Consider the following 112886-nt stretch of genomic DNA (forward strand, 5'->3'; position numbering starts at 1 on the left):
TGGGGGTCGGCGTCGCGCGGCTGCCGATCTCCCTCGTCAGCCATGATCTCACCTCGGGGCGGCTGGCTCTATGGGGCGACGTGGATGGGCCGGAAATCGCCCTTTGGACGCTCTACCCCAGCCGGCGGCTTCTCAGCGCCCGCGTCTCGGCCTTTCTCGACCATTTGAAGGACGCGTTTCCGAAAGGGACGCCCGACGAGTTGGCCAATTATGTCGAGGCCTGACCTCCGCCGTTGCCGGGCGTAATCGAGGCGACGAAGGCGGGATCAGCTGAAGGAGGGCCGTCACGTGATCCGTCATGGATGCAGCTTCGCGCGCTTGGTCGCCTTGTCGACATCTTTCTTTGGGCCGCGGATAGCGATGCCGACCAGATCGGGCGCGTCGGCGGGCTCCGCCTTGAACGCCTCGCGGTTCGCCGCGTCATGGCCGGTCGAGAACATAGCGCGGACATAGGCGGCCGTTAGAAGCCCCTTCTCGCCTGAGATGTGGTGGGCGCGGCGAAGATCCTCCGGCGTCGCCGCGAAGACCAGCACCGGCTGCCCGAGAAGACGGGCGAACACTCGCCCCGAAGCGTCCTCGTACGGTTCCCCCATGGCTTCCGGCGCTGCCGAAGCGAGGCCGGTCGCCAGAAACGCGGTGACGTTGAGCTTCTGCCAGATCGCCAGATCGTCCAGAACCAGGATGACGGCCTTCGTGTCGAACATGCTTTACCTCGAGGCACCCATACGGCGATGATGCCGCATTGGATATGATCGGAATTGGATAATGCCGAACATCATTCATCGCCAAGAAGGATCGCAGCGTTGAGCGAAGAACCGAACCCCGTTCGGCAAAGGCACGCGCCGCCCGCTCGCCTGGATGACAGGGACCGAACGCTGTTAGGCCTTCTGGCGGAGGACTCCTCCCGCAGCTACGCCGATCTCGGAAAGCGTCTCCACCTCTCGGCGCCCGCCGTCCACGAGCGCGTGAAGCGCCTGCGGCAGGAAGGTGTCATCAAGGCGAACGTGGCCGTGCTCGACGGGGCCAAGCTCGGACGCCCGCTCCTGACCTTCGTGCATGTCGACACGACGAGCTGGGCGGTGACCCGTCATCTCCTCGCCCTGAAGGAACTGCCGGAGGTCGAGGAGATCCACACGGTGACAGGCGAAAGCGCCATGCTTCTGAAGGTCAGGACGCGGGACACGCAGGCGCTGGAAGACCTGCTGGAGCGCATCCATTCCATCGAAGGCTTCAAGGGAACGAGAAGCTACATCGCCCTTTCGACCTATCTCGAACGCGGCCCGAGCCCGATCGCGAGCGAATGAACCGATGGACCGTCAGCATGCGTCTCGGCGCGCAGGCAAGCCTGTGCGCGGCGACTATCTCGATGTTCATGTGGGCGTGGTCGATAGTCCGAACCGGGATATCCAGGCATAGCGGTCGTCGACTGACGCAGGTCGCACCAGCCGGAGCAATCGCGCGAGCGGCCGCTCGCTTCGTCAACGATCGTGGCCGCTCAACGCACCAAGCGCCTCGCGCCTACCCGAACGCCAGCGAACGGTGGACGGCGACGCCGGCGGTGACCCCGTCGCTTGCGGCCCAGGTCACCGAATGCGGAGCGCGCGCGATGTCGCCTGCGGCGTAGACGCCGGGGACACTCGTCATCTTCATTTCGTCCGTCCGAATGACAGGCCCAAGCGGCCCGTTCTCGACGGCGCAGCCCAGCCGATCGGCAAGGTCGCTGCTCAGCCGCCAGGGGGCGGCGATGAAGAGCGCTGCGACCGAGTCATGCCCGCCGTCCTCGAAGACGATGTCGAGCGGTGCATCGACTTCGCCAAGGAGCCGGGCCACGGAGCGCGTTTCGATCGCAACGCCGCGCCCTGCCAGCGCGTCGCGCGTGTCCGGGTCCGGCATGTCCCCGCCGTCGAGAAAGAGGGTGGTCGGGCCCCATTCCGAAATGAGCATCGCTTGATGGGCCGAATGGGAGGCGGTTTGGAGAACGCCGAGACGCCGCCCGGCGAACTCGTAGCCGTGGCAATAGGGACAATGGAGCACCGTGCGCCCCCAGCGCTCGGCGAGGCCCGGAAGCGTCGGCAATGTGTCGGCGACGCCGAAGGCGAGCACCAGCTTCGACGCCTCCAGGACCCGTCCGTCACCGAGCGTCACCGCGAAGCCGCCCTCGATCGGACTGGCGTCGATGGCGGTCGCCTCGACCAGCGAGACCTCGGCATAGGCGGCAAGCTGCGCGCGCGCCGGGGCGAGAATGGCTCGCGGCTCCGATCCGTCCTGCGCGAGGAAGCCATGGGAATGCGCCGCAAAGCGGTTGCGCGGCGCTCTCGCGTCGATCACCGCCACGCGACGGCGGGCGCGGGCGATGTAGGTGGCGGCGGACAGGCCGGCGAAGCTGCCACCGATGATGATCGCGTCATGCCGCATGAGGTTCGTCCTTGAATTCGCAATGGCTGGCTCGGCGCTTCAACCGCGCATGAAAATCGGCATGGAGCATGCCGAGCGTCACCTCGCCGAACCGCTCCAGAAGCAGCGCTTCGGCGCGCGTGAACGTGTCGTCGAGGGCCGCGTTGACGGCCTCCTCCACGAGGCAGCCCGGCGCCTCGGTCCGGTTGCCCATAGCGAAGATGCCGGGCGAGCCGAGGGCGTCGTAGACATCGCGCAGCGTCACGGTCGCCAGATCTTTGGCAATGGTCCAGCCGCCGCCGTGCCCCTTGCCGGAGCGCACGAGGCCCTGGTCGCGAAGGCCCGCCATGATCCGGCGGATGACGACGGGATTCGTCTGCATCGCCTTGGAAAGATGCTCGGACGTGACCGGACCATCGGTCTCGGCCATGTGAAGGAGGACGTGCAGGACGCCCGACAGTCGGCTGTCTCGTTTCATGCAACATCATTTGTTGCGTTTAGCGCAAACTGTCAAGATGCGGCCGGTCCTGTGCGGACCGCGCGATGCCTTATGAGGTTCGGGCGAGCCCGCGCGCCGGACTTGACCACATGTCTTCGTTCGGACGCGCCTCTCCCTCACGCCCATCAGGATCGACGACCATACCAAGGTCCGCCGTCCCACCGTCTAGGTCACGACAGGCGGAAGCATTAATCTGGCCTGTATGGCCAGCCGTCTCGAAGGGGGATGTTCTCCGTTCTCCGGTGGAATGGATCACCGGGTCAATTCCGTCCCCTCGAACCATCGAGCGCACGAAAGGCAGCCTGAGCTCCACGCTGCACCTCCTGTGCAAAGCACATGCTGTCAAATGGGGCGGCCGAGGAGATAGCCTTGTGCCACGTCCACGCCGAGGCCGCGCAGTTGGCGCAGTTGCGGCACGGTCTCGACGCCTTCGGCCACGATGCGGGCGCCGATCGCCTTTCCGAAGGGAACGAGGCCGGCGAGAAGCGCGATCTGGGCCGGGCAATGCTGGATGTCGCGGGTGAGGCTGATGTCGAGTTTGATCATGTCGGGCTTCAGGCACAGGATATGCCGCAGATTGGCGTAGCCGGCGCCGACATCGTCGACTGCGACGCGCAGGCCCCGGCTGCGCAGCGGCGCAAGAATCCGCAGGATCGGACCGTAGTCGCAGACCGGCGCGTGCTCGGTCAGCTCCAGGACGATCCGACTCAGGTCCACCATGGCCAGAAGCGCGCAAAGCCGAGGATCACGAAGCGCCTCGGGCGAGATGTTGAGGGCGAGGTAGTCGCAGGGCGGCATGGCAGCGAGCCCCTTCAGCCCCGCCGCCATGGTTTCGAATTCGAGGTCGAGGCCCAGGCCGACCTCGCTCGCATCCTGAAACCATTGGTCCGGCGAGCGATAGGGTTCGAGCTCGAAGCGCGTCAGGCATTCGCGGCCCTCGATCCGGTCGTCGGACAGGCGCAGGAGCGGTTGATAGGTCGTGCGATACGCATGATAGGCGATGATCTGCCGGATGCGCCCGCGCTTGAGGCGCTGCATCGCATTGGGAGCCTCTCGCGGGGCGGAAGCCTGGACCAGGCACTGCATCATTTCACTCCACAGGATGGGAGGGCTCGGATGGCGGGGGCAGCGGGCGTTGCGATTGGCGGCCCGATCGGCCGAAATGGGCGGGTGCCGATCCCGATGGATCGGCACCCGCTCGTCTGTTCAGGAGCCGCGCAGGATCTTGCAGAGTTGCACGAGGCCCCAGTCGTTGGCATTGGGGTCCGCCAGGATGCTGCCGCACTGCCGCTGCATCTGACGCCGATCGCTGCGGCTCATCTGGTTGAAGGCGGTGGCCACCGTCGCGACCCGGCGGTTCATCCCGGGCGTGATCGGGATCACTCCGCGCGGACGGCCCACCATGCCGGGAGCGGTGGTCGCGACGCCCGGGCCGTTCGGCCGCGCGCCGATCACGGGAACGCCGGGATTGCCGGGTTGAAAGCCGCTCGAAGGCCCGTCGGCGCGGCCGGGAAGCGAGCCTCCGGTGCCCGGGCGCGACCCGCCAATCCCATTGCCGCGCGATCCGCCGAGCGAGGCGCCCAAGCCGACCCCGATGCCGTTGGAGCCGCCGACCGATGCACCGGCCCCGGCATTGACGCCCTGGCCCCCGCCGAGCGAAGCGCCGAGGCCCGCGCCGACGCCATTGGAGCCCCCGATCGAGGCACCCGCCCCGGCACTGACGCCGTTGGAACCACCCACCGACGCACCGAGGCCGGCATTGGCGCCGCTGCTGCCGCCGATCGAAGCGCCTGCGCCGGCATTGACGCCACCCGACCCGCCGCTTGACCCGCCAATCGAGGCACCGACGCCTGCGCCGACGCCATTGGAGCCGCCGACGGACGCACCCCCTCCGGCGTTGACGCCCGACCCGCCGCCCAGCGATCCGCCAAGCCCGGCACCCACGCCGTTCGCGCCGCCGACGGACGCTCCGATGCCGCCGCCGAGCCCGCCATTGCCGAGCCCGCCGCCAAGGCCGGCAGAAACGCCACCGGCACCTCCGACCGAGGCACCGACCCCTCCCCCAAGGCCGCCACCGAGCGACTGAGCGTAAACGGCGGAGGGTCCCGCGATCGTGACGGCACAACCCAAAAGCATGGTGGAAGCGAAAATCTGAAGGCTATTCATGAAACGTCTCCCTGGCCTGATTGGCGATCGCAGTGAACCTGCGCAGAAGAGACGGCCAAAAGAACCATAAGTTTCAGTGCTTTAAAATGATAAGAGATATATGCTTTCGAAAAAGTTACAGCGTGCAGCAGACTTGTTCGCGTGCATTGCAATAGCCTCAGGTTATAAAAGCCATGATTGCCCCGCTTCAACTTTAACCGAGAGTTGACGCGGGAATTCACTCTGGAGAAGGCCGTTGAGCATCTACATCGGCGCGTGGAGGCGACGTTCGCCACACGCCGACCAGCGGAGTGAACGTCCGGCTTTCCCACCGAAACCGAACGGATCGCTTTCACGCTTCCGACCGTTTCCATCGTCGGAATGCTTTCCCGTAGGCGGACCTCTGTTGTCCAAGCTGTCATCGCAGCTCAGGCTTGGCCTATGGTCATGTGGCGTCCGACACCGAACATCCGTTTGAAGGCTTTGGGCCTACACTGGCGTGACGGTAAGCTCCTCGCCGCCGAGGTCTTGGATGATGCCGGGCGCGTCACGGGCGTGCGCCCGCTCGGCGGCAAGGTGGAGTTCGGCGAGACGACCGAGGCGGCCGTCATTCGCGAGTTCCAGGAAGAACTCGGGATCGCAGTGAAGGTCGGTGGCCCGCCGGTCTTCGTGGAAAACATCTTCGTCCACCAGGGTCATGCCGGACATGAGATCCTGGCAATTTTCAACGTGACTTTTCCTGACGGTCTTTTCGCAAACGAAACGCGCATCCAGTTCACGGAAAACGATGGCACCCCCTGTTACGCGCGATGGTTTGCGCTCGACACCCTGGACATGCCGGGCGGGCCGCAACTATTTCCGTCGGGGCTGAAAGCGTTGCTTCTGAGATAGCCCCCTCGGCGACGCCAAGCAGTCCGGCCTCGGCCGCGACGGCTCCCGTCACGGCATCGACTCCCGTCTCGAACTGTAAACTATCGCGCTCGGCGGACGCATTCCGAACACTCGGCGGGTTCAGCGATCGGCCAGGAAAGGCAGCATGGTCCGCAGGACGGCGTCTCTTCGATAGAGATGATGGAACAGCGCCGCTCCGCCATGCAGCAGGATCAGGAAGCCCGTGCCATAGGCCAACCAGCCGTGCAACGCGGACCAGAAGGCCTCCGCCGCATCCGACACCGCGATGGGCAGGCCGGGAACCACGAACAGATCGAAGACGTAGCTGGGAATGCGCAATGGCGAGGACGAGGCCACCGCCCAGCCCGTCAGCGGGATGAGGAGCGTCGCGACTAGAAGGGCGAACTGGACGGTGCGCGCCGCCCGCCATTCGAGACGCGTCACGCCCTCGGGCGCCTCATGGGCCCGATGCGCCAGCGACCAGACGAGGCGGACCGACGCCAGCGCCAGCATCAGGAAGCCCAACGACTTGTGCCACTGGAACAAGGCGAACTGGAGCGCCGGCTTTCGGTCGAGCATCGTCATGGCGAAGCCGAGCGGAATCTGGATCAGGAACAGGAGGGCCACCGACCAATGAAGGACGATCGCCATCGGCCCATAGGTGTTCGATCGCTCGAATTGCATCTCGCTCCCCTCCTCAGATCAACTGCCGATAGGCCGCCTTGGCGATGGTCTGGAGGCGCTGAAGCGGGAGATCCCCGACCACGGCGCAGCGAATGGTCTCGTCGTTCCAGAAGACCGCTTCCAGCCGGTCGAGATTGGTATGGAGAAACGAGGTCTCTTCCTCGCCCGCATTGGGCGCGACATAGAGCGTGACGCGGCGGCCCGTGGCGTCTTCGTACATGAGCTGCGCGGCGGGGCCGTCGCCGTTCGGCAGGAGGCGTCCGCCCACGAACTGCAGTTCGAAGCTTCGAAGGTCCGGCAGGTTGATGGTCCGATCGAGACGGCGCGACAGCCATTTCTGCAGAACAGGGCTCTGGCTGGCGTCAAGCTCGACCGGGCGCACCCGATCGTCGGAATAGAGATGGTGCGCCTCCACCGCCATGGTCACCATCGCGTTCAAGGCCGGTTCGCGCGGGGACAGGGCGCTGGCCGCGCCCCAGCCGAGACCCGTGCCGAGGCAGAGAAACCCGACGGCCGCGGCGACATTGCGCCAGGTCGGGGCGACGCTGCGGCGTTGGCGCGCAAGGCGGTACGGATCGAGGCGCGCGGGCGTTTCCTCGCGCGATGGCCCGCCATAGAGCGCCTTCAGCATGTCGGCCTGTCGGCGCCAGTCGGAAACGATCCCGGCGGCCTCCGGCGTCTCGGCCAGATAGGCCTCGACGGCTCGGCTCCGTTCGGCGTCGAGTTCGCCATCGACGAGGGCCTGGAGGTCGTCGGACGTGATGGGACTGTTCACCCTGGTCATTTCACCGCTCTCAGCTTCGGCCCGTCTTCCTGGGTGGCCTGTCGGATCGCCGCGCGCGCCCGGCCGAGGCGAGACATCAAGGTTCCGATCGGGATATCGAGGATCGCCCCCGCCTCGGCATAGGGAAATCCTTCCACCGTCACGAGAAGCAGGGCCTCGCGCTGGTCGGCGGGCAAGGCCTCGATCGCCCGCGCCAGCTCGGCGAGCGCCAGGCGGCCGAACTGCGTCTCCGGGGTAGAGAGTTCCTGCGTCAGGGCGTCGAACGACACGGTCGCCGGGCGACGCCGGCGACCGCGCAGATCGTTGCGGAAGATGTTGAGGAGAATGCGAAAGAGCCATGCGCGGATCGACCCGCCGGGTTTCCAGAGGTCGATCTTGCGCACCGCTCGCTCCAGGCAGTCCTGAACGAGATCGTCGGCTTGGCTGCGGTCGTGCGTCAAGGCGCGGGCATAACGCCGGAGCGCGGGAACCGCATCCGCGATCTCGTCCAGGGGGTCTGCCATGTCGGATCAGTCCTTGGCGACGTGCCAGACGCCGCCGACGCCGTCGCCGGTCATGTCGCCCGGCTTCTTGTCGTTCATCCAGAGATAGAGCGGCTCGCCCTCGTGCGCCCATTGCCGGGTGCCGTCCTTGCGCTCGATCAGCGTCAGCTCACCGTCCGGCTTCGCGTCGCTGGACGCTAGAAACGGCGGCCATTTGCGGGCGCAGTCGTCGTAACAGGCCGACACGCCGCCCGAATCCTTGTCGAACGTATAGAGCGTCATCGACTTGGCGTCGGTCAGAATCTCGCCCTTCTCGGACTTCATTTCCTTCACCGCGCCGCCGGCATAGTCCTCGGCATGGGCGAGCGGCCCGGCAGCCAGTGTCATCAGGCCTGCGACGAGTAGCGAACGGGAAAGCATGGTCATCCTCCTGGTTGGTCGAGGGGGGGCGTTCCGAGTGGAAACCCACAGCGGCTGAGAACACCGCGCGCGTCGCTTTCATCCCTCTCTTCCCCGCTTTTTTTCGAAAAATTCCGAAAATGTCAGCGCTGGCCTTCGAGCCGCATGTCGAAGTTCACGACATTCGAGTAGATCGGCGTTCCCACCCCCATGCCATAGGGCGTGCGATAGATGTCGCCCACGACATGGAAGACGAAGCGGCCCTTCTCCTGGTTCGTCAGCTCGGCCTGAAACGTCTCAGGCCGGCTGACGCCGTGGGCAGTCAGGGTCCCCTCGATACGGGCCGTCCGTGCCCCGGTCTGAACCACGCGGGTCGAGCGGAAAGTGATGTCGGGATGCGCGTCGGCGTCGAACACGGCCTCGGACTGCAGGAACGCATCGATGCGCGGTTGTCCCGTGGCGACACTGGCGGCCTTCAGGTCGATCGAGACGCTGGCGCGGGCGGGATCGGACGGATCGAGCCGGAACTGCCCCGAGACCTCCTTGATGGTGCCATCGATCCCGCCGCCTCCGACCTGGCCGACATGAAAGCCGATGGAGGACGTGGGCGCGATCCGGTAGCTCCCGCCGTCGGCAACGGCCGCCCCGGCACCGGACGAAGCGAACGTTGCCAGAACGATCAGCGAAAAGCGCGATAGGGTGCGCATCATGGACAACTCCCGTGTCGGCGGTCGTTCATTCGACCGGCATCGGGGACAACACCGGCGAGGCGGAAATCATCCCGCCGCGTGCGCCCCTGACGCACCCTGCCGCTTCGCGAGCCGGGAGGCTGACGCCGGACGAGTTCGATCCCATCGACGACTTGATCCTGCCGCGTGGTGATGTCCGTGACTGCCCTCACCGGTCGCCAGGCGAAACCGACAAGTCTTATGTCCTGTGGGAAATCAGGACGACGCACCGACGAGGCCGATGTCGAACGGCGTCGTCTGATAGATCTCGTTGATCCAATTCCCGAACAGAAGATGCGCGTGGCCCCGCCAGCGGTTCTCGGGCGCGCCAGCGGGATCGTCATCCGGAAAGTAGCCCACCGGCAAAGGGCCCGCGCCGTCCCGATGGTACTCCTTGGCAAGCGTGTCGGTCTCGTATTCGAGATGGTTGAACATGTGCAGCATCCGGTGGCGGGGATCGCTGACGAGGCAGGGGCCCGTCTCACGAGCGCGGGCCAGGGTGACCAGGCCGCCATCCGTCGGAAAATCCGCCTCCCGCACCTCGGTCCAGCGCGAGACGGGCACGTCGAACCGATCGGGAAAGCCGCGCAGCCAGGGCGAGGCGGGCGCGAGGTTGGTTTGCGCGAACACGCCGAAGGCCTTGGCGGCGAGCGGGTGCTTGGGAATGCCGTGGAGATGCTGCAGCGCCGCCTGTGCCGCCCAGCAGATGGTCAGCGTCGCGTGGACATGGGTCTGCGTCCAGTCGAGGATCTGGCGCAGCTCGGGCCAATACCGCACCTCGCCGAACGGCAGGTGCTCCACCGGCGCCCCAGTGATCACGAAGCCGTCGAAGCGCTCGGCCCGCGCCTCGCTCCAAGGTTTGTAGAAGGCCGACAGGTGGTCCGCCGAGGTGTGGCGCGCGACGTGGTCGCTGATGCGAACCAGCGTCAGTTCGATCTGCAGCGGCGTCGCGCCCAGGAGCCGGGCGATCTGCGTTTCCGTGCCGATCTTGTCGGGCATGAGATTGAGGAGACCGATCCGCAAGGGGCGGATGTCCTGCCGCACCGCGTGGGCCTCGCCCATCACCGCGACGCCTTCCGCCTCCAAAGTCCGGCGGGCAGGAAGATGGTCGGGAATCTTGATCGGCACGCGTCGTCGTCCTCTCTTCGGGGGACGACTGGAGTGGCTGAGGTCCGTGGGATTGCCGGATCGGCCACATCCTCCCTTGCGGGAGTGCCACCTTGCCCGGATCGGCAGGTTGGCGTCGGGCGTCGCCCCAACTCTTGATGCGGAGCGATGCTTATCGCGGAATTCCGGGCCCGGCAATGTCCGCTATCGGGGAGACCGTACGGCCGCTTCACCACGTCTGCGTCGGATGGCGGCTTTGCGTCACGAGGATGCCGGCCTCCCAACTCCCCCGTCGAACCGAGATCAGTGAGCGTCGGATGGCCGAACCGCAGGCTTTCGAAGACTTCGAGCCGATGCGAGCCTTCGCCCTCCGGTCAGATCAGGCCCTGTTTGCGGTAGCGGTGGATCGTGCTGCGGTGGATGCCGAGATGGCGGGCGGCCTTGCTGATATTGCCGTCGGCGGCGGCGAGCGCGGCCGCGATCGCCTCGACCTCGCGCTCCTCCAGCGTCGCCGCCGTCCCCTCGCCCACTGGGCGCGCGTCGAGGCCGAGATCGCCGCCACGCGGCAGGGCATGGTCCGCATCCCAATGGCCCACGGCGTAGGCGCCCGAGGACAGGCGCAGGAGAAGCCCGTCCCGTCGCGACTCCTCGACGGCGAGGATCGTTTCGAAAAGCACCTCGTCGAGCGCGTCCCACGAAAGGCCGGCCAGCGACAGGCCACGCCGATTGCCCGCGACCAACCGGTCTTCGCGAAAAACGAGAATGCCCTCGCGGCTGGTTCCCAGCATGGCGGGGTCGCTGTGGTAGCGCAGAAGGCGGCAGTCCTCGAAATGGCGGCGAAACAGGCGATGCTCGATCTGGTCGACCGCTAGCCGTATCAGCCCGAGCGCATGGCCATGCCCACGGCTGGACGATCCCGTCAGGTCGAGCGCGCCGATAAGGGCGCCGCGCGGATCGGTGATGGGCGTCGCGGCGCAGCTGAGCACGCGGTGATCGGAGAAGAAGTGCTCGGAACCGTTGACGGCGATGGCGCGCCGCTCGGCCAGGGCCGTGCCGATGGCGTTGGTGCCGGTGCTGGCCTCCTTCCACGAAACGCCGGGGCGCAGCGCCAGTTCGGCCGCGCGTGAGGCGAAGCCGGCGTCGCCGATCGTGTCGAGGATCATGCCCTCGCTGTCCGTCAGGATCGCGACGCTGCCGGTGTCCCGCGCTTCGCCCGCGATCATTTCCAGTTCGGGCCGGCAGAGGCGTCGCAGGGCGTCGTGACGTTGGTGCAGCAGGCGAAGTTCGGACTCCGTCAGCGGCTGAAGAGTGGGCGCGCGGGCTTCGGCAAGGCCAAGATCGCTGCACCGCAACCAAGATCGCAATACAGAATGTCGCACCGCAGCACTCGGCAACTGTCCTTCCTTGAAGAAGGCTTGCCGGGCCGAGGTCATATCGCTCTGTTCCATGATCTCTCCGCTTCGTCCCACTGTCGCATTTTGCGACACCGGTGACTTCTACTGTCGCACGCTGCATCGAATGCTTGAACGATGGCCCTGAAATTTCACCACATCCGAGGCGCCCGGTCCATCCGTTGCTTGCGCGCCCGCCGGATGGGGCGGAACCTTCTCTTGCTCATCGCGAGGAATGAGGAGGTTCCATGACGATCCAGCTACCGATCACCACCCGCTCGGCCCCGTTCAAGGCGCGCTACGGCAATTTCGTCGGCGGCCGCTGGACGGACGCCGCGGACGGGCGCACCTTCCAGAACCACTCGCCCATCGACGGGCGGGTTCTGTGCGACGTGGCCCGCAGCGGGGCCGAGGATGTGGAGCGCGCGCTCGACGCCGCCCATGCCGCCGCCGAAAGCTGGGGCCGCACCAGCCCCGCTGAGCGCGCGCTCGCGCTTCTGCGCATTGCCGACCGGATGGAGGAAAATCTCGACCAGCTCGCCACGGCCGAGACCTGGGACAACGGCAAGCCGATCCGCGAAACGCGCGCCGCCGATCTTCCGCTGGCGATCGACCATTTCCGCTATTTCGCCGGCTGCCTGCGCGCGCAGGAAGGCAGCCTGTCGGAGATCGACCACGACACCGTCGCCTACCATTTCCACGAACCGCTGGGTGTGGTCGGCCAAATCATTCCCTGGAATTTCCCGCTTCTGATGGCGGTCTGGAAGCTCGCCCCGGCGCTCGCCGCCGGCAATTGCGTGGTGCTGAAACCCGCCGAGCAGACGCCGCTCTCGATCCTCGTCCTGATGGAACTGATCGGCGATCTTCTGCCGCCGGGCGTCGTCAATGTCGTGAACGGCTATGGTCTCGAAGCGGGCAAGCCGCTCGCCCAATCCAGGCGCATCGCCAAGATCGCCTTCACCGGCGAGACGACGACCGGTCGCCTCATCATGCAATATGCCTCCGAGAACCTCATTCCCGTGACGCTGGAGCTCGGCGGCAAGAGCCCCAACATCTTTTTCGCCGACGTGGCGGCGGAAGACGACGACTTCCTCGACAAGGCGCTGGAAGGCTTTGCCATGTTCGCCCTGAACCAGGGCGAGGTCTGCACCTGCCCGAGCCGGGCCCTGATTCACGAATCCATCTACGACCGCTTCATGGAGCGGGCGGTCAAGCGCGTCGAGGCGATGATCCAGGGCGATCCGCTCGACCCGGCCACGATGGTCGGCGCGCAGGCCTCAGGCGAGCAGATGGAGAAGATCCTCTCCTATCTCGAGATCGGCCGCGACGAAGGGGCGAAGGTTCTGACCGGGGGCGGCCGCGCCCATCTCGACGGGCTCGACGGCTACTACGTTCAGCCCACTGTGCTTCAGGGGCACAACCGGATGCGCATCTTCCAGGAGGAAATCTTCGGCCCGGTGGTCTCCGTCACGACCTTCAAGGACGATGCCGACGCCCTCGCCATCGCCAACGACACGCTCTACGGCCTGGGCGCCGGTGTCTGGACGCGCGACGGCACGCGAGCCTACCGCATGGGCCGCGCCATCAAGGCGGGCCGGGTCTGGACGAACTGCTACCACGCCTATCCCGCGCATGCCGCCTTCGGTGGATACAAGCAATCCGGCATCGGGCGTGAAACGCACAAGATGATGCTCGATCACTACCAGCAGACCAAGAACATGCTGGTCAGCTATTCGCCCAAGAAGCTCGGCTTCTTCTGAGCAAGAGCCAACTCAAGCGCCGTGCGGATGGGTCCACCATCCGCACGGCGCTTGCCTTCCGCCTCACTCGGACGATCCTTATTTCGCGCGCCCTGCGCGTCGGAGGACAACCGCTCTCCAGGAGGATAGCCGCCGTGCGGTGCGCCTTCAGATGTGGGGCATCGATCATGATGCGCTCCCGTCTTGGGCCTTCGTCTTCCCAGGCTCAAAATTGCAGTCGAAATCACCAAGCCAGTTCGATCGGATAAATCACATGGACCAAATCTTGTGCGGTCCGTAAGCCGGTGGCGTCCTTAACATTGAAGGCCGCCGTGGATCACGCACACGATGCCACTCACCAAGCGTTTGTCCTCCACCCGGACACGCGTTGGGCCAGTGGGAATTGCGGCGCGATCCGCTCCATCGGCCGCTCGCTCAACAGACGCAGCTCAGGCAAACGACATCACACGGCAAACGAGACCGACAGGTCTCGAGCCTAAAGCTTTTTCAGTCAATCCAACGCTCTAGCGCCGGCTCGGAAAGAGCGGCGCGGATCGGGCAAGAGCGCCTCTACGAGGGGAAGCGCAGCGAGCCCCAGCGCGACGCCGGTCTCACCGAAGCTGGCGCGGGCGAGATCCGGCAGCCAGTAGGGCTGGGTCGGTCCGCCCATCCGCTCGGCCCTGCAGCGGACGAGCCGCGCGGTCAACGCATCCAGAAGCGGTTCGCCAAGGCGCCCGCCGACCGTCACGAGGCGCGGTCCCAGAAAGGCCGAGACGGCGATAATCATGTCGGTAAGGTGCTCGGCCGCATCGTCGATCCAGCGAGCGACCGCGGGCGCTTCGGGATCGGAGCCGGGGAGAAGCCGGGTCGAGGCCACGTCGTCCAAGAAGCGGCCGTCCGTGCCCGTCCGCATGCGCCCGACCAGTCCGGCACGATGGGACGCGCCGTCGAACACGGCGCCGCCGATCACCATGCCGGCCTGGACGCTGGGACCGAGCAGGATATGGACGAAACTGTCGTCGGCGCCCGCTCGGCCGAACTGGCGCTCGGCCATCGCCGCCGCCACCGTGTCCCGCTCGATCGTTACCGGCAGGGGCGCGAGCGCCTCGCGCAGCACCTGCGAGCGCGGATCGGCCCCGAGGCCGATCCCGACCAGCCGCCCCGTGGGCGCCAGACGAGCGGCGCGTTCGGTGCTGGCGCGAACCAGATCGGCGGTTTCCCGCGTCGCCGTGGCGGCATGGTGCTCCTCGAACAGCACGGTCCCCAAGAGATCCACCGCGAGCAGGAAGGTGCCGGACTCCGTGCGATCCACACCGATCCCATAGGCGCCGCCGGGCCGGATCGCGAAGCTTTGCGAGCGAAGGCCGCCCTCGCCTTCGATCAGGTCGTCGGCGGTCAAGCGGCGTAGGATATTGGCGATTCCCGGAACGGTGAGCCCGGTGGTCTCGGCCAGTTCCAGCCGCGTGCGCGCGCCGCCGCGTCGCAGCGCTTCCAGCGTGACGCGCATGTTGTGGTCGCCCGCCTGCACCAGATTGAGCCCCGTCGCGGCGTCCCTCCGGTCGGACTGCGGCGGGGTTCCGCTCTCCTGCGAGAGCCCAAGCCTTCCGTCCGCCCTGTCGATGCTCGCCACTCGTCCCCTCCGATGCGCGACCAACCTCGTTTTCGCTTTCGCTCTCCTACCGCGTTTGGACGGCGCAAGGCGACAGGGCAGTCTGGCGGGAATGGGTGCCCCGTTCGAGACTTCGAAGCCCTGCAATATTCGGGTACGGCAGATCGCTTTGGGTAAGGAAACTCGTCACGACAACAGACGACTACGCTAGCTCCCTCACGCCCTATCTCGGCGTGAGGGGCAGCGCGGGCGTCTGGCACGCGTTTGCTGCACAGTCCCGGGCAAATCCGATCGATGCCCACCGCACGAACGGATTTGCCCGGTCGTCCTCATCCTCCCTGAGACATCGAGCAGTAGCAGTATTCGTCAGCGCTGAGCTTGCGGCGAGGCGCAGCCGGGGGCGTAGGTCAGCACGGGCCAGCGGTTGCCACGCATGGCCTGCTGCCTGATCCAGCCCGAGAAGTTGGAGATCGACGCCCGGCACCAGTTTCCGTCAGACGCCGTGGTGCACTGATCGATCACGACACAGGTCCCCGCCGGAATGGTTGCCACGACCGGCGCATCCGGCCGAGCCTCGGCACGGGCGTTGAGCTGAACCAGGACGGACGCACGCGCCTTCTCGTCGCTGCCGCTCGGCATGGGAGACTGACGCGCCTCGCTCTTGGCGCAGCTGGCGGTGTAGCCGTAGAAGACGCAGCCGTTTCGTCCCGTCGTCACCGCCGCCGCGGAGGCAGCCGACCCCGGCGCCAGCCGCTCGAGCACCACGGTGCTGCCGTTGGCCAACTGTCCGCTCACGCGGTTCTGGTTGCCGCCGAGCCGCGCCAGGATCGCACCATCGGCGGATAGGAAGCCCAGTTGGTTGTCGACGATCTTCCATTTCGACAGGCCTGACAGGGCGCCTCCACAATGGGACGTCTGTAGCTGGTAGCTGCCTTCGCTCGGCGCCGTCTGAAGCGCGACCTGGCAGGCCCCGCCGGCGGAGAGCGCGGGATCGAGCGTCTGCCACTCTCCCGAAAACGCTTTGACGAAATCGGATTCGCTCTGGGCGAAAGCCGGCGCGGCCAGCGTCACGGCCCCTACAGCGATCAGCGCGGCAAACGTCTTGCCCATGATGTTCCTTTTGGAGGTCGATTGGCCCAATAGGTTGCCCCACGGTTGGGACGCTTCACCGGCCAAGGGTCGTTGGAATTCGGTGGGGATCCAGGTCTTGCGATCAGGAGCCAACGTTCAGCCGGCTGCGGGAAATCTCGCGCTCGCCGTTTGTCAGCACCAGATCGACATCGAGCTTGTCGCCGGGGCTTAAGGAAAGACCGACCGTGGCCACCACCGCGTCCTGGCCGACCGAGAGCTCGAACTCGCCCCCTTGCGTCGTCGATGTCCGGCCAGAAGGACCGCTCTTCTCGATCATCATGCGGGCCTCGACATGCCCGTTCGACAAGCCGAGCGCACGCCCTGTCAAGCGCACGGTTCCCGCGCCGGGCTCGACCACGATCGAGGCTATGGCCATTGGCGCGTCCTGCGCATGAACGGGGCCGCCCATAAGAAGCGCTCCGACGAGACAGGAGGCTGCGGCAAAACGCATGGCCGAGACCTCACATCTTGCTCTGAGTGATGGTAACCGAAGCGCCGTTCGACTGGACGGTTATGGGTGTTCCCGCAGTTCCGTTGCTCACGCCATTGGAGATCAGCGCCGCGCTCGTGCCCGCGCCGGACACGGCCAAACTGTTGTTCAGTCCGCTGCCATATTGGCTGATGCTGCCGCTCGAGCCTTTGCCCGTCACGCTGAGGTCTGCGACGTTGCTGTCGCCCTTTTGGAGAATGGTTCCTTCGAGGGCTCCGGCCCCAAGCATCGCCGTGGCCTTGTTGCCGCCGCCGAGTTGTCCGATCAGCGCTTGGCCGCCGCCCGCCAAGTTGACATTCGCCTGATTGCCGAGATTGGGGGAGGCAGAACTCTGAAGAAGTCCCACAAAACCGCCGTTCCCGGAAATCTTGATGTCGGCGCTGTTTCCCCCGCCCATTTGGCGCGCCGGCCGCCCACTCATGCGCTCCGCGCTCAAAACATTCAGCCGAACCTGCTCGGGAAGGCTGTCCTCACTTTGAGAGGTCTCGGCGTTCGGCGTAAGACTGAACGTCTGGAGTGTGGGCGCGCCGATCTCCAAACCGCCGACCTGACTGTTCGATGCTTGCGACTGATCGACCGTCAACCTGTTCTCGCCGCCATCCTGCACGATCGACAGGACATTCGACTCCGCCACCGCTTGCGCCATCGGCCAGATCGCCATGGGAAGAGCGACAGCCAGCATCCTGTACAGCGGCGAAGGCATGTTCGTCTCCCTTAGCGTCATGTCACGACCAATAGTCGTTTACCAAGATCTTTGCGTGATCGAAATCATATTCCCTTTCCCGATCTGAGAAAAGGACGCCAAATTATTTTGTCCGGACTGACTGACCGCAGCGCCGTTGCCGTTCCCCACAATCGACCCCCGCATGACGTTGGAGGAGCCTTGCTGAACGGCCGCGAACAGATTGTCCGACCCTGAGACCGAGATGTCCATCGCGTTCGAATGACCGGTCTGCGAGAGGCTACCCCAGGGAAGATCGGCGATCAGCGTCGGCGTCAGATTCGAAGAAGACCGCTTGCCGCCGTTGCGATCGCCTTGGACGTTGATGGTCATGCTGTTGCCGCTTGGCGAGGAGGCGGACGAGGTTTGGGACAGGCTGAGTTGATTGTCGTTGCCGGTCAGCAACAGCTCGATACGATTGGATGCGTCTTGGTTCGGCGACAGCGTGAGCACATTGGACGAACCGGCCAAGGCGGGCGAGGCGACCAGCAGGGATGCGATGGAAGCGGCGAGAAAGCGCACGGGATTCTCCACGTTGACGTGTCGACCCGCAATCTAGATCTCGGATTATTGCCCGTTTCTATTTATCTACACTTGTCTATTATTGTTGATGAACGAAAAGGGATTGGGATTCGCCCATTTGTATGAAATTTAATGTCTGTTTTTCGCCTTCCTGTCGGACCGTAGCGAGGTTTTCATCGCCGCGCACGATGCCGTTCGCGATATTCTGCGCCCCACGCTGAAGCACGGAAACCACATTGTCGTTGCCGACCAGATCGAGCGAGGCACGATGGCCGGTGCCGTCCTGAAGGATCGTCTTCACGAGGGCATCGGTCGTGGAGGGCAGGCGTCCTCCGCGCGGCGCGGGACGCAGATTGTCGTTGCCGACGATCCGAACGTCGGCCCGGTTGGCCGAGCCCGTCTGCGACACGGCCAAGAGGTTCCGATTGCCGATCACGGTCATATCGAGCCCGTTGCCGGCGCCGGCCTGGCGGATGTCGGCGAGATTGGCGTCGCCGGTTTGTTGGAGCAGGGCCGTGTTTCCGGCGCGCTGGTTATCACCAATCGCTCGAATTGCGCTGCTCGCCTGCACGATGTCGAGGCGATTGCCGTCACCCTGCTGGGACGAGGCGAACTCGTTCCCGTCGCCGGTCAGAAGCGCGTAGGCCGCGTTGTCCAAGCCGCGCTGCACGGAGGAGAAGAAATTGCCATCCGCGCGTCCGCTCCCGTCCGAGCCGATCGTCAGGGACAACGTATTGCCTTCCCCGAACTGCTCGAGCGAAGAGGCAAAGGCGCCCGACACTGCGCTTTGCGAACTGACGGCCCTATAGCCGCCAATGCCTTCGCCGCCATTGTCGTTGCCCATGACCGACACGAAAACGCTGTTGCCGAGCCCTTCGCCCTGGCTTCCGAGCCCGGCCTGCACGACTTGGTCGATGAAATTCCCCGTCCCGTCCAGCCGAAGACTCATTTGATCCGACGTGCCGTGCTGTTCGGCATTGCCGAGCGTGTTGCGCTCACCCGTCATCCGCAGGCGAAAGTCATCAGCGGCCCCGGCCTGATCCGCAAGCCGCACGGCGTTGGACGAGCCATCCTGAACGATGTCGATGCGGTTGGTAGCACCCTTCTGTCGAAGCTGGCCGATCTGCTGACCCACACCCTGCTGTGTCACGTCAATTCGATTGGTGCCGAGAGCAACAGCACCGAGTCCGAGGCCTGGTACGTAGATCTGCGAGATTTCCCGAATCGAGTGGTTGCCCGGCCCACTCGACGGACCCTTCGCGGCGTCGGAACCGAGAAACGCTCCACCGATCTGGCGGATGTAGGCGCTGTTGCTTGCTTCGCTCAAAGGGATCGCACTTCCCCTCTGTTCGATAGCGCCGATCAGGCTACCCCCTGATCCCCGCCAACTGCGCTGGCCGATATAGAGCGTGTTCCATTCACCGCGCTGAAACAGGCCTGAGGCGCTGCCGCTTTGGCCCGTCAGAAATCCCTGTTGGCCGTTCATGTTCAACGCGCCGATCGCATTCTGCTCGCCGGCCTGAAGAAGCGTTGCGACGTTGCGGTTGCCCAACTGGTTCAGACGCAGCTCGCTCAGCGTCCCTCCTACGGCATTGCCTTCGCCAAGCTGATCGACGGTCAGCTTGTTCGTGTCGCCGACCTGCCCGAGATAGACCTCGTTCGACTGGGCATGCGCCCCGCCCACCAGCACGAGGTAGGTCAGCGCGACGCCGAGGACAGAACACGATTGATGGGACATGAAGTCGTCATCCGCTCGACAAATTTTCAAGTGACGAAGGGGCGGCCGAAGGATCGGCCGCCCCCGTTCTCATCGCGAGATAAGATCGAACCGAACTTACTTCTGCACTACGGCGAGCGCGTTGCCCGAACCGTTCTGCACGAAGTTGGTCAGGTTGCTGTTGCCGATCTGAGCGACGAAAGCCTGGTTCTTGCCGCTGCCGCCGATCGAGCCGTCGATCTTGTTGCCGTTGCCGCTCTGGTAGGTGGTGAACAGGTTGTCGCTGGACGACACGGTCAGGTTGACCTCGTTGCCCTTTGTGTAGCCACCGTTCTGAATAATATTGCCAGGGCCGAAATACAGACCTTCCGACGTCTGCTTGCTGGTGATGATAGTGTTCGAGAAAGAATAGCCGCTGTTGTTCCGATCACCAGCGATGCTTGCATTGATGATGTTGGAATTGCCGGACTGTGAAGTGTATAGCCGGTTGCTGTTTCCGATTACGCTAGTTGTAGAGGAGTTTTTGGATCCACTCTGGTAAGACCAAAGGTTGTTATTATTCCCGTTGATGGAATTATCGATAACGTTGTCGGATCCGTATTGGTTAAAACCGCTATAGTTGCTGTTGCCAGTGATGCTCAGAGTGGCGATGTTTTCGGTACCATACTGATTAGAATGAGAAAAATTGCTGTCGCCCGTGATATTACCATTTATTTTATTTTTGTTTCCGCCCTGATAAGAATATACGTTGTTCGAGTCACCAGAAATATTGTGAATCGATGCGTTTTCGTCGCCAGACTGATAAGCAAGCGCCTGGTTGTAGCTACCCCGAACATTAACATCAGCTTGATTGCGGTTATTATACTGGATGACGCCAACGCTGTTGGAATTCGAACCATTCGCGAGTGTCGCGACGGTCGCCTTGTTCGCTACGCCATCCTGCGAGATGCCGAGGCTATTCGAATTGCCCTCGATGGTCAGATTGCTTGCCTGATTGGACTGGCCGAACTGACGGATCGCAAAGCTGTTCTTGTTTCCGGAAACGGTCAGGTCCGTCGCATTGTTGGCGCCGATCTGCCAAACGCCGTTGGGCGAATTGACTCCATCTACGCTAACGGAGGCACCATAATAGCTTGCAACGCCGGAAAGGCCGCTGGTGCCGTTATTCTGACCGCTGAAGTTGAGGCTCGCGTTGTTCGCACCGGTCGCGCCATTGGCGACAGTCTGGTACTTCTGGCCGACGTAGTCGATGTTGTTGCCGTTGTTCGACTGTGTGATCGTCAGCGTATTGCCGGTGGCCGTTCCGGAAGCCGCGCCCGTCTGGAGGATGGAGCCGACCGAGTTGTCGCTGCCGGTCTGCGTCACGTTCGCAACGTTGGCATTGCCGTACTGATCGACGCCGGCACCGCCCAGATTGCTGTGATCGGTGACATAGTTGCCCAGAGTGCCGACCTTCAGGTTCTGGCCGTTCTGGTCGATCGTCAGCTTGTTGTAGGAACCGATGCCGGCATCCGCACCCTGATCGATCGCTCCACCCGGTTGCGCGGACTTGCCGGCTTGGTTGTTGCCGGCGCCCTGCTGGGTGATCGTGGCCTCGTTGCCTGTGCTACCCTGATGGATATAGGCCTTGTTATTGTCGGCCAGAGCCGCGCCGGTCAGCATCGTCAGCGCCGTTGCCGTCAAAAGAGTCGTCTTGAAACCCGTCATATGTCACCCCTGATATTCGATCTCGCCGGCCTCTCGGGCTTCGCGCAAGATGCAAGCTTCCACCCAGCGTTTCGAATGAACGCGCCGGCCTTCCTTGGCACCGCCCTGCAATCGAGCGCTGCAAATCGATGAAGATGACCCCGTCGGCACAAGCCTAGACTCGACGTGCTTTATAGAGCGCGTCCGGACATCTTTGGTGTCTGCGATTTCCCCCCTCGCAGCGACTGACCTCGATTTGGAAACCTGCTTTCGCAGGGCCAAGCGGGTCGGGAACACGGTGGAGAGCCATTCGATCGGCAACCTATGGAGGTGGAAACCGCCTAAGTCGTCGTCTTAAGGATTCATTTACAATGTCTGATGCCCTTGCGTCAATGCGGAGCAGAAGGGTCGAGCGAATAACGAAATCATAACGTTAATGTACAAGATGCGGCGGTTTACCCTACGGCGCCCTTATCTTTAAAATGCAACTGAAAATTTGATGCCACCCATCTGTTGTGTGACACCGAAAGCCTGGAAAAGTGGGCTTCAAATGCCCTTGGTCGAGAAAGCTCTGCACCGCTTAAGGCCGGACGAGGTGCGGTTGAGGGAGCAGGCAAGCCTTGCGGCTTGCAAAGAATCACCCAATTTTTGCGCGCATTACTTTTGATTGGGCAACAAAAAGCCCCGGCGATGGCGCGCCGGGGCTGGGAAACGTTCGAATGTTATGGTCAGGTCTTTGGCTCATCATCGAGCCAAGAGAGGTTTAGGCCACCCTCCGTGGGAAGCGCTCCACGGTTCGACATCCGAGTCCCGTTCGGCCTCGCTTCTGCCGTGTCCTTGTGACGGCCTCGGCTTTTCTTAAAGGCTGGCCACGCTGTGGGTGTCCGGCAGCTTGATCGAGCCCAGCGACGGCTCGCCCGGCGTCGGGGCCGGCGGCAGTTGCGGCGGCTGGTTCTCTTCGGCTGGCACGGGGCCGACGCCCGGCACCTGCCGGATGCCGGACTGGCCGGCCGGCTGTGGCGCGGCGCGCGAGACGGGCCTTGTGGTGCTCGTAACCGGCCCGGCCGATAAGGGGCGCACGGCGAGTTCGGGCGGGCGAGACGGCACGGTCGCCATCATCTTAGCGGCGTTCTCGGTCACCGGCCGGGGCGGCGGCGGCGCGGTCGGGTCCAGGAAATCGCCGTATTTCGCGCCGCGATAGGCGGTGATCGCGTTCGCGCCGGCCTGAGGATCGGCGAAGGACCAGATCCGAAGTTCGGCGCCTTCCATCACCAGGGATAGGACGGCCTGCTCGATCGCGGACTGGACGGCGATCTGCTTGGGCTCGTTGTAGGTCACGCCCGCTTCGGCTTCCAACAGACTGTCGAGCTTGACATAACGGAAGGTGCCGCCGGTCAGCGAGTAGGAGACAACCGCCTTGCGCGTCGTCACGCTGGCCAGAACCTCGCCCGTCTTGGTGGAGACCGCTCGCAAGGTGACGGTCACGACGTCGTTGATATATTTCGCGTCGCCGCCGATGCCCAAGAGGCGCGCGCCTGCCCCGCCCGTCGTGATGTTGGTGTCGTAACCGATGATGCCGCCTTCGATGATGATGCCGGCATGGAGAAGCGGCGGCAGCGCCGAGGCGTTGATCGTGTTCTCGTTCTTGTAGATCCGGCGCATTTCCGTGAGGATTTGGCGCTCGCGCAGGAGGTTCTCCAGCGCCTTGCGTTCTAGCACCGTGAACCAGCGCCGCTCGCCGGCATCCTGAAGCGCCTTGATCAGGATGGCCGCGCCGCCCTGCGTCACCGCGCGGGAAAGCGACTGGACGTTCTCGCGCTCCTTGAACTGGCCCGTCAGATCCTCGATGTCATAGACCGCGACCACGGTCTTCTCGCGCGGCGGCGGGAGGTCGCGCAGCAGGTCGTTCTGCTTCGACACGGGCGCCACAACGGGCGCGGGATCGAGCGCGGACTCGTTGGTGACGCAGCCGGACAAGGCCGCGGCGCTGGCGCCAAGAAGGGACGCGCGCAAGATGAGCGCCAAGCGGAAACGCAGGGACATCAGACTCTTCCTACAAAGCCGGTTCAACGCCTGGCTTAATTGATGCTCAACGGGGTGAGGGCCGATCCGCTGAGAACGGGCGTGGCGGTGCTCAACTGGCTGGCGGAGGCCGAAGAAGACGCCGTCGATGCCGTGGTGGTGGCGGGCTTCGAAGTGACGAGCTGGGGAACGACGATGTCCGTGACCGTTCCGTCGGTCGCGTTCTCGATGCGCAGCCGGATGGTGGTCAGCGTCCGGTCGAACGTCACCTTGGTGTCGCCGAACTGCACGGTGCCCGAATCCTGCGGGTTCTCGCCGAAGATCGCGTCCGTCACCTGGCTGGCGAGCGCCGACAGAAGGCGCCCTTGAAGCTGCCGGACGAACAGGTCGGCATCGGACTGCGTCTTCGTGCCCGAGCCCGTGGTGCCGGCGGAGGTCGAGTCCACCGGTTTCTTGTAGTCGCTTGCCGTCGCGTTCTTCTGCGCGCCGGCGATGGACAGGAGATGGGCGGAATTCAGCGGACTCCCGCCGAACGAGGGATTGATCGGCGTGTAGACGAGATCACCCGCCGCGGCCGATCCAATACTGAGCGAAGCAATCGAAAGGAATGCTAAGGTTCTAAGACTGTTAACGGACATAGCTTTCCCTTTAGGAAACGTGGGCAACGCTAGCCATCCCGCCGGCATCATCGCAAGAACTTACGGACCGGACCTTGCGGAAACATGTCCACTGCGACCTTCCCGCCACGGTTCCGTCGATATCGTATCTATTTCCTTACAAGCTTTCTTTTGCATCGCAGCAATAGTCTTGTTTCGGTTCGACGTGGTGACATGCGATGCGTCGAACAGGGACGAGCCCGCAAGCGAGAGGCTGATAGCCACCATCAGGAGGCCGCAGACCCGGCGCTGATGCGAGAGGAGCGCGGGCCAGCGGCGCGTCCAGACACCGATCCGGCTGGCGGCGAGCGCGACGGAACTCAAGGTCAGCAGACCGGCGAGCTTGTGCAGGAAACCGAGGACGAACATCTGCGCCCCGACCGGCCCGACGGACGGATCGACGAAATGCGGCAGAACGACGAAGAGGAAGAGGAAGGACTTCGGGTTGGTCAGGCTGCTCAACGCCCCTTCCACGAGCGCCCGCCAGGCCCCGAGCGAGCACGCCGTTCCGGGCTGGCTCTGCGAGAGCGTCGTCGTCATCATTCGGATGCCGAGATACAGGAGATAGAGAGCGCCCAAGACCTGCAGCATCGGCATCGCCGCCGGATGCGTCGTGACGAGCGTTCCAAGACCCAGGACCAGAAGTCCAATCTGCATCGCGCCGGCGATCACCACGATCCCTGCAATGGTGGAAAACGCGATCCTCGGGCCATGAACCATGCCTCTGTTGAGGATCAACAGCATGTCCGGCCCGGGCGAGAGCTGAAGCACCAGCACGCTTAGGAGGAAGTGGAGCATGACCTCCGAGGAGAGAAGGCCGAACGCCTGCGCGACGGTCATGGCCTGACGACGAACGCGGCCGACGCAGGGCAGGTCGGCAAAGTCCGAGCACCGCTCTGGCCGGTGCTTCGCTCCCGGCGCGTTCGACCTTTCGCGACAAGCGCTCTCCCTCCCACGTTCCCCTCCCCCGCCGTGAAATCGCTGGAATGGGAACCGGATCGCAGGGACGTTTATTCCCACGGCGCTCGGGAAACTTTCAGAGGCAGGGAACGCGGCGGTCAGCCTGCGGGCGCCGTTGCGGCGCGGAAGGCCTCAGTGAATTCGCCGAGCTCCTTGGAATTGAGATCGGACGTCGCGAAATAGCCGAGATCGCTCGCGGTCCACCGCTCGATGCCGGACCCCTCGCGCCGATCCCGGCCGGGAGCGCCGACCTCGCTGCGGGGAACGACGGTCACACTGATGACATGTTGCCGCCGGCGGTAGACGAGCGTCGGAACCGGGGCGCCGCCGACGATATCGACCCGCCCGCCGACCAGCGGGAAACCTTGCGCGGCGAGGTCCGGCGCATCCGGCGCGATCGCCGTGCGCCCGTTGAACCAGGGCTTCACCGTATGGCGGTCGGACGACGCGATGTCGAAGGGCTGCGGCGCAGCCAAGCCCCGGAGATGGCTGGCGAAGATCGCGTCCTCGATGGCGTTGCTTCTCGGCGGGGCGGCGACTTGGGAAAGGCCGTAGCCGAGCGGTCCGCCGACGAGAAGCCCCACGACGAGCGCCGCCGCGATGCGCTGCCATGATGGGGTCTCCCGCCGCCGGGGCAGGCTTTGCGTCCTCGCGATCTGCCCGCGAACCCGGGCGGAAAGGTCGGGGGGAACGGGCGTTTCGGCCACGAGGTCGTGGACGGTGCCGGAGAGGTTCGACAAGGCGTCCCGCAATCGGCGAAGCTCGGGATCGGCCTCCAGCCTGCGCTCCATCGCGATCGTTTCGCCCGGCGAAAGCTCGCCGTCGAGATAGGCCGCCAACATGAGATGATCGCTGTCGTCAGGTGTCATCGTCGGCCAGTTCGATCGCTTTGAGAAGATGTTGGCGGGCGCGCGCGAGCCGCGACATGACGGTGCCGATAGGCACGCCGCTGACCTCGGCGATCTCGCGATAGGAAAGATCGTGATAGTCCCTGAGGACCACGACCTCCTTCATGCTCAGCGGGAGACGGTCGATCGCGCGCGTCAGCCACGCGGCCCGGTCCTTCGCGATCAACGCCTCCTCGATCGATGCCACGGGCTCGGCGATCAGGCCTCCGCGCTCCATCAAATCCTTGTCCTGCGGTATCAACTCCTCGACCGAGAGGTTTATTCCCGGCCGGTTCTTGGTGAGCCAGGAATAGCAGGTGTTGCGCACGACCGTCAGGAACCAGGCACGGACATTGTCCTCCAGCAGCCGGTCCATCGCCAGGAAGGCACGCAGCGCGGCCTCCTGCATGACATCCTCGGCATCGGCCTGATTGCCGGTCAGCCATCGGGCCAGCCGGAACCCGTCGCCAAGGCGCGGTAGAACCAGACGATCGAACTTTGCCGCCCTGTCCGCGGTCACGGGATCATCCACGGCGCACCGCTCTGGCCTCGCACACGCCTCCATCTAAGCGGACCGAGCGCCGCAAGACAATGGCCGCCCATGATCCCAGGTTCTTGCTGGGTCAAGCCGAGCGAAGCGAAGCCCGCGTCCGAGGAGCCTTACGAATTTGTAAGCCGGGCGAAGGCGATGCGGCGTTGCATAACGACGCGCCCTGCACCAAACCCCGCCTCACGAACGCGTGAACATTCAGCCGTCCGTTCGCCTCGCCGCCTTTCCCTCGGAGAGCGTCGGGCGAGCGGTCGGCTGGATCAGGAGGTGAATTTGGCGGCCGTCTGCACCAATGGCATCGATACCGGCTTCACCGCGCTCGGCATGGGCAAGGTCGCGATCCTCGGGGTTTTCCAGGGGATCACCGAGCTTCTGCCGATCTCCTCGACCGCGCATATGCGCATCATCCCCGCCCTGCTCGGGTGGCAGGACCCGGGCGCCGCCTTCTCGGCCGCCATGCAGATGGCCGCCTTGGTGGCGGTCGTCACCTATTTCCGGCGGGACGTTCTGGACCTCGTGTTCGGATCGCTCATGGCGTTGCGCGAGCGGCGCTTCGACGCGCCGCCGTTGCGGCTCGGCTTCGGCATTCTCCTCGGCACGCTGCCGATCGTGGTCGGCGGGCTTCTTCTCAAGGATGTCCTGAACGCCTGCGGTTCGTCGCTGCGCGAGCTTTGGGTGATCGGCCTCGCCTGTGTCGTCATGGCCGTGCTTCTGGCCGCGACGGAATGGACCAGCCGACACGCGCGCGACTTCAGCCAGATCACCCTGAAGGACGCCCTTCTTGTCGGCCTCGCGCAGGTCGGCGCGCTGATCCCCGGCGTGTCGCGCTCGGGCTCGACCCTGACCATGGCCTTGTTTCTCGGCCTGAAGCGGGACGACGCGGCGCGCTTCTCCTTTCTTCTCGGCCTGCCCGCCATTCTGGGCGCCGGTCTGAAGGAAGTCGTGGAACTGCACCATGCCGGTCTCGATGCCGAGGGCTGGATGGTGCTCGGTGTCGGGCTCGTCACAGCCTCCCTGTCCGCCTTCGTCGCGATCTGGAGCCTGATGCGCATCATGGAGCGCTTCTCGGCCTGGCCCTTCGTCTACTACCGCCTCGCGCTCGGCCTCTTTCTCCTCGCCAGCGCGGCGACGGGCTTCATGAACTGACACCAAGGCGAAGCGTGGCGCCCCTCGCAAGGAGCGCCACGGCGAACCGTTCTATCGCAGGTGATGGACCTCTTGGAGCCCATAAACCGGGGTCTCCAAGCCTTCCATTCGCGCCTTCAGCTGCAGCGCGAGATAGAGCGAGTAGTGGCGGGACTGGTGCAGGTTTCCGCCGTGGAACCACAAAGCATCCTGCTGGGTCGGCTTCCACATGTTGCGCTGCTCGCCTTCCCAGGGGCCGGGGTCCTTCGGCGTGTCGGAGCCGAGGCCCCAGACCTTGCCGACCTTGTCGGCGACCTCCTGGCTGATGAGATCGGCTGCCCAGCCGTTCATCGAGCCGTAGCCCGTGGCATAGACGATGACGTCCGCCGGGAGCACGGTCCCGTCGTCCAGCTTGACGCCGTTCTCGGTGATCTCGTCGACCTGACCGGCCTTCAGCTTGATGCGCCCGTCGATGATCATCTGGCTGGCGCCGACATCGATATAATAGCCCGAGCCCCGGCGCAGATACTTCATGAACAGGCCCGAGCCGTCGGCGCCCCAGTCGAGCCGGAATCCCGCCTTTTCCAGGTCGCGGTAGAAGTCGGCGTCCACCTCCGCGATCTTCTCGTAAACCGGGATCTGGAACTCGTGCATGATCCGGTAGGGCAAGGAGGCGAAGATCAGATCGGCCTTCTGCGTCGTCACGCCGTTGGCCAGCGCTCGCTCGGAATAGAGATCGCCCAACCCATGTTCCATCAGGGATTCCGAGCGCACGATATGGGTGGTCGAGCGCTGGACCATGGTGACGTCGATGCCGTTTTCCGCCAGCGCGGCGCAGATGTCGTGCGCGGAATTGTTGGAGCCGATGACGACGACGCGCTTGCCTTGGTAGCCGTCCGGCCCTGGATGCTGCGAGGAATGGTGCTGCTCGCCCTTGAAGCGATCCGTTCCGGGAAAGCTCGGCCAGTTCGCCTTGCCGGACATGCCCGTCGCCAGGACGAGCTGCTGGGGCCGAAGCGTCACCTCCTCGCCGCCGCGATCCGCCACGACCTCCCACTCGCCCTTGCTCTCGTCGTAGCGCGCCGCCTTTGCCGTGGTGGAGCCCCAGTAGTTGAGCTCCATGACCTTGGCGTACATTTCCAGCCAATCGCCGATCTTGTCCTTGGGCGCGAAGACCGGCCAGTTCTTCGGGAAGTCGATATAGGGAAGGTGGTCGTACCAGACGGGGTCGTGCAGGCAGAGGGACTTGTAGCGCTTGCGCCACTGGTCGCCCGGCCGCTCGTGCCGGTCGATCACGATCGTCGGAACCCCGAGCTGGCCGAGCCGCGCCGAAAGGGCGATGCCGCCCTGGCCGCCGCCGATCACCAGCACATAGGGCTGGCGGGTGTAGCCCAACTCCTTGGCTTCCGCCTCGCGCTTTTCAAGCCAGGAGCGCCGGTTGGCGGCGGTGCCGTGCTCGGCGCCCTTGGGGCGGCGCTCGTTCATCGGCTCCTCGAAGCCCTTCAGCTCGTGCAGGGTCGTCAGGAAGGTCCAGGCCTTGCCGTCGCGCAGCCGCACCAGCCCGCGCCCGCGCCCGACTTCGGTCTCGAAGCGGAACCAGGCCGTGACCACACCGCCCTCCTCCGTCGGCTCCTCGTCCAGCTCGAAGCCGGATGCCGAGACATGCGGCAGCTGATGCTCCAGCATGTCCCGCACGCCCTCCGGCCCCTCCACGGTGCGAAGGTTCCAGGTGAAGGACACGAGATCGCGCCAGTAGCTTTCCTGCCCGAAAAGGGCGGCGGCGGCGCCCGCGTCCTTCGCCGCCAGGGCGGCCTCGAGCGTGTTCAACCAGGTTTGGGCGGCTTGCCGGGCCGGGCTCGGCGCCTCGCCGGGGGCCGGGTTCGAGGGGACGGGGCGTTCCAGGGTCTCGCTCATGCTGTCAGGTCTCCTCCCAGAGTTCGTCGGACGGCGGGGCGCTGAAGCCGGCGCGCCCGCCGGATGGTCGGCTCTTCCTCGTCAGCCTTCGAGGTCGATCATGATCTTGAGATGGGTGCCGGCGGGATCGAGCAGCGCGTCGAAGCCCTGGCGCACGGCGTCGGCGAGGCGAATGCGCTTGGTCACGACCTTGGCGGCCGGCAGACGGCCGGAGGCGATGAGATCCATGACGCGCGGCCAGGACGTCGTGGGATAGGCCCAGGAGCCGCGAACGTCGATGTCCTTGCAGGTTACGGCGAACCAGTCGAGCTTCGACGGGCCGGGATGAAGGCCGACCTGCACCACGACGCCCTGCCGCCGCACGGCATCCACGCAGTCGCCCAAGGCGCGCTCGTTGCCGACGGCCTCGATCGCCACGTCGGCACCGACCCGCCCGTCCGTTCCCTCGCGCACGCGCTCGCCCACCGGTGTCTTGGTCGGGTCGATCGTGACGAGATCGGGGTCGATGGAGCGCGCGAGTTCGAGCCGCGTCGGGTTGGGGTCCGACAGGAAGACGCGCGTCGCGCCCGCCGCCCGCGCCGCCAGGACGGTGAGAAGACCGATCGGCCCTGCGCCCGTCACGAGGACGCTGGAGCCGGCCCGCACGCCTGCCCGGTCGCAGGCATAGATGGCGACCGCCGTCGGCTCCACCAACGCGGCCTCCTCGGCGCTCATCGCGTCCGGTATCTTGTAGACATTGTAATCGTTGAGGATGGCATAGTCGGCCATGCCGCCCCAAGGCCAGGAAAGGCCGGCCAGCGCCAACTTCTCCGACAGGAAGAACAGGCCGCGATCGGCGTAATACTCGTTCTCGCGCGGCATGATGAGCGGCTGCACGGACACCCGATCGCCCGGCGCGACCTTGGTCACGCCCTCGCCGACATCGGTGACGACCCCGCCGAACTCGTGGCCGAGGATCTGCACGCCCGACACGCCGGTGAAGGCGTGCGGCTCGGTCGGCACGAAGATCGGGCCATAGGCGTATTCGTGAAGGTCCGTGCCGCAGATGCCGACGCGCGTGTTGCGGATACGGACCTGCCCCGGCCCCGGACGGCCGGGTTCTTCGACCGTTTCCAGACGCAGGTCCTTGGCGGCGTGGAAACGCAGTGCTTGCATGGTCATCGATGTTCCTCCCGCTCGGACTGGTGCAAGGACGATGCCAGTTGATGCCGCCCCTTCGGCGCCCGCAGCTCTTCGGATAGAGCCGAGCCCCGGGGCCCGGCGAGGTGCCTCACCTGTGGCGGCGCCGCCGCAGGTGAGGCGCCACACATCATAGCGGCTGCGACAGGCCCCAGCGGCGCATGCGTCGGTGAACGGTCGTGCGATCGCAGCCGAGGCGCCTCGCAGCCTGCGACACGTTCCAACGGCATTCCACCAGGACCGCGCGCAGATCGGCGGCCTCGGGCGAGGCGTCGGCCATCGCGGGCGCCGCGCTGTCCTGCCGTTCCAGCGCCAGGGGGGCGAACGCGTCCGGAAGGTCGTCCAGGCGGATCACGCCATCCTCGGCGAGCGCCGCGAGAAGTTCGACGACGTTCTTGAGTTCGCGCACGTTGCCGGGCCACCGATGGGCCAGAAGCCGCGCGCGGGCCGCCGGCTCGATCCGGAGATCGCCGCTCGTCTCGCCGAGGAGGCGGTCGAGAAGCCAGCCGAGATCGGAGCGCTCGCGCAGCGCCGGCAGATGCAAGGTCGCGCCGGCCAGCCGGTAGAAGAGGTCTTCCCGGAAGGCCCCGCTGGCGACCAGCGCCGCGAGGTCGCGATGCGAGGCTGAGAGAACCCGCAGGCTGAGGGCGACGGGACGGTGCGCGCCGACGGGCACGATCTCGCGCTCCGCCAGAACGCGAAGGAGGCGCGACTGGAGCGCGAGTGGCATGTCGCCGATCTCGTCCAGAAACAGCGTTCCGCCATTGGCCGCTTCGATGAGCCCGCGCCGGCCCTTGGGCCCAGCGCCGGTGAAAGCGCCCGGCGCATGGCCGAAGAGTTCCGCCTCGATCAAGCTCTCGGGCAGCGCCGCGCAATTCAGGGCGACGAAGGGGCGCTCGGTGCTGCAGCAGCGATGGATGGCGCGCGCCAGAACCTCCTTGCCCGTCCCCGTCTCGCCATGGAGGCAGATAGGAATGGCCGTCGGCGCCAGGCGCGCGGCCTTGCCGAGCAGCGCGGCCATGGCGCGGTCTCCCCCCGTCAGGCCGGCAAGGGCCGGGGGAAGCGCGCCCTCGGCCGGGCGCTGGGCGCGCGGCGCCGGGCTCGGCGGGGCGATCGCATGGGCGAAGAGGCTGAGACCGTCCCGCGCGGTGAGCAGCCGGCTTTCGCTCGGCTGAGCCCGCGTCAGCCGTGGCAGGGCATTGAGGTCGAGATCGAAGAAGTCCGAGATCGACCGCCCCAGAAGCGGGGCGGGATCGCGCCAGTCCGCGCCGATCGTGCTCGCCAGAAGCTTCTGCGCGGCATGGGTCAGGCCCGACACGCGGCCCGAGGCGTCCAGCGCGATCGCCCCGTCGGGATCGACATCGAGAAAGTCCGACGAGCGCGAGAACCGCACCACCCACTCCCCGCGCGACTTGGCCATCAGGTTGGCGAGTTCGATGCGCCTCGCGGTCTCGGTCACCAGATGCAAGACCAGACTTTGGCTTCGCTTGGCGTCGGGCGAGCGCAGCGCGGAAATGTCGAGCACGGCGGCAAGCCGACCGTCCGTGTCGTAGATCGGGGCCGCCGAGCAGGTCAGCGGGGTGTGAGTGACGTCAAAATGGTCGTCCTGATGGATGGTGAGGGGCTCGCCGGTGGCGATGCAGGAGCCCACCGCGCAGGTGCCGGCCCGAGGCTCCGACCATTCCGAGCCGAGATAAAGACCGGCGCTGCGCAGGCGGTTGTTCAACGTGGGATCGCCTACGAAGTCGACGGTGACGCCCGCTTCGTCCGACAGGAGAAGCACGTATCCATGCCCGGCCATCTGGCGATAGAGGGCCTCGAGCCCCGAGCGCGCGGTGCGGATCAGCCCTTCCGAGCGCTGCCGGTGCTCGCGCAGCCGCGTGTCGGGCAGGATATAGGCTTCCACCGCCCGCGCGGGATCGAGCCGATAGGTCTCCACGCAGCGCAGCCACGACCGGTGCACCGCCGGATCGCGATCGGACCGGGCCCCGAGAGCCACGGTCTCGATCTCGCGGATGTGCCGATGTGGAGCTGCCAGTGACATGACGACCTTTTCCGACGTCCAGCACCGCCCTCGATCGTCGGTCGGCCGTCCCGTTTCCATCCCGAGCAAAGTCTTACACTTGGCCGATCCTATGTCCATCGAAGCGGCTCGCAGCATTCCCCTGGAAACTTATCTCCTCCATCGTCTGCTTTCGCAGTAACCGCCTGCCATCCAGCCTATCCATTGCTGCGATGCGATAGGAATTTGCGCTGCGATGCTTCGACCGCGCGGAGCGATGCCGCAGCAGGCAACCGCTTCAGTCCGCATACCGTTCAGGCATTCTCGGGCATGTGGATCACGAACTTCGTCTCCGTGGAGCCGGTCGGGCCCTCCAGGCGACCGAGCAGCTGAGCCAGGATTTCCACCGCGATCCCGGCTTCGAGTTCGGGCTGCTGGTCGATCACGGCGGCGATCGCCCGCTCGCGCAGGAGGGCGCGCCGATCCTCCGTCAGTTCGTGGGTGACGAAGGCGGTGTCGGCCGTGCGACCGAGTTTGCGCAGCGCATCCACCACGGGCCGGGCGCCCGCCGACATATGATAGACGCCCCGGATCGCAGCGTCCGCCGCCAGGGCTTCCAGCACGATATGGCCTGCGCGCTCGCCATCCTCGCCGCTTTCCGCGAGGGGCGCGATAGCGAGCACGGGATGGCGCTCCGCCAAGATCTGCCGGAAGCCCTCCTCGCGGGCGCGCTGGCCGGCGATGTCCCTGCGGCCGGCGATGAGCAGCACCCGCCCCCCTCGCGAGCCGAGAAACAGGCCCATGAGATCGCCCGCGACGCGGCCGGCGCGGCGATCGTCCGGCCCGACATAGGCGGCCCGCCCGCTTGCCGGCAGATCGGTCGCCAGCGTGACGACCGGCCGGCTCGCGGCGACCGCCCCGACCGCCGCCGCGACGCGCGGCTCGTCCGGCAGCGTGAGGATGAGCCCATCGGCTTCCGCTCCCTGCCGGGCGAGAAGCGCGACGATCGCCTTGGGGTCGTTCGGGTCGATATGGTGGACGAGGAACTGGATGTTGAGGTCGGCATGGAGGCGCGCCGCCGTCTCGATCCCCTCTCGCAGCGCGGCATGAAACGGATTGCGCGGCGCCTGGATCAGCACCGCGACCCGCAGCATCCTGTGCGGTCGGAAGGACAGCGCGCGGTCGAGCCCCAGCCGGCGCGCGGCGGCCAGAACCCGCGCCTCCTTGACGGCGTCGACCCCGCCGCGTCGGTTGAGGACGCGATCGACCGTCGCCGGCGAGACCCCCGCCGCCCGCGCCACGTCCGTCATCGTCGTCTTGCGCGCCATGATGCATCCCTCCCCTTGATGGAATCCCATCAAATCCGCGCTGACGGAAGGGGCTTGCACCGGCTTATGCAAGGAGGCCTGGAGGAGGCATCCGCATGACGATCACCATCACGACCGCGCCCTGCTGCTGGGGCGTCGACGATGTTGCCAATCCCAACCTGCCGCCCTGGGCGCAGGTGTTGGACGAGGCCGCCGCCGCCGGCTATGGCGGGCTGGAGCTCGGTCCCTACGGCTATGTGCCGCTGGACCAGATGCGCGTCTCCGAAGCGTTGCGCAGCCGAAACCTCTTCATCGTCGCCGGCACGATCTTCGACGATCTCGTCTCGCCCGGAAACCGCGACAACCTTCTTCGGCAGACCGACGAGATCTGCGCGCTGATCACCCGCCTGCCGCCCCCACCCCAGGCGCCGGGCCAGCGCTTTGCCGCGCCCTACCTCACCGTGATGGACTGGGGGCACGACGAGCGCGACTATGCCGCCGGCCATTCGGACCGGGCGCCGCGCCTTTCGGACGAGGCCTGGGCCGGCATGGTCGCCAACATTCGGGCGATCGCCGACCTCGCGCGCGAGCGCCACGGCGTGCGCGCTGTGATCCATCCCCATGCCGGCGGCTTTATCGAATTCGAAGACGAAATCGCGCGCATCGCCGTGGACATTCCCAAGGACGTGGCCGGCTTCTGCCTCGACACCGGTCACCTCTATTACGCCGGCATGGACCCGGCGCAGACATTGGAGCGCTACGCCGACCGGCTCGACTATCTCCACTTCAAGGATATCGACCGCGCGGTGTTCGACCGCGTCATGGGTCAGCGCATCCGCTTCTTCGAGGCCTGTGCGGAGGGCGTCATGTGCCCGATCGGTCGCGGGGCGATCGACTATCCCGCCATTCGATCGGTTCTCACGCGCCTCGGCTATGCCGGCTTCATCACGGTGGAGCAGGAGCGCGACCCGCGCCATGCCGGCGGCAGTCTCGCCGACGTGAAGGCGAGCCGGGACTATCTGACGAGCGTCGGTTTTTGAGGAGGGACGAGCGATGATCAACGGCGAACGCAGGACGGCGGCCCCGATCCGCTGGGCGATGGTGGGCGGCGGGCGGGGCAGCCAGATCGGCTATATCCACCGATCGGCCGCGCTGCGCGATCGGACCTTCGACCTCGTGGCCGGCGCCTTCGATCTCGATCCCGAGCGCGGGCGAAGCTTCGGGGTCGAGCTCGGACTCGAGCCACAGCGCTGCTATCCCGACTACGCCGCGATGTTCGCCGCCGAAGCCCTGCTGCCGGACGGTATCCAGGCCGTCTCGATCGCGACGCCGAACAACACCCACTATCCCATCGCCAAGGCCGCGCTGGAGCATGGGCTCCATGTCGTCTGCGAGAAGCCGCTCTGCTTCACGCTCGCCGAGGCCGAGGAATTGGAACGGCTCTCGATTGCCAGGCGCAAGATCGTCGGCGTGACCTATGGCTATGCCGGGCACCAGCTCGTCGAGCAGGCGCGAGCCATGGTCGCCGCGGGCGAGCTTGGCGAGATCCGGATCGTCAATCTCCAGTTCGCCCACGGCTTCCACTCCGACGCCGTGGAAGAAACCAACCCGGCCACCCGCTGGCGGGTGACGCCGGCCTTCGCCGGGCCGAGCTATGTGCTCGGCGACGTCGGCACGCATCCGCTCTACATTTCAGAGGTGATCCTGCCGCATCTGAAGGTGAAGCGGCTTCTCTGCGCCCGGCAAAGCTTCGTCCGGAGCCGCGCGCCGCTGGAGGACAACGCGGTGACGCTGATGGAATACGACAACGGCGCCTTCGGAACGGTCTGGTCCAGCGCGGTGAACGCCGGCTCCATGCACGGGCAGAAGGTCCGCATCGTCGGCTCGCGGGCCAGCATCGAGTGGTGGGACGAGCGCCCGAACCAGCTCTCCTTCGAGGTTCAGGGCGAACCGGCGCGGATCATCGAGCGCGGCATGCCCTATCTCCATCCGGCTGCCCTCGCGGACGACCGCATCGGCGCCGGCCATCCCGAAGGTCTCTTCGAAGCCTGGGCCAACCTCTATGCCCGCTTCGCCATCGCGATGGAAGCGACCGACCAAGGGGACGCCGATCGCCTCGCGGGCCTGCGCTATCCCGACATTCGGGCCGGGGTGGAAGGCGTGCGCTGGGTGGAAGCTTGCGTGCGCTCGGCGGACCGGGGCGGCGTTTGGGTCGATTACGCCTGAGCCGCAAACGAAAAACGCCCCTGCCGGGGGAGGACCGGCAAGGGCGTCATGGGGAAGCCGAAGGTTGGGAGGAACCGTTCGGCTCTCACGTCGCGACCGGGGGAGGACCGGCCGGGACGGATGGGGAATGGGTTAGAGCATTTCCAGGCAAAGCGGATACGCTTTGCCGTCGGACAATGCGGCAAAAATCAGAAACCTAGCGCACCGACTGGCGGGCGAGAGCCGGGATCTCGGAGCGCGAGATGCCGAGGTCGGAGAGTTCGCGCTGCGACAGGCGGTTCAGCTCCGTGGCCGTGTTGCGATACTGGCGCCAAGCGTTGAAAGAGCGAGCGATGTTCATGGGAGTTTCCTTTCGGGTCCGGCCTCTCGTCGGTGGTGGCCGGCGTGGTCGTTTTCTTTCGATGACCAGAACCTACGCCTCGACAACGCCCAGCAGCAGCGCAAAGACCGAAGGGGAGCCCTGCGTCCCTTTGCTATCGGCCGCTCACAGTGGCGATATGCGCTAAATGCATAGCTTAACGGTTGAGTAAGATGGAGGCGTACTCGGATGTTTTTGCAGGAGCGGGCTGTCGCCTTCATGCCCGTTGAGCGTCATCCAGGGATTGGAGGGATAGCTGTCCTTGTTCGCCTTGCTCAATAAGAACGTCGCCGCCGTCACCTTGAACTGCGGATTCTCTTTGAGGATGAGACGGACTTTGTTGGGGTCGAGCACGGCCTGGACTTTCCCGTTGCGATACCTGCGACGGCGAGCTAGCGGCATGGACGGACCAGCTGCAAGTTCGGGGTTTTGGCTGTTCGTCTCAATGTAGAATACCGGCTCTTATCAATTCGACCGCTCGAGTAGAGAAGAGCCGGTAAGATATAGGGGGGAGTATGGCTTATCCGGTTTCCATCGATATCCGGTTTCGAACCCGGCATGACACGGGCGCGCGAACGGTCCCGGACGCAGCGGTGCCATCGGGCAGGCTGACGATAACGGGTTCGGGAAGGACGGCGTCGATCCGCGAGGTCACGCGTCCATGAGCCAGCACTTGCCGTCGGTTCGGATCAGTAGCGCCGACCTCGGCCCGGAGGGGGCCTTCCATCGGTGGCGAGCCGTTCTCCCGCAATATGATATTCGCCTTCCGGCCGGGCGCGATATGCAGGACTTCGAGATGGACGCAGCCGCCTGGCTGCTCGATCCGCTCGTCGTCATGGCCGGCAAGACCGGCTCTGCCTGGGTGGACCGTCCCCCGAACGCAACCAAGGGTGACGAGACGAATCTCGTCTTCGTGGTTTTTGCCGAAGGGCGGTGGGCGGGGAACGCCGACGGCAAGCTGTTCGACTTCGGCGACGGCGAGTTGATCGGCCTGGACACGGCCCGACCGTCGGTCGGCCTTTCGACCGATAGCCGGTGGGTGATGATCAACGTCCCAAGGCAGGCCTTGGCCAAGCTGGTTCCCTCGATCCCGGATTTGCATGGTCATGTCTTCCGGTCTGTCAGCGCACAATTTCTCATGGACCACATGATTTCGCTTGCCCGTCACCTGCCGATGCTGCCGGTGGAGGAAGCCGAACGGATCACTCGCGCCTCGCTTTGCCTGATCGCCGCCGCGCTCGACGAACTCCTGCTGTGCCAGGACACGAACCGAGCCTTCGCGCCCTCCGCCATTCGAACCAGAGTGGAGCGGCATATCCGGCAGAATCTATCCGCTTCCCAACTCACGCCGGAATCGATCTCCGTCGATCTCGAGATCGCCCGCTCGACGCTCTATCGCGCCTTCCAGCCTCTTGGAGGCGTTTCCAGGTTCATCATGGAGCTGCGGCTGGAGGCGGCCCGCGCCATTCTCTTCCACCCGGAAGATCACCGATCCATCGGCGAGATCGCAAACCTCCTCGGCTTCGACAGCACGGCGCATTTCTCGAAAGCCTTCAATCGCCGCTTCGGCTGTTCTCCGCGCGTTGCGAGATCGACAGGGACGACCCGCTTCCCGCTGAGTGGCCGAATGCTCTTCGACTTCTGGAAAAACGTCTTGAGCAAACCGGACCAACCCGAAAGCGAAGGGGGATAGTCGTATCCTGCCAGGACAGGGAACGAGACGAGCGCGCGATGGCTTGAGAGGCGAGCGCAACAGACAGACCCGCCTCGCTCCGTATGCCGAATAGGCGGACCCGATGTGAGGGGCTTTGGCCTTGGAACGGCTCGTTCAGCCTTCCATCCCCTCCGAAGTAAAAACACGGAAGCTTTGCGGTCCGGCTGCCTATTCGCGGCAGAGCTCGTCGAAGCGCAGGTCGGCCCGCCCATGCGTCAGATCGTTTACCAGGCGCGACATCGCATCGATCTTGTCGCGGGGGATGGCGAGCGACCACTGGGCGCCCGTGTCGGTGAAGCACGTGCTTTGTATCTCCACGCCGGCCTGGGCGCCGATCCGAGCTTGCAGAAGCGCGAGATCGCAGAACTGGCAGGTCAAGGTCGCCGGTATCGTTTCAAGAAGCGGCACCTTCTCGGCATTATGGAGGCAAAGCGCGGCGGTGCCGCCATAGGCGCGGATGAGACCGCCGGTGCCAAGACGAACGCCTCCGAACCACCGCGTCACCATCACGACGACGCGATCCAGCCCTTGCCCATCGATCGCCTGCAGGATGGGCTTGCCGGCCGTTCCGCTCGGCTCGCCATCGTCCGTGAACCGGTAGCTCTGTCCGAACCGCCAAGCCCAGCAATTGTGATGGGCTGTGGGATCGGCGTGCAACGCTAGGAACGCCTGCGCCGCCTCGACGCTCGAGACGGTGTCGGCAATGGCGAGAAACCGGCTCTTCTTGATGTCTTGCCGGGCTCGCGACTCTGACACGGGCGTGTGGAGGATGCTCATGTCGCTGTGTACCAAATGCCGCTCCATCTGGGATAGCAGATCGAGGCACGAAGCCGGCATGTGACGCCGGCTGACGGAGAGCCATCAAGAACCCGCGATGTCGTCCCCGCTTCCGCCAGCTTCAGCTTTCTTGTTTCATCCCGCGCTCAAGTGGATGGTCTGCCAAATGAAAGCAGAACTGGATAGGTATTCCCGCTTCGGATGGACCGAGGAACCGTCAGGACGCAGCCCTTCCACGCCCTTCAGCTGGAAAGGCGTCGTGTTGGGACTGACGCGTGGAGACCGCGCGGACCTGCATCACGTCGCTGGATCGTAGCGCCACGGGCCCCGCCCTCGCGGAGGAGCCCTGCCGCTTTATCGCTTCCTCAACGATCCAACCTTAGGCTGAAGCCTGCCTTGCTGGATCGCCCGCCGCCATGTCCGACGCCCTCGCCCCGACGCCCGAAAGCCCGTCCGAAACGTCGCTGGCATTGGCCCGCCGGGTCTTGTCGACCATCCCGCCGTTCCTGATTCCGCCCGACCCCGCCGGGGTCGACCTTGGCCACTCGCTTTTAGGACCCAAGGCGTCGGTCAAGTCACCGACACCAAGCGAGCTCCCGCTGGCCCCTTTGAGCCCCTCGGACGCGGCGCGTTTCGAGATTCTCCTGGGCCAGGACGAGCTCCTTGCGCCCCTGCACCAACTCGGTGTCGAGGGGGACAGCCTGTTCGGCTGCGCCCGCCTTCGCCCCCATCAGCTCCTCACCCTGCTTCACGACGACCTGACGCGCCTCTTCCGGCGAGCCGACCTTTCGCCCGCTTCGCCGGGCTGGGTGCGCGAGCGCCATCATGGCGTGGAATGGCGCTCGGACCTCACCGAAATGCCGGCCGGGGACGACTGGCGCTTCGATCGCGACGCGATGCGCCAGCGCGGCCTGTTTCGGCGCGAGGCGGATCGGATGCGGGACCTCGGCCGCCGTTTTCGCGCACGCCTCGCCGGCGGCGGCTTGATCCTGGTGCTTGCAGGCGCCGAGCCCGTCGAACCGGCGCTTCTCGCCATGATCCAGGCGGAACTGACGCGGCTTGGCGGGGGCGCGCCCTTCTGGCTGCTCCTGCTGGGCGAGACGGACCAAGGGGCGGATTTCGCCCGCCTCGACACCCTGTCGGAGCGGGTCCTCGCCCCCTACCTCCCCCGCTCGGGGTCGAAGGGCGAGGCGCTTTCGGCCCTTTTGCGCCAAGCGCTGGAAGCCGCGCCCTTCGCCGAATGGGAAGCAGTGCAAGGCGCCGTCGATGCGCATCTGAGGCCCGGGCCTCGCGCGCTGCCCTTTCCCGCCAAGACGGAGGTCGGCAGCACGGGCGGCGAGCATGATTTCGGCTGGGGCGAGGCCGTGCTTCTCCATGGCCACGACTGGTCCCGCCAGGTGGAAAGCCAGTTCCTGCTTCATGCCTCCGAGCCCTCGAAGCCGGAGACCGCGCTGGAATGGCGAAACGTTCGCCTGCTTGGAGCCACGCGGCTTCGGGTCGAAGCGGAGATCCCCATCGCGACGGTGGCGCCCCTGCGCCTCGAACTGACGGCCTTCCAGGGCGAAGCCGAGATCGCCAGCACCGCGTGCGAGATGTCGGACGCGGCGCGCGCCGGTGCGCTGTCGCTCGCCTTCCCCGCCCGGGCGCGGGACGGGCTGCGGGTTCGCCTTCGCGCCACCACGCTCAACGAGCTGCAGACGGGCGAGCGTTCCGTGGTCGCCCTGCGCGCGGTTCAACTGGAACCCGCCGAACCCGACGCCGAACCGCCGGAAGCGGCGGAGGCCGCCTTCGTTCCGGTGGCCGCGCCCCTACCGGGAGACGAAAGCCTGTTCTCGCGCGAGGTCCTTGCGCCGCGCGAGACCTGGGCCAAGACCCTGCCGCGCTTCCTCCTGAACCTTTCGGGAGAGGAGCCCGACGTCTCGCGCATCTACAAGGTGGAGCGGCTGACGCAGGGCCGCGCGGTGGACCGTTTCGAGAATGCCGGGATCGTCGGCTTCAACGGGATCGTCCGCTCGGGCCGCTTCTTCGACCGGTACACCGTGCATGGCGAAGACGATCTTCTGCGCATGGCCCGCGCGCACGGGACCTACGAGAACGCCGCCACCGGCCTGCAGCTGCACGAAGGCGGGGCGGTTCTGGCGCGCGAGGCGCTGGAGCGGGCGGAGCATCTCGAAGGGTCGATCTTTGTCGGCACGCCGGACGAGCCGGACAATTGGGGCATGTGGCTGCTTCTCGGCCTGCCCGGCATGCATCACTTCGCGAGCCATCGGGACCGGTACGACCGTTTCCTGTGCGAGCGCCAGCATCCCTGGCAGCGCAGCCTTCTCCAGACCTTCGGCCTCGCCGACGAGGACATCGTCGAGCAGCGGCGCGGCGCGACCTATTGGTGCGAGAGCGTCAGCCTCGTGCGCATGGTCGGGCGCGACCTGATCCTCGCTCCGCACGAGCGCGACATCTTTCGCGATCTGGCGGAGCGGTTGGCCCATGACAGCGCGGCGCCCGCACCGGAGCGCGTCTTCCTGTCCCGCCTCAGCCGAACCCGCAAGGGCGGCGCCTATCGCGGCCTCCTGAACGAGGAGGAGCTGATCGACGCGCTGGTGCCGCTCGGCTTCACCGTGGTGGAGCCGGAACATCTTTCCTTCGCCGAGCAGGTAGCGCTGTTCGCCAAGGCGCGGGTGGTGGTGGGCCTCGGCGGCGCGGCCATGTTCAACACCGTGTTCTGTCGGCCCGAGACCCAGGTCGTGACGATCGAGAGCACGGGCGTCTTTCTCGACGCGCACACCAATCTCTTCAGCTCGCTCGGCCTCGCCTACGGCGTCGTGATCGGCGAGGAGGACCGGACCGACCCGCGCCCGAGCCAACGCCGCTGGCGTTTGGACGTGGCCGGCACCGTGGCGGCGCTGCGCGAAATGCTGGCCTGAGGCCACGCAGGGCCGGACGTCGGACTGAAAAGCAAAGGGCGGCGCGAGCCGCCCTTTCGCCGTTCGGGCGTCGCAGCGGAGCGCGCGAGGTCAAGGCCGTAGCACCAGCTCCATGCGATCGGCGGGGAAGCGCGCCCGGATCACCTGCACCGGGCGGTTGTCGAGATCGACATCCACCGCCATGCTGACCAGCACGATCGAGTCGGGCGAGGTCGCCAGATGGTCGGCGTCGAGCGGGTGGACGCGCTCGGCCGTGATGCGCGTTTCGCGCCGACGATAGTCCGACACGCCTTCCAGCTTCAGCGCCTCCGTCACCGAGCCGGTCTCGGCATAGGCTCGCACGATGCCGGGAAAGCGCTCCACGCTGAAATGCGAGGTCGCGATCGACAGCGGAACGCCATTGGCGACGCTGAGCGTTTCCAGCCGATGCAGCGGCGCGCCCGCAGCGCAGCCGAGAAGGGCTGCGAGCGCGGCGTCGGCGCGCGTGGCGTCGGCCCGGATCAGGCGCCCGCCCGGCGTGCGCCCCTGCGCCGTGACGTTCTCGGAAAAGCGCGTGCGCGGGCCGATGGGATAGGCGAGCCGGCGCGCTGGCGCGTTGACGAACGTGCCCCGGCCGCGCTCGGCTCGCAGCAGCCCTTCGCTAGCGAGCGACTGGATCGCGCGCCGAACCGTGTGCCGGTTCACGCCGAAACTGTCGGCCAGCTCGGTTTCCGGCGGCAGCTTGTCCGCGAAGGCGCCGTCCATGATCGCGGAGCGGATCTTGTCGGCCACCCGCCGCCAGCGCGTCACGCCCTCGTCCGTCTCGTTCACGCCCGCTCCCGCCAAAAGATTCGCGCCCAAAGATTCGCGCCTGTCATCCTGATGTCACCGATGGACGGATAAAGAAGGATCGTCCAGACTAGATGTCTAAACAAATAGACCAATGAGCGGACCGACCCATGCTCCAGCCCTCCTCCGACCCGGACATCTCGTTTCAGGAACGCCGTCGCCGCGCCATCAGCGCCTTCGCGCTGGCCGATGGTGGCATGCTGCGCGTGCTGCACGGCCAGGTCTGCGAGGACGCCCCGCCGGCACGGCCGGTGCGCGGACCCGAGATCGGTCTCGTTATGCTGCGCGGCCGGGCGGGCGGAGGCGGAGCGCCGTTCAATCTGGGCGAGGCCAGCGTCTGCCGCGCCACGGTGCGGCTGGGCACCGGCGAGGTCGGCCACGCCATGATCCTGGGGCGCGATAGCGACAAGGCGCGGCTCGCCGCCCATTGCGACGCGCTCTGGCAGCACCCGGAGTGGCAGGAGCGGATCGAGCGCGAGATCGTCGCCCCGCTCCTCCAGGCCGACACTGACGCGGAGAGCGATCGCGCCGCCGAGACCGAGGCGACGCGGGTGGATTTCTTCACGCTGGTTCGCGGCGAGGATCAGGCATGACACAGACTTCCCTTTCCGCCCTCGCCGTCTCGGGCGGATTCCAGGACCCGGTTCTCGGTTCACAAGACGCCTTTCGCGCCGTGATGGACGCCTTCGCCGCGCCCGGCACGATCGCCCGTCTCGCCGCCCCGGTGGAAGCGCCGGCCCCGCTCGCGCCGGCCGCCGCCGTGTTCCTGCTGACGCTCGCCGATGCCGACGCGTCGATCTTTCTGGAGGGCGCGGAGGCCGGCGCGGCCGCCGCCTGGCTCGGCTTCCACACCGGCGCCAGCCTCGTCGCGGCGCCGGGCGAAGCCGCCTTCGCGCTGCTCACCCTCGGTTCGGACCCCGCCGGCTGGGGCCGCTTCGGTATCGGCACCGACGCCTATCCCGACCGCGCCGCGACCCTGATCCTGCCGGTGGAAAGCCTGGAAGGCGGCGCGTCGCTCCTTCTCTCCGGCCCCGGCATCGAGACGGTCCGCCCCATCGCCCCGCAAGGCCTGCCGGCGGGGTTCCTCGCGGCCCGCGCCGGCAATCGCGCGCTGTTTCCGCGCGGGCACGATCTCGTTCTCGTGGCGGGCGAGGGGCTGATCGCCCTGCCACGTTCCACACGCATCGCGGAGGCTTGAAATGTACGTCGCCGTCAAGGGCGGGGAAGCCGCCATCCGCAACGCCCACAAGCTGCTCGCCGACCGTCGGCGCGGCGAGCGGGACGTGCCTGCACTCGGCCTCGACCAGATCACCGGACAGCTTTCGCTGGCGGTGGACCGGGTCATGGCCGAGGGCTCGCTCTACGATCCCGAGCTTGCCGCCATCGCCATCCGGCAGGCGCGGGGCGACCTGATCGAGGCGATCTTCCTGCTTCGCGCCTATCGCACCACGCTGCCGCGCTTTCGCGCCGCCGAGCCGGTGGACACGGGCGCCATGCAGTTGGAGCGCCGCGTTTCGGCAACCTACAAGGACCTGCCCGGCGGCCAGTTGCTGGGGCCGACCTTCGACTACACGCACCGGCTGCTCGACCCCGCCATGGCCGGCGACGAGCCGGTTCCCCAGCCGGAGCGCCGCGCCCGCGAAGACGAGGCGAAGGCGCCGCGCGTCACCGATCTTCTGCGCGGCGAAGGCCTGATCGAGCCGGACGGCGACGGGCCGGCGGAAGGCTGGGGCGAGCCCGGCGACATCACGCGCGATCCGCTGGACTTTCCCGCCGGGCGCGACCTCCGGCTCCAGGCCCTGGCGCGCGGCGACGAGGGCTTTCTCCTGGCCCTCGGCTATTCCACCCAGCGCGGCTACGGGCGCAACCACCCGTTCGTCGGCGAGATCCGCATCGGGCTGGTGGAAATCGAGGTGGACCTGCCCGAACTTGGCTTCCCCGTCGTGATCGGCCGCACGCGGCTGACCGAATGCCAGATGATCGCGCAATTCTCCGCGCCCAAGGGGGGCGAGGCCCGCTTCACGCGCGGCTACGGCCTCGTCTTCGGCCAGAGCGAGCGCAAGGCCATGGCCATGAGCCTCGTCGACCGCGCCTTGCGGGCGGACGAGTTCGACGAGGAGCGTCTGGCGCCGGCGCAGGACGAGGAGTTCGTCCTGTCCCATTGCGACAACGTCGCCTCGACCGGCTTCGTGGAACATCTGAAACTGCCCCATTACGTCGACTTCCAGGCCGAGCTCCACCTCCTGCGCCGGCTGAACGCCGAGCGCGCGGCGGCTCCGGCTGAAGCGGACGAGAGCGGGGCCGAGCCGGCGGAGGCCGCGCAATGACCCTCACCCTTCCCGCCATCAACTTCGCCTATCTCGACGAGGCGACGAAGCGGATGATCCGCCGCGCCATTCTCAAGGGCATCGCCGTTCCCGGCTATCAGGTGCCCTTCGCCAGCCGCGAAATGCCCATGCCCTACGGCTGGGGCACGGGGGGCGTGCAGGTCACGGCGGCGATCATCGGGCCGCGGGACGTGCTCAAAGTCATCGACCAGGGCGCCGACGACACGACCAACGCCGTTTCCATCCGCGCCTTCTTCGAGAGCGTCGCCAAGGTCGAGACCACGACCCGCACGGGCGCGGCGACCATCATCCAGACCCGGCACCGCATTCCCGAGGCGCCGCTGAAGGCCGGGCAGATCCTCGTCTATCAGGTGCCGATCCCCGAGCCGCTGCGCTTTCTGGAGCCGCGCGAAAGCGAGACCCGCACCCTCCATGCGTTGGAGGAATACGGGCTCATGCATGTGAAGCTCTACGAGGACATCGCCCGCCACGGCGAGATCGCGACGACCTATGCCTACCCGGTCAAGGTCGAGGGGCGCTACGTCATGGACCCCTCGCCCATCCCGAAGTTCGACAATCCCAAGATGCACCGCTCGCCGGCCTTGCAACTCTTCGGCGCCGGCCGCGAAAAGCGCATCTACGCCCTGCCGCCCTTCACCGACGTGCAGAGCCTCGATTTCGACGACCACCCCTTCGCGATCCAGGAGTTCCACACCCCTTGCGCGCTCTGCGCGGCGACCGGCGTCTATCTCGACGAGGTCGTGACCGACGACCGGGGCGGGCGCATGTTCGTCTGCTCCGACACCGACCATTGCGAAACACGCCGGAGCGAGGGCCATGTCGGCGCGCTTCTGGGAAAGGTCCCCGCATGAGCGCGAGCGCCACCCCGCTTCTCTCCGTCGAGGGTCTGGAAAAGCGCTACGGCGCGCGGATCGGCTGCACCGACATCTCGCTCGATCTCTGGCCGGGCGAAGTCCTGGCCATCGTCGGCGAGTCCGGCTCCGGCAAGACGACGCTTCTTTCCTGCCTCTCGGCCCGGCTGGAGCCGAGCGCGGGCACCGTGCGCTACGCCATGCGCGACGGCGAGATGCGCGATCTCGCAACGCTCACCGAGGCCGAGCGGCGCTTTCTCATGCGGACCGACTGGGGCTTCGTCCACCAGAACCCGGCCGAGGGCCTGCGCATGCGCGTGTCGGCCGGCGCCAATGTCGGCGAGCGGCTGATGGCAGTGGGCGGGCGTCATTACGGCGCGCTTCGCGAGGCGGCGTCGGACTGGCTCGGCCGCGTCGAGATCGACCCACGCCGCATCGACGACCGGCCGGTGGAGTTTTCCGGCGGCATGCGCCAGCGGCTGCAGATCGCGCGCAATCTCGTCACCCATCCCCGCCTCGTCTTCATGGACGAGCCGACCGGCGGGCTCGACGTCTCGGTGCAGGCGCGGGTGCTCGATCTCCTGCGCACGCTGGTGGCCGATCTCGGCCTGTCGGTGATCCTCGTCACGCACGATCTCGCCGTGGCGCGGCTCCTGTCGCAGCGGATGATCGTAATGAAGGCGGGCCGCATCGTGGAGCAGGGACTGACGGACCGCGTGCTGGACGATCCGCACCATCCCTACACCCAGCTTCTCGTCGCCTCGATCCCGGAGTCCTGACCATGTCGGAGCTTTCCAACAAGGCCGCCCCGCTCCTGTCGGTCAGCGGCGTCGCCAAGTCCTTCACCATGCACTTGCGCGGCGGCATTCAGCTGCCGGTGGTGGAGAACGTCGCCTTCGATCTTCGCCCCGGCGAATGCGTGGTGCTCGGTGGCCCGTCCGGCGTCGGCAAGTCCTCGATCCTGCGGATGATCTACGGCAACTACGCCGTCGATCGCGGCGCGATCCTGGTGCGGGACGCCGGCGACGGGCAGATGCGCGATCTCGGCGCGGGCGATCCGCGCACCGTCCTGGCGCTGCGCGAGCGCTCCATCGGCTATGTCAGCCAGTTCCTGCGCGCCGTGCCCCGCGCTTCGGCGCTGGACGTGGTGGCCGATCCGCTGGTGCGGCTCGGCGTGGCGCGGGAGACGGCGCGAGAGCGCGCGAGCGCCATGCTGACGCGCCTGAACCTTCCGCAAGCCCTGTTCGACCTGCCGCCTGCCACCTTCTCGGGCGGCGAGAAGCAGCGCGTCAACATCGCGCGCGGCTTCCTCACCGACCAGCCGATCCTCCTTCTCGACGAGCCGACCGCTTCGTTGGACAGCGCCAATCGCGATGTCGTGGTGGCCATGATCGGCGAGAAGCTCACCGCCGGCACGGCCATTCTCGGCATCTTCCACGACGAGCCGGTGCGCGCGGCGGTTGCCACCCGCATTCTCGACGTTTCCGCCTTTTCCGCGCGGAGGGCCGCATGAGCACCAAGCTGAACGAGCACGTCCCGCTCATCCATCCCAGCGCCGAAGTGTCGGACACCACGTTCGGCCGCTTCACCGAGGTGGAGGCGCGGTCCTATGTCTGCGAAACCGAACTCGGCGACTATTCCTATGTCATGCAGGACTGCCGGATCTGGCGCGCCCGGATCGGCAAGTTCGCCAACATCGCCGCCGCCGTGCGCATCAACGCCACGAACCATCCGGTTCACCGCGCGACGCTGCACCATTTCACCTACCGGGCCGGCGACTATTTCGAAGGCGCCGACGACGAGGCCGAGTTTTTCGAAGAGCGCCGCTCGAAGGTGGTCACGATCGGCCACGACACCTGGATCGGCCACGGCGTCACGGTCCTGCCGGGCGTCACGATCGGCAACGGCGCGGTGGTCGGCTCCGGCGCGGTGGTGAGCCGCGACGTCGCGCCCTACACGATCGTCGGCGGCGTGCCGGCGCGCCTCATCCGCGAACGCTTCTCTCAAAAGACCGGCGAGCGCATGGACGCGCTCGCCTGGTGGGACTGGTCGCACGACCGGCTCTTCGAGGCGCTGGCCGACTTCCGCCGGCTGGGCGCCGAGGCCTTTCTCGATGCCTACGAGCGCCACGCTTACGCGACTGTCATCCAAGCTTAACGAAACCGTCACCGCCAGCCCAACTCGGCATGTCAGGCTGCCCCCGCAGCAGAGAGGCACGAACGCCATGACCGCGATCACCGTGACCCGACTTTCCAAGCGCTTCGGCACCACGCAGGCCCTCAGTGAGGTCGACCTCTCCGTCGCCCCCGGCGAGATGGTGGCGCTGATCGGCGCCTCCGGCTCCGGCAAGTCCACCCTCATCCGCCACATCGCCGGGCTGGAAACCGGCGAAGGCGAAGGCAGCCGCATCGCCATCTTCGGCACGCCCGTCCAGGCAGGCGGGCGGATGCTGAAGGGCGCGGACGCCGTGCGGGGCGAGGTGTCGGTGATCTTCCAGCAGTTCAACCTCGTGCATCGCCTGTCGGTGCTCACCAACGTGTTGATCGGCACGCTCGGCCGCATTCCGCGCTGGCGCGGCACGTTCGGCCTGTTCCGGCGGGGCGACAAGGCGGCAGCGCTGGAAGCGCTGGCGCGCGTCGGCATCGGCCATGCCGGAACGCAGCGCGCCTCCACCCTGTCGGGCGGCCAGCAGCAGCGCGCCGCGATCGCCCGAACGCTGGTGCAGCGCGCCCGCATCCTGATCGCCGACGAGCCGATCGCCTCGCTCGACCCGGCCTCGGCCCGGCGCGTGATGGACGTGCTCGCCGCGATCAACCGCGACGACGGGATCACCGTTCTCGTGTCGCTGCATCAGGTGGACTACGCCCGCCGCTACTTCGCCCGCACGGTCGCCATGCGCGACGGGCGCGTCGTGTTCGACGGGCCGTCCTCGGCCCTCACCAACGAATTCCTGTCCGAGCTCTACGGCTCGGCCTCGGAAGAGCTGCTCCTGCCGGATGCGCCGGCCGCAGCCCCCAGCCGCCGGCCGGAGCCAGCACGCCACCCCTCGCTCGGAGCCCTCGAGGCCGTCTGAGTTCCCAACGACCATCGGAGACTGCAATGAACGCTTTCCTCAAGGGCATGGCGGCGGTTTGGCTCGCCTCCACCTTCGCCGGCACCGCGCTCGCCGAGACGGTGAATTTCGGCATCATCTCCACCGAGTCGCAGCAGAACCTGCGCACCAAGTGGGAGCCGTTCCTGGCCGACATGGCCAAGGAAACGGGCCTCGACATCAAGCCCTTCTTCGCGACCGACTATGCCGGCGTGATCGAGGGCATGCGCTTCGGCAAGGTGCAGCTCGCCTGGTACGGCAACAAGTCCGCGATGGAAGCGGTGGACCGCGCCAAGGGCGAGGTCTTCGCCCAGACCGTGCATGCCGACGGCACGCCGGGCTATTATTCGCTGATCCTGGCGCCCGCGTCCTCGAAGCTCAACTCGCTCGATGACCTCCTGAAGTGCGACAAGTCGGTGAATTTCGGCCTGGGCGATCCGAACTCGACTTCGGGCTACCTCGTGCCGATGACCTTCATCTTCTCGGCGCGCAACATCGACCCCAAGACCTGCTTCAAGAACGTCACAAACGCCAATCACGAGACCAACGCGATGGGCGTGGCCAACGGCCAGCTGGACGCGGCGGCCAACAACACCGAGAACCTGGCGCTTCTGGAGAAGAACCAGCCGGGCGCCTACGGCAAGATCAAGATCATCTGGAAGTCGCCGCTGATCGCGGCCGATCCGCTGGTCTGGTCCAAGGATCTGTCCGACGAGACCAAGGCCAAGCTGCGGACCTTCGTTCTCGACTACGGCACGGAGCGCTCGAAGGGTGATCGGCAGGCCGAGCTGAAGATCCTGAACGACCTGACCTGGACCGTCTTCCGCCCGTCCAACGACGACCAGCTTCTGCCCGTTCGCGTCATGGAACTGACCAAGACCATCGCGCAGACCAAGGGCGACGCTTCCCTTTCCGACGCCGCCAAGGCCGAGAAGATCAAGCCGCTGGAAGAGAAGAAGGCCGCCATCGAGGCCCGTATGGCCCAGCTTCCGCAGGGCTGATCGCCAAAAACTTCGTCGTGGCCGGGGTGCCCAGCGCCCCGGCCTGCCGCCCGAGACCCTTGCCGAGCGAGGCTCCATGACCCAAGCCAAGACGATATCCGAGGTCGGCGCGCCGCAAACGGTGCGGGACGCCTCGCGGGCCCGCGGCGCCCTGTCCCACATGGCCCTGCCCGCCCTTGTCGTGGCGGCGCTCGCCTGGAGCTGGGGCCCGGCCGAGATGGGCCAATGGACCCATCTCTTCACCGATGCCGGCAACATGGCGGAATACGCCACCGGCTTCCTGCATCCCGACTTCTCGCCCTGGCGCAGCTATCTCTCGGAGATGGTCGTCACCGTGCAGATCGCCATCTGGGGCACGTTCCTGGCGGTGGTGCTGTCGGTGCCCTTCGGCATCCTGTCGGCCAAGAACATGGCGCCCTGGTGGGTCTACCAGCCCTCGCGCCGCCTGATGGATCTGTTTCGCGCCATTCACGAGGTGGTCTTCGCCGTGCTCTTCGTCGTGGCGGTGGGACTTGGCCCCTTCGCGGGGGTCATGGCGCTGTTCGTCCACACGACGGGCATTCTCGCCAAGCTCTTTTCCGAGGCGGTGGAGGCGATCGACCCACGCCCGGTCGAGGCGATCCGCACCACCGGCGCCTCGCGCCTCCAGCAGATCGTCTATGGCGTCATCCCGCAGGTCCTGCCGCTCTGGATCTCCTTCTCGCTCTACCGGCTGGAATCCAACGTGCGCTCCGCCACCGTGCTCGGCGTGATCGGGGCCGGCGGCATCGGACAGATCCTGTTCGAATCCATTCGGGGCTTCTACTATCCCCAGGCGTCCGCCATGCTTCTCATCATCGTCGCCACGGTCAGCCTTATGGATATCCTGTCTCAGACCCTGCGAAAGCGCGTCATCTGATGCGCGTCGCGATCTACTACACGCCGCCGGCCGAAGCGCCCCTGGCGCATCTGGCCGCCGGCTGGCTGGGCCGCAGCGCCTTTCCCGGCACGCCCGCAGAACCGCTCGATCCCGGCCGGGCGGCGCTCGTGAGCGAGCCCGCGCGCTACGGCTTCCACGCCACGATGAAGGCGCCCTTTCGCTTTGCCGAGGGACGCTCGCTGGAGGCGCTGGACGAGGCGCTGCGCCAGTTCTGCAACGCCAATCGGGCGCCCGTTATCCGCCAGCTGGCGCTGCGCCGTCTGTCGGGCTTCTTCGCCCTGGTGCCGAACGAGGGCGAGCCCGCGCTGGACGCGCTGGCGGGCGAGGCCGTGCGCGCCTTCGAGCCGTTTCGCGCGCCGCTCAGCCCCGAGGACTGGGCGCGCCGCAAACCCGAAACCTTGAGCGAGCGCGCCCGCGCCCATCTCCTGCAATGGGGCTATCCCCATGTGTTCGAGGATTTCCGCTTCCACATGACGCTGACCGGGCGCGTGGCCGACGAGGCCGCGCCCGCCGTCGAGGCCGAGTTGCAGGAGAGGTTCGCGCCGGTCCTTGGCCGGCCGCTCGCCGTCGACCGGCTCGCTCTTTTCCTTCAGGCCGAGCCCGGCCAGCCCTTCCACGTCCACTCCCTCCATCCGCTGCGCAGCGAGCCATGAACGCGATCACCATGAATTCGACTTTGAGCGAACAGGTCTTCACCAACGCCATCATCGTTCTGCCGGACGACATCGTGGAGGGCAGCGTCCTCGTGCGCGACGGGCGCATTGCGGACATCTCCTCCGGCCCCGCCTCTCCCAGCCTCGCGCGGGTCGGGGTGGACTGCGAGGGCGACCATCTCCTGCCCGGCCTGGTGGAGCTTCACACCGACAATCTCGAAGGCCATTACCTACCCCGGCCCAAGGTGCGCTGGAACATCCACGCCGCCCTTCAGGGGCACGACGCCGAGATCGCGGCGTCCGGCATCACCACGGTCTTCGACGCGCTTCGCGTCGGGCTGGACGAAGACGCCCAGCTCGGCGCGGCCGACATGGGCCTGATGGCCGAGGCGATCCTCTCGGCGGACGCGGCCGGGGCGCTTCGCGCCGAGCATTTCCTCCATCTGCGCTGCGAGGTCTCGGCGCCCGACGTCATACCGAGCTTCGAGCGCCTCGCTTCCAACCCGCGCGTGCGTCTGGCCTCGCTGATGGACCATGCGCCGGGGCAGCGGCAATTCGTGGATCTCGAAACCTACCGCGTCTACTACCAGGGCAAGACCGGCATGCCGGACCCCGTGTTCGACGCCTTCTGCCTGCGGCGCATCAAGGAATCCGAAGAGTTTTCCACACGCCATCGCGAGCTCATCGCCGAGCGCTGCCGCAATGCCGGCGTCAGCCTCGCCTCGCATGACGACGCGACGGCCGCCCATGTCGCGGAAAGCCGCGCGCTGGGCGTGGCGCTCGCCGAATTCCCCACCACGATGGAAGCCGCCCGCCTGTCTCACGAAGGGGGGCTCGCCGTCCTGATGGGCGCGCCCAACGTGGTGCGCGGCGGCTCGCATTCCGGCAACATCTCCGCCGCCTCGCTGGTGGAGGCGGGGCTGCTCGACGCCCTGTCCTCGGACTACGTGCCCTTCAGCCTGATCCAGGCCGCCTTCGTCCTGTCCGGGTCGATCGGCCTGCCCGCCGCCGTTCGCATGGTGAGCCAGGCGCCAGCCCGTGTCGCCGGGCTGGCGGATCGCGGCGCCATCGCGGCCGGGCTGCGCGCCGATCTCGTGCGGGTTCATGCGCCGGAGGCGAGGGTCTCGACCCCCGTGGTGCGCGGCGTCTGGCGCGAGGGCCGCCGTGTCGCCTGATCCGCTGGGTCTTCCCCCTGGCCCTCACGTCGCCCCCCAGGCCGGCCTGCTTCTGGCCGTGGTCGGCCCGAGCGGTGCGGGCAAGGACACGCTGATCCGCCTCGCGCTGGAGCGTCTCGGCCCGGAGCCGCGCCTCCATCTGGCGCGGCGGGTGGTGACGCGCGCCTGCGACGGCCAGTCGGAGGCGCATGACAGTCTGGACGAGCCCGGCTTCGCACGGGCGGAAGCGGCCGGCGCTTTCTGCCTGACCTGGCGGGCGCATGGGCTGTCCTACGGCTTGCCGATGCTGGTGCGCGAGCAGGTCGGCGAGGGGAAGCTGGTTCTGGCCAATCTCTCGCGCCGCGCCTTAAGCGAGGCGGCGCAGCGCTTCGGCCGGCTCGCGCTGGTGGAAATTACCGCGCCCCCCGCCGTGCTCGCCGCGCGCATCGCCGCGCGAGGGCGGGAAAGCGAGGCGGACATCCTCGCCCGCCTTTCGCGCGCCGTCAGCCTCGAACCGCCGCCGGAAACGCACAGCAGCTTGCGAATCGACAACTCCGGCGCGCCCGACGAGGGCGCGGACCAGCTCGCGCGCCACATCGAGGCGCTCCTGGCCGAACTGCCGGCCTGACGAAACGGCGCTTAGGCCGCCGTCAAATGGGCCGGGCTTTCACCCCTCACTGCCGCTGAAATGGCGCGCGACGAGCGTCCTGGCATGCGCCCACCAATCCGGCGAGCCCTTCTCGATCACCGGCCCGTAGCGGGCGTGGACCTGATCTTGCGTCACGCCGTTCTCGGTCCAGGTGCCGCCAGCGGTGAGCGTATTTAGAAGGAGGGGCTGCAGGCGGTCGAGGGCCTTGGCGAAGCGCGCGTCGGGCGTTTCCGCCCGCTCGAACTCGCGCCACAGGGCAAGGAGTCCGTCGCGCTGGTCCTCCGGCAGGAGGCCGAACAGACGTTCGGCCGCTTCCTCCTCGGCTCGCGCGACGAAGGCCAGGTCATGCGTCCCGTGGATCGGCGTGTCGCCCGCATCGATTTCTACGAGATCGTGGACAAGCAGCATGGCGACCACCCGCGCCGTGTCGATGGCGGGATGGTCCGCCCCCAGCACCAACGCGAACAGCGCGAGATGCCAGGAATGCTCGGCCGAGTTCTCGCGCCGGCTCCCCCCGACGATGCGGCTCTGTCGCTCGACCGATTTCAGAGCGTCGGCTTGCGCAAGAAAGGCGATCTGGCGTTCGAGACGGCTGAGCGACATGAGACATCCTAGAGACTGTTCGACAACTCGGTCCGATCCGTTGGCGCTTTTGCGTCGACGCCTTGGGCGAGACGTGCCCCGCGAGCGAGGCAGTGGTGCGCGAGCGCATCCAATGTTTCGCTCGCCCGTACGGACGATTGCCAATCCTCGCGGAGGCGCCGTCGCATAACTCCAGTCCGGCACCTCGCGGTCGTCGCAAAATCACTCGGCGGCTCTGAGCCGCCGAGGTGTCAACGAGTCTCTTATCATTCCGAGACGGCGCGCGCCAAACGCCCGTCCGTCGTGGTCGATCACCCGTCAATCCGTGGGCGCCGAGCCGGCAGAGCCGCCGAATTCACCCAGACTTGGTGATCCTGTCGCGCAAGCCGCCCCGCCCTCTGCGCGCCATGGGTCTCGATCCCGAAGCGATCCACGAGGCGCTGGACGGGACGGGAGACGAAGTCGGCCCTGCACATCTCAATCGCCTCCTGCGCGGTTACGACGCAGCCTGATCTCACGTCCCGTGCGATGGCCGTCAGGAACGGACAATGGCGTTCGTATGCCGCTCGAAAAGGCAGCACCAGCTCTGCGCATGGCCATTGAACGCCTCAGGCTTATGCAGTCGGCCAAAGGAATAATCCAACCCAGGGTCATGGTTGCAACCCATTGGTCAGGTCTTCGCGCCTCTACTGGGAGGGTCAAAAACGGGTTCGATCCTCCGATGCTTCTCACCAGACTTGCGACCCAGCATTCCGTCGGCTTCGTTCTGGCGGCCGTCTTCATCTGCCTCGCGGCGGGATGGCTGTTGGCCGACCTTTCCGCGCGGGTCGCGGAAGCCTCCGGCGTGGTCCGCCGTCGCTGGCAGCTCGGCGTCGCCGTGGTGGCCGGCCTCGGAGTCTGGACGACGCATTTCGTGGCGATGCTCGGCTATCGGCCCGATATGCTGCTGAGCTACGAGATCTGGACCACGGCGGCCTCGGCGCTCCTGGCCATCGCGCTGACAGGCGGCCCCCTCGCCTTGTCCGCCGGCGCGAGGGACTGGCGGGCGCGCGCGCTCTGGGGCGGGCTTGCCGGCGCCGGCATCGCGGCCATGCATTACTCGGGAATGCAGGCGCTCGAGGGCTGTCTTCAGGTGCGCGCGCCGGGGGTCAGCCTCGTCGCCGGGCTGATCGGCGTTCTGTCGCTGGCGGGCGCGCGCGGCGCCCCTCGCCTCGCCCGTTCGCGGCTCGCGACCTGTCTTCTCTTCACTTTCGCCGTCGGCGGCATGCATTTCCTCGCCATCGGCGGAACCGAGCTTGTGGTTCAGGAGGGCGCCGACATCGCGGGCGACAACAAGATCGTGCTCAGCGTCTTCACCTCGGCCGGCGCGGCCATCCTGTTTCTCGGCGCCTTCGCCACGATCCTGACGGCGCGCCGCTTCGAGGCGCAGGAAAAGGCGCACTCTGCCGTCTTGTCGACGGCGCTGGAGAACATGTCGAACGGGCTGGTCTATCTCGACCAGTGGGGCCGGGTTCAGCTCTACAACCGTCGCTATCTCGAAATCTACGGGTTCGAGATCGGACTGTCGCTCAAGGGCATGACCGCGCACGAGATCGTCGAGGCGGTGGGCGACCGGCACGACTGGAGCGCGGAGCGTCGTGAGAAAGCACGCGGGCGCCTCCTGGAATGGGAAAGCGTCGATAGCTTTTCCACGATCGACTACGAAATGGACGATGGCCGGATCATGCAGGTCGAGATCCGCCCGGTGTCGCGCGGCGGCATGGTCGTGACCTTCGACGACGTGACGGGCGAGCGCCAGGCCCAGCGGCGCATCGAGGAACTGGCCTTCCTCGACCCCTTGACCAAGCTGCCCAACCGGCGCGCCCTCAACGCACGTATCGAGCGGGACTATCATCCCCGCCAGTGGTTCAAGCTGCTGCTCATCGATCTCGACCGGTTCAAGCCGGTGAACGACACCTATGGGCACGGGGTCGGCGATCTCCTCCTGATCCAGGTCGCCGCGCGACTGAGCGAAATCGTCGGGCCGGAGGGCTTTGTCGCGCGCCTGGGCGGCGACGAGCTGGCGATCCTGATCCAGGGGGATCTCGACAAGGCGAAGGCGGTGGCGGAGCAGGTGATCGAGGTGCTCGCCTTCCCCTTCCAGATCGGCGAACTGACGATCACCATCGGCTGCAGCATCGGCCTGTGCTGCACGGACGACGCGCGCGACGCGACCGAACTGATGCAGTTCGCCGACATCGCGCTCTACGAATCCAAGCGGAACGGGCGCGGGCGCCTCAGCTGCTACACGACCGGCATGATGGAGGCCATGTCCGAGCGCGTGCAGATCGAGGCCGACATGCGCCTGGCGATCGAGCGCGGCGAGATGCATCTGGCTTACCAGCCGGTGCTGGCACTTAGCGAGAACCGGGTGATCGGCTACGAGGCCTTGATCCGCTGGGACCACCCGCTGCTCGGTCCTGTCTCGCCCTCCCGCTTCATTCCTCTTGCGGAGGAAACCGGGCAGATCCTGGCGATCGGCGCCTGGGTGCTGCGGGAGGCCTGCCGGCAGGTAGCGGCCCTTCCGGACGAGGCCTATGTCGCGGTCAACGTGTCGGCTGTGCAGTTCCGCTCGCCGCTGCTCCTCTCGCACCTGACGACGGCTCTGGCCACCAGCGGCCTGCCCCCGCACCGGCTGGAGATCGAGCTGACGGAAACCGCGATCGTCGAGGACGGGCGCAAGATCGTCGAGATCCTGTCGGCCATCCGCCAGCTCGGCGTGTCGATCGCCATGGACGATTTCGGCACGGGCTATTCCTCGCTGTCGCACCTGCGCGACTTTCCGCTTGACCGCATCAAGATCGACCGCTCCTTCGTGGCGACGGCGGAGGAGGACCGGCATTCGCGCGTGGTGATCGAGGGCATCACCCAGATCGCGCACCAGCTCGGCATCGCCATTCTAGCCGAGGGGGTGGAGACGCCGAGCCAGCTGGACTTCCTCCGTTCGATCGGCTGCGAGGCGGTGCAGGGCTATCTGATCGGCCGCCCCGTGCGGATGCTGGAAACGGAAAGCGCGCTCGCCCTTTCGGCCTGAGGCCGAGGCGCAAGCACTGTTTCGAAAAGGTCGGGCGGAGCGAACCGCCCTTCCGCCCGCAGACGTTGGCGGCGAAGCGCCGTTGCCCGTTCCCCGGCGGCGGCTCGCGACGAGCGCTCTTGGCCCGACCTGCAATGGACCGGGCGAGACAGGTCTTCGCCGCTGGTCTTGCGACCCCGCCGGCCGACGCATCCTCCCGCCCTCTTGCTATTCCTCGTACAAAACCGCTTGACTGCGACAGAGAAACCGATTTTTCTAGGATGAGAAAACGGTTTCCTAATTGCAGATGGGGAGTTCGACGTCGTCTCATGGCGGATGGTTCGCAAACCGGGAGTCTGGCGGATAGCCCTGCGGCGGGGTCGGCGCGCATCACCATTCGGGATGTGGCGTCGGCGGCGGGCGTCTCGGTCGCCACGGCCTCGAAGGCGCTGAACGAGCGGGGCCGCATGATGCCGGAAACGCGGGAGCGGGTGCAGGCGGCGGCGGAGCGACTGGGGTTTCGGCCGAACGCGATGGCGCGCGCGCTGGTTTCGCAGCGCTCCTTCACGCTCGGGCTCCTTACCAACGACTCCTACGGCCGCTTCACGCTGCCGGTGGCGGCGGGCCTGTCGTCGGCCATGACCGATCGCGGCGTCTCGGTGTTCCTGTGCCCGGTCGAGGATGACCCGGAGCGCGCGCGCATCAGCCTAGATGCGCTGACCGACAAGCAGATCGACGGGCTGGTGATCGCCGGACGGCGGATCGACCGGACCCTGCCGCTCGACCTCTCGGTCCTGCGCCTGCCCCTTGTGCATGTCGTCTCGGCCTGCCCGGAGGGTGGCGTCGGCTTCGTGCCGGACGACGAGGGCGGGGCGCATCTGGCGGTGTCGCATCTCGCCCGGCTAGGGCGGCGGCGGATCGCCCATGTCACCGGCCCAAGGAGCTTTTCCGCCGTGGCCCTGCGCGAGGAGGGCTGGCGGCGGGCGCTTTCCGAGGCGGGTCTCCCACGCCTCGGCGAGGCGCTGTCCGGGGAATGGTCGGAGCAATTCGGCTACGAGACCGGACAGCGCCTCTTCGGACCCGAAACGGAGGCCAAGCACCGCCCCGACGCCGTGTTCTGCGGCAACGACCAGATCGCTCGCGGGCTGATCGACGCCCTAACGCTCATGGGTCTGCGGGTGCCGCAGGATGTCGCCGTGGTCGGCTTCGACAATTGGGAGCTTTTCGCGCAGGCCACGCGCCCGCCGCTGACGACGGTCGACATGGAGCTCAAGGATCTCGGCCGGCAGGCCGGGCTGACGCTTCTCGACATGATCGACCGGAAGCCGGTGGAGCCGGGCCTCCGGCGCCTGCCCTGCCGCTTGGTGACCCGCCGATCCTGCGGCGTCGCGGACGATCGGGAACGCCCGATGGACTGGGCGAACGGCGGATAGAAAAGAGGTTTTTGCCCGAGGGCAAGACGCGACACGCAAGGAAAGACGGGGCGGCCGGCCCCGCGCCGGTCGTGCCCTGCGCTTCGAGGACCATGCTTCGCCACGCGGCCGGGAGGGCTGCGCGGCGAGAACGAACGATCGAGGGCGCCTCGCGAACGGAGCGCTTCACTGGGGAGGAACATTCATGCGCAATTGGCTCTTCGGCCTCGGCGGACTTGCCGTCGCCCTCGCCCTGCCGGCTTCGGCGGGGGCGGAAACCTTCAGCCTCTGGGTGCGCTCGGACGGCTCGACCTTCATGCCCAAGCTCGTGGACGCCTTCAACAAGAGCCAGAACGAGCACAAGGCCGAGCTGCAGATCGTGCCGGTCAACGAGCTGGTGCAGAAATACGCGGTGGCCGCGGCGGGAGGCACGGCGCCGGACGCCCTTTCGCTGGACCTCATCTATACGCCCGCTTTCGCCTCGGCCGGGCAGCTCGAGGACATCACCGACCTCGCCCAGTCGCTGCCCTATTTCAGCCAGCTCTCCAAGCCGCATGTCGCGGTCGGCACCTGGCAGGGGCGCATCTACGGCCTGCCCTTCTCGGCCGACGCCTCGGTCCTGATCTGGAACAAGAAGCTCTTCCGCGAAGCCGGGCTCGACCCGGAAAAAGGGCCGACGACCTGGGCCGAGATCCGGACCGACGCCGAGAAGGTGACCGCGCTCGGCGGCGAGCGGAAGGGCTTCTACTTCTCCGGCAATTGCGGCGGCTGCAACATTTTCACCTTCACGCCGCTGATCTGGGCCTCGGGCGGCGACATCTTCGCCGACGAGGGCAAGCGCGCCACGCTCGACACGCCGCAGACGCGCGAGGCGCTCGACTTCTATCAGGGCATGGTCAGGGACGGGCTCGTGCCGGCCGGCTCGCAGACCGACACGGGCGCCAATTTCTTCGCCGCCTTCGCCAGCGGCAATATCGGCATCACGCCCTCCGGCTCCTTCGCCATCGGCGCGCTCAACCAGCAATATCCCGATCTCGAATACGGGGTGACCTACCTGCCGGGCAAGGACGGCGGCGTTTCCTCCTTTGCCGGCGGCGACAATTTCGTGGTCTCCAAGGGCACTCAGAAGAAGGCCGGCATCAAGGCCTTCCTGGACTATGCCTATTCGCTGGACGGGCAGACGCTGCTCGCCCGCAACGGCTCGCTGCCGGTGCGCGCCGATGTGGCGACGCAGGCGCTGGCCGGGCTCGACGCGCGCTATCTCACCGCCGTCCAGGCCATGGCCAAGGGCAAGACGCCCTACAGCACGGTCTTCAACGACCTCATCAACTCCGCCAACGGCCCCTGGATCACGATGCTGAACCGCGCCTTCTTCGGCAGCCCGGCCGATATCGAGCCGGCCGTGCGCGAAGCGCAGGACGCGATGCAGACCATCATCGACACCGCGCCCTGATCCCCCAAGCCATCGATCGCCGCGCGCGATTCCCGGCCAGCTTCCTCGCGGCGCCCGCCGCCGCGAGGCGCGCTTCTTTCTTCCGCCAGATGCAGGGAGCCGTTTCCATGTCGGTCGCCAGCCATCCCTCGACCTCGCTTTCCCCCGGCCTGCCGCGCGCCGCAGCCAAGCCTCGCCGCAAGCGTCGGCGCGACCTGTCCGGGCTTCTCTACGTCGCCCCGGCCATGGTGCTGGTTCTTGTCTTCTTCGCGCTGCCGCTCGGCATGACGGCCTGGATGTCGCTGCACAACTGGCCGCTTCTCGGCGTGCCGCGCTGGGTCGGCACCGCCAACTACAAGGCGCTCTGGAACGACCGCAACTTCTGGAACGCGCTCGGCTTCACCGCTCGCTACACGGCGGCGGCGACGCTTGGCCTCCTCGGCGTCGGCCTTGCCCTGGCGCTTCTGGTGGAAAAGCCGCGACGCTTCGCGGGCGTCTATCGCACCGCCTTCTTTCTGCCGGTGGTGATCGGCTTCGCCTCGGCGAGCCTTCTCTGGGCCTGGCTCTCCAATGTCGACAGCGGCCTCTTCTCGCCGCTGATGGAGCGGCTGGGGCTGACCGCCGGGCGGATCAACATCCTTGCCACCTTCGAGCCGGCCTTCTGGTCGGTCACCGCCATGGTGATCTGGAAAATGGCGGGCTTCTACATGGTGATCCTGATGAGCGGGCTGCAGTCCATCCCCGCCGACTTCAGCGAGGCGGCCCGGATCGACGGGGCGAGCGCACTCCAGCGCTTCCGCCACATCACCCTGCCGCTGGTGCGCCGCCCCTTCGCGCTGGCGCTCATCCTCTGCGTGTCGGGCTCCATGCTGGCCTTCGACCAGTTCTACATCATCCTGGCCGGCGGCCCGCAGAACCGGACGGTCACCGCGGTCTATTGGATCTTCTCGCAGTCCTTCGTCTCCTTCCGCCTCGGCTACGGCGCGGCCCTGTCCATGGTGCTGCTCGCCATCCTCCTGATCCTCAGCCTCATTCAGCTCCGGCTCCTCAGCGACCGGGAGGACGCACGATGAGTCTCGCCCTTCCCGCCGAGGAACGAACCGCCCGTTCGGCCGGTCGGCGCCCGGCCAAGAACCGGCCGATGCGCGTTCTCTTCCATGTGACGGGCGTTCTCTGCGCGGCCCTGTTCCTGGCGCCGATCGCCTTCGTGGTGCTGGGCTCGCTGCGCTCGGCCAGCGAGACGGTGCGCCCGCCCCTGCCGCCCTGGCCGGAAGGGGAGCCAAGCCTTGCCAGCTATGCCCGGCTCGACGCCTTCGGCGACGGCATCCTGACCTATGCCGGCAACAGTCTCTTCGTGGCGCTCGGCACCACGGTGCTGACCATCCTGGTCTCGGTGCTGGCGGGCTACGGCTTCTCGCGCCACCGCTTTCCGATGAAGGGCCTCGCCTTCGTCCTGATCCTGGCGACGATCATGATACCCTTCCAGTCGATCCTGACGCCGCTCTTCCTGATCCTCGCCAAGCTCGGCCTGCAGAACACGCTGAGCGGTTTGGTGCTGATCTACACGACGCTGCAACTGCCCTTCTCCGTTTTCATGATGCGCAACGCCTTCGACGCCGTACCGAAGGAGATCGAGGAGGCGGCCAGGATCGAGGGCGTCACGGGGCTACGGCTTCTGGTCTTCGTCATGGGCCCGCTCGTCCTGCCCGGCATCGTCACCGTCGGCCTCTTCGCCTTCCTGAACGCCTGGAACGAGTTCCTCGCCGCGCTCGTGCTGCTCACCGACCAGTCCAAGTTCACGCTGCCCGTCCTGATGACGGCGGTGCGCTCCGGCCACTACGGCGCGGTGGACTGGGGCGCGGTGCAGGCCGGCGTCACTGTGATGATGATCCCCTGCCTTCTTCTCTTTCTCATTCTCCAGCGCTTCTACATCCGCGGCCTGACGGCCGGGGCCGTGAAGTGAGCAAGGACTTGCCCTCCATGAACCAGCACACGCCCTCCCCCGCCGGCATCTCTCCCGCCTCCGACGTCACGCGCCCCCGCGCCCAGTTCCGGCCGCCGGCGGTTCATGAGGTCCGCGTCCAGGGCTTCTTCGGCCCGCGCATCGACACGGTCGCCACCACCACGGCCCACACGCTTCTGAACCGCTGCATCAAGGCGGGAATGCTGGATCAGATCGACCCGGACCGGCCCAATCCCGGCCTCAGCATTCCCTTCCAGACCGGCAACGACACGGTGACGACCCAGATGTTCTGGGATTCCGACTTCGGAAAGAGCATCGAGACGGCGGCCTATGCGCTCTATCGCCGGCCCGACCCCGAGCTTGAGGCGCGGGTGGACGCGGTGATCGACGCCTATGCCCGCCTGCAGGACGAGAACGGCTATCTCAATTCCTGGTATCAGCGCATCGAGCCCGGCAAGCGCTGGACGAACCTTCGCGATTGTCACGAGCTCTATGATGCGGGCCATCTCATGGAAGGCGCGGTCGCCTATTTCCACGCCACGGGCAAGCGGCGCCTGCTCGACATCATGGCGCGCTATGCCGATCACATCGACCAGATGTTCGGCCCCAAAGCCGGCCAGACGCGTGGCTATTGCGGCCATCCCGAGATCGAGTTGGCCCTCGTCAAACTCGGCCGCGCCACGGGCGAGCAGCGTTATCTCGATCTGGCCCGGTTTTTCGTGGACGAGCGCGGCCGGCAGCCGCCGCACTTCTTCGACGAGGAGGCGCGGGCGCGCGGGCGCGACCCGAAGGACTACCATTTCGAGAACCACCAATACACGCAGAGCCACGAGCCCGTGCGCCAGCAGCGCCATGTCGTCGGCCATGCCGTGCGCGCCGCCTATCTCTATTCCGGCATGGCGGATGTCTCGACCGAGTTCGGCGACGAGAGCCTGAAGACGGCGCTCGACGCGCTCTGGGGCCATCTCACCGACAAGAACCTCTATGTCACCGGCGGCTTCGGCCCGTCTGCCCACAACGAGGGCCTGACCTTCGACTACGACCTGCCCAACGAGACCGCCTATGCCGAAACCTGCGCAGCGGTGGCGCTGGTGTTCTGGGCGAACCGCATGCTCGGCCTCGGCCCCGACCGGCGCTATGGCGACGTGATGGAGCGCGCGCTCTACAACGGCGCGCTCTCCGGCCTGTCGCTCGACGGCACACGCTTCTTCTATGAGAACCCGTTGGAAAGCCGCGGCACGCATCATCGCTGGACCTGGCACCGCTGCCCCTGCTGCCCGCCCAACATCGCCCGCCTCGTCGCCTCGGTCGGCACCTACATGTATGGCGAGGCTGAGGACGCGGTCGCCGTGCATCTCTATTGCGAGAGCGAGGCCGATCTCGACGTTGCTGGCACCAAGCTGCGCCTGAGCCAGACCACGGCCTATCCCACCGACGGCGCGGTGAAGCTCGCCGTCGATCCCGCCGAGCCGGCCCGGTTCACGCTGCATCTTCGCCTGCCGGACTGGGCCGGGGCAACAGTGGCGAAGCTCAACGGCGAGGTGCTCGACATCGCCTCCTCGTCGCGGAATGGCTATCTCGCGATCGAGCGCCAATGGTCGGCGGGCGACACGGTGGAACTCGACTTCGAGATGCCCGTGCTGCGCCTTCATGCCCATCCGAAGGTCGGGATCGACCAGGGCCGCGTCGCGCTCCAGCGTGGGCCGCTGGTTTACTGCCTGGAGGAGACGGACAACGGCGCGCATCTCCACTCGCTGCTGCTGGATCGCCAGAGCGCCTTCCGCTGCGAGGAGGCGGCCGATCTCGGCGGCGCGGTCTGTCTCGTAGCCGAGGGCGTCCGCGAGACGGCGGCGGGCGAAGCGCTCTACACGCCGCAGGAGCCGGCGCGAGAACAGGCCGTGCTGCGCGCCGTGCCCTACCACGCCTGGGACAATCGCGAGGGCGGCGAGATGCTGGTCTGGCTGCGGCAGGAGGGGGCGTGATGAACGCCCATTCCCCACTGGAGGCCGGCATCGGCCTCGCCACGGCGAGCCTGGAGCTGAAGGGCGTCGGCAAGTCCTTCGGCTCGGTCGAGGTGCTTCGGGACATCGACCTTTCCATCGCCAAGGGCGAGTTCGTGGTCTTCGTCGGCCCGTCCGGCTGCGGCAAGTCCACGCTCCTACGTCTCATCGCGGGGTTGGAGGAGGTGAGCGAGGGCGAGATCGCGATCGGCGGGAAGGATGTCACGGACCTCGACCCCTCGCGGCGAGGCATCGCCATGGTGTTCCAGTCCTACGCGCTCTACCCGCATATGTCGGTGGCGCAGAATATGGGCTTCGGCCTGAAGATGGCGCATCGCCCGGCCGCCGAGGTAGAGCAGAAGGTGCGCGCGGCGGCGGAGATCCTGCAACTGACCAAGCTTCTGGACCGGCGCCCCGGCCAGCTTTCGGGCGGCCAGCGCCAGCGCGTGGCGATCGGGCGTGCCATCGTGCGCGATCCGCAGATCTTCCTCTTCGACGAGCCCCTGTCCAATCTCGACGCCGAGTTGCGCGTCGAGATGCGCATCGAGATCGCGCGCCTGCACAAGACGCTCGGCAACACGATGGTCTATGTCACGCACGACCAGACGGAAGCGATGACGCTGGCCGACAAGATCGTGGTGCTGCGTGGCGGGCGGATCGAGCAGGTCGGCGCGCCGGCCACGCTCTACGAGGACCCCGACAATCTCTTCGTCGCCGGTTTCGTCGGCTCGCCCAAGATGAACGTCCTGCCCGCGACCTTAAGCGAGAGCGGGCTGGTGGTCGCCGGCCGGTCGCTGCCGCGCCCAACGCTTTTCGGGACTGGTGGCGAGGGCGGCGACATCCAGCTTGGCATCCGCCCGGAGCATCTGCGCCCGGCGCGCGGCAGCGAGCCCTCGCTGCCCTTCACCGTGGACTTCACGGAATATCTTGGCGGCAGCAGCTTCCTCTATGGGCGCTGCGGCGAGGGTCTTTCGCTCGTCGTGCAGGGAGAGCGCGGCATGGCGCCGAAGGCCGGCGCGGAGATGGGTATCACCTGCGACACGGCCGACATGCGCCTGTTCGACAAGGCGGGAAAACGGCTTCGCTGACGGTTCACCCGGTCGAGAGGCGCGGCGCTCAGCGCCGTCGCAGCCAGTCCTGCAGGCCGATCTCGGCCTGTTCCAGGCTTTCGCGGTTCAGCGCCTTGCGCAGCATGGCGAGGGTGACGGCGCGCATGCGCAGGTTAAACACGTCCGATCCGCGCTCGGATTCGTAGACGCCGAGCTTGTCGTAGACCTGCTGCAGCCGGTTCTGCACGCTGCGCAGCGACAGGCCGCGCCGCTCCGCGATCAGCCGGTCGGTCAGGCCGAGGGCGAGATCGGTCAGGATCTCGTATTCGACATCGGTGAAGCTTTCCGAGCGGTCCGCCGAGCGCTGCTGCACGGAGCGGATCTCGCGGTCGATGATGCACTGGCCTTCGAGAAAGACGCCGCGCAGCGCCAGACTCAAGCGCTCCTCGGAGGCCGATTTCAGGATGTAGCCATAGGCCGCGCCGCTCGGCACGATGCGCGAGACGCCCCGCACATAGGCCTCGTCGGCATAGTTGGACCAGAAGACGATGCTGGTGGTCGGCCGCCGTGCCCAAAGCGCGCGGGCGAGTTCCACCCCCGTGCGCTGCGGCATCTGGAGATCCACCACGGCATGAAGCGTCTCATGCTCGATCGCCAGCCGCTCGCCCACCACGCCGTTTTCCGCCTCCACCACGCGGCAGTCCGGCAGGGTCTGGGCAATGACCTCGCTGAGAAAGGCCCGGTGCACCGCGTCGTCCTCGGCGATCAGGACATTCATCGCACGCCCTCGCGGGCCGGACCTTGCGTCTTGTCCGCGCCGTCCACCGGCAGTTGGATCTGCACCAGCGTGCCCTGCCGATCGCCGCGCCGGCCGATCGCGAAGCTCGCGCCCACCAGCCGGGCGCGCGTCTGCATGTTGCGGATGCCGCCGACGCGCTTGCGCTGGGCGAGCGAGGCGAAGCCGATCCCGTCGTCGCGCACCTCGATTGCCAGCGCCTCGCCCTCGCGGCGAAGCTCGACCTCGATCAGCGAGGGCTCGGCATGGTGCGCTGCGTTGTTGACCGCCTCCTGCACGATGCGAAACAGCGCGACGCGCAGCGTCTCGGACAGATGGTCCGCCGCGCCGAAGCTCTGATCGGCGAAGCGCCAGGCGATGCCGCTGCCCGATCCGTCCAGCGCGCGGCCGAGAAAGTCCTCGATCCCCTCGGCAAGGCCGAAGAGCTGGAGGATGTTGGGACGGGCATCGTCGATGATCTCGCGCAGGCCCGCCATGGTGCGGGCAAGCTCCGCCTCCACCGCTTCCAGTGCCTCCCAGCCCTCCGGCCCCGGCCCGCCCGCCTCGCGCAGCCGCGCCATGCCGGCTTCGCGCATGCGCGCGATGCGCCGATGGAGGCGCGTGAGATCGGCCAGCGTCAGGTCGTGCAGGTCCATGCCGATGCGCTGGCGCTCGCGTTCCAGTTCTTCCGTCAGGCGCAGCGCGCCTTCGCGCAGGGCGTCTTCCCGCGCGCGCCCTTCCGCCTCCTCGATCGCGAGTCGGCGCGCGTCCTCAGCGGTGCGCAGGGCGTAGAAATAGGGCGCGAGCACATCGGCGACGTGCCGGGCGAACCCGAGATCCCTAGCGTCGTAGAAGTCGCGCACCCGCTTGGAGCAGGACAGGGCGCCGATGATCTCGCCGCGCACGAGAAGCGGCACGTGCAGCCGGCTTTGAAGATTCTGGTCGAGAATGGGGTGGGCGAAGGCGCCGTCGAAATGGAAGCGCGGGTCGGCCAACGCGTCGCCCGAGATGAGATAGGGCTCCTGCCCCAGCAGCACGGCGCGGATCGGACTGCCCTCTATGGGCAGCGGATGGGCGTTGAGGCTCCAGTCCGTGTGGGCGCCGGCCTCGAAGGCGGTGTGATGATCCTGCCGCAGGATGCAGACGTCGAGATGGTCGTGCGGCAGGATGGCGGCAAGCTCGTCCGACACGGCCTGGATGGCGGCCTGCATGTCGAGCCGACCCGCCAGCGCCTGCGACACGCGGATGAGATGGCGAAACAGCGTCTCGCTGCCGAGCCGCGTTCGGCCGGGTGTGGAGGCGGGCGTCGGCGGGGAAAGGGTGGCCGGGTTCATCGGGCGACACCATCACGTTCGCGGGAGCGGCGCCAGAGCGGCGGCATGCAGGGGTTTTGCGGGTTCCCGCATCCGACCTGCGCGCTCCACCTTGGACAAAAGCCGGGGCGCCTTCCAGACTGAGTATCGAGAGTCGCTTGGGAGAGCGATCGGCGTCCGGCCGGCCAGAAGAGGCCGACCGATCGGCGTGCCGGCAGGACCGCCGGCTTTGGGGAGGATATGATGAAGAAGCTCGCACTGGCCCTGTCGGCCGCAACGCTCTGCCTCGGCGCCGCGAACGGCGCCTTGGCCGACACGGCGGACAAGACGATCGCCCTGTCCAACAATTATGCCGGCAATTCCTGGCGCCAGGCCATGCTGGAAAGCTGGGCCAAGGTGACGGGCGAGGCCGTGAAGGCCGGCGTGGTCAAGTCCGCCGACGCCTTCACCACCGCCGAGAACCAGGCCACCGAACAGGCCGCGCAGATCCAGAACATGATCCTGCAGGGCTACAACGCCATCGTCATCAACTCCGCCTCGCCCACCGCGCTCAACGGCGCGGTGAAGGAAGCCTGCGACGCCGGCATCGTGGTCGTCTCCTTCGACGGCATCGTGACCGAGCCCTGCGCCTGGCGCGTGGCGGTGGACTTCAAGAAGATGGGCGCGGGCCAGCTCGACTATCTCGCCAAGCGCTATCCCGACGGTGGCAACCTCCTGGAGATCCGGGGCCTTGCCGGCACGTCGGTGGACGGCGAGATCCACGAGGGCATCCAGAGCGGCGTCGCCACGCATTCCAAGTTCAAGGTCGTCAGCGAAGTGCAGGGCGACTGGACGCAGACCGTGGCGCAGAAGTCGGTCGCCGGCGTGCTGCCGAGCCTGCCCGAAGTCACCGGCGTGGTGACGCAGGGCGGCGACGGGTTCGGCGCGGCCGAGGCCTTCAAGGCGGCGGGCCGCAAGACACCGACCATCATCCTCGGCAATCGCGAGGACGAGCTGCGCTGGTGGAAGGAGCAGAAGGACGCCAACGGCTACGAGACCATGTCGGTCTCCATCGCGCCGGGCGTATCGACCCTCGCCTTCTGGGTGGCGCAGCAGATCCTCGACGGGCAGCAGGTCCCGAAGGACCTCGTCGTGCCCTTCCTCAGCATCGACCAGGCCGGCCTCGACGAAGCGGTCAAGACCACCCAGAAGGGCGGCGTCGCCAATGTCGAATATTCGCAGGACGACGCCAAGAAGGTGATCGCCGCCAAGTAAGAAGCCCGAGGCTCGAGCGAGCCCGCGCGTCTTTCCAGAGGCCGCCGCGCCCTTCGGCGGGCGGCCTTTTCCATTCCACCAAAGGCAACCATGACCAGTTCGGGACCCGCCGGCGTCTTCGTGCGCCTCCAAGAGATCGAGAAGAGCTTCGGCGCCGTGCGCGCGCTGCGCGGCGTCGATCTCGACATCAGGGCCGGCGAATGCCTCGGGCTCGCCGGCCACAACGGCGCGGGCAAGTCGACGCTCATGCAGGTTCTGGCCGGCAATGTCGTGCCCGACACGGGGCGGCTGGAGATATCGGGCGAGGACCGGGCGGGCCGAGGCGGCGTCGCCCGCGCGCGCCAGGCCGGCATCGCCTGCGTCTTTCAAGAGCTTTCGCTCTGCCCCAATCTTTCGGTCGCCGAGAACACGCGCGTGCGCCACGGCTCGCTGCGCGGCTTCGGCTGGCGCCACAAAGCCGGCGCGCTGATCCGCGCGAAGCTCGACGAAATCTTTCCCGGCCACGGCATCGCGCCTGGCGATCTCCTGTCGGACCTCGCGCTCGGCCAGCGGCAGATGGTGGAGATCGCGACCGTCTTTGCCGGCGGCGAGACGCCGCTGCGCCTCGTGATCCTGGACGAGCCGACCTCCTCGCTCGACGGCAGCGCCGCGAGCCAGCTTCTCGCCTATGTCCGCAGCTTCGTCGCCAAAGGCGGCAGCGTCATCCTGATCTCGCATATCCTCGGCGAAATTCTTTCCACCTGCGACCGCATCGCCGTGATGAGCGACGGGCGCGTGGTGGACCTTCAAGACGCCTCCGGCTTCACCCGCGAGTCGCTGGTCGAGAGCATGGGCCATGTCGTCGCCCATGCCGACGAAGCGCTGGTGGAAGCGCGGGCGCGGGCCTCGACGCCCATTGTCGCCAGCGTTCGAAGCCCGCGCGGCGGCGGCGCGCTGGAGGCTCGGCGCGGCGAGATCATCGGTCTCGCGGGCCTTGCCGGCCATGGCCAGACGGCGCTTCTCGTCCTTCTCCAGAGCGCGGGGATGGGCGGCTCGCGCTTCGCCAAGGTCTCGGGGCGCACGGCCTTCGTGGCCGGCGACCGGCAAAGCGACGGCGTGTTTCCGCTCTGGTCGATCGGGCAGAACGTCACGATCCGCTCGCTGAAAGGGCTGACGCGCCTGGGGCTTCTCGACCCCGCGCGAGAACGCGCCATGGAGGCGGAGTGGCAGCGGCGCATCGCCATCCGCACGCCCGACATGACGGACAACATCCTGACCCTTTCGGGCGGCAACCAGCAGAAGGCGCTCTTCGCCCGGGCGCTGGGCTCGGACGCCGAGATCATCCTGATGGACGATCCCATGCGCGGCGTCGACATCGGCACCAAGCAGGAAGTCTACGCGCAGATCCGCGCCGAGGCCGAGAAGGGCCGCACCTTCATCTGGTACACGACGGAGTTCGACGAGTTGAAGAGCTGCGACCACATCTACGTGCTGCGCACCGGGCGGATCGTGGACGAGCTACCGCGCGCTGCTTTGAGCGAAGCGCGCATTCTCAGCGCCTCGTTCAAGGAGGACGCGGCGTGAACGCGCTTCTCACACCCCGTGTCCTGCGCGCGCTCCTGCCGCCCGTCTCGTTCATTCTCCTGCTCGCGGCTATCTTCATCATCCAGCCGAGGGCCATGAGCTATCTCGGGCTCAATCTCATGCTCAATCTGGCGCTGCCGATCGCGCTCGCCACGATCGCGCAGCTCTGCGTCATCACGGTCAACGATCTCGATCTGTCGATCGGCGGCTTCGTCAGCTTCGTCGCCTGCATCGGCGCGACGGTGCTGAAAGACACGCCGCTGCTCGGCGTCGCCATGCTCCTCGGCTGCATCCTCGCCTATGCCTGCATCGGCGCGCTGATCCACTGGCGCAACCTGCCCTCCATCGTCGTGACGCTCGGCCTCAGCTTCGTCTGGCTCGGCGCCGCCGTGCTGCTTCTCCCCTCGCCCGGCGGCTCGGCCCCGGCCTGGCTTTCCTCCCTGGTCAAGCTGAAGACGCCGCTCGTGCCCTTCGCCATCCTCGCCAGCGCGGCGCTGGCGATCGGGGTGCACTTCCTCCTGATGCGCTCGTCCTTCGGCGTCGTGTTGCGCGGGGCGGGCGGCAATCCGCAGGCCGTGCGCCGCGCCGGCTGGTCGCTCCTGCGCGCGAAGATGGCGATGTATGCGCTTTGCGGCACGTTCGGCGTGCTGAGCGGGCTGACCCTCGTCGGCCTCACCACCTCGGCCGACGCCAATATCGCGCTGCGCTACACGCTGTTGTCGATCGCGGGCGTCATTCTGGGCGGCGGCGAATTCACGGGCGGGCGCGTTTCGCCGGTCGGCGCGGTGATCGGCGCGCTGACCCTGACACTCGCCGGCTCGCTCCTGTCCTTCCTACGCATTTCGCCGGACTGGCAGATCGGCGCGCAAGGGGCGATCCTGATCGCCGTCCTGGCGCTGCGCGCCCTCGTCAATCAGACCGAAAGGAGGGCGGCATGAGCGCCCCGGCAGCTTCCGCGCGGGCCGAAGGCTTCGCCACGCGCCACCCCTATGCCTTCTCCTTCGGCGGCGCGCTCGCGATCTTCCTCGCCACGCTCGCCTTCACCGGCGGCACGGGCGGCGGGCAGATCCTCTCCACCGCGCTGACCTTCGCCACCATGTATGTCATCGTCGGCCTCGGGCAGATGTTCGTCATCACGACGGGCCCGGGCAATGTCGATCTCTCCATCCCTTCCACGATCGCGCTCGCCGGCACGTTCGCCATGGTGGTGATGAACGAGCAGGACGGGCGCATCCTTCTCGGCCTCCTGGCGGGCTTAAGCGTCGGCGCCCTGGTCGGCGCCTTCAACTATCTCCTGATCCGCCTCCTTTCGATCCCGCCGATCATCGCGACCCTGTCGGCGAGCTTCCTGATCCAGTCCACCGCGATCAGCTACGGCCGGGGACTGCGCGTTCGCCCGCCAGAGGGCTTCGCGGCCTTTGCCACGGGGCGCATTCTCGGCGTGCCCTATCTCGCCATCGCGACCCTCGTTCTGTGTGGGCTGATGGGGCTGCTGCTGCACCGCACGGTCTATGGCCGTTCGGTCTCGGCCATCGGGCAGAACCCGCGCGCGGCCATGCTCGCGGGCATCCGCGTCGACCGGGTGCGCTTTGCGACCTATGTGCTTTCGGCGGTGCTGGCGGGGCTCTGCGGCGCGGTTCTCGCCGGCTTTTCCGGCGGCTCCTCGCTCAACATGGGCGAGGAATATCTCCTCGCCTCGATCGCCGTCGTGGTGGTCGGCGGCTCGTCCGTTTCGGGCGGGCGGTCCAATGTCGCCGGCCTCTGGGGCGCCTCGCTGTTTCTCTATCTCCTCGTCACCATGCTGAACACGTTCGGTGTCGGCGCCGGGCTCCGGCTGCTGCTGACCGGCCTCATCATCATTGCCATCATCACGCTCGCCGGCGATCCCAAATCTCGCCGCGCCTGACCCGCCAACCTGTTCCCTGCCCTGTTCCCCCGAGTCGCCCATGCTCTATGAACGCTTCGACCCGCGCTTCGACGAGGTCGCCCTCATCAACGTCTCGCTGGAACAGATCCACACCGGCTGCCGCTGGACGGAAGGACCGGTCTGGTTCGGCGACGGCAACTATCTTCTCTGGAGCGACATTCCGAACGACCGGATGATGCGCTGGATTCCCGAGGTCGGAACGCATGTCTATCGCGCGTCCGCCGGCTACACCAACGGCCACACGCGCGACGGCGCCGGGCGCCTCGTTTCCTGCGAGCATGGCGCGCGGCGCGTCACGCGGACAGAAGCCGACGGCTCGCTCACCGTGCTTGCAACGAGCTTCGACGGCAAGCGGCTGAACTCGCCCAACGACGTGGTGGTGCATCGCGACGGCTCGATCTGGTTCACCGACCCCAATTACGGCATCCGCGACGACTACGAGGGCCACAAGGGAACGCAGGAGCAGGACTGCCAGGGCGTCTACCGCATCGACCCTGCCACCAGCGCCATCACGCGCGTCGCCAGCGATTTCCGGCAGCCCAACGGGCTCTGCTTCTCGCCCGACCATTCGCTTCTCTACATCGCCGATTCCGGCGCCAGCCACGATGCGCAGGCCCCGCGCCATATCCGCCGCTTCAAGGTGGAGGGCGAGACTCTCACTGGCGGCGAGGTCTTCGCCCTGATCGACAAGGGCGTGCCGGACGGAATGCGGATGGATCGCGACGGGCGGCTCTGGTCGAGCGCGGCGGACGGCATCCACGTGTTCCACCCCGATGGAACGCGGCTCGGCAAGATCCTCGTGCCGGAAACGGTCGCCAATCTCTGCTTCGGCGGCCCGAAGGGCAACCGGCTCTTCATCGCCGCCACGACCTCGATCTATTCGATCTACACGCGCGTGCGCGGCGCCTGAGCCCTTGCGCATCTCCTCATCTGAGGCCAATTATGGTCTCAGATGAGGAGATGCATCATGCTGGCCTTCAACACCATGGCCGACGTTCTGGGCCTGCCCCAGCAGGAGGCGTCGAGCCTTTCCGCCTTCGGGCTGATCTCGCGGATCGAGGACGGCCTGCCGCTCGGCGCGCTGGACCGCGTGGCGCGCCTGCTCGCGCCCGGCGACGCGCAGTTCAAGTATCGGCTCGTGCCCAAGGCGACCTATGAGCGGCGCAAGAGCCGGCATCGTTTGTCTTCGGACGAGGGCGCGCGGCTGGCGCGCGTCGCCCGCGTCTGGGGCCTCTCGCTCGACGTCTGGGGCGAGGAGGAGGCCGCGCGCGACTTCCTGTTCCGCACCCATCCCATGCTGGAGGACCGGCGGCCGATCGACATGGTGATCGGCGGCGAGATCGGCGCCGAGCTGGTTCTCGACATCCTCGGCCGCCTCAAATACGGCAGCGCGGCTTGACCCCTCAGGTTCTGGACAGAACACTGACGAGCTATCGCATCGGCGATCCCGCCGGTGCCTATCCCATCTTCGATGCCACCGGCTCGACGATCGCGCCCGGCCGATGGAACACGCCGGGCAGCCCGCTGATCTACACGAGCGAGCATTTCGCCACGGCGCTTCTGGAAAAGCTGGTGCATGGCAGCGGGCGCCTGCCGCCAAACCAGCATTTCATCGAGGTGACGCTGCCGCGCGGCCTCAGCTACGAGATCGTCTCGACGCCCGCCCTGCCCGGGTGGGACACGATGCCGGCCGGGGTCAGCAAGGATTTCGGCGAGCGATGGTGCCTGGAGCGGCGCAGCGCGCTTCTTCTCGTGCCGAGCGTCGTCGCCCGGCCCGAGCGCAACATCCTCATCAACCCCGCTCATCCTGAGTTCGCGCTGATCCAGGCGAGCCTGCACGAGCCCGTCTTCTGGGACCGGCGACTGTTCGGGGTCTGACCCCTCACTCCCCCGAGACGAGATGCGAGATGCGGCGGGCGAGATCGTCCAGCACGAAGGGCTTGGTGACGACCTGCGTGTCGCGCCCGAGATGCTCGGCGTTGAGAACGGCGTTCTCGGCATAGCCGGTGACGAACAGGACCTTCAGTCCCGGGCGCAGCTCGCGCGCCGCCTCCGCCAGCTGTCGCCCGTTCATGCCGTTGGGCAGGCCGACATCGCTGACCAGAAGGTCGATCCGCCCTTGCCCCCGCAGATGCATCAGCGCGGAGGGCGCGTCCTCCGCCTCCAGCGCGGCAAAGCCGAGGTCTTCGAGGACTTCCACGATAAGCATGCGCACCAGCGCCTCGTCGTCCACGACGAGCACGGTCTGCCCTTGCGTGGCGGGCGGGATCGCCTGCGCCGGCTGCACGCTTTCGGCCGTGTCGGCCTCGCCATGGTGACGCGGCAGGTGGAGGCAGACGCTGGTTCCCTCGCCAAGCGTCGACTGGATGCGCACCTGGCCGCCGGACTGGCGCACGAAACCATAGATCATCGACAGGCCGAGGCCCGTGCCGACGCCGATCGGCTTGGTGGTGAAGAAGGGCTCCATGGCGCGCTCCAGCACCTCGGCCGTCATGCCCGAGCCCGTGTCCGATACGCAAAGGCTGACATAGTCCCCAGTGGGCAGATCGCGCTCGCGCGCGCCTTTCGCGTCCAGCCGCTCGTTGAACGCCTTGATGCCCAGCGCGCCGCCGTCCGGCATGGCGTCGCGCGCGTTGATGCAGAGGTTCAAAAGCGCGTTTTCCAGCTGGTTCGGGTCCACCAGCACCGGCCAGAGATCGGCGGGCTGCTCGATCGTGAGCGCGATGGCCGGCCCGACCGTGCGCCGCACTAGCTCTTCCAGCCCGGCCACAAGCTCGCCGACGCCGGTGGCCTTGGGGTCCAGCGTCTGGCGGCGCGAGAAGGCCAGAAGCCGATGCGTCAGCGCCGCCGCCCGGCGCGTCGCCCCTTGAGCACCCACGAGATAGCGCTCCGCCTCCGCGCCCTGCCCCTGCGCGAGGCGCCGGCCCATGAGTTCCAGACTGCCGGAAATGCCGGCGAGAAGATTGTTGAAGTCGTGCGCGAGCCCGCCGGTCAGCTGGCCCACCGCCTCCATCTTCTGGCTCTGGCGCAGCGCCTCCTCGGCCTGCGCCAAGGCTTCGGCCCGCTCGCGCTCGATCGTGACGTCGCGGCCGATCGCGTTGATGACGCCTTCGCTCGGGTGAGTCGACCAGCTGATCCAGCGATAGGTGCCGTCCTTGCGGCGGAAGCGGTTGTCGAAGCGGGCATGGCCCTCGCCCTGCGACAGCTGTCGCGCGCCTTCCCGCGTGCGCTCCCGGTCGTCGGGATGCACGAGGTCGAAAAGCTGCGTGCCGAGCAATTCGTGCTCGTGCCAGCCGAGAACGTCGGCCCAGGCCGGGTTGGTGGCGTTGATCGTGCCGTCGAAGCCGCAGCGCAGAATGAGGTCCGGCGTCAGCTGCCAGAGCGCGTTGCGATCGGCCGTGCGCTCGCGCACCTGCTCCTCCAGCCGGACGGTGAGCCGTTCCAGCTCTGCCGCCTGCCGACGCCGCTCATGGATGTCGGTGTTGGTGCCGACCCAGCGCAGGATCGCGCCGTCCGCGCCGCGCACGGGCTCGGCCCGCACGAGGAACCAGCGATACTGCCCGTCGGAGCGGCGAACGCGAAACTCGGTCTCGTAGGTCCGGCCCGTCCGCAGTGCCTCTGCCCAGGCCTCGGCCGCCCCGCCCCGATCCTCGTCGTGGACCATGGCGCCCCATTGCGTGGTGCCGACAAGCGCCTCCATGGGCTGGCCGGAATAGGCGGAAACGCGCTGGTTAAACCAGTAGAGATAGCCGTCCGGCCGCGCGGCCCAGACATGGTTGGGCACGGCTTCGGCGAAGGCGCGGAACTGCGCCTCGCTTTCGCGCAGCGCCGTGTCGCTCAAGACCCGGTCGGTGGTCTCGTTGGTGAAGATGAAGAGCCCGGCGATGGCGCCGCTGGCGTCCAGCACCCGTGAATACGAGAAGGTCCACCACGTGTCGCGCGCGCCGCGATCGGTGTCGAGCTTCCAGGGCAGGTCCACGAAGCGCTGCCGCTCGCCCGCGAAGGCGGCGTCGATGATGGGCTTGGCCTGCGCCCAGCCGTCGGCCCAGACCACGTCGAAGCGCTCGCCCATGGCCCAGGGCAGGCGCGGGCCCAGAAGCGGGAAATAGGTCTCGTTGAAGAAGAAGCTGAGCTCCGGCCCCCAGGAGAGGATCATTGATTCCGGCGAGTTGAGCACGAGGCTGATCGCCGCCTTGAGCTCCACCGGCCAGCCCTCCGGCGGCCCCAGAACATGCCCGTTCCAGTCGCGCGCGAGGATCAGGCGCGTCGCCTCGCCACCACCGGCGAGAAACGCCAGGGGATCTTGTGCGCGGTCTGGCTCGGTCGGGACGGAATGCGGCATCGGGCAGACAACTCCGACAAGGCACGGAAAACGGGACGGATTGCCCATAACCGCCTCTGGATTCGATGCCCAGCCCCCCGCGCAAACACCGCGCCGCCAACGCACGAAAAAAAGCCGAGCCGGATGCCGGCTCGGCGGGTTTCATTCCGATGATTTCAAGCCTGAGAGCGGGGCTTTCAGGCGTGGGGCGCGGGGGAAAGCGGGCTGACCAGATCGCTCAGGAGATCGGTGGAGGCCGAGGCGAAATCGCGCAGCGCGCCCTGCAAGGGCTCGGGCCGCTCGCCGACGTAGGCCGCGACATCGTTCATGCGCCGCAGCGTGCGCCAGTAGATGTCCTCCATAAGGATATGGGCGAACTCGCCGTGGCGGCCAATGCTGTAGAGGCCGGCGACGCCGGTGTCCTGCGCGAAGCGCTGGCGGGCGCTCTCGTAGCTCTGGAGGAAGACGGGATAGGCGATCGGGGTGCGCAGCGTGCCGCCTGCGCCGAGATAGCGCTTGCGCAGGTCGTTGCCGAAGATGCGGCAGGTGCCTTCCAGGCAAAGCTCGGCCAGATCCTCGTCCGCCATGCGCCAGATCTCGTCGCCGACCTCGCAGCCGAGATCGTAGGTGAGCAGCGTCTTCCCCTCCGGGGCGAGCCAAGGCATGGAGACCGGCGCCTCGGTGACGCGGAAGAAGCGCTGCCGGCGATCGGGCACCCAGAGCATCGTGTCGGGCAGAATGTCGCGGCCGGAAAAGCGCAGGTTCACGAAGGCCATGGGCCGGTAGCGGAAGGCCGAAAGCGCATCCAGCGCGTCCGTGCCCTCGACGATCTTGGGCAGGACGTGGACGGGCGCGGTGCTGATCGCGGCGGAAACCGCGATCTCCTCGCCGCGCACGCGCACGGCCACGACCCGCCCGCCGCGCACCACGATGCGCTCCACCGGCGATTCCATGCGGATGGCCGGCTGCACGGCGCGCACGGTCGGCTCCAAGAGCTTGGACAGGCCGCCCTCGGGATAGACGTGATAGACGCCGGCGCTTTCCGGCATCTCGTGCGAATAGCCGTTGCACACGGCCCGGCCGCTGACGCGCGCGGCGACGTTGAGATAGAGCGACTTCAGGATGCCGGCGCCGAACTTCTGGCCGACAGCGGGCGCGAGATCGCTCGCCGCCGCGCCCGACCAGGCTTCCGCCAAGGGAATGGCGACGTCGTCCGCCAGCGCCGCGCCGTAGCTGGCGCGAAACATCTCGGCGGCCGAGCGGGGCGTCTCAGACGCCGAGAGCTTGGTCTTCACGGCGCTGGCGACGAGGCGCGGGTCGAACAGGAGGCCGAGCGGATAGTTGCGGAAGCGACCGTTCAGGAGCACGGCCTCGCCGTAATGCTTCACGGTGCGGCAGGTGTCGGCGGCGCCCAGTGCGTTGGCCAGCCGGTTGCTGATGAAATGGGCGCCGAAATCGTAGGCGAACCCGTCCTTGTCCTTGAAGGACGCGGCCATGCCGCCGATCGCCTTGCCGGCCTCGAACACGATCACCGGCAGGCCCTTGCGCTGCAGCTCGGCAGCGGCGGTCAGCCCGGCCAGACCGGCCCCGACAATCGCGATCGGCTTCATGGCGTTCCCTTTCGCCCGGCCGCACCGGCGCCGGGACTTTCAAATGAACTCGGCGCATCCGGCGCCCGGCGGGAGCCGACCGACCCCCGGCGCCCCGGACGCAAGCCTCCACTGAGCGCGCGGCGACGCGGCGCGCCTGTCGCGCCGTCAGCCTTCGAGCGGGTTCAGGGAAGGATGGTCCGAGCCGTCTTGAGCGCAGTATTTCAAACGGCATCGGCCCGTTCAAATGAAAGTGTAGAACACAGCTAAGAAAACCTGCTGTTAGTATTAACACTTCCCAAGCGTGACGAGCAGTCAAAACTGAATCGGATCGAGCCGTCTGACCGAACGGCAGGTCCAAGCCTGGACCTTCATCCAACGCGCGAGGCGTTCGCATCCCATCGGTTCGGCGGTGCGCCCCCCGCTGTTTGGGTCTCCCCAAGCCGGCTGGGCGGTGGCCCGCGCCTTGCCGCGTAATTGCCGGCGTGCAAAATCGTGAGCGTCGAAGGCGTTCGCAAAGTTGTCTCTCGCCGCCCAAATGTCGGCGTCAAAATAAAATCGCGGCGCCATTGCAAATGTCTCCTGATGGGCCTAAGTTTAGCCCATCGAACTTGTTGACTGATTTTCCGATGCGCTTCTAGCGCCTCACGATTTTCTCTCTCAATATCGAAACTTGAGCGGCCGCGCATCCGGTGCGGTCGACGACAAGGCACGTCTTTGAAAGGGACTGTCATGACCATCGGAACCGTTAAGTTCTTCAATTCCACCAAGGGCTTCGGCTTCATCACCCCGGAAAGCGGCGGCAACGATGTGTTCGTTCACATCTCCGCCGTCGAGCGTTCGGGCATGTCGACCCTCGCGGACGGCCAGAAGGTCAGCTTCGACATCGTCGCTGATCGCCGTTCGGGCAAGAGCGCTGCCGAAAACCTGCGCGACGCGTAATTTGTCGCTGTCCGCGACCACGGATGTACTGGCGCGGATCTGACGACATTGAGGAGGTCGGGCACTGCCCGGCCTTTTTTGTTTCGCTGGGAGTAACGGCATGACCGACCAGACGAACGAACCCGTCAAGGGATCCCGCGGCCCGGACCGGGTCGAAAAGGGAAGCGCCATGACGATGATCGCCGAGGAAAATCGGCGCCGTCAGGACAAGACCGAGCGTTTGAAGGCGTTGCGCCTGGCGCAGGGTCCTATCGAGGCCGCGCCGCCGGCGGAAAAGCCGGCCAAGGCGAAAGCCGCCCCGAAAGCCAAGGCCAGTCCCAAACCCAAGATCAAGCGGGCGGCGCGCGCGCCGCTTCCCCCTTCCCAGCCCCATTCAGGATGACGCCGTGCAAGTTCTCGTTCGTGACAACAATGTCGACCAAGCCCTCCGCGTCCTGAAGAAGAAACTTCAGCGCGAAGGCGTGTTCCGGGAAATGAAGGCGCGCCGCGCCTATGAGAAGCCTTCCGAAGCCCGCGTGCGGGAAAAGAAGGAAGCCATTCGCCGCATGAAGAAGCTCGCCCGCAAGAACGCCCAGCGCGAGGGTCTGCTTCCTTCGGCACCGCGCAAGGTCCTGACCCCGAAGGTCGGCGGCGCACGCTGAGTCCAGGGCCTCGCCCATTGTCCGTTTTTTCCGAACCCTGCGCCCGCAGCCGATCTCGGCGCGGCGCGGTATGGAAAAGACCTCGGACTTTTCGAACGCAAACCGGGCGACGTCGATTCGCCCGGTTGGAGCCGGTCCTCCCAAGTCAGACGCGGCCCCAGAGCCCCTGGCCGTCGGCCCTCCTCGGCAGAGCACGAGTCCTTTCGCAGACAGCGCGGCTCGAGCTACTCGCCAAATGGTATCGGGCCCCTCTTTTCGTCATATTCAGACCTTGCCTCGGCGCGCTCGTCTCACGAGCGAGGCAGTCAAAAATTCCGGTCGCTGGCTCTTGGCCGCGGCGGGCCATCGGTTCGCAGCCTTTCGCCCGAAGAATTCCATCTCCAGGCCGTCAGAGCCGCTATCCGTCCTCTCGGAGGACGTTTGCTCCTTCCGCGCCGGCTCAAGCCGCACTCTTACCCCTCCCCCTCTCCCACGGTCGGTTCGCCGCCGGCCCAGGGCCAATTTCCATTCTCTCCGCCGCGCGTCGATCCGAAGAGTCGACCGCTGCGCGCCGATTCAGGCCGAGGCTCATGATTCCTCCCGCCCGGCGCTCTCTCTTTTCCAGGAAAATCCCATGAGCACTTTGTCCGTTCAACGCAGCAATGCCGACCGTCTGTTCAAGGCGGTGCAGGCCGACACACCACTGACGACCTTCGAGCGCGTCGCCGCCACGGCCGCCGCCAATCGCATCAAGGCCGACGCCCTGCGCAAAGCCCGCATGGAGCAGGCCGATAGCCAGCCCGCCGCGCCCGTGCGCAAGAAGGCGCGATAATGGGAAGCGCGGGCCCGGTCGACTTCACGGACGAAGCGGATCTGTTCTGGTCCTCCTCCGCCCGGCGCCGCCCCGCCAAGGGCGCCATGCGCTTTCGCTCCTTCCCGTCGCTGGCCGAAGCCGTGCGCTTCGTCGTCACCGACAAGAGCGAGACGCGCCATCAATGCGCGATCGATACCTCCGCCAAGCGCTACGAGGGCGTCGAGATCGAGGCGCTCTACAACAGCCCGGATTTTCCGCGCGAGGCTTGATCTCGTAGGTCGGGCTGCCGGCCATGCTTTGGGCTGGCGCCCAAAGGCGGGCCTGCCGGCGAAATCGATGGGGACAGCGCGCGAGAGCCGTAACCACCGGCTCGCGATTCCCTTCTCGGCGCCGGCTGCGATCGCGCAATTCAGAATTGCTCCATGCTGGCACACATGAAACAATCGACTTGCCTCGCCCGAGACCGCGCTCGCGACCTTTCCCCGGGGTCCAGTCCTGCGCGGCCAGGAACAGGCGACCTCGCCGCAACCCGATTTCCGATCTTCAAACGATGAACAAGCCGATCTCGCGCCTCGACCTCCAGAGTTCCAAGCTCGGCCGCCAAGCCGCTCTCGCCACCTGGAAGGCCGCCCTGCCGCAATACGAGATCTCGCTCGGCACCGATCTCGACGATTTCTGGATGGACCTTTCGGCCTGGCTGCTGCGCAAGGTCGTATTCACCCATGGGCAGACCTCGCCGACCCGGCTGGAGCGCCACGCCGACCGGCTGAGCGATGGCTACGACAATTTCATCTTCGTTCACTTCATGAAGGGCCGCTGGCAGGGCGAGGCCGACGGGAAGCCGTTTACCTTGAACGAAGGCGAAGTCATCCTGCTCGATGGCTCCCGCCCCTTCCATGGGCTGGCGACGGCCTCGAGCTATGCCATGGTCAACGTGCCGCGCGCGGTCTTGATCGAGCTCGCGCCCAGCCTGCCCCTGCTTCACGGCCGCGTCTTGCATTCCGCCTCGGGCTGGCTTCTGGCCGATCATCTGGCCGCGCTCAGCCGCGCCCTTCCCCTGATGCACCAGGGCGAAGCCGAGCGAATGGCCAACGCCACGCTGACCCTGATGGCCGCCTGCGTCGGCAACCTCACGGACAGGGCGCAGGGCGATATGGGGAGCCTGATTCCGGCGGTGCGCCTGCGTGTTGAGCGACATGTGGAGCGCAACCTCACCTCGCCGGACCTCACGCCCCAGACGCTGTGCCGCGACCTGCAGATTCCGCGATCGACGCTCTACCGCGCCTTTTCCGCCTTCGGCGGCATCTCGGCCTATATCCAGAGCCGGCGCCTCGACGCCGCGCGCGCCATCCTGTTCCATCCCGAGGATCGTCGGTCCGTGGAGGAGATCTCCCGTCATCTCGGCTTTGGCAACGCGACGAGCTTCGCCCGGTCCTTCCAGCGCCGCTTCGGCTGTACCCCGCGCGAGGCGCGGCGAAACGGTTCGACCTTCGTGGCCAGCAGCCAGGTCCTGTTCGAGCGTTGGCAATCCGTGCTGCGCGCCAACGCTTGACGGCAGGCCGGGTTGGGAGGAAAGAGCGCGACCACCTCGGCGAGAGGGGTATGATCCCAAGGGCAGCCGCGGGATGGGGGAAGCCCGGAACTGCCTCGGACGCCTGAGGGGCCGAATGGCCGAATGGCGCGGAGGCAGCCGCGAAGGAACGGGTGGGAATGAACAACGGTTTGAAGGCGCTCCGCCTCAGCAGCGATGAACTCGGGGCGCAAGGCGCGTTCGCCGCCTGGCAGGCCTCCCTGCCCCAATTCAGCACGGACCTGAACGGCGCCGCCATGGCCGATTTCCGCGTCGAGCAAACGGCGTGGCTGATGGATTCGCTGATCGTCGGTTCGGGTCTCCTTGCGCCGATCCGCGTCGTGCGCACGCTCTCGCAGATCGGCGATGGCTACAGCCAGTTCCAGTTCATCCAAAGCATCCGGGGGCGCTGGACCGGCGACGCGGACGGTCGCGCGATCGAAGCCGAGGAGGGCGACACGATCTGCTTCGACACGGCGCGCCCCTTTCAGGTCGTCAACACGTTCTCGAACCATCGCTTTCTGGTCGTCCCGCGCGACAAGCTTCCGCATGCGCTCGTGAGCAACCCGGCCCTGCACGGAACGGTCCTGCGTTCGGCAGGAAACTTCGTGCTCGCGGCCCATCTGGATGCGCTGATGCGCTGCCTGCCCGCGCTGCACGAGGAAGAAGCGGCGCGCCTGACGCGCGGCACGCTGGCCATCCTCACCGCCGCGCTGGGCGAGATCGACGACCAGCGCCTGTCCAAGGCCGAGACGCAGCCCGCCCAGCCTGCCCTTCGGCTGCGGGTCGAACGATATATCGAGCACAATCTGGCCTCGCCGGAGCTGACGCCCGAGGCGATCTCGCGCGATCTCGGCATCGCGCGCTCGTCGCTCTACCGCGCCTTTTCGCCGCTCGGCGGCATCTCCAGCTTTATCCAACTGCGTCGGCTGGACACGGCCTGCGCGCTCCTGTTCCACCCCGAGGAGCACCGCAGCGTTCGGGAACTGGCGGAAACGCTCGGCTTCGAGAACAGCGCGACCTTCTCCAAGGCCTTCCGCCGCCGCTTCGGCTGCTCCCCGCGCGAGGCGCGCGGCCGGGGCACGACGCAATCGCGCGACACGAAGGCCATGTTCGAGCGCTGGCAAGTGGCGACGCAACCGCCACAGCAAGCGGCTCAAGACCGCTCGCTGGTCGGGGCGGAGAGCGTCTGAAGCAGTCGGCCGACCCCGCGCCATGGGTTCGCGGGATCGAGTTCAGCAGACCTGTTTCCAAACTCTGGCACGAAGCGACGGGGGGTTTCAGCTCCAGGGCTGGAGCAGCACGGCGAGCAGTGCCAGGACCAGGGCCGGCGGCATGACCAGCGCGCCGATCCGCAGGAAATTCAAGGCACCGAAGGACAGCCCTTCGCGGCGCAGGGCGCTGAGCCAGAGGATCGTGGCGAGCGAGCCGGTCACCGAGAGGTTCGGGCCGATATCGATGCCGATCAGGATGGCGTTGACGACCTGTTGCGGCAGTTCGGCGGCGTTGGTGAAGGCGCCGGTCATCAGGCCCAGCGGCAGATTGTTGGTGAGATTGGTGCCGAAGGCGAGCGCCACGCCGGACAGGAAGGCGCCGCTATCGGGCGACGCGTTGAGCGGGCCTTGCAGCGCGCCGACCAGCGTCGCCTGCAGGCCGCTGACCTCCAGCGCACGCACGATGACGAAGAGGCCGGCCACCATGGCCAACGTGTCCCAGGAGATTTCCTTGACCAGGGGCAGCGGGTTGGAGCGCTCGCCCAGCGTGACTGCCAGTGCCGTGAGAAGCCCGGCGATCAAGGTCGGCCAGCCGAGCTCCAGGCCGAGAGCGGAGGAGCCGAGAAGAACGAGGCTGGCAAGCACAAGGCCGATCGCCGCGATCCGGCCGCCGAGCGACAGCGTCGGGATTTCGACATTCGTGTCGGTCGTGCCGCTGAGATTGTCCCCCTGGTTCCAGCGCAGGATGAAGAACGTCGCCAGAATCGCCAGGACGGAAGGGAGCGCGAAGCGACCGAGCCATTCGCCGAGCGGCGGCAGATGGGCGCCGAACACCACCAGATTGGCGGGGTTCGAGATCGGCAGGACGAAGGAGGCAGCATTGGCGACGAAGGCGCAGATCAGGAGATAGGGAATGGGCGAGGCGACCTTGGCCGCGCGGGTGACCGCGATCACGGCGGGCGTCAGCACCACCGCCGTCGCGTCGTTGGACAGGAACACCGTGACCAGCGTTCCGATGAGATAGACGAGGGTGAAGAGACGGCGGGGCGAGCCGCGCGCCGAGCGGGCGGCATAGGCCGCGAGATAGGTGAAGAGCCCCTCGCGCCGCGCGGTTTCGGCCAGAAGCATCATCCCGGCCAGAAAGAGATAGACGTCGATCCCCGCCTCGACCCCGGCCAGCCCCTCGCGCCAGGGCAGAAGGCCGGTGACGACAAGAAGCAGCGCGCCCGCGACGGCGAAGATCCATTCCGGCCATTGGCCGGGCCGGAAGATGACGCCGAAAACGGTCAAGCCGCTGATGGCCCAGGTAACGATATGCAACAGGCTAGGGGTCATCGAATGGTGCTCGGGGGTTCGAAAAGGCAGGGCGGGACGCGTGGCGAAGGGGTGAGCCCCAAGCCCCGGCCCCTGTCAAGCGCGCGGGGCAGGCAAGGGCGAGGCGCAAGGGGACGGCGCCCCGCCGCGCAGGGGAGATCGGGCGCGGCAGAGCAGATTTTCGAAGGAGGATCGGGAGTACCGGATCAGTCGCCCTTACAGGCGGCGGCGACCTTCGGCGCGGAGACGAGCCAGAGCAGGAGCCCCAGAATCGCGAAGCCCGCCAGCATGAGATAGGCGACCGAGAATCCGTAGCGGGAGACCACCACGCCGGCGATGGCCGGGCTCAGCGAGGCGCCGATGCCCTGCACGGTCATGACCGCGCCGAGGCCGGCATTGATATGACCCGTGCCTTTCAGGATGCGCGCGACAAGTCCGGGGACCGCGACGCCGAGGAGGCCCGCGCCGATGCCGTCCAGCATCTGCACCGGAATCAGAGCGAAATGGCTGGGCCAGAGGCCGGCGATGAGACCGCGCACGGGAAGCGCCACCAGAGCGGCGATGAGCAGAAGGAAATAGCCGCGCTTTCGAGCGAAGCCGGCCGCCAGAAGCGCGATCGGGATCATGGTCAGCTGCGCGATGATGACCGTCGCCGCCGTGTAGGAAACCGGGTCGCTCAGAAGCGTCTGGAGCGTGGAATGCTGCTGGACCGGCGCGGTGGCCGGGCGTCCGGCGGTGGACTGTCCGGGGGCGATCGTGGTGGCGCCATCGGTCCGGGCCTGAGTCTGGGTCGAAGCGTCCGGGGGTGTCGCGCCCTGGCTGGAGGCGCCGGGGGCAGCTGTGGCCGAAGCGGAGGACGACGCCGATCCGCTTTCGGCCTGGCTCGCCACCTGCTGGCCGAGCAGCGGCAGCATCGCACCGTTGCCGAAATGGAAGAGCATCAGCGTGGCGGCGAGGATCAGAAGCGGGGTGGACTTCCAAAGGACATTGAAGCCGGAGGGCGCTTCCTTGTCGCCGCCCTCGGCCTTGGGGTCCAGGCCGCGCGCCACGTCATGGTCGATGTCCTTGGGATCGATCATGAGGATGGACGCGATCGAGCCGACGGCCATGGCCGTCATCAGGATGAACACCGCCGTCAGGCCGAACTCGTAGCCGAAGAAGCCAGCGCCCGCCGCCGCGAAGACGTTGCCGCCATGGTTCCAGGCTTCGTTGCGGCCGAGCTGGTGCGCCAGTCCCGCTTGTCCGACGAGACCGAGCGTTAGGCCGGCAATGGCGGGACCGATGGCCGCGCCCGCGATGCCGGTGGCGATCTGCGAAGCGGTGACGAAGGTGAAGTTGGGCAGGAAGAGAATGGCGAGCGAGGCAACGATCACCAGGCCCGCGCAGAAGGCGACCATGAAGCGCTTGGCCTTGGAAGCGTCCGCGAGAGCCCCAAGCGGCGTGGTCGCCAACATGCCCGCGATGCCGCCGATCGTCATGACGAGGCCGATCGTCGCGGTGCTCCAGCCTTGCCCGATCAGGAAGATGCCGAGGAAGGGGCCCAGCCCGTCGCGCACGTCGGCGAGAAAAAAGTTGACCGCACCCAACGCTTTCAGCGAGCGGGACTTGGGCTCTGTGGCCGGACTGAGTGCCGTTGCCGACGCGATGCTCATGCAAAATCCCCCGGCCGCGTTCCCTGCGTTGACAGGATCGTGATCAACGGCGACCGGGCTCTTAATGCGCTCTCGGCCGACAAGTTGCATGCAGCAGGCTTTAAAGAGAGTCTATTGAAGTAAGTATCAATTACAATATCAGTAACGCGACCTTACAACAAGCAAAGTTTCAGACTTTCGATTTGTGAGGGAACCAAACTCTTCGCGGTTCGCTATCAGGCCGCACATCACAACCCCGTGAAAGGATGATGCGGATGATGAAGCAAGCTCTTCTTGCGACGGCGATCACCGTCGGCTCGATTTCCTGGGCTTCGGCCCAGCCCGCACCGGCGGGCGCTCCGGCGCCGGCCGCCCCGACCAACGAGGCTGCCCCGCCCCCTCCGCCCGGCGGCCCGGCCGATGCGCCCCGCGCCCCCGGTGAGATGCCGCCTCCGCCGCCCGCCCGTGGTCCCGGCCCCGGCCCGCGCGATCCGAACGCGCCCCCTCCGCCGCCGCCGCATGCCGGCAAGGGCATCGACCTGCGCATGGGCCGCGACATGGGCCTTCGCATCGAGTGCGGCGACGAGCCCCTGGAGCGCTGCATCGCGGCAGCCAAGCCGCTGATCGACAAGATCCCCAACCTGACGCTGCCGCCCGCTCCGCCCCCGCCGCCGGCGGACGCGCAGCAGCCCGGCGCTCCCGGCGCCCCGGCTCCGGCTCCGGCCGATCGCCAGCCCGCTCCTCCTAAGCGCTGAGCACAGGCGAACGGGAGTTCCTCCCTCTCCCGTTCGCCCCTGCTCGCGAAGGGACGGCGAGCGCAGGCTCGCCGTCCCGCTCTTTTCCCCGCTTTCCCCTCTCCATGCGCGTCTCGAAAAGGTCTCGGCCATGCTCCGATGGTTGCAGTTCGGCGATCTCCATGCCTGCGAGGGGGACGATTGGGAAAGCCTGCGCCGTTTCGAGCGGCTGGTGAGCGAGGCCAATCAGGGCTTTGCCGAGCGGGTGCAGTTCGCCGTCCTGCCCGGCGACAACGCCAATCACGCAACGCCCGAACAGTTCGAGCGCGTCGGCGAGGTCGCGCGCCGGCTGCACGTGCCGCTTCATGTCCTGCCGGGGGATCATGATTTCGAGGCCGGGCATCTCGAGGATTTCCGCCGGCATCTGGCGCCCCAGAGCCTGCCGCGCGTCGAGACGATCGGCGAGACGCAATGTCTGTTTCTCGACATCGTCAGCGCCGGCTCGGGCGGGCCGGACTTCCGCCTGGGACAGGCGCAGACGGCCTGGCTCCATCAGACCCTGGGCCAAGCGCGCCCCGGCGCCCGGTCGCTCGTCTTCATGCACGCCTTTCCCGGCGATCTGCGGGAGGGCTGCGAGGAGGTGGCCGCCCTGTTAGCCCGCTGCGGTGTCGCCTATGTCGGCACCGGCCATACCCACTACAACGATCTTCTCAACGATGGGCACGTGATCTACGGTGCGACGCGCTCCACCGGCGAGATCGAGGAAGGACCGCCCGGCCTGTCCGTCTCGGCGCTGGACGGCGATGTCGTGTCCTGGCGCTTCAAGACGCTGGACAGCGGCTGGCCCTTCGTTCTCGTCACGTCGCCCTCGGACTGGCGGCTAGCAACGGACTTCACCTCGCGCACGCAGATTCCCGAAGCCGCGATCCCCGTTCGCGCCGAAATCTTCGGGGCCTCAAACGAAGTCGTGGTGACGGCGCGTCTCGACGGCGAGCGGGACCTGACGCTGTCGCGCGACGGGGACGGAGTCTGGTGCGGGCGCTTCGGCGAGGTGGCCGACGGACGGCATGTCCTGACCGTCACCGCCACGGAAGCGGACGGCTCGACCGACACCGACACAGTGGAGGTGCTGGTGCGAAACGCGCGCGAACGGCCCAAGCGCGGACCCGCCCTGGCCCTCGGGCGCGACGTCCACTCGTTACGCAGCTGGCCGAGCCACGGGATTCCCGGCGGGCGGCTGGGGCCGAACGCCAACGGGCAAAAGTGGTAGCCAAAGCATGCCGCGAGGCGATCCGGGCAGGCCGCAGGGCCTGCCCGTCACTATCTCAGGCCAGGAACGAGGCGGCGATGTCCTTGTCGCCATGCCCGGCCTCGGACGCGCGCTCGAAGCGGGCGAGACCAGCCTCCGCAAGGTCAGCGCGCACGCCCGTTCCCGCCAGCGCCTCCACGATGAGACGCGCGTCCTTGATGCCGTTGTCCAGCGAGAAGCTGGTGGTCCAGTCGCCCGACAGCATGGCGCCGCCCTTGCCCTGAAGATAGCCGCTGTCGAGCTGCCCACCGGTCAACGCTTCGAGAACGAGACGCGGATCGACGCCCAGCGCCTCGGCGATGCGCAGGGTCTCGGCCGTGCCATGGGTCAGCACGAAGACATAGGAATTGAGCGCGAGCTTCAGCCGGCTGCTGGCGCCCGCCGCCTCGCCCACCCAGATCGTGCGCTGGCCGATCGCGTCGAACACAGGCTGCGCGTGCTCTCGCCCCTCCACCGGGCCGGAACCGAGGATCACCAGCTTGCCCTGCTCGGCGGGCTGGCGCGTGCCGAGCACCGGCGCATCATAGAAGACGAGGTCGGCCTCGCCGGCGAACGCCGCCAGCCGATCCGTCGCCTCAATGCCGACCGTGCTGAGCTGCAGCCAGATCGAGCCCTTGCCCAACGCCGGCCGTGCCGCCTCCATCGCCTCCAGAACGGCAGGCCCATCCTTGAGGACGGTCAGCACCATCGCCGCGCCGCGCACGGCCTCAGTCACGTCCTCGAAAGGCGTCACGCCATCGGGCTCCAGCGCCTTGGCCTTGTCGGCCGAGCGGTTCCAGGCGCGCACCGCGAAGCCCTTGCGGGCAAGATTGCGCGCGACCGCCGCGCCAATAATGCCGGTGCCGAGAACGGCGATGGGGCCAGTCGAGACGGGATCGGGCATAAGATGCTCCTTTGGGTCGAACGGAATGGGGGCGGCGCGTCGAAGGCGCAGATGCGGCAGGTTCGGTGTTTCGGCAAGCCCCGCCCGCTCGCCCGCGACACGGGGACGGAAGGCGGGCGGCCCTTTCGGTCAGGCCTTTCGCTCGCGCCAGAAAGGCCTCACACGACAGGGTTGTGACAAAGCCTCTCGTTTTTTCGCCGAACCGCTGCATGACACGGAAAACATTGACGCATCACCTGCGACGAAATCGCCAGCCGGCTCTTCGCAACCGCACAGCAACGTCCTATGACTGAACCAAACCGTGTTCTCAATCCGAGTCCTCTCTTGTCAGCCAGCGCCGCGCCCGACCTGCCTTCCAGCCTTTCCGACGAAGCGGCGCGTTCGGCGGCGCTCCACTCGTATGAGGCGCTGGACACGCCGCGCGAGCCTGAGTTCGACGATCTGGCTCGCATCGCGGCCGAGGTCTGCGGCACGCCGATCGCCGTCGTGAATCTGGTCGACACGAAGCGGCAGTTCTTCAAGGCCGAGGTGGGCTTGGGCGTGCGCGAGACGCCGCTGGAAACCTCGTTCTGCGGGCAGGCGATCCTGGCCGAGGATTTCATGATGGTGCCCGACGCGCGGCAGGACCCGCGCTTCGAGTGCAGCCCCTTGGTGCAGGGCGAGCCGGGCCTGCGCTTCTACGCCGGCGCGCTGTTGAAGACCAAGGCGGGCCTTGCGATCGGCACGATGTGCGTCCTCGGCTACGAGCCCAAGGAACTCGACGGGCACCAGATCCGCACGCTGCATCTTCTCGCCCGGCAGGCGATGACGCAGCTCGAGCTGCGCAAGGCGCTGGTGGAGCGCGAGCGCGCTCTCTCCGCCTCGCGCGCGGCGGAGGCCGAGTTCCGCGCCATGACGGAGGATGCGCCGGCCATTCTCTGGGTCACCGACCCGGAGGCGCGCTGCATCTTTCTGAACCGCGCCTGGTACTCCGTCACCGGCCAGTCCCGCGAGGAGGCGGAGGGCTCGGGCTGGCTTGACGCCATGCATCCCGACGATCTGGCCGATGCGCGCCGCGTGCTTCTGTCGGCCAATGCGCGCCAGGAGCCGTTCAGCATGGAATACCGGCTGCGCTCGCGCGACGGAAGCTTCCGCTCGGCCATCAACAGCGGCACGCCGCGTTTTGGCGCCGACGGCACGTTTCTCGGCTATGTCGGCGCGGTGATCGACATCGACGAGCTGCGGCGCGCCGAGCAGATGCAGCAGGTCGCCATGCGCGAGCTGTCGCACCGCATGAAGAACGGCCTCGCCATGGTGCAGGCGATCGTCTCGCAGAGCTTCCGGCACGCGACCTCCTTGGAGCACGCCTCGGAAAGCATCACCAGCCGCATTGCGGCGCTGGCAAGGGCGCAGGATACGCTGGTGCGGCCCGACCTCACCGACTCCACCGTGGAGGAGGTCGTCGGCAAGGCGCTGACGCCCCATGTCGACAACGAGCAGCGGGTGGACGTCGCCGGGCCGCATGTCACGCTGTCCTCCGAGCGCGCGCTGGGTCTGGCTCTGGCGCTGCACGAGCTGGCCACCAACGCCGCCAAATATGGCGCGCTGTCGATCTCCGAGGGGCATGTGCGCATCACCTGGGAGCACCAGGACGGTCAGTTCCGCTTCGAATGGCGGGAGTTGAACGGGCCTCTCGTGGCGACGCCGGAGACGATGGGCTTCGGCTCCCGGCTTCTGGAGCGTGTCGTTCCCGCCTATTTCGGCGGCCGCGCCGAGCGCAGCTTCGCGCCGACGGGCCTGACCTATGTCCTGACCGGCGAAATCCAACCGGCCGATTGACAGGATGCCTTCGGCCGCGCGATGGCGGCCGAAGGCGGCTTCAGGCCTTACTTGAAGCGCGAGGCCCGAAAAGGCGCGAGCATGGGATGTGCCTCGCCGGTCGCGATCTCGCGCGCCAGCATCTCGCCGGCGATCAGGCCGAGCGTCGCGCCGCTATGGCTGAAGGCGACGAAATAGCCGGGAATCTCCGCCAGTTCGCCGAAGACGGGATCGCCATCGGCCGGAATGGGCTTGGGTCCCATCGCGTAGGATTCCAGCGCCAGCCGAGGCCGGCCCTCCAGAACGGCGGAGGCCTCTTCGAGAAGGCGCTCTGTGGTGCCGGCGGGGAAGGAATGCGTGCCGTCCTCCGCCGTCACGATCTCCTCCTCCGACCAGGCCGAGTCCAGCACGAAACCACCATCCGGCGTCGGGCGCACGGCGACGCGCGGCGTGTTGAGAACGGCGCGCAGCGGATGGGCATGCGGCTTGGTCTTCACCAGAAGCGCGATCGGCGTCTGGTCGGGCAAATGGATGCCGTTTTCGGCCAGCGACTGCGGCACAGAGGGGCCGGTCGCGAGCAGGACGGCGTCGCTCTCGACCCGCGTGCCGTCGCTCAGCAGCGCGCCGCGCGCGCGGCCGCCCTCCACGATGACCCGCGCCTTGCCCGCGTTGGGAACGAGGCGTCCGCCCATCGCTTCGAATTGAATGAGAAGGACGCGGATCAGCGAGGGCAGGTCCACCCACCCCTCCGCCGGGTTGAAGATCGCGCCCTGCTTCGTGACGGCGGCGGCATCGACGCCGGGCGTCACCGCCGCGATCGCGCCCGGCTCGAGCTTCAGCGCGGCATAGCCGATGCTGGTTTCATAGGCGAAGACGGCGTCGATCTCGTTCTCGGCCTCGTCTGCGTCCCAGGTCAGCGCGCCGTCGAAGCGGAGCCAGTCGGCGGACGGGTTGGCATGGGCGAGCGTGTGGTAGCGGTCGAGCCCGGCCATGCGCAGGTCATGATAGGCGCGCGAGCGGTAGCGCGCCGAGTTGAGCCAGGCGAGCGAGCGGCTGGATGCGCCGGAGGCGATCGGGCCATCGGTCACCAGCGTCACCTCGGCGCCAAGGCGCGCCAGATGCAGCGCGGAGGAGACGCCGAAGATCCCGCCGCCGATGACGGCGACGCGGCGTTTGGGGGAACCTGCCATGGGTCTGTCTTTCTGTCTCGGATCGGGAAAGGGAGGGAAAGGCGCCGGGCGTCAGGGCGCTTCCCACTGGCCGGAGCGGCCGGAGCGGAAGAAGGCGTCGAGTACGCGCATGTTGAGAACCGCGTCGTCGAGGCCCCATTCCGGCGCCTCGCCCGAGCGGATGGCGCGCGAAAAGGCGTCGGCCTGCAGCCCGTACTGGTCGCAGGGCGGGATCTCGACCACCTCGCGCCCGCCGCCTTCGAGATCGCGCCCGTCGTCCACCGCGATGGTGACGGGCCGGCCCGCCGGCGCGTTGAAGGGGATCGAAATCGCGATGCGCCCCTTCGTGCCCAGAATTTCGACGCTCTGGCGAAGGCCGAGCTGCGTGGCGCAGGTGAAACCAAGATGGCGGCGCCCGGGGAACTCGGCGAGGCCCGACATCATGCGGTCGGTGCCGAGCGCGGGGTCCGTGTCGAAGGCGCCGACGACCCGCTCGGGCTCGGCGCCGAAAATGTAGCGGGCCGTGGCGACGGCGTAGCAGCCGACATCGTAGAGCCCACCGCCGCCGATGGCGGCCTGGTTGCGGATGTTGGCGGGGTCGGTGAGATAATAGGAAAAGATCGTCTGCAGGGCGCGCGCCTCGCCGATCCGCCCGCTCGCCGCGATCTCGCGCGCAAGGCGCCATTGCGGGTGATGGCGCACCATGAAGGCCTCCGCCACCAGCCAGCCGGTGCGCGCCGAGACGGCCTTCAGCGTCTCGGCCTCCTCGGCGGTGAGCGCGATCGGCTTTTCGCAGAGCACATGCTTGCCCGCTTCCAGCGCCCGGATCGTCCAGGGCACGTGGAGATGGTTGGGCAGCGGATTGTAGATCGCCTCGATCGCCGGGTCGGCGAGCAGCGCCTCGTAGGAGCCGTAGGCCTTCGGAATGCCGGCGGCCTCGGCGGCTTGCCTGGCCGTGGCCTCGTCGCGCGAGGCGATGGCGACCACTTCCGACAGGGCGCTCCCCTGGATGGCGGGGATCACGGCGTTCAGCCCGATCTGTGCGGTGGAGAGAACGCCCCATTTTACCTTGGAGGACATAGGTTTTCCTTGCGCTGGCAGGCTCACAGGACTTCCGACAGGAAGCGCTTGAGGCGGGGGCTCTGCGGATTGCCGAAGATCGCCTCGGGCGGGCCGTGCTCGACGACGCGGCCCTCGTCCATGAAGACGACCTGGGTGGCGACGCGCCGGGCGAAGTTCATCTCGTGCGTGACCACAACCATGGTCATGCCGCTCTGGCCGAGATTGGCCATGAGCTTGAGAATGCCCTTGACGAGTTCGGGATCGAGCGCGCTCGTCACCTCGTCGAACAGCATCAGCTCGGGCTCCAGCGCCAGGGCGCGGGCGATGGCGACGCGCTGCTGCTGGCCGCCGGAGAGATCGCCCGGGCGGTGGTCCATGCGGGCGGCAAGGCCCACTTCCGCCAGCCGCGCCTCGGCGATGCGCCGGGCTTCGGATCGCGAAAGGCCCTTCACCTTCTCCAGCGAAAGCATGACGTTGCCGAGCGCGGTGTGGTCGGGAAACAGGTTGAAGTGCTGGAACACCATGCCGACCCGGCGGCGCAGCGCGTCGGGCTTGACCGGCAGGATGCTCGCCCCGTCCAGCCGGATGTCGCCGCCCTGCGGCTCGGCCAGCCGGTTGAGACAGCGCAGCAGCGTCGACTTGCCCGAGCCGGACGGGCCGATGACGCAGGTGATCGAGCCCGCCGGTGCCGACAGCGCGACCTGCCGCAGCACCTGATAGTTGCCGTAGCTCATGTCGAGATCGACGACGTCGAGGCTGGCGCCCTTGAGACGCGGCCGGGTCTCGCTCGCCTTGGCAGTCGCGGCCTCTTCCTCCTCGACTTCCTGGAGGCCCGAGGTCGGCGCGGCGGGGCGGCGGCCGGTGCGAAGGCGCTTGTCGATGGTGTTGACGAGATGGGTCAGCGGAACGGTGATCAGGAGATAGAAGACGCCCGCCAGCATGAGGGGCGAAAGATTGCCCGAGACTACGGCCTGATCCTGCCCGACGCGGAACAGTTCGCGCTCGGACGCCATGAGGCCGAGGAAGTAGACGAGGCTGGAATCCTTGATATTACCGATGAACTGGTTGACCAGCGCCGGCAGGACGCGCCGCACCCCTTGCGGGATGACGATGAGGCGCATGCCCTTAGGGTATGTCATGCCGAGCGCCCGCGTCGCCTCCAACTGGCCGCGATCGACGCTCTGGATGCCCGAGCGGAAGATCTCGCCGATATAGGCGCCGGCGATGAGGCTGAGCGCCAGGATGCCGAGCGGATAGGGCGAGGGGCCGAAAAGCTCGCGCCCGATGCGGGCGAAGCCCTGTCCGATCAGAAGGATCGTAACGATCGCCGGCAGGCCGCGGAAGATGTCGGTGTAGACGCGGGCCGGCACGCGCAGCCAGGCCGAGCGCGAAATGCCCATGACCGCGAGCAGCATGCCGATCGCGATTCCGAGAACCGTGGAGGCCGCCGCAAGGATCAGCGTGTTCTTCAGCCCCACCATCAGCATGTTCGGCAGGACGGCCGCCATGGCCTCCCAGTCGAAAAAGCTGCGCTTGAGGATTTCGTACCAGGACATGCGGGGTCCGATCCTTCAGGGGCACGAGGCTCAAGGTCCCGCGCGATGCCGGCCGTGGAATGGGTCCGGCCGAGCCGCCGCGAGGCGCCCGGCCGGGGGAGGCGTCAGGGCTTGGGGAGATATTCCGCGGGCATGGGCGAGCCGGGGAACCACTTCTCGTAAAGCGTCTTCCAGGTGCCGTCCTGCATGGCCTCGTGCAGGCTCTTGTTCAGCGCCGTGCGGAAGGCGTCCTTGCCCTTGGCGACAACGAAACCGGCCGGGGCGTCGAAGGAGGGAATGTTGGCCGCGATGGTGAGGCCCTTGAACTGCTCGGTATACTGCTTGGCCGCCTCGTAATCGAGGAAATGCGCGTCGATCGAGCCGCTGTTGAGGCCGGAGATCGCCGAGTTGTTGTCGGGGAACTTCACGATGTCGGCCTTGGTGAAGTTCTTCTCGGCGTAGATTTCCTGCAGCGTGCCCTGCACGACGCCGAGCCGCTTGCCGGCGAGATCGTCGGCCGACTTGATCGCCGGCTCGGAGGTCACGACGCTGAGATAGCCGGCGAGATAGCCATCGGAGAAGTCGACATTCTTCTTGCGCGCCTCGGTCGTGCCGATCGCGGCCACCGCGACGTCGAAGCGCCCGTTGGCGACCGAGGGCATGAGGGCGGAGAATTCCTGGCCGGTGAACAGGACATGGCTCTTGTCGAAGCCCATGCGACGGGCGACGTCGAGGAAGAGCTCGATGTCGAAGCCGGTGAACTCGCCGTTGGAATTGGTGAACGTGTAGGGCTTGGCGTCGCCCATCGTGCCGACGCTGATCGTGCCGGGCTCGATGAGGCCGAGCGGATTGTCCTGCGCGAAGGCGGGGGACAGGCCGCCCGTCACCAGGGCGAGACCGACAAGGGCGGTCGACAGAAGGGTGCGGCGGCTGAAGGCGCCTTTGAAGGGAGTCATCACGTCGTCTCCTGGTCTGGCGCGAAGGCGCGCGGGATCGGCGAGGGCTGGGGAAGCCGCCCTCGAACTGGCAACGGTGAAATTTCAAGAACCCGATCTGCCCGCCCGCGCTTCGGCGGTGGCGGGACCTGTCGGTCGGCTGTGCCTCGGACCCATCGGGCCAGATTGAGGAAATTAGAGCGTGAGACCGGTCTCTTCGCAAGAGGAAACCGGTCTCCGTGTGAAATTTTTATGCCATTGACGGAATTGCCCATGGTTTGTACGGCTCGGGAATGACCCTCCCCCGCCCGCCTCGAAAGTCCGCCACCGTTGCCGACGTCGCTCGCGCGGCCGGGGTTTCCAAGGCCACCGCCGCCCGCGTTCTGGGCGGCTACGGAACCGTGAGCTTTGAGCGCCGCGCGGCGATCCTGGCCGCTGCCGAGCGCTTGGACTACCGGCCGAACGAGCTGGCGCGCACCATGGCGACCGGGCGCTCGGGCACGATCGGCGTCGTGGTCGGCGATATCGAGAACCCGTTCTTCGGCTCGGTGGTGCGCGGCATTTCCGACGAGGCCAAGGCGCGGGGCTTCGGCGTTCTCCTGTCCAACTCGGGCGAGGACGTGGCCGAAGAGCAGGACGCCGTTTCCATGCTGGTGAACAAGCGGGTGGACGGGCTGATCGTGGCGCCGGCCTCCTCGCGCGACAAGGCGCATCTCACCGACGCGCTGTCGCTCGGCCTGCCATTGGTGCTGGTGGACCGCGAGGCGGACGGCCTCGATCTCGACGCCGCCATCGCCGACCATCGCGACGCCGCCCGGCGCGCCATGCGGCTGCTCGTCGCCAAGGGGCATCGCCGCATCGCCTATGTCACGGCGAGCCACCTGCCGGGGCCGCGCTTTGCGGGCGTTGAGACGATCGGCCTGACGACCGTGCGCCAGCGCATCGAAGGCTTTCTGGCCGAGGCCGAGGCGGCGGCTCTGCCAGACCCCGCGCGCTTCCTGCGCTTCGGCGCCTCGTCGCGCGCGGCGGCGAGCGAGGTGCTGTCGGGTCTCCTCAAGGAGCCCCAGCCGCCGAGCGCGATCCTTGCGTCCGACAGCGTCATCGCGATCGAGGTGCTGCGCACGGCCAAGGCGCTGGGCCTTCGCATTCCCGGCGATCTCTCGCTCGTCACCTTCGACGACGCGGGCTGGATGAGCGCGGCCTCGCCTACCGTCACCGTTCTCGCCCAGCCTTCGCACGCGCTGGGCTCGCAGGCGATGCGCATGCTGGCCGAGCGCATCGCGGGGCGCGCGGAGGCGGAGCGACTGGTGCTTCCTTCCGAGCTGATCGAGCGCGAATCCGTCGCCGCGCCGGCCGATTAGACGATCAGGACAGGTCCACCGGCTTGGAGCGCAGGCGCGCGGCGGTGGCCGGATCGGCGCGCCGGCAAAGCTGCGGCGGCAGGCCCCGCATGATCAGCTCGGCATCGGCCACGGCCATGGCGCCGATCTCGAAAAAGGCGTCGCGCGTGCCGCCGGTGCGATGAGCCGAAAGGAGAAGGCCCGGAATCTGCCGCACGGGATCGTCCGCCGGCACCGGTTCCACGGGGAAGACATCGGTGGCGGCGCGGATATGGCCCGAGCGCACGGCGTCCAGCATGGCGGGAAAATCGACCACCGCCGCGCGGCTCATCAGGAGAAACACCGCGCCGCGCGGCATCAGCGCGAACTCGCGCGCGCCGATGAAATGCTCGTTCTCCGCCGTGACGCTGGCAAAGACGAAGACGACCTGGGACGTGCGCAGCAATTCGTCCAGGTCGGACGGGCGGCAGTCCAAGCGTTCGATCGCGGCCGCCGGCAGCCAGGGGTCGAAGACGCGCACCTCGTTGCGGAAGGGGCGGATCAGCTCGCGCAGGTTTCGGCCGAGATCGCCGAGGCCGATGATCCCGACCCTTGCCCCGGCAAAGCGGAAGGTCGACTCGTTGCCGGCCAGACCATAGGCTTCCTCGCCGGCGCGAAAGGCGCGGTCGGCGGCGGTGATGCCGCGCGCCAGATCCAGAGCCATGCCGAGCGCGGCTTCCGCCACCGGCGCGGCAAAGGCGGAAGCCGGCGTCAGGACGGGAATGCCGCGCTCGGTGCAGGCCTGATAGTCGATATTGGGCAGAAAGTTGGTTTCGACATTGACGATCGCCTTGAGGCGCGGCGCGCGGTCCAGCCGCTCGCGCGGCATCGCCGTCTGACCGAAGATGAGAACCGTGTCGGGCAAAAGCGCCTCGACCTGATCGTCCGGCATCGGGCCGTCTTCCGACACCACGACCTCGCCCAGCGCTTCCAGGCGGCGGCGCACGTCCGGCGTCATGATGAGATCGAGCGTGCGCGGCAGCGGGTCCACGAGGACGACGGTTCGGCTCATGAGTTCAGTTCTCCCTGCGAAGCGATTCGGCCTCAGGCCGTCTCCCGGCTGGCATCATGCCACGGCGCGCGGCTGTTCTCACGCAAGGCTTGGGCTCGGGTCGGGCGGGGAAATACCGGCCTTGCCGTTCAGACGAGATACTGGATGTGCGGGCGCCCGTGATGGCGCGAGGGCTCGACATGGGCGCGCACGTTGAAGACCTCGCGCAGGAGATCCTCGGTCAGCACCTCTTCGGGCGGACCGGCCGCCACGACGCGGCCGCCCTTCAGAACCACGAGCCGGTCGCAGAACAGGGCGGCATGGTTGAGGTCGTGCAGCGCAACGATGCTGGTGAGCTTCAGCTCCGAAACGAGGCGCAGCAGCGCGATCTGGTGCTCGACGTCGAGATGGTTGGTCGGCTCGTCCAGAAAGATCTCGCGCGGCGCCTGGGCCAGGGCGCGGGCGATCTGGACGCGCTGGCGCTCGCCGCCCGACAGATGCGCCCAGGAGGCCTCGCGCTTGGCGCTCATGCCGGCCGAGGCGAGTGCCGTCTCCACCGCCGCCTCGTCCGCCGCCGTCCAGGGGGACAGGGCGGAACGGTGCGGAATGCGGCCGAGCTTGACCACGTCCACCACCTTGAGGTCGGCCGTGCTCGTGGCGGACTGTTCGACATAGGCGATGCGCCGCGCCAGCGCCTTGCGCGCCACGGTTCCGATCTCGGTTCCGTCCAGCGTCACCCGCCCGCTATGGGCGCGGCGCAGGCCGGCGAGAATGCGCAGGAGCGAGGTCTTGCCCGAGCCGTTCGGCCCGAGAAGGCCAAGCATCCGCCCGGGCTCGGCCTCCAGCGACACGTCGTCGACGATCACCGTCTTGCCGGCCTTCCAGACGAGATTCTCGGCCCTGATGGTCATGCGAAGCGCCGCGCCCGGTAGAGGATGAGGGAGAAGAAGGGCACGCCCACCAACGCCGTGACGACGCCGATCGGCAGAACCTGCTGCGGGATCGCCACGCGCGAGACGATGTCGGCCAGCACCATGAAGATCGCCCCGGCCACGAGACAGGCCGGCAGCACGCGGGCATGAAGCGGCCCGACCACGAAGCGCGCGGCATGGGGCACGACGAGGCCGACGAAGCCGATCGACCCGACCATGCTGACGATGGTGGCCGCCATTAGGGCGGTCGCGGCGAAAAGGAGAACACGGGTGCGCCCGACCGGAATGCCGAGCGAGGCGGCCGCGTCGTCGCCGAAGGTGAAGGCGTCGAGAACCCGCGCATGCACGATGCACAGGATAAAGCCGATCGCGACCACGACGGCGACGAGTTGCACGTCCGGCCAGCGCACGCCGCCGAAGCTGCCGAGCAGCCAGAACATGATGTCGCGCGCCTGCTGCGCGTCGGCTGCCGTGGTGACGATATAGGAGGTGAGCGCGTTAAAGAGCTGCGAGGCGGCGACGCCGGCTAGGATCGTGCGATCCGAGCCGCCGCGCGTGCCGTTGGACAGGAGCGCCACGAAGGTGAAGGCGACGAAGGCGCCGGCAAAGGCGCCCATGGACAGCGTCACCGCGCCGGCGCCGAGACCCAGCACGACCACCGCCACCGCGCCGGTGGAGGCGCCGGCCGAGATGCCCAGCACATAGGGCTCGGCCAAGGCGTTGCGCAGGAGAGATTGAAGCACGGCGCCGCACAGCGCCAGCCCCGCGCCGCAGCAGGCGGCGGCGAGTGCCCGGCTGAGCCGGTAATCCATCACCACGCTTTCATGGATTCGGTTCAGCGCGACGCTGGTCCAGCCCAGGCGATTGGTGACGGCGTAGAAGGTCGTCTCGGGCGAGATCGGCAGATCGCCCGTGCGCACGCTGAGCGCGACGGCGACGAGCGTCAGCACCAGGCAGAGCGCAAAAAGCAGGCCGAGTCCGGCCTGCCCCTTCCAGCTTGCGATGCGAGACGTCACTTCGTCTTCGCCTCGAGTTCTTCCAGCTGCTTCTCGATCTGCTCCGCGCCGCGAATGGTGCGGATCGTGGGATTCATCGCCTGCCCGTCCATGACCACGATGCGCCCGTTCTTGACGGCGTCGAGCTGGCTGACGGCGGGGTCGGTCTTCAGGAACTCGATCTTGGCCGCGGGCTTGTCGAGCTCCCAGCGGTTGCGGTCGAGATCGGCGACGACGATGACGTTCGGGTTGGTGGCGATGATGCCCTCCCAGCCAAGCGTCGGCCATTCCGCCTCGTTGTCCACCGCGTTGCGACCACCGAGCAGATCGGCGATGAAGCCGGTCGCGCCGTTCTTGCCGGCGAGATAGGCGTCGGCCGACGGCGACGGGCTGGAGAACCAGAAGAGGAAGGACTGCGACTGGCCCCGCGCCTTGGCCCGCTCGCGCAGCGCGGCCTCGCGCTGCTTGAATTCGCCGATCAGCGCCTGCCCCTTGTCCTGCACGTCGAAGATGCGGGAAAGCTCGTCGATCTCCTGGTAGAGGAGGTCCATGTTCCAGAGCGTGGCGCGGCTGCCGTAGATGTCGCCCGTGTCCTTGCGCGTGTTGCACACGCCCGGCGACAGGTAGCTGTTGATGCCGAGCTTGGCGAAGTCCTCGCGGCTGGCGACCTTGCTCTCGGGGCCGAGCAGGAGGGGCAGCTGTGCGGCGACGAAGTCGGGCTCCTGGGCGAGCACGGCCTCGAAGGTTGGGATCTCGACCGTCAGCCGCTTCACCTTCTCGTTGGCCTCGGCCAGCTCGGGAAGGACCTTGCTGGGCCAGAAGGCGGTGCCGGCGACGCGGTCCTGCAGGCCGAGCAGCAGCATGATCTCGGCGCTGTTCTGGCCGAGCGCGACGGTGCGCGCCGGGGCCTTGTCGAAGCGCACCTCGACGCCGCAATTCTGGATCGTCAGCGGGTACTGCGTCGGCTCGGCCCGCGCGGGAAGAAGGCCGAAGCCAAGCGAAAGAGCCACAGCAGCGGTGGAAAGAGCGGACAGACGCACGAAACAGATCCCCGACGAGAAAGCTTGTGGCTGCCGTCTATCCCCACGCCCGCGCAAAAACAAGCCGGAAATACTCACCTTTGCTGGAGCGATCGGCGCTTCAGCCCTTCGCTTTGCTAAGCGAAACAAAGCGTCCGCCTCCGCCGGAGGGTAGGCTTACTTTGGAAAGACTATAAAACTCCACACGCCGAGGTCGTCGGGCGCGCGCGTGGGGGGCCTCGAGGCGACGGCGGTCGCTCGCCGCCGTCGCCCGAACCGGAGCGTCTTCGGGCGCTCCGGCTCCTCAGTGTCCGCCGACTTCGAAGACCGTGTGGGCCGCGCCGATCGACAGAAGACCCGCCAGCGCGCGCGTCACCGCCTCTCGGAAGCGGGGCTCGTGCGTGAGATCGGCGCCGAACACTTCGGGAAAGCCGAAATAGGCCTCCACCAGGGCTTCCGCCGTGCGCTTGTCGGCGGTTGCCGCCGCGAAGCGCTGGGCCAGGGGATCGCGCACGTCGATCGCGTGGCCGTGCTCGCCATGGCCGGTGGCGTAGATCATCCAGGCGGCGACACCGAGCGCCAGCCGGTCGAAACTCTGGCCGGCGCGCAACCGGTCGCGGATCGTGCCGAGAAGGCGCTGCGGCAGCTTCTGCGAACCGTCCATCGCGATCTGCCAGGTGCGATGGCGCAAGGCCGGGTTCTGGAACCGGTGGATCAGCGCGGCGCGGTAGCCGGCGAGATCGAAGCCCGGCAGGGTCGGCAGGGTCGGTGTGATCTCCTCGCGCATCATGGCTTCCAGAAGCTCGGCAAAGCCGGGCGCGGCCATGGCGTCGGCCACCGTCTCGTGCCCGGCGAGATAGCCGAGATAGGCGAGCGTCGAATGCGAGCCGTTGAGAAGGCGCAGCTTCATCAGCTCGAACGGCTCGACATCGCCGACGAACGTCGCCCCCGCCCGCTCCCAGGCCGGGCGCCCGGCGGGAAAGCGATCCTCGACCACCCACTGCGAGAAAGGCTCGGCCATGACCGGCCAGGCGTCCTCCAGCCCAAGCGCCCCGGCCACCAGCGCGCGGTCGGCATCCGTCGTCGCCGGAACGATGCGGTCCACCATGGTGGAGGGAAAGGCGACCTTGTCGGTGACGAAGGCGCCGAGCTCGGGATCGCGCAAAGCGGCGAAGCGCTGCACGACCTTGGCGACGGTGTGCCCGTTGGACGGGAGGTTGTCGCAGGAGAGCACTGTGAAAGGCGCAAGGCCCGCACGGCGGCGCCGGTCCAGCGCCTCGACCAGGAAGCCGATCGCCGTCTGCGGGCGCGCGGGTTCGGCCAGATCGTGGACGATGCCGGGATGGGCCTCGTCGAGTTCGCCCGTCGCCGGCTTGTGGCAATAGCCCTTCTCGGTGACGGTGAGCGAGACGATGCGCGTATCGGGCGCCGCCATCAGCGCCAACACGGCCTCCGGGTCCTCCGGCGCGACGAGGCTTTTCAGAATTGCGCCGACGATTTCGAACCGGTCCTCCTCCGCGCCGCGCACGGCGACGGTGTAGAGCCCGTCCTGCGGCGCCAGGGCGTCGCGCGTCTCGGGGCTGCGCAGCGACACGCCGGCAATGCCCCAGGCGAGATCGCCGCCCGCAAGCACGCGTTCCGTCATCACCGCCTGATGCGCGCGGTGAAACGCGCCGAGGCCGAGATGGACGATGCCGACGCGCGCCTTGGACCGTTCGTAGGAGGGCTTGCGGACGCTGGCCGGCAAGGTCGAAAGCGTCGTCTCGGACAGGCGGTTCATGCGGGTTCCCCTGCAGGTCTCGGGATGATGGGGGAGCCGGAACGAAAGTTCCGACCTCCGGGGCCAGCCTAGCCGGCGATGATTTCAAAAGTTCCTTCGAACCGCTTCTAATGCGCGGCTTGGGACTGCTTGGCGCGGGCGACGATCTGCGTCGGATTGACGAAGCGCAGCGCCAGGACGAGCCAGAACAGGGTCGTCACCATGTAGACCACCGCCATGGCGTCGATCGACTGCGAAGCGCGGACGCCCGAGGCGAAGACAGCATAGTAGAGCGAGACGACGAGCGTCTGGCTGGTCGGCCCGGCGACGAGGAAGGTCAACTCGAACATGGCGATGGTGCGCACGAGAACGAGCAGGAGCGCGGCCAGCATGCCGGGCAGAAGCAGCGGGAGGAGAATGCGCAGGAACAGGCTGCCCGTGCCCGCCCCGAAGACGCGGGCGGCGGCCTCCACGCGCGGGTCGATCTGCTCGATGAAGGGGATCATGACCAGCACGACGAAGGGGATGGAGGGCACGAGATTGATGATGACGACGCCCCAGAAGGAACCGCCCAGCCCGACCTGATACAGAAGCGTGGCGAGCGGAATGCCGTAGGTGAGCGGCGGCACCAGGAGCGGCAGGAGAAAGACGAGGATGGCGAAGCGCTTGCCCGCGAACTCGCGCCGCGCCAGCGCATAGGCCGTGGTGATGCCGATCAGGCCCGACAGGAGCGTGACGACGAACACGACCTGGAAGGTGACGAGCAGCACCTCGGTCAGCTGAAACTCGCGCCAGGCCGAGAAGTACCAGCGCGTGGTGAAGTCCACCGGCAGCCAGGTGCCGAGCCAGCGCGTCGCCAGCGAGTTCATCACCACGGTCGCGATGACGCCGAGAAGATTGAGTACGAAGAGGATGGTGACGGCCCAGACGGCCGTGCGCCAGAGTTTAGAGCCGATGCCACGATCGCGGATCATCTGGTGTCAGCCTTTCGTTCCGCCGGCCGGGCCGCGATAGAAGAGACCGCGAAGGCCGAGCACGGCCAGCACCACGGCAAGCTGCACCAGCCCCATGATGATGGCGATCGCCGAACCCAGCGAGTGATTGTATTCCTCGAAGGCCGCCGAATAGGCCGCGATCGAGATGACGCGCGTCGGCCCGGCGGGAGCGCCGAGCAGCACCGCCGAAGGGAAGACCGCGAAGGCCTGTACGAACGCCAGACAGAAGGTGACCGCGAGCCCCGGCACGAGAAGCGGCAGGAAGACCCGGGTGAAGCGCCGGCGCGCATTGGCGCCGAGCGTCGCGGCCGCCTGTTCGATCGCTGGGTCTATCCCTGAGACGTAGGAGAGCGTCAGCAGGAAGGCGAAGGGAAAGCCGGTGATGAGCAGCGAGGCGAAGACGCCCCAGTAATTGTTGGTGAGGCGCAGCGGCGCTTCCAGAAGGCCGATCGTCACCAGCGTCCGGTTGAACCAGCCCTGCGGCCCCAGGAAGTTCAGGAGCCCTTCGGCCACCAGCACCGTGCCCAGCGTGATCGGCAGGACGAGAAGCGTGGTGAGCAGCTTCTGCCGGCGCATGAGCCGCACGCGAAAGGCGATGGGCACGGCGAGCGCGAGGTTCAGGATCGTCACCGGCAGGGCGAGCCACAGCGTCGCAGCGATCGTGTTGTAGAGGAACGGGTCGGAGAAGAAGCGGCGGTAGTTCTCGTACCAGGCGCCTGTCTCCGGCGTCAGCGAATCCACGACGCCATAGAGAAAGGGGTAGATGAAGAGCGCCAGCACGGCGACGAGGCCGGGCAGGACGAGAAGCGTCGTGCCGTCGAAGCCCTTGGCGGCGAGCCGCGTCTTGAGCGATGGGCGCGCGAAGGTCCGGGCCGGGGTGGAGATGGCCGCGTCGCTCATGCCCCCTCCCCTTCGAAGACCAGCGTGCGGGCCGGGTCGAAGCGCAGCGTCACGCTCTCACCGGAGGACAAGGCTCCGTCGGCGCGGAAATAGGCGATCGTGCCGTCAGCCAGCGCCGCCGAGCCGAACCAGGCACGGCCGCGATACTCGATCGCGCGCACGGTGGCGGGCAGGCCCTCGCCGCCGCGCGTCGCCAGCAAATCCTCCGGCCGTGTCGAGACGGTGACGGCGGTTCCCGAGCCAAACTTCGCCGCCGCAGGAAGCGCGATGCGCGCCTTGGCGAGTTCCACCGTTCCGTTGCCATCGACGACGCGGCCAGAGACGCGGGTGCGATAGCCCATGAAGTCGGCGACCTCGACATGGTTCGGCCGCTCGTAGAGGTCTTCGGGTGTTCCGACCTGCCGGATCAGGCCGCCGGACATGACGACGATGCGATCGGCCAGCGACAGCGCCTCGTCCTGGTCGTGCGTGACATAGATCGTGGTGGAGCCGATCGCCTCGTGGATGGCGCGGATCTCGGCGCGCATTTCCAGGCGCAGCTTGGCGTCGAGATTGGAGAGCGGCTCGTCCATGAGAACGATGGGCGGGCGGATGACGATGGCGCGGGCGATGGCGACGCGCTGCTGCTGGCCGCCCGACAGCTGACCGGGCAGCTTGTCGCCCTGGCTGCGCAGGCGCACGAGATCGAGCGCGTCGTCGATGCGCCGCTCGGCCTCGGCCTTGGGCACGCCCTGCATGGCGAGGCCGAAGCCGACATTCTTGCGGATCGTCATGTGCGGGAAGAGCGCATAGCTCTGGAACACCATGCCGAAGCCGCGCTTTTCCGGCTCCAGCTCGTGGATCGGCCGCCCGTCGAGGCGGATCTCGCCGCCTGTCAGCGGCAGAAGGCCGGCGATGCAGTTCAGCGCCGTGGACTTGCCACAGCCCGACGGCCCGAGCAACGCGATGAACTCGCCCCGCTCCACGGTCAGATCGATGCCGGCCAGCGCGTGGTAGGAGCCGAAGGCGCGCTGGAGGTTCAGGAGTTCGAGCCGCCCCCCACCGGAGGCAGCGTCCGCCGCGCGACCGGCGACCTTGAGATGCGTGGGATGGGCGTTCATCGCGAGAAGGCCTCCTGAAACCGAACGAAAAAGGCGCGCCGGGAGAACCCTTGAGCGCGAGGCGGCGGCCGGAGGTCCCGGCCGCCCTGCGAGAGAGTTCGCTCAGCTCTTCTTGGCGCCGATCCGCTCGTCCCAGATGCGGAAGGCGGCGACGAGCTTGTCGGCATCGAGCGGGGTTTCCAGCGGATTGCCGGCGATCCACTCGTCATATTGCGGGCGGCCGAATTCCTTGATCGCGTCCTGGCTTTCCTGCGGCGCCATGGAAAGCGGCACGTCCTTCACCGCCGGGCCGGGGTAGAAATAGCCCTGGTCGTAGGCATAGGCTTGGCTTTCCGGCGTCAGCATGAAGTTCATGAGATCGAGGAGAACGGCGAGCTTCTCCTCCGAAACACCCTTCGGCACGACCATGTAATGGGCGTCCGTCACCCAGTGGAAACCGGCCAGCGTGCCGACCTCGGCCTCGGCCGGGACGGTGCCGAGAACGCGGGGGTTGATGTCCCAGCCCGTCGTGGTGACGACGATGTCGCGCGTGCCCTCGCCCAGCTCGCGCATGGTCTGCGTCGTGCCCGAGGCGTAGTATTCGATGTTCTGACCCAGTTCTTCCAAGAAGGCCCAGGTCTTGTCCCAGCCCTTTTCGGGATCGCGCGGATCGGAATCCTTCAGAAGATAGGGCAGGCCCATCAGGAAGGTGCGGCCCGGGCCGGAATTGGACGGGCGGGCGTAGATGAACTTGTTCTTGTTGGCCTTGGTCCAGGCCAGCAGCTCTTCCGCGGTCTTGGGCGGCGTCGCGACGCGGTCCGGCATGTATTCGATCAGGGGGCCGGACGGATAATAGGACACGACGACGCCGTGATCCTTCGCCATGGCCTGCATCTTGAAGGCCTGCGGAATGTAGATGGTTTCGAGAGGAGGCAGGTCGGCCTTGTAGGGCGAAAGGTCGGTCCAGATGCCCTGGTCGAGGCCGGCGGCGAGCGCGTCCGTGCCGGTGAGCACGAGGTCGATATCCACCCGGCCCGCCGCCTGCTGCGCCTTCAGCTTGGCGGGAAGCTCGGGGGCCGGCGCCTTGGTGAAGGCGATGCGGCTCGCCCATTCCGGCCGCGCGGCGGTGTAGCGCTCCATGGCCGCCTGCGTCAGCGCCAGATTGCCGGCGACATCGGCCACCGTGATGGTGACGGGGCTTGACGGGGCTTTGAGCGCCGCGAAGGCGCGGCCGCCGAAGAGCGTCGCCCCGGCCATGGCGGCCGTGGTTCCCATGAAGCGTCTGCGGGTGATGTGCATCGATCGATCCTCCCAAATTGAAACCCGCCGGCTCCCATCCGGCGGGGCAGTTCCTGGCGCCTTCGGCGACGGGGCCCGGGTCGCCCCAGCCGGCCCGCCGCCGGGGCGCTCACAGTCGATAGGCGTCCTTCGCCAGGCGATAGGTCAGGTCCACGGCGACCTCGCGCGCCTCGTCCTCCTCCAGCCGCCCCTCGCCCACCAGCTTGGCGAGGAAGGCGCAGTCCACCCGGCGCGCGACGTCGTGCCGGGCGGGAATGGAGAGGAAAGCGCGCGTGTCGTCGTTGAAGCCGACCGTGTTGTAGAAGCCGGTGGTCTCGGTCACGGCCTCGCGGAACCGCATCATCCCGTCCGGGCTGTCGAAGAACCACCAGGGCGGGCCGAGGCGCAGCGCGGGATAATGGCCGGCGAGCGGGGCGAGTTCGCGGGCATAGACCGTTTCGTCCAGCGTGAAGAGAATGATGGTCAGCCCCGGCTCGTTGCCGACCACGTTCAGCATCGGGCGCAGGGCCCCAACATAGTCGGTCCGCTGGGGAATGTCGGCGCCCTTGTCGAATCCGAAGCGCTCGAACAGGGCCTGGTTGTGGTTGCGCGAGGAGCCGGCATGGATCTGCATGACCAGCCCATCCTCCAGGCTCATGCGCGCCATCTCGGTCAGCATCTGGGCGCGGAACAGCTCGTTCTCGGCCGCGCTCCCGGTGCCCGCCAGGACCTTGGAAAAGAGCAACTCGCATTCGGCCGGGGCGAGATCGGCCGTGCGGGCGGACGGATGGCCATGATCGGTCGCGGTCGCACCGCGCGCCTTGAAATAGGCGCGGCGCGTGCGATGCGCATCGAGATAGCCGCTCCACGTCTCGGCCTCTCCGGCGAGCGCCAGGAAGCGGCGCAGTGCCTCCGCGAAGCCTGGCCGATCCGGGTCCACCACCGCGTCGGGCCGGTAGGTCGGCAGGATGCGGCCGTGCCAGCCGGAGGCGCGCACCGCGTCGTGATGGGCAAGATCGTCCAGCGCCGAATCCGTGGTGGCGATGGCCTCGATGTTGAAGCGGTCGTAGAGCGCGCGGGGGCGCAGCGCGTCCGTCTCCAGCGCGGCGGCGATCTCGTCGTAGATGCGATCGGCGCTTTGCGGCGACAGGCGCTCCTCAATGCCGAACACGGTCTGGAGCGAATGCTCGAACCAGAGGCGTGAAGGCGTGCCGCGGAACAGGCGATAATGCTCGGCGAAGAGACGCCAGATGCGCCGCCCGTCCCGCTCAACCGGACCGCCGTCGGCGCGCGGCACGCCGAGCGCCTCCAGCGGCACGCCCTGCGAATAGAGCATGCGGAAAATGTAGTGGTCGGGCACCACGAAGAGCGCGGCCGGATCGGGAAAGCGAGGGTTCTCGGCATACCAGGAGGGCTCGGTGTGCCCGTGCGGGGAGACGATCGGCAGCGTCTCGACCTCCGCGAAGAGCCGGCGCGCGATGGGGCGCAGGGATGCCTCGACGGGCAGGAGCCTATCCGGATTAAGCGCCATCGTTTCTCCCTCCAGCCGCCCCGCCTTCGCGCGGGCTCCCATCGGCCTTGGCAGTTCTTAGCAACTAGTATACTAGAATGTCAATTCGTCCGAGCGCTTGAGCCCGTCATGTCCGACCAGAGTCCGATCGAAGCGCCCGCGCCGCCCGCCCGCCGAAGCGCGCCGGCGCGGCGCGTGACCTCGGCCACGCAGATCTTCGAAGCGCTGCGGGCCGAGATCGTCGCCTCGCGTCTGCCGCCGGGCGCGCCCTTGCAGGATCGGATGCTGATCGAGCGCTTCGGCGTCAGCCGAACGCCGGTGCGCGAGGCGCTGATCCGCCTGTCCGAGATTGGTCTGGTCGACATCTTTCCCCAGTCCGGCACGTTCGTTTCGCGCGTGCCCGTCGGCGCCATTCCCGAGGCGGTGCTGATCCGCAAGGCGCTGGAGGGGATCACGGTGGAGCACGCCGCGCGGGCGGCGACGCCCGACACTCTCGGCGCCGTCGATCTCGCGATCCGCCGCCAGAAGGGCGCCGCCCATGCTGGCGACACCGACGCCTTTCACGAGGCGGACGAAGGGTTTCATGCCGCGATCGCCGAACTGTCCGGCCATGTCGGCATCTGGACGCTGCTGACCCAGGTCAAGATTCAGATCGACCGGGCCCGCCGTCTCACCCTGCCCGTGCTGGGCCGCATGGAACAGGTGATCGCCGAGCACGAGGAGATCCGCGCTCACCTCCTGGCCCGCGACGTGGAGGGCGCCAAGGCGGCGATGGAACACCATCTCGGCGCCGTGCTGCCGGACGTGGCCGCGCTCAAGGGGCGCTACCCCGACTATTTCATTTAAGAGCCCGGGCGAACGGCCAGGGCGGGAGGAGACGACAGGATGCGGCAAGGCTGGAGATGGTTCGGCCCGAAGGCCCCGGTGACGCTGGACGAGGTGCGCCATGTCGGCGCGAGCGACATCGTCTCGTCGCTGCACGAGGAGCCGATCGGCGCGGCGTGGACGAGCGGGGCCGTGGAAGCGCGGCGCGACCTGATCGAGACGACGCCGCCCGGCCGCGTGCCGCTGCGCTGGAGCGTGGTGGAGAGCATCCCGATTCCCGACGCGGTGAAGCGCCGGGGCGGGGCGGCAAAAGAAGAGATCGAGGCGTGGATCGCCAGCCTGGAGGCGGTCGGCCGCGCCGGCATTCCGGTGGTCTGCTACAATTTCATGCCGGTGGTGGACTGGTGCCGCACGGAGCTGGACTTCGTGACCGACACCGGCGCCACCGCCATGCGCTTCGACTTCGACACGTTCGCCGCGTTCGAGCTCTTCATCCTGGAGCGGCCGGGCGCCGAGCGCGACTACACGCCCGCCGAGCAGGCCCGCGCCAAAAGCGCCTTCGCCGCCATGAACGAGGCCACCAAGGCCGATCTCATCCGCAACATCACCAGCGCCCTGCCCGGCTCCACCACAGAGCCGATGACGATTCCCGGCTTTCGCGAGAAGCTTCAGGAGTATCGCGACATCGACGCCGCGCGCCTGCGCCGGCACCTCGTCGAATTTCTCGAGGCCGTGACGCCCGCCGCCGAGAGTGTCGGCGTGAAGCTGACGCTGCACCCGGACGATCCCCCGCGCCCGCTCTTCGGCCTGCCGCGCATCGCGTCCACTGAGGACGACTATGCCGCGATCTTCGAGGCGGTGCCCTCGCCGGCCAACGGCATGTGCTTCTGCACGGGGAGTCTGGGCGTTCGCCCTGACAACGACCTGCCCGCCATCGCCCGCCGCTTCGCCTCGCGCATCCATTTCGCGCACTTACGCAACACGCGCCGCGAGGGGGAGCCGCGGAGCTTCCACGAATCGGCCCATCTCGATGGGGACACGGACATGGTCGCCGTGCTGCGCGAACTGGTGGCCGAGGACGGCAAACGCATGGGCGACGGCACCATCGTCTTCCGCTCCGACCACGGCCACCGGATGCTGGACGACCTGCACAAGGCGGTGACGCCCGGCTATCCCGCGATCGGACGCATGCGGGGCCTCGCCGAGCTTCGCGGCATTCTTCACGCGCTCGGCCACCCGCCGGAGGCACCGGCCGCGCGCGAGGCCCCCCTGCCTGTCTGAGGCGCGGTCGGCCAAGGCGACGGGCGCGGCAGAGAGAGCGGCAGAGAGAGAAGCCTCTGCCCCGCTCGGACGCTCACGAAATCTCGAGGCCGCCGCGCCTCGATCGGCCTCGACCCGCGCTCTGGCTTCCCTCGTAGGAGGAGAGCATGAACGCCTCGCAGATCGCCTTTCGCCTGGGTCTCGCTACTCTGGTCGGACGCGCGCTGGGGCTCGACCGCGAGTTGCGCGGCAGCGACAAGACGCGGCGGAATTAATCGAAAGCTCCGCCCGCTGCCTCAGACGGCGGCGGCCCAATGCACGGGGTCGATCTCTAGGAGCGTGCGCATGCCCTGGAGTTCTCTCAACGACTTGTTGTCCAGCACGGTGGCGATGGCGTTGCGCACTTCCAGCATGACGAGGCGCACCCGGCACCGCTCCACATCCGAGCAGTCCGTGCAGCGGCGATAGGCCGTGCGGCTGGCGCAGGCGATGGGTGCCAGCGGGCCGTCCAGCACGCGCAGCACATGGCCGACGGCGATCTCCTCGGCTGGGCGGGCCAGCGCATAGCCGCCGCGCCGCCCCTTCTTGGCGTAGATGAACCCAGCGTTGCGCAATTCGCCTAGAATCGTGTCGAGAAACTTCTTCGAGATGGTGTTCTGGCTGGCGATCTCCTCGGACAGGACCAGCATGTCCGGCTCGGCATCGGCCAGATGGAGCATGGCCTTCAACCCGTATTTGCCTTTCGCCGTCAGCATGTCGCGCCATCCCGATCCCAGTCGCCGAAGCGAAGTCGCCTTTCGGGACATAGGGCCTGCGCCCCGCGCGCACTAGCGTTTTATGACGTGTCGGCAGCTGTCATTCGCCTGGGCGGCGAGGGTTTGCAGCCGAGCCTTGGAGAAAGTAGGTCAGCATTGTTGACATAATTAGGGGAAGAGCGCTTTAACAGGCCCCACGCTCGCAAGATGCGCGCCCCGATTGCAGAACGAAGCGCGCCGGCAAGCCAGGAGGACCATCATGGACATGACCGACCTTTTCGCCACGCGCGCGGGACGCATGAAGGCGTCCGAGATCCGCGAGCTTCTGAAGCTTTTGGACCAGCCCGACATCATCTCCTTCGCCGGCGGCATTCCCGACCCCGCGCTGTTTCCGCACGAAGCGTTCCGCACCGCCTATGCCGAGATCCTCGGTGGCTCCAGCGCCAACGCGGCGCTACAATATCAGGTGAGCGAGGGCTATCTGCCGCTGCGCCGCTGGATCGCCGGCGAGATGGGGCGGATCGGCATTCCCTGCGATGAGGGCAATGTCTTCATCACGTCCGGTTCTCAGCAGGGGCTGGACTATCTCGGCAAGCTGTTCCTCTCCCCCGGCGACACGGCGCTCGTCACTTGGCCGACCTATCTCGGCGCCTTGCAGGCCTTCAGCGCCTACGAGCCGCGCTACGACCGGCTGTCGCCCGCCGGCGGCAACATGACGCCGGACGCCTATCGCGAGGCGGCGGCGAAAGCCGGGGGCGCGGCGAAGTTCGCCTATCTCGTGCCCGATTTCGCCAATCCGAGCGGCGAAACGCTGACGCTCGCCCAGCGCGAGGCGGTGCTGGATCTGGCCGAAGAGCTCGGCATTGCCGTGATCGAGGACGCCGCCTATGCCGCGCTTCGCTACAGCGGCGAGCCGGTGCCCCCCATCGCGGCGCTGGATGCGCTGCGCTCGGGCGGGGTGGACGCGGGCCGCACGGTCTATTGCGGCTCCTTCTCGAAGATCCTGGCGCCGGGGCTTCGCATGGGCTGGATCGTCGCGCCGCGCCGCCTGATCGAGAAGCTGGTGCTGACCAAGCAGGCCGCCGACCTCCACTCGCCCTCGATCAACCAGATGGTGGTGCATCACGTCGCGGAGCGGTGTTACGCCCAACAGATCGAGCGCACGCGCGAGGCCTATAGCGCCCGGCGCGACGCACTGCTCGCCGCGCTGGAGCGGCATATGCCGGAGGGCGTCTCCTGGTCCCGCCCCGAGGGCGGCATGTTCGTCTGGATGACGCTGCCCGAATCCGTCGATGCCGTGGCGCTGCTGGCTCGCTCCGTCGCGGAGGCGCGGGTCGCCTTCGTGCCGGGCAATGCCTTCCATGCCGACGGCAGCGGGGCGAACACGCTGCGCCTTTCCTTCACGCTGGCGGATGAGCGCGCCGTCACGCAGGGCATTCCCCGCCTTGCCGACCTCATCCGACGCGCGATCGCGGCTTAAGCTGATTCGGGTGATTCGCCGGGTTGACTGCTGGCAACCCGGCGAATCGCTTGTCTGTCAGAGGGATAGCCGAAAGAATCGCTGGCATTCCGCGTCGGGGATGGGCGGAAGCCGGCGTCCCTGCTTGACAAGGAGGGTTGGATCGAGTCCCGCTGAGCGAGCCGATCCGCCCTGGCGACCTGCTGCGAGGACACAAGACCCACCATGCCGATCCGGCGCGACATGCGCGGCTTCTATCCCATCGATTGGCGGGAACTCTCACGCTCCGTCCGCTTCCGGCGCGCCAAGGGCCGGTGCGATCATTGCCGCCGCCCGCATGGGGCGCTGGTCTGCGTCGGCATCGACGGCACCTGGTGGGACGAGAGCGAGGCGCTTTGGCGGGACGGGAGAGGCCGCCCCTTGCGCGGAACGCGGCCCGCCCCGGCCGAGCTTCCCCCGGAACTGTCGCTGACTTGGACCCGCGTCTGGCTAGCCTGCGCCCATCTCGACCACGACACCGCCAACAACGCCTCCAGCAATCTCGCGGCCCTTTGCCAGCGTTGCCATCTCAACCACGACCGCCCCGAGCATCGCCGCCGACGCCGCTATCGATGGATGGCGAGCAAGGCGATCGGCGACCTCTTCGAAGGGCCTTATCGGGACTGAAGAGCAGGAAATGCTGCGAAGGCGATCGCTCTGCTCGGGATCGACGCTCAGCGCAGTCGACCCGAAGAAACCAAATCCGCCAAGCCCTCCGGCAGGGCGATGCCTTGGGTTA

108 protein-coding genes and 1 riboswitch (2 of these 109 only partly in view) are annotated in these 112886 nt (G+C 67.2%); of the genes, 52 read left to right on the forward strand and 56 right to left on the reverse strand.

Annotated features, from left to right (window positions below; genetic code table 11):
- Positions 1 to 224, forward strand: partial view of a LysR family transcriptional regulator gene (locus AUL32_RS19845; protein WP_062118934.1) — the end only. Its footprint begins 673 nt before the window's first position; only the last 224 of its 897 coding nucleotides appear in the window; its start codon lies off the left edge, out of view; it ends in the stop codon at positions 222 to 224.
- A gap of 72 nt (positions 225 to 296) precedes the next feature.
- Here the strand turns inward: AUL32_RS19845 and AUL32_RS19850 are convergent, their stop codons facing one another.
- The gene (locus AUL32_RS19850; RefSeq protein ID WP_062118937.1) at positions 297 to 704 is read right to left on the reverse strand and encodes a DUF2000 domain-containing protein; all 408 of its coding nucleotides are present in this window, start codon (positions 702 to 704) and stop codon (positions 297 to 299) included.
- 99 nt (positions 705 to 803) lie between these two features.
- On the opposite strand from AUL32_RS19850, the gene AUL32_RS19855 reads away from it, so the two are divergent.
- Positions 804 to 1304 (forward strand): Lrp/AsnC family transcriptional regulator, encoded by a 501-nt coding sequence (locus tag AUL32_RS19855; protein ID WP_062118939.1) that lies wholly within the window; start codon positions 804 to 806, stop codon positions 1302 to 1304.
- A gap of 214 nt (positions 1305 to 1518) precedes the next feature.
- Here AUL32_RS19855 and AUL32_RS19860 read toward each other — a convergent pair whose 3' ends face one another.
- The 4 genes from AUL32_RS19860 to AUL32_RS25695 form a co-directional block, all read right to left on the reverse strand.
- Entirely contained in the window at positions 1519 to 2415 is an 897-nt protein-coding gene (locus AUL32_RS19860; protein ID WP_062118942.1) for an NAD(P)/FAD-dependent oxidoreductase, read from the reverse strand.
- A complete protein-coding gene (locus AUL32_RS19865) occupies positions 2405 to 2872 on the reverse strand; it encodes an Rrf2 family transcriptional regulator (RefSeq protein ID WP_062118945.1) in 468 nt (155 codons plus the stop codon). The genes AUL32_RS19860 and AUL32_RS19865 overlap by 11 nt, the downstream gene beginning before the upstream one ends.
- 363 nt (positions 2873 to 3235) lie before the next feature.
- Positions 3236 to 3931: an EAL domain-containing protein gene (locus AUL32_RS19870; protein WP_062118948.1), complete on the reverse strand. Its 696-nt coding sequence runs from the start codon at positions 3929 to 3931 to the stop codon at positions 3236 to 3238.
- Between the two features lie 168 nt (positions 3932 to 4099).
- On the reverse strand, positions 4100 to 5059 hold the full coding sequence (locus tag AUL32_RS25695) for a hypothetical protein (protein ID WP_062118951.1): 960 nt from the start codon (positions 5057 to 5059) through the stop codon (positions 4100 to 4102).
- A gap of 420 nt (positions 5060 to 5479) precedes the next feature.
- Here AUL32_RS25695 and AUL32_RS19880 point away from each other — a divergent pair, with 420 nt between their 5' ends.
- On the forward strand, positions 5480 to 5929 hold the full coding sequence (locus tag AUL32_RS19880; protein WP_062118954.1) for an NUDIX hydrolase: 450 nt from the start codon (positions 5480 to 5482) through the stop codon (positions 5927 to 5929).
- Positions 5930 to 6049: 120 nt separating this feature from the next.
- On the opposite strand, the gene AUL32_RS19885 is transcribed toward AUL32_RS19880, so the two are convergent.
- The 7 genes from AUL32_RS19885 to AUL32_RS19915 all read right to left on the reverse strand — a co-directional run bounded on the left by AUL32_RS19885 (position 6050) and on the right by AUL32_RS19915 (position 11465).
- Positions 6050 to 6613 (reverse strand): cytochrome b, encoded by a 564-nt coding sequence (locus AUL32_RS19885; protein ID WP_062118957.1) that lies wholly within the window; start codon positions 6611 to 6613, stop codon positions 6050 to 6052.
- Between the two features lie 13 nt (positions 6614 to 6626).
- A complete protein-coding gene (locus tag AUL32_RS19890; RefSeq protein ID WP_156421549.1) occupies positions 6627 to 7388 on the reverse strand; it encodes an anti-sigma factor family protein in 762 nt (253 codons plus the stop codon).
- A 5-nt stretch (positions 7389 to 7393) separates the two neighbouring features.
- Positions 7394 to 7900, reverse strand: coding sequence for a sigma-70 family RNA polymerase sigma factor (locus AUL32_RS19895; protein WP_062118963.1), 507 nt, complete (start codon positions 7898 to 7900; stop codon positions 7394 to 7396).
- 6 nt (positions 7901 to 7906) lie between these two features.
- On the reverse strand, positions 7907 to 8299 hold the full coding sequence (locus AUL32_RS19900) for a COG4315 family predicted lipoprotein (RefSeq protein ID WP_062119471.1): 393 nt from the start codon (positions 8297 to 8299) through the stop codon (positions 7907 to 7909).
- Between the two features lie 122 nt (positions 8300 to 8421).
- Positions 8422 to 8988 (reverse strand): YceI family protein, encoded by a 567-nt coding sequence (locus AUL32_RS19905; protein WP_374700969.1) that lies wholly within the window; start codon positions 8986 to 8988, stop codon positions 8422 to 8424.
- 234 nt (positions 8989 to 9222) lie between these two features.
- Entirely contained in the window at positions 9223 to 10134 is a 912-nt protein-coding gene (locus AUL32_RS19910; RefSeq protein WP_062118966.1) for a homoserine O-succinyltransferase, read from the reverse strand.
- A 38-nt stretch (positions 10135 to 10172) separates the two neighbouring features.
- Positions 10173 to 10280: riboswitch (SAM-I-IV-variant riboswitch) on the reverse strand.
- A 207-nt stretch (positions 10281 to 10487) separates the two neighbouring features.
- Entirely contained in the window at positions 10488 to 11465 is a 978-nt protein-coding gene (locus AUL32_RS19915; protein WP_244497995.1) for a sigma-54-dependent Fis family transcriptional regulator, read from the reverse strand.
- A gap of 287 nt (positions 11466 to 11752) precedes the next feature.
- Between AUL32_RS19915 and adh the strand changes: the two genes are divergently transcribed.
- Positions 11753 to 13264, forward strand: coding sequence for an aldehyde dehydrogenase (gene adh / locus AUL32_RS19920; RefSeq protein ID WP_062118972.1), 1512 nt, complete (start codon positions 11753 to 11755; stop codon positions 13262 to 13264).
- Positions 13265 to 13754: 490 nt separating this feature from the next.
- Here the strand turns inward: adh and AUL32_RS19925 are convergent, their stop codons facing one another.
- The 12 genes from AUL32_RS19925 to AUL32_RS19980 all read right to left on the reverse strand — a co-directional run bounded on the left by AUL32_RS19925 (position 13755) and on the right by AUL32_RS19980 (position 26164).
- The gene (locus tag AUL32_RS19925; protein ID WP_062118975.1) at positions 13755 to 14873 is read right to left on the reverse strand and encodes an ROK family protein; all 1119 of its coding nucleotides are present in this window, start codon (positions 14871 to 14873) and stop codon (positions 13755 to 13757) included.
- A gap of 345 nt (positions 14874 to 15218) precedes the next feature.
- Positions 15219 to 15962 carry an SH3 domain-containing protein gene (locus tag AUL32_RS19930; RefSeq protein WP_062118978.1) on the reverse strand — a complete coding sequence of 248 codons (744 nt, stop codon included), beginning with the start codon at positions 15960 to 15962 and terminating at the stop codon, positions 15219 to 15221.
- 103 nt (positions 15963 to 16065) lie between these two features.
- Entirely contained in the window at positions 16066 to 16359 is a 294-nt protein-coding gene (gene csgH, locus AUL32_RS19935; RefSeq protein ID WP_156421550.1) for a curli-like amyloid fiber formation chaperone CsgH, read from the reverse strand.
- 85 nt (positions 16360 to 16444) lie between these two features.
- Positions 16445 to 17176, reverse strand: a complete 732-nt coding sequence (locus AUL32_RS19940) for a hypothetical protein (RefSeq protein ID WP_156421551.1) — start codon at positions 17174 to 17176, stop codon at positions 16445 to 16447.
- Positions 17177 to 17215: 39 nt separating this feature from the next.
- Complete coding sequence (locus AUL32_RS19945; protein WP_156421552.1) at positions 17216 to 17716, reverse strand: hypothetical protein; 501 nt, start codon at positions 17714 to 17716, stop codon at positions 17216 to 17218.
- A gap of 79 nt (positions 17717 to 17795) precedes the next feature.
- Positions 17796 to 19454 carry a hypothetical protein gene (locus AUL32_RS19950; RefSeq protein WP_062118987.1) on the reverse strand — a complete coding sequence of 553 codons (1659 nt, stop codon included), beginning with the start codon at positions 19452 to 19454 and terminating at the stop codon, positions 17796 to 17798.
- Positions 19455 to 19550: 96 nt separating this feature from the next.
- Complete coding sequence (locus AUL32_RS19955; RefSeq protein ID WP_062118990.1) at positions 19551 to 21140, reverse strand: beta strand repeat-containing protein; 1590 nt, start codon at positions 21138 to 21140, stop codon at positions 19551 to 19553.
- Between the two features lie 837 nt (positions 21141 to 21977).
- Positions 21978 to 23162, reverse strand: a complete 1185-nt coding sequence (locus AUL32_RS19960) for a CsgG/HfaB family protein (protein ID WP_062118993.1) — start codon at positions 23160 to 23162, stop codon at positions 21978 to 21980.
- Positions 23163 to 23197: 35 nt separating this feature from the next.
- Complete coding sequence (locus tag AUL32_RS19965) at positions 23198 to 23779, reverse strand: curli assembly protein CsgF (RefSeq protein ID WP_082659883.1); 582 nt, start codon at positions 23777 to 23779, stop codon at positions 23198 to 23200.
- Positions 23780 to 23839: 60 nt separating this feature from the next.
- Positions 23840 to 24637, reverse strand: coding sequence for a LysE family translocator (locus tag AUL32_RS19970; protein ID WP_062118995.1), 798 nt, complete (start codon positions 24635 to 24637; stop codon positions 23840 to 23842).
- A 218-nt stretch (positions 24638 to 24855) separates the two neighbouring features.
- Positions 24856 to 25626: an anti-sigma factor family protein gene (locus AUL32_RS19975; RefSeq protein WP_062118998.1), complete on the reverse strand. Its 771-nt coding sequence runs from the start codon at positions 25624 to 25626 to the stop codon at positions 24856 to 24858.
- Positions 25616 to 26164 carry a sigma-70 family RNA polymerase sigma factor gene (locus AUL32_RS19980; RefSeq protein WP_062119477.1) on the reverse strand — a complete coding sequence of 183 codons (549 nt, stop codon included), beginning with the start codon at positions 26162 to 26164 and terminating at the stop codon, positions 25616 to 25618. The genes AUL32_RS19975 and AUL32_RS19980 overlap by 11 nt, the downstream gene beginning before the upstream one ends.
- A 303-nt stretch (positions 26165 to 26467) precedes the next feature.
- Here AUL32_RS19980 and uppP point away from each other — a divergent pair, with 303 nt between their 5' ends.
- A complete protein-coding gene (gene uppP / locus AUL32_RS19985; RefSeq protein ID WP_062119480.1) occupies positions 26468 to 27340 on the forward strand; it encodes an undecaprenyl-diphosphatase UppP in 873 nt (290 codons plus the stop codon).
- Between the two features lie 51 nt (positions 27341 to 27391).
- On the opposite strand, the gene AUL32_RS19990 is transcribed toward uppP, so the two are convergent.
- The 4 genes from AUL32_RS19990 to AUL32_RS20005 form a co-directional block, all read right to left on the reverse strand.
- The gene (locus tag AUL32_RS19990; RefSeq protein WP_062119001.1) at positions 27392 to 29233 is read right to left on the reverse strand and encodes an NAD(P)/FAD-dependent oxidoreductase; all 1842 of its coding nucleotides are present in this window, start codon (positions 29231 to 29233) and stop codon (positions 27392 to 27394) included.
- 81 nt (positions 29234 to 29314) lie between these two features.
- Positions 29315 to 30388: a 2,3-butanediol dehydrogenase gene (locus AUL32_RS19995; RefSeq protein ID WP_062119483.1), complete on the reverse strand. Its 1074-nt coding sequence runs from the start codon at positions 30386 to 30388 to the stop codon at positions 29315 to 29317.
- Between the two features lie 154 nt (positions 30389 to 30542).
- A complete protein-coding gene (locus tag AUL32_RS20000; RefSeq protein ID WP_062119004.1) occupies positions 30543 to 32456 on the reverse strand; it encodes a sigma-54-dependent Fis family transcriptional regulator in 1914 nt (637 codons plus the stop codon).
- A 272-nt stretch (positions 32457 to 32728) separates the two neighbouring features.
- Positions 32729 to 33742, reverse strand: coding sequence for a LacI family DNA-binding transcriptional regulator (locus tag AUL32_RS20005; protein ID WP_244497996.1), 1014 nt, complete (start codon positions 33740 to 33742; stop codon positions 32729 to 32731).
- Positions 33743 to 33837: 95 nt separating this feature from the next.
- Between AUL32_RS20005 and AUL32_RS20010 the strand changes: the two genes are divergently transcribed.
- Both AUL32_RS20010 and AUL32_RS20015 read left to right on the forward strand, forming a co-directional pair.
- Positions 33838 to 34761, forward strand: coding sequence for a TIM barrel protein (locus tag AUL32_RS20010; RefSeq protein ID WP_062119007.1), 924 nt, complete (start codon positions 33838 to 33840; stop codon positions 34759 to 34761).
- A 13-nt stretch (positions 34762 to 34774) separates the two neighbouring features.
- Positions 34775 to 35947 (forward strand): Gfo/Idh/MocA family protein, encoded by a 1173-nt coding sequence (locus AUL32_RS20015; RefSeq protein WP_062119010.1) that lies wholly within the window; start codon positions 34775 to 34777, stop codon positions 35945 to 35947.
- A gap of 196 nt (positions 35948 to 36143) precedes the next feature.
- Here AUL32_RS20015 and AUL32_RS24695 read toward each other — a convergent pair whose 3' ends face one another.
- On the reverse strand, positions 36144 to 36287 hold the full coding sequence (locus AUL32_RS24695; RefSeq protein WP_082639818.1) for a DUF1127 domain-containing protein: 144 nt from the start codon (positions 36285 to 36287) through the stop codon (positions 36144 to 36146).
- A 162-nt stretch (positions 36288 to 36449) separates the two neighbouring features.
- On the reverse strand, positions 36450 to 36659 hold the full coding sequence (locus AUL32_RS25335) for a hypothetical protein (protein ID WP_156421553.1): 210 nt from the start codon (positions 36657 to 36659) through the stop codon (positions 36450 to 36452).
- A 481-nt stretch (positions 36660 to 37140) separates the two neighbouring features.
- Here AUL32_RS25335 and AUL32_RS20020 point away from each other — a divergent pair, with 481 nt between their 5' ends.
- Entirely contained in the window at positions 37141 to 37998 is an 858-nt protein-coding gene (locus AUL32_RS20020; RefSeq protein WP_192847493.1) for a helix-turn-helix domain-containing protein, read from the forward strand.
- Between the two features lie 189 nt (positions 37999 to 38187).
- On the opposite strand, the gene AUL32_RS20025 is transcribed toward AUL32_RS20020, so the two are convergent.
- Positions 38188 to 38796: an IMPACT family protein gene (locus AUL32_RS20025; protein ID WP_062119016.1), complete on the reverse strand. Its 609-nt coding sequence runs from the start codon at positions 38794 to 38796 to the stop codon at positions 38188 to 38190.
- A gap of 416 nt (positions 38797 to 39212) precedes the next feature.
- Between AUL32_RS20025 and AUL32_RS20030 the strand changes: the two genes are divergently transcribed.
- Positions 39213 to 41717 (forward strand): glycosyltransferase family 61 protein, encoded by a 2505-nt coding sequence (locus AUL32_RS20030; RefSeq protein WP_082659887.1) that lies wholly within the window; start codon positions 39213 to 39215, stop codon positions 41715 to 41717.
- 90 nt (positions 41718 to 41807) lie between these two features.
- Here the strand turns inward: AUL32_RS20030 and phnF are convergent, their stop codons facing one another.
- A complete protein-coding gene (phnF, locus tag AUL32_RS20035) occupies positions 41808 to 42527 on the reverse strand; it encodes a phosphonate metabolism transcriptional regulator PhnF (RefSeq protein WP_062119489.1) in 720 nt (239 codons plus the stop codon).
- Between the two features lie 215 nt (positions 42528 to 42742).
- On the opposite strand from phnF, the gene phnG reads away from it, so the two are divergent.
- The 13 genes from phnG to phnN all read left to right on the forward strand — a co-directional run bounded on the left by phnG (position 42743) and on the right by phnN (position 53190).
- Entirely contained in the window at positions 42743 to 43138 is a 396-nt protein-coding gene (gene phnG, locus AUL32_RS20040) for a phosphonate C-P lyase system protein PhnG (protein ID WP_244498000.1), read from the forward strand.
- The gene (gene phnH, locus AUL32_RS20045; protein WP_062119025.1) at positions 43135 to 43743 is read left to right on the forward strand and encodes a phosphonate C-P lyase system protein PhnH; all 609 of its coding nucleotides are present in this window, start codon (positions 43135 to 43137) and stop codon (positions 43741 to 43743) included. Before phnG ends, phnH begins: the two co-directional genes overlap by 4 nt.
- A 1-nt stretch (position 43744) precedes the next feature.
- Positions 43745 to 44872 (forward strand): carbon-phosphorus lyase complex subunit PhnI, encoded by a 1128-nt coding sequence (locus AUL32_RS20050; RefSeq protein WP_062119028.1) that lies wholly within the window; start codon positions 43745 to 43747, stop codon positions 44870 to 44872.
- Positions 44869 to 45744 (forward strand): alpha-D-ribose 1-methylphosphonate 5-phosphate C-P-lyase PhnJ, encoded by an 876-nt coding sequence (locus AUL32_RS20055; protein ID WP_062119031.1) that lies wholly within the window; start codon positions 44869 to 44871, stop codon positions 45742 to 45744. Before AUL32_RS20050 ends, AUL32_RS20055 begins: the two co-directional genes overlap by 4 nt.
- Positions 45741 to 46523 carry a phosphonate C-P lyase system protein PhnK gene (gene phnK, locus AUL32_RS20060; RefSeq protein WP_061977977.1) on the forward strand — a complete coding sequence of 261 codons (783 nt, stop codon included), beginning with the start codon at positions 45741 to 45743 and terminating at the stop codon, positions 46521 to 46523. The genes AUL32_RS20055 and phnK overlap by 4 nt, the downstream gene beginning before the upstream one ends.
- Before the next feature lie 2 nt (positions 46524 to 46525).
- Positions 46526 to 47257, forward strand: coding sequence for a phosphonate C-P lyase system protein PhnL (gene phnL / locus AUL32_RS20065; RefSeq protein WP_062119033.1), 732 nt, complete (start codon positions 46526 to 46528; stop codon positions 47255 to 47257).
- A complete protein-coding gene (locus AUL32_RS20070; protein WP_062119036.1) occupies positions 47254 to 47901 on the forward strand; it encodes a DapH/DapD/GlmU-related protein in 648 nt (215 codons plus the stop codon). The genes phnL and AUL32_RS20070 overlap by 4 nt, the downstream gene beginning before the upstream one ends.
- 67 nt (positions 47902 to 47968) lie before the next feature.
- Complete coding sequence (phnC, locus tag AUL32_RS20075; protein WP_061977974.1) at positions 47969 to 48817, forward strand: phosphonate ABC transporter ATP-binding protein; 849 nt, start codon at positions 47969 to 47971, stop codon at positions 48815 to 48817.
- 26 nt (positions 48818 to 48843) lie between these two features.
- Complete coding sequence (phnD, locus tag AUL32_RS20080) at positions 48844 to 49836, forward strand: phosphonate ABC transporter substrate-binding protein (RefSeq protein WP_062119039.1); 993 nt, start codon at positions 48844 to 48846, stop codon at positions 49834 to 49836.
- A gap of 76 nt (positions 49837 to 49912) precedes the next feature.
- Positions 49913 to 50734, forward strand: coding sequence for a phosphonate ABC transporter, permease protein PhnE (phnE, locus tag AUL32_RS20085; RefSeq protein WP_062119042.1), 822 nt, complete (start codon positions 49913 to 49915; stop codon positions 50732 to 50734).
- Positions 50734 to 51408, forward strand: a complete 675-nt coding sequence (locus AUL32_RS20090) for a DUF1045 domain-containing protein (protein WP_062119044.1) — start codon at positions 50734 to 50736, stop codon at positions 51406 to 51408. Before phnE ends, AUL32_RS20090 begins: the two co-directional genes overlap by 1 nt.
- Complete coding sequence (locus AUL32_RS20095; RefSeq protein WP_062119047.1) at positions 51405 to 52583, forward strand: alpha-D-ribose 1-methylphosphonate 5-triphosphate diphosphatase; 1179 nt, start codon at positions 51405 to 51407, stop codon at positions 52581 to 52583. Before AUL32_RS20090 ends, AUL32_RS20095 begins: the two co-directional genes overlap by 4 nt.
- On the forward strand, positions 52573 to 53190 hold the full coding sequence (gene phnN / locus AUL32_RS20100) for a phosphonate metabolism protein/1,5-bisphosphokinase (PRPP-forming) PhnN (RefSeq protein ID WP_062119050.1): 618 nt from the start codon (positions 52573 to 52575) through the stop codon (positions 53188 to 53190). The genes AUL32_RS20095 and phnN overlap by 11 nt, the downstream gene beginning before the upstream one ends.
- A 39-nt stretch (positions 53191 to 53229) precedes the next feature.
- Here the strand turns inward: phnN and AUL32_RS20105 are convergent, their stop codons facing one another.
- The gene (locus tag AUL32_RS20105) at positions 53230 to 53814 is read right to left on the reverse strand and encodes an HD domain-containing protein (protein ID WP_061977968.1); all 585 of its coding nucleotides are present in this window, start codon (positions 53812 to 53814) and stop codon (positions 53230 to 53232) included.
- 344 nt (positions 53815 to 54158) lie between these two features.
- Here AUL32_RS20105 and AUL32_RS25340 point away from each other — a divergent pair, with 344 nt between their 5' ends.
- From AUL32_RS25340 to AUL32_RS20140, 8 genes are all read left to right on the forward strand, one after another.
- Entirely contained in the window at positions 54159 to 54305 is a 147-nt protein-coding gene (locus tag AUL32_RS25340) for a hypothetical protein (protein WP_156421554.1), read from the forward strand.
- Positions 54306 to 54514: 209 nt separating this feature from the next.
- A complete protein-coding gene (locus tag AUL32_RS20110; protein WP_062119053.1) occupies positions 54515 to 56866 on the forward strand; it encodes an EAL domain-containing protein in 2352 nt (783 codons plus the stop codon).
- A gap of 308 nt (positions 56867 to 57174) precedes the next feature.
- A complete protein-coding gene (locus AUL32_RS20115; RefSeq protein ID WP_062119055.1) occupies positions 57175 to 58278 on the forward strand; it encodes a LacI family DNA-binding transcriptional regulator in 1104 nt (367 codons plus the stop codon).
- A 184-nt stretch (positions 58279 to 58462) separates the two neighbouring features.
- Positions 58463 to 59710, forward strand: a complete 1248-nt coding sequence (locus tag AUL32_RS20120) for an ABC transporter substrate-binding protein (RefSeq protein WP_062119057.1) — start codon at positions 58463 to 58465, stop codon at positions 59708 to 59710.
- Between the two features lie 107 nt (positions 59711 to 59817).
- Positions 59818 to 60762, forward strand: coding sequence for a carbohydrate ABC transporter permease (locus tag AUL32_RS20125; protein WP_062119060.1), 945 nt, complete (start codon positions 59818 to 59820; stop codon positions 60760 to 60762).
- Entirely contained in the window at positions 60759 to 61652 is an 894-nt protein-coding gene (locus AUL32_RS20130; RefSeq protein ID WP_082659891.1) for a carbohydrate ABC transporter permease, read from the forward strand. Before AUL32_RS20125 ends, AUL32_RS20130 begins: the two co-directional genes overlap by 4 nt.
- 17 nt (positions 61653 to 61669) lie before the next feature.
- A complete protein-coding gene (locus tag AUL32_RS20135; protein ID WP_062119064.1) occupies positions 61670 to 63634 on the forward strand; it encodes a glycoside hydrolase family 127 protein in 1965 nt (654 codons plus the stop codon).
- The gene (locus tag AUL32_RS20140; protein WP_062119068.1) at positions 63634 to 64740 is read left to right on the forward strand and encodes an ABC transporter ATP-binding protein; all 1107 of its coding nucleotides are present in this window, start codon (positions 63634 to 63636) and stop codon (positions 64738 to 64740) included. The genes AUL32_RS20135 and AUL32_RS20140 overlap by 1 nt, the downstream gene beginning before the upstream one ends.
- Positions 64741 to 64768: 28 nt before the next feature.
- Here AUL32_RS20140 and AUL32_RS20145 read toward each other — a convergent pair whose 3' ends face one another.
- Both AUL32_RS20145 and AUL32_RS20150 read right to left on the reverse strand, forming a co-directional pair.
- Positions 64769 to 65479, reverse strand: a complete 711-nt coding sequence (locus AUL32_RS20145; protein WP_061977960.1) for a response regulator transcription factor — start codon at positions 65477 to 65479, stop codon at positions 64769 to 64771.
- A complete protein-coding gene (locus tag AUL32_RS20150; protein WP_082659893.1) occupies positions 65476 to 66810 on the reverse strand; it encodes a GAF domain-containing sensor histidine kinase in 1335 nt (444 codons plus the stop codon). The genes AUL32_RS20145 and AUL32_RS20150 overlap by 4 nt, the downstream gene beginning before the upstream one ends.
- A gap of 222 nt (positions 66811 to 67032) precedes the next feature.
- Between AUL32_RS20150 and AUL32_RS20155 the strand changes: the two genes are divergently transcribed.
- The 7 genes from AUL32_RS20155 (at position 67033) to AUL32_RS20185 (ending at position 73411) form a co-directional block, all read left to right on the forward strand.
- Positions 67033 to 68043 carry an ABC transporter substrate-binding protein gene (locus tag AUL32_RS20155; RefSeq protein ID WP_062119501.1) on the forward strand — a complete coding sequence of 337 codons (1011 nt, stop codon included), beginning with the start codon at positions 67033 to 67035 and terminating at the stop codon, positions 68041 to 68043.
- Positions 68044 to 68133: 90 nt separating this feature from the next.
- Positions 68134 to 69606: a sugar ABC transporter ATP-binding protein gene (locus AUL32_RS20160; RefSeq protein WP_062119071.1), complete on the forward strand. Its 1473-nt coding sequence runs from the start codon at positions 68134 to 68136 to the stop codon at positions 69604 to 69606.
- Positions 69603 to 70544: an ABC transporter permease gene (locus AUL32_RS20165; RefSeq protein ID WP_062119074.1), complete on the forward strand. Its 942-nt coding sequence runs from the start codon at positions 69603 to 69605 to the stop codon at positions 70542 to 70544. Before AUL32_RS20160 ends, AUL32_RS20165 begins: the two co-directional genes overlap by 4 nt.
- Positions 70541 to 71512 (forward strand): ABC transporter permease, encoded by a 972-nt coding sequence (locus tag AUL32_RS20170; RefSeq protein WP_061977956.1) that lies wholly within the window; start codon positions 70541 to 70543, stop codon positions 71510 to 71512. The genes AUL32_RS20165 and AUL32_RS20170 overlap by 4 nt, the downstream gene beginning before the upstream one ends.
- 40 nt (positions 71513 to 71552) lie before the next feature.
- On the forward strand, positions 71553 to 72443 hold the full coding sequence (locus tag AUL32_RS20175) for an SMP-30/gluconolactonase/LRE family protein (RefSeq protein WP_062119077.1): 891 nt from the start codon (positions 71553 to 71555) through the stop codon (positions 72441 to 72443).
- A 57-nt stretch (positions 72444 to 72500) separates the two neighbouring features.
- Positions 72501 to 72932, forward strand: coding sequence for an antitoxin Xre-like helix-turn-helix domain-containing protein (locus tag AUL32_RS20180; RefSeq protein ID WP_062119080.1), 432 nt, complete (start codon positions 72501 to 72503; stop codon positions 72930 to 72932).
- Positions 72929 to 73411 carry an RES family NAD+ phosphorylase gene (locus AUL32_RS20185; protein ID WP_062119083.1) on the forward strand — a complete coding sequence of 161 codons (483 nt, stop codon included), beginning with the start codon at positions 72929 to 72931 and terminating at the stop codon, positions 73409 to 73411. The genes AUL32_RS20180 and AUL32_RS20185 overlap by 4 nt, the downstream gene beginning before the upstream one ends.
- Before the next feature lie 4 nt (positions 73412 to 73415).
- On the opposite strand, the gene AUL32_RS20190 is transcribed toward AUL32_RS20185, so the two are convergent.
- Both AUL32_RS20190 and AUL32_RS20195 read right to left on the reverse strand, forming a co-directional pair.
- Positions 73416 to 75875 (reverse strand): PAS domain-containing protein, encoded by a 2460-nt coding sequence (locus AUL32_RS20190; protein WP_062119086.1) that lies wholly within the window; start codon positions 75873 to 75875, stop codon positions 73416 to 73418.
- A gap of 176 nt (positions 75876 to 76051) precedes the next feature.
- Complete coding sequence (locus AUL32_RS20195) at positions 76052 to 77464, reverse strand: protoporphyrinogen/coproporphyrinogen oxidase (protein WP_062119089.1); 1413 nt, start codon at positions 77462 to 77464, stop codon at positions 76052 to 76054.
- Between the two features lie 711 nt (positions 77465 to 78175).
- On the opposite strand from AUL32_RS20195, the gene AUL32_RS20200 reads away from it, so the two are divergent.
- The 7 genes from AUL32_RS20200 to AUL32_RS20230 all read left to right on the forward strand — a co-directional run bounded on the left by AUL32_RS20200 (position 78176) and on the right by AUL32_RS20230 (position 82582).
- On the forward strand, positions 78176 to 78385 hold the full coding sequence (locus tag AUL32_RS20200; protein ID WP_061977951.1) for a cold-shock protein: 210 nt from the start codon (positions 78176 to 78178) through the stop codon (positions 78383 to 78385).
- Positions 78386 to 78554: 169 nt separating this feature from the next.
- Positions 78555 to 78767 carry a hypothetical protein gene (locus AUL32_RS20205; RefSeq protein ID WP_156421555.1) on the forward strand — a complete coding sequence of 71 codons (213 nt, stop codon included), beginning with the start codon at positions 78555 to 78557 and terminating at the stop codon, positions 78765 to 78767.
- Between the two features lie 4 nt (positions 78768 to 78771).
- Complete coding sequence (gene rpsU / locus AUL32_RS20210) at positions 78772 to 79026, forward strand: 30S ribosomal protein S21 (RefSeq protein WP_061977949.1); 255 nt, start codon at positions 78772 to 78774, stop codon at positions 79024 to 79026.
- A 613-nt stretch (positions 79027 to 79639) separates the two neighbouring features.
- Positions 79640 to 79837, forward strand: coding sequence for a hypothetical protein (locus AUL32_RS20215; protein ID WP_062119096.1), 198 nt, complete (start codon positions 79640 to 79642; stop codon positions 79835 to 79837).
- Complete coding sequence (locus AUL32_RS20220) at positions 79837 to 80088, forward strand: hypothetical protein (protein ID WP_061977947.1); 252 nt, start codon at positions 79837 to 79839, stop codon at positions 80086 to 80088. The genes AUL32_RS20215 and AUL32_RS20220 overlap by 1 nt, the downstream gene beginning before the upstream one ends.
- A 281-nt stretch (positions 80089 to 80369) precedes the next feature.
- Positions 80370 to 81371: a helix-turn-helix domain-containing protein gene (locus AUL32_RS20225; protein ID WP_062119099.1), complete on the forward strand. Its 1002-nt coding sequence runs from the start codon at positions 80370 to 80372 to the stop codon at positions 81369 to 81371.
- Positions 81372 to 81529: 158 nt separating this feature from the next.
- Entirely contained in the window at positions 81530 to 82582 is a 1053-nt protein-coding gene (locus tag AUL32_RS20230; RefSeq protein WP_062119102.1) for a helix-turn-helix domain-containing protein, read from the forward strand.
- Positions 82583 to 82669: 87 nt separating this feature from the next.
- Here AUL32_RS20230 and AUL32_RS20235 read toward each other — a convergent pair whose 3' ends face one another.
- Together AUL32_RS20235 and AUL32_RS20240 are read right to left on the reverse strand one after the other, a co-directional pair.
- The gene (locus tag AUL32_RS20235; RefSeq protein ID WP_062119104.1) at positions 82670 to 83938 is read right to left on the reverse strand and encodes an arsenic transporter; all 1269 of its coding nucleotides are present in this window, start codon (positions 83936 to 83938) and stop codon (positions 82670 to 82672) included.
- A 185-nt stretch (positions 83939 to 84123) separates the two neighbouring features.
- Positions 84124 to 85569: an MFS transporter gene (locus AUL32_RS20240; protein ID WP_062119107.1), complete on the reverse strand. Its 1446-nt coding sequence runs from the start codon at positions 85567 to 85569 to the stop codon at positions 84124 to 84126.
- A gap of 254 nt (positions 85570 to 85823) precedes the next feature.
- Between AUL32_RS20240 and AUL32_RS20245 the strand changes: the two genes are divergently transcribed.
- Positions 85824 to 86303 (forward strand): hypothetical protein, encoded by a 480-nt coding sequence (locus AUL32_RS20245; RefSeq protein WP_062119110.1) that lies wholly within the window; start codon positions 85824 to 85826, stop codon positions 86301 to 86303.
- A 130-nt stretch (positions 86304 to 86433) separates the two neighbouring features.
- The gene (locus tag AUL32_RS20250) at positions 86434 to 87552 is read left to right on the forward strand and encodes a metallophosphoesterase family protein (RefSeq protein WP_062119113.1); all 1119 of its coding nucleotides are present in this window, start codon (positions 86434 to 86436) and stop codon (positions 87550 to 87552) included.
- 55 nt (positions 87553 to 87607) lie between these two features.
- On the opposite strand, the gene AUL32_RS20255 is transcribed toward AUL32_RS20250, so the two are convergent.
- Positions 87608 to 88474 carry an NAD(P)-dependent oxidoreductase gene (locus AUL32_RS20255; protein WP_062119116.1) on the reverse strand — a complete coding sequence of 289 codons (867 nt, stop codon included), beginning with the start codon at positions 88472 to 88474 and terminating at the stop codon, positions 87608 to 87610.
- 324 nt (positions 88475 to 88798) lie between these two features.
- On the opposite strand from AUL32_RS20255, the gene AUL32_RS20260 reads away from it, so the two are divergent.
- On the forward strand, positions 88799 to 90292 hold the full coding sequence (locus AUL32_RS20260; RefSeq protein ID WP_062119119.1) for a sensor histidine kinase: 1494 nt from the start codon (positions 88799 to 88801) through the stop codon (positions 90290 to 90292).
- 47 nt (positions 90293 to 90339) lie between these two features.
- On the opposite strand, the gene AUL32_RS20265 is transcribed toward AUL32_RS20260, so the two are convergent.
- The 4 genes from AUL32_RS20265 to AUL32_RS20280 form a co-directional block, all read right to left on the reverse strand.
- Positions 90340 to 91461: an NAD(P)/FAD-dependent oxidoreductase gene (locus AUL32_RS20265; protein WP_062119122.1), complete on the reverse strand. Its 1122-nt coding sequence runs from the start codon at positions 91459 to 91461 to the stop codon at positions 90340 to 90342.
- Between the two features lie 51 nt (positions 91462 to 91512).
- Positions 91513 to 92520 carry a Gfo/Idh/MocA family protein gene (locus AUL32_RS20270; RefSeq protein WP_062119124.1) on the reverse strand — a complete coding sequence of 336 codons (1008 nt, stop codon included), beginning with the start codon at positions 92518 to 92520 and terminating at the stop codon, positions 91513 to 91515.
- 23 nt (positions 92521 to 92543) lie between these two features.
- A complete protein-coding gene (locus AUL32_RS26310) occupies positions 92544 to 94058 on the reverse strand; it encodes an amino acid ABC transporter permease/ATP-binding protein (protein ID WP_062119126.1) in 1515 nt (504 codons plus the stop codon).
- 104 nt (positions 94059 to 94162) lie between these two features.
- Entirely contained in the window at positions 94163 to 94993 is an 831-nt protein-coding gene (locus tag AUL32_RS20280) for an ABC transporter substrate-binding protein (RefSeq protein ID WP_082639788.1), read from the reverse strand.
- Between the two features lie 272 nt (positions 94994 to 95265).
- Between AUL32_RS20280 and AUL32_RS20285 the strand changes: the two genes are divergently transcribed.
- Positions 95266 to 96333, forward strand: coding sequence for a LacI family DNA-binding transcriptional regulator (locus tag AUL32_RS20285; RefSeq protein WP_062119129.1), 1068 nt, complete (start codon positions 95266 to 95268; stop codon positions 96331 to 96333).
- Between the two features lie 4 nt (positions 96334 to 96337).
- Here the strand turns inward: AUL32_RS20285 and AUL32_RS20290 are convergent, their stop codons facing one another.
- From AUL32_RS20290 to uxaC, 10 genes are all read right to left on the reverse strand, one after another.
- Positions 96338 to 97363, reverse strand: coding sequence for a hydroxyacid dehydrogenase (locus AUL32_RS20290; RefSeq protein WP_062119132.1), 1026 nt, complete (start codon positions 97361 to 97363; stop codon positions 96338 to 96340).
- 128 nt (positions 97364 to 97491) lie between these two features.
- A complete protein-coding gene (locus AUL32_RS20295; protein WP_062119136.1) occupies positions 97492 to 98253 on the reverse strand; it encodes an ABC transporter ATP-binding protein in 762 nt (253 codons plus the stop codon).
- The gene (locus AUL32_RS20300; protein WP_082659899.1) at positions 98250 to 99290 is read right to left on the reverse strand and encodes a FecCD family ABC transporter permease; all 1041 of its coding nucleotides are present in this window, start codon (positions 99288 to 99290) and stop codon (positions 98250 to 98252) included. The genes AUL32_RS20295 and AUL32_RS20300 overlap by 4 nt, the downstream gene beginning before the upstream one ends.
- Entirely contained in the window at positions 99287 to 100318 is a 1032-nt protein-coding gene (locus AUL32_RS20305) for an ABC transporter substrate-binding protein (RefSeq protein WP_374700970.1), read from the reverse strand. The genes AUL32_RS20300 and AUL32_RS20305 overlap by 4 nt, the downstream gene beginning before the upstream one ends.
- Before the next feature lie 274 nt (positions 100319 to 100592).
- On the reverse strand, positions 100593 to 102068 hold the full coding sequence (locus AUL32_RS20310) for a mannitol dehydrogenase family protein (protein ID WP_062119139.1): 1476 nt from the start codon (positions 102066 to 102068) through the stop codon (positions 100593 to 100595).
- 107 nt (positions 102069 to 102175) lie between these two features.
- Positions 102176 to 103021, reverse strand: coding sequence for an ABC transporter permease (locus AUL32_RS20315; protein WP_062119142.1), 846 nt, complete (start codon positions 103019 to 103021; stop codon positions 102176 to 102178).
- Positions 103022 to 103027: 6 nt separating this feature from the next.
- Positions 103028 to 103942, reverse strand: a complete 915-nt coding sequence (locus AUL32_RS20320) for an ABC transporter permease (protein WP_062119145.1) — start codon at positions 103940 to 103942, stop codon at positions 103028 to 103030.
- Positions 103939 to 105042 (reverse strand): ABC transporter ATP-binding protein, encoded by a 1104-nt coding sequence (locus AUL32_RS20325; protein ID WP_062119147.1) that lies wholly within the window; start codon positions 105040 to 105042, stop codon positions 103939 to 103941. The genes AUL32_RS20320 and AUL32_RS20325 overlap by 4 nt, the downstream gene beginning before the upstream one ends.
- A gap of 102 nt (positions 105043 to 105144) precedes the next feature.
- On the reverse strand, positions 105145 to 106320 hold the full coding sequence (locus AUL32_RS20330) for an ABC transporter substrate-binding protein (RefSeq protein ID WP_062119150.1): 1176 nt from the start codon (positions 106318 to 106320) through the stop codon (positions 105145 to 105147).
- Between the two features lie 109 nt (positions 106321 to 106429).
- The gene (gene uxaC, locus AUL32_RS20335) at positions 106430 to 107830 is read right to left on the reverse strand and encodes a glucuronate isomerase (protein ID WP_062119153.1); all 1401 of its coding nucleotides are present in this window, start codon (positions 107828 to 107830) and stop codon (positions 106430 to 106432) included.
- A gap of 108 nt (positions 107831 to 107938) precedes the next feature.
- On the opposite strand from uxaC, the gene AUL32_RS20340 reads away from it, so the two are divergent.
- Positions 107939 to 108655: a GntR family transcriptional regulator gene (locus AUL32_RS20340; RefSeq protein WP_062119156.1), complete on the forward strand. Its 717-nt coding sequence runs from the start codon at positions 107939 to 107941 to the stop codon at positions 108653 to 108655.
- A 39-nt stretch (positions 108656 to 108694) separates the two neighbouring features.
- Entirely contained in the window at positions 108695 to 109915 is a 1221-nt protein-coding gene (gene uxuA, locus AUL32_RS20345; protein ID WP_062119159.1) for a mannonate dehydratase, read from the forward strand.
- A 275-nt stretch (positions 109916 to 110190) separates the two neighbouring features.
- On the opposite strand, the gene AUL32_RS20350 is transcribed toward uxuA, so the two are convergent.
- Positions 110191 to 110649, reverse strand: a complete 459-nt coding sequence (locus AUL32_RS20350; protein WP_062119162.1) for an RrF2 family transcriptional regulator — start codon at positions 110647 to 110649, stop codon at positions 110191 to 110193.
- 256 nt (positions 110650 to 110905) lie between these two features.
- Between AUL32_RS20350 and AUL32_RS20355 the strand changes: the two genes are divergently transcribed.
- Positions 110906 to 112129, forward strand: a complete 1224-nt coding sequence (locus tag AUL32_RS20355; protein ID WP_062119509.1) for an aminotransferase-like domain-containing protein — start codon at positions 110906 to 110908, stop codon at positions 112127 to 112129.
- 204 nt (positions 112130 to 112333) lie between these two features.
- Complete coding sequence (locus tag AUL32_RS20360) at positions 112334 to 112774, forward strand: hypothetical protein (protein ID WP_061977923.1); 441 nt, start codon at positions 112334 to 112336, stop codon at positions 112772 to 112774.
- Positions 112775 to 112821: 47 nt separating this feature from the next.
- Here AUL32_RS20360 and AUL32_RS20365 read toward each other — a convergent pair whose 3' ends face one another.
- A protein-coding gene (locus AUL32_RS20365) for a pyridoxamine 5'-phosphate oxidase family protein (RefSeq protein WP_062119164.1) crosses the window boundary here: on the reverse strand, positions 112822 to 112886 show its final stretch. The gene runs 622 nt beyond the window's last position; only the last 65 of its 687 coding nucleotides appear in the window; the start codon falls outside the window, past its right edge — the gene reads right to left on this strand; the stop codon is at positions 112822 to 112824.

It is taken from the genome of Aureimonas sp. AU40, assembly GCF_001463785.1.
GTDB lineage: Bacteria > Pseudomonadota > Alphaproteobacteria > Rhizobiales > Rhizobiaceae > Aureimonas.

Bases quoted from the DNA above. Each gene is read 5' to 3' on its own strand.
- AUL32_RS19850 (WP_062118937.1), bottom strand. From the start codon at position 704: ATGTTCGACACGAAGGCCGTCATCCTGGTTCTGGACGATCTGGCGATC.
- AUL32_RS19860 (WP_062118942.1), bottom strand. From the start codon at position 2,415: ATGCGGCATGACGCGATCATCATCGGTGGCAGCTTCGCCGGCCTGTCC.
- AUL32_RS19865 (WP_062118945.1), bottom strand. From the start codon at position 2,872: ATGAAACGAGACAGCCGACTGTCGGGCGTCCTGCACGTCCTCCTTCAC.
- AUL32_RS19870 (WP_062118948.1), bottom strand. From the start codon at position 3,931: ATGCAGCGCCTCAAGCGCGGGCGCATCCGGCAGATCATCGCCTATCAT.
- AUL32_RS25695 (WP_062118951.1), bottom strand. From the start codon at position 5,059: ATGAATAGCCTTCAGATTTTCGCTTCCACCATGCTTTTGGGTTGTGCC.
- AUL32_RS19880 (WP_062118954.1), top strand. From the start codon at position 5,480: ATGGTCATGTGGCGTCCGACACCGAACATCCGTTTGAAGGCTTTGGGC.
- AUL32_RS19885 (WP_062118957.1), bottom strand. From the start codon at position 6,613: ATGCAATTCGAGCGATCGAACACCTATGGGCCGATGGCGATCGTCCTT.
- AUL32_RS19895 (WP_062118963.1), bottom strand. From the start codon at position 7,900: ATGGCAGACCCCCTGGACGAGATCGCGGATGCGGTTCCCGCGCTCCGG.
- AUL32_RS19900 (WP_062119471.1), bottom strand. From the start codon at position 8,299: ATGCTTTCCCGTTCGCTACTCGTCGCAGGCCTGATGACACTGGCTGCC.
- AUL32_RS19905 (WP_374700969.1), bottom strand. From the start codon at position 8,988: ATGATGCGCACCCTATCGCGCTTTTCGCTGATCGTTCTGGCAACGTTC.
- adh (WP_062118972.1), top strand. From the start codon at position 11,753: ATGACGATCCAGCTACCGATCACCACCCGCTCGGCCCCGTTCAAGGCG.
- AUL32_RS19930 (WP_062118978.1), bottom strand. From the start codon at position 15,962: ATGGGCAAGACGTTTGCCGCGCTGATCGCTGTAGGGGCCGTGACGCTG.
- csgH (WP_156421550.1), bottom strand. From the start codon at position 16,359: ATGGCCATAGCCTCGATCGTGGTCGAGCCCGGCGCGGGAACCGTGCGC.
- AUL32_RS19940 (WP_156421551.1), bottom strand. From the start codon at position 17,176: ATGCCTTCGCCGCTGTACAGGATGCTGGCTGTCGCTCTTCCCATGGCG.
- AUL32_RS19950 (WP_062118987.1), bottom strand. From the start codon at position 19,454: ATGTCCCATCAATCGTGTTCTGTCCTCGGCGTCGCGCTGACCTACCTC.
- AUL32_RS19955 (WP_062118990.1), bottom strand. From the start codon at position 21,140: ATGACGGGTTTCAAGACGACTCTTTTGACGGCAACGGCGCTGACGATG.
- AUL32_RS19960 (WP_062118993.1), bottom strand. From the start codon at position 23,162: ATGTCCCTGCGTTTCCGCTTGGCGCTCATCTTGCGCGCGTCCCTTCTT.
- AUL32_RS19965 (WP_082659883.1), bottom strand. From the start codon at position 23,779: ATGTCCGTTAACAGTCTTAGAACCTTAGCATTCCTTTCGATTGCTTCG.
- AUL32_RS19970 (WP_062118995.1), bottom strand. From the start codon at position 24,637: ATGACCGTCGCGCAGGCGTTCGGCCTTCTCTCCTCGGAGGTCATGCTC.
- AUL32_RS19975 (WP_062118998.1), bottom strand. From the start codon at position 25,626: ATGACACCTGACGACAGCGATCATCTCATGTTGGCGGCCTATCTCGAC.
- AUL32_RS19990 (WP_062119001.1), bottom strand. From the start codon at position 29,233: ATGAGCGAGACCCTGGAACGCCCCGTCCCCTCGAACCCGGCCCCCGGC.
- AUL32_RS19995 (WP_062119483.1), bottom strand. From the start codon at position 30,388: ATGCAAGCACTGCGTTTCCACGCCGCCAAGGACCTGCGTCTGGAAACG.
- AUL32_RS20000 (WP_062119004.1), bottom strand. From the start codon at position 32,456: ATGTCACTGGCAGCTCCACATCGGCACATCCGCGAGATCGAGACCGTG.
- AUL32_RS20005 (WP_244497996.1), bottom strand. From the start codon at position 33,742: ATGGCGCGCAAGACGACGATGACGGACGTGGCGCGGGCGGCGGGGGTC.
- AUL32_RS20010 (WP_062119007.1), top strand. From the start codon at position 33,838: ATGACGATCACCATCACGACCGCGCCCTGCTGCTGGGGCGTCGACGAT.
- AUL32_RS20015 (WP_062119010.1), top strand. From the start codon at position 34,775: ATGATCAACGGCGAACGCAGGACGGCGGCCCCGATCCGCTGGGCGATG.
- AUL32_RS24695 (WP_082639818.1), bottom strand. From the start codon at position 36,287: ATGAACATCGCTCGCTCTTTCAACGCTTGGCGCCAGTATCGCAACACG.
- AUL32_RS20020 (WP_192847493.1), top strand. From the start codon at position 37,141: ATGGCCGGCAAGACCGGCTCTGCCTGGGTGGACCGTCCCCCGAACGCA.
- AUL32_RS20025 (WP_062119016.1), bottom strand. From the start codon at position 38,796: ATGAGCATCCTCCACACGCCCGTGTCAGAGTCGCGAGCCCGGCAAGAC.
- AUL32_RS20030 (WP_082659887.1), top strand. From the start codon at position 39,213: ATGTCCGACGCCCTCGCCCCGACGCCCGAAAGCCCGTCCGAAACGTCG.
- phnG (WP_244498000.1), top strand. From the start codon at position 42,743: ATGCTGCGCGTGCTGCACGGCCAGGTCTGCGAGGACGCCCCGCCGGCA.
- phnH (WP_062119025.1), top strand. From the start codon at position 43,135: ATGACACAGACTTCCCTTTCCGCCCTCGCCGTCTCGGGCGGATTCCAG.
- AUL32_RS20050 (WP_062119028.1), top strand. From the start codon at position 43,745: ATGTACGTCGCCGTCAAGGGCGGGGAAGCCGCCATCCGCAACGCCCAC.
- AUL32_RS20055 (WP_062119031.1), top strand. From the start codon at position 44,869: ATGACCCTCACCCTTCCCGCCATCAACTTCGCCTATCTCGACGAGGCG.
- phnK (WP_061977977.1), top strand. From the start codon at position 45,741: ATGAGCGCGAGCGCCACCCCGCTTCTCTCCGTCGAGGGTCTGGAAAAG.
- phnL (WP_062119033.1), top strand. From the start codon at position 46,526: ATGTCGGAGCTTTCCAACAAGGCCGCCCCGCTCCTGTCGGTCAGCGGC.
- AUL32_RS20070 (WP_062119036.1), top strand. From the start codon at position 47,254: ATGAGCACCAAGCTGAACGAGCACGTCCCGCTCATCCATCCCAGCGCC.
- phnC (WP_061977974.1), top strand. From the start codon at position 47,969: ATGACCGCGATCACCGTGACCCGACTTTCCAAGCGCTTCGGCACCACG.
- phnD (WP_062119039.1), top strand. From the start codon at position 48,844: ATGAACGCTTTCCTCAAGGGCATGGCGGCGGTTTGGCTCGCCTCCACC.
- phnE (WP_062119042.1), top strand. From the start codon at position 49,913: ATGACCCAAGCCAAGACGATATCCGAGGTCGGCGCGCCGCAAACGGTG.
- AUL32_RS20090 (WP_062119044.1), top strand. From the start codon at position 50,734: ATGCGCGTCGCGATCTACTACACGCCGCCGGCCGAAGCGCCCCTGGCG.
- AUL32_RS20095 (WP_062119047.1), top strand. From the start codon at position 51,405: ATGAACGCGATCACCATGAATTCGACTTTGAGCGAACAGGTCTTCACC.
- AUL32_RS20105 (WP_061977968.1), bottom strand. From the start codon at position 53,814: ATGTCGCTCAGCCGTCTCGAACGCCAGATCGCCTTTCTTGCGCAAGCC.
- AUL32_RS20110 (WP_062119053.1), top strand. From the start codon at position 54,515: ATGCTTCTCACCAGACTTGCGACCCAGCATTCCGTCGGCTTCGTTCTG.
- AUL32_RS20115 (WP_062119055.1), top strand. From the start codon at position 57,175: ATGGCGGATGGTTCGCAAACCGGGAGTCTGGCGGATAGCCCTGCGGCG.
- AUL32_RS20120 (WP_062119057.1), top strand. From the start codon at position 58,463: ATGCGCAATTGGCTCTTCGGCCTCGGCGGACTTGCCGTCGCCCTCGCC.
- AUL32_RS20125 (WP_062119060.1), top strand. From the start codon at position 59,818: ATGTCGGTCGCCAGCCATCCCTCGACCTCGCTTTCCCCCGGCCTGCCG.
- AUL32_RS20130 (WP_082659891.1), top strand. From the start codon at position 60,759: ATGAGTCTCGCCCTTCCCGCCGAGGAACGAACCGCCCGTTCGGCCGGT.
- AUL32_RS20135 (WP_062119064.1), top strand. From the start codon at position 61,670: ATGAACCAGCACACGCCCTCCCCCGCCGGCATCTCTCCCGCCTCCGAC.
- AUL32_RS20140 (WP_062119068.1), top strand. From the start codon at position 63,634: ATGAACGCCCATTCCCCACTGGAGGCCGGCATCGGCCTCGCCACGGCG.
- AUL32_RS20145 (WP_061977960.1), bottom strand. From the start codon at position 65,479: ATGAATGTCCTGATCGCCGAGGACGACGCGGTGCACCGGGCCTTTCTC.
- AUL32_RS20150 (WP_082659893.1), bottom strand. From the start codon at position 66,810: ATGAACCCGGCCACCCTTTCCCCGCCGACGCCCGCCTCCACACCCGGC.
- AUL32_RS20155 (WP_062119501.1), top strand. From the start codon at position 67,033: ATGAAGAAGCTCGCACTGGCCCTGTCGGCCGCAACGCTCTGCCTCGGC.
- AUL32_RS20160 (WP_062119071.1), top strand. From the start codon at position 68,134: ATGACCAGTTCGGGACCCGCCGGCGTCTTCGTGCGCCTCCAAGAGATC.
- AUL32_RS20170 (WP_061977956.1), top strand. From the start codon at position 70,541: ATGAGCGCCCCGGCAGCTTCCGCGCGGGCCGAAGGCTTCGCCACGCGC.
- AUL32_RS20175 (WP_062119077.1), top strand. From the start codon at position 71,553: ATGCTCTATGAACGCTTCGACCCGCGCTTCGACGAGGTCGCCCTCATC.
- AUL32_RS20180 (WP_062119080.1), top strand. From the start codon at position 72,501: ATGCTGGCCTTCAACACCATGGCCGACGTTCTGGGCCTGCCCCAGCAG.
- AUL32_RS20190 (WP_062119086.1), bottom strand. From the start codon at position 75,875: ATGCCGCATTCCGTCCCGACCGAGCCAGACCGCGCACAAGATCCCCTG.
- AUL32_RS20195 (WP_062119089.1), bottom strand. From the start codon at position 77,464: ATGAAGCCGATCGCGATTGTCGGGGCCGGTCTGGCCGGGCTGACCGCC.
- AUL32_RS20200 (WP_061977951.1), top strand. From the start codon at position 78,176: ATGACCATCGGAACCGTTAAGTTCTTCAATTCCACCAAGGGCTTCGGC.
- AUL32_RS20205 (WP_156421555.1), top strand. From the start codon at position 78,555: ATGACGATGATCGCCGAGGAAAATCGGCGCCGTCAGGACAAGACCGAG.
- AUL32_RS20215 (WP_062119096.1), top strand. From the start codon at position 79,640: ATGAGCACTTTGTCCGTTCAACGCAGCAATGCCGACCGTCTGTTCAAG.
- AUL32_RS20220 (WP_061977947.1), top strand. From the start codon at position 79,837: ATGGGAAGCGCGGGCCCGGTCGACTTCACGGACGAAGCGGATCTGTTC.
- AUL32_RS20225 (WP_062119099.1), top strand. From the start codon at position 80,370: ATGAACAAGCCGATCTCGCGCCTCGACCTCCAGAGTTCCAAGCTCGGC.
- AUL32_RS20230 (WP_062119102.1), top strand. From the start codon at position 81,530: ATGAACAACGGTTTGAAGGCGCTCCGCCTCAGCAGCGATGAACTCGGG.
- AUL32_RS20235 (WP_062119104.1), bottom strand. From the start codon at position 83,938: ATGACCCCTAGCCTGTTGCATATCGTTACCTGGGCCATCAGCGGCTTG.
- AUL32_RS20240 (WP_062119107.1), bottom strand. From the start codon at position 85,569: ATGAGCATCGCGTCGGCAACGGCACTCAGTCCGGCCACAGAGCCCAAG.
- AUL32_RS20245 (WP_062119110.1), top strand. From the start codon at position 85,824: ATGATGAAGCAAGCTCTTCTTGCGACGGCGATCACCGTCGGCTCGATT.
- AUL32_RS20250 (WP_062119113.1), top strand. From the start codon at position 86,434: ATGCTCCGATGGTTGCAGTTCGGCGATCTCCATGCCTGCGAGGGGGAC.
- AUL32_RS20255 (WP_062119116.1), bottom strand. From the start codon at position 88,474: ATGCCCGATCCCGTCTCGACTGGCCCCATCGCCGTTCTCGGCACCGGC.
- AUL32_RS20265 (WP_062119122.1), bottom strand. From the start codon at position 91,461: ATGGCAGGTTCCCCCAAACGCCGCGTCGCCGTCATCGGCGGCGGGATC.
- AUL32_RS20270 (WP_062119124.1), bottom strand. From the start codon at position 92,520: ATGTCCTCCAAGGTAAAATGGGGCGTTCTCTCCACCGCACAGATCGGG.
- AUL32_RS26310 (WP_062119126.1), bottom strand. From the start codon at position 94,058: ATGTCCTGGTACGAAATCCTCAAGCGCAGCTTTTTCGACTGGGAGGCC.
- AUL32_RS20280 (WP_082639788.1), bottom strand. From the start codon at position 94,993: ATGACTCCCTTCAAAGGCGCCTTCAGCCGCCGCACCCTTCTGTCGACC.
- AUL32_RS20285 (WP_062119129.1), top strand. From the start codon at position 95,266: ATGACCCTCCCCCGCCCGCCTCGAAAGTCCGCCACCGTTGCCGACGTC.
- AUL32_RS20290 (WP_062119132.1), bottom strand. From the start codon at position 97,363: ATGAGCCGAACCGTCGTCCTCGTGGACCCGCTGCCGCGCACGCTCGAT.
- AUL32_RS20295 (WP_062119136.1), bottom strand. From the start codon at position 98,253: ATGACCATCAGGGCCGAGAATCTCGTCTGGAAGGCCGGCAAGACGGTG.
- AUL32_RS20310 (WP_062119139.1), bottom strand. From the start codon at position 102,068: ATGAACCGCCTGTCCGAGACGACGCTTTCGACCTTGCCGGCCAGCGTC.
- AUL32_RS20315 (WP_062119142.1), bottom strand. From the start codon at position 103,021: ATGATCCGCGATCGTGGCATCGGCTCTAAACTCTGGCGCACGGCCGTC.
- AUL32_RS20320 (WP_062119145.1), bottom strand. From the start codon at position 103,942: ATGAGCGACGCGGCCATCTCCACCCCGGCCCGGACCTTCGCGCGCCCA.
- AUL32_RS20325 (WP_062119147.1), bottom strand. From the start codon at position 105,042: ATGAACGCCCATCCCACGCATCTCAAGGTCGCCGGTCGCGCGGCGGAC.
- AUL32_RS20330 (WP_062119150.1), bottom strand. From the start codon at position 106,320: ATGCACATCACCCGCAGACGCTTCATGGGAACCACGGCCGCCATGGCC.
- uxaC (WP_062119153.1), bottom strand. From the start codon at position 107,830: ATGGCGCTTAATCCGGATAGGCTCCTGCCCGTCGAGGCATCCCTGCGC.
- AUL32_RS20340 (WP_062119156.1), top strand. From the start codon at position 107,939: ATGTCCGACCAGAGTCCGATCGAAGCGCCCGCGCCGCCCGCCCGCCGA.
- uxuA (WP_062119159.1), top strand. From the start codon at position 108,695: ATGCGGCAAGGCTGGAGATGGTTCGGCCCGAAGGCCCCGGTGACGCTG.
- AUL32_RS20350 (WP_062119162.1), bottom strand. From the start codon at position 110,649: ATGCTGACGGCGAAAGGCAAATACGGGTTGAAGGCCATGCTCCATCTG.
- AUL32_RS20360 (WP_061977923.1), top strand. From the start codon at position 112,334: ATGCCGATCCGGCGCGACATGCGCGGCTTCTATCCCATCGATTGGCGG.